The following is a 105,711-nucleotide window of genomic DNA, read 5'->3' on the forward strand; positions in this document are numbered from 1 at the left end:
GGCCGCGTTGCACGATCGCTACGTCCATCTGTACAAGAAGTTCGGCGACGCGTGGCGGGTGAGCCACAGCTCGACCTTGTTCGACTACGCCCCGGGCACCTCGACCGAGACCTTCACCAACAAGGACTGGCCGATGGAAAGCCCGCCGTGCAACCTGCCGGGCGCCGAACCGGTCAAGCCGCTGCCGCTTGAAGTCGCGGTGCAGGAATGCCGCATCGTGAAGGACGAGCGGACCCGCCAGAACTGCGTGTTCGACGTGATGATCACCGGCGAGCGCGGCTTCGCGCAGACCTATGCGCGCACCCAGGACGCCAATGCGAAGGAGGCCGCGAAGGCCGCGGGCGACTCGGCTAAGTGAAGCAGGCAATGGCCGGCCGTCGATGGCGGTTGCGGCCGTAGCGGCAACGCCGGGGGAGCGATCCCTCGGCGTTGCGTTGTGGGCGGTTGGCGCGGATGGCGAGGCTCGCGCTGGCGAAAGCAGCTGGGAACCCATGAAAACAAGGGGTTTTCGCGGTATCGGCCAATCGCGGCCGTCGGGTTTATGAACGATCAGGGAACGCTGTGCGCACGCGCATGAATTCGCTAAATCGGCCGCAAGCGGCGCGAATATCGGCGTACCGATCAGTCCGTGTACGCATCGACCGGCAGGCCGCGACCATTCGCGTGTAAAATGGCGATCTTTTAGCCAGTAGTAATGATGCAAGCACCTCGACGGGCTACGGTTCGCGGCCCGACGTTCATCCGCACGCTCGCTCGCCTGACCGCCGCCGACGTACCACCTCCCGCGCGATCGTTGTCGGATCAGCTGAGCCAATGGGTCGATTGGACCCACGCCGTGGCGCTGTCCACGGCGCTCGACGGCAGGCCGCCCGCGGCGTTGCTCGACGACCGGATCCTCAGCAGCGCCGACGACGACGAATGCGCGCGCGTGCGCGCTTCGCTGACGGGCGCGATCGTCTCCGACCGTGCCTTCGCCGCGGCGACGCCGCGTGGGCCGGGGCAGGCCAGCGCCGCCGACGCGGACGAGACGCTCGATTTCCCGTTCTACCGTCAGCGCTATCTCGCTCTCCAACAGACCATGGAGGCCGGTGTCGGCCGCCTGCGCGAGCGCCTGCGCGCGCTGCTCACGCATGCCACGCCCGGCCTGGTCCGGCTCGCCGCCGTGGATGCGGTCATGGAGCGCGCCTTGAGCCGGCGCGAGCGGGCCTTGCTGGCGGCTGCACCGACGCTGCTGAGCGAACACTTCGAGCGCCTGCGTCAGGCCGCGTTGAGCGCCGCCGCTGACGCGGAGGGCGACGCGCCGACCGCCGCGCCCAGCGCGTGGCTGGACGCATTTCGCAAGGACATGCAGAACGTATTGCTCGCCGAACTGGACGTTCGCCTACAACCGGCGCAGGGCCTGCTCGCGGCCCTTCGCACTCATGCAAAGAACTGACATGCTCAGAAATCTGCTTTATCCCGCGGTCTTCGCCGCCGGTCTGATCACCGTGTGCTGGGTCGGCGCGGGCTATGTGGCCGCCAATCCGCTGGCGTTGTCGGTGGTGGCGCTGATCGCCGCGTGTTATCTGGCCGGCGGGTTCGAGTTGTATCGCTACCGTCAGGCCACCGCGACGCTGCAGCAGGCCGTCGCCGACCTGTCGCAGCCGCCGTCGAACCTCGGCGACTGGCTCGGTCGCCTGCATCCTTCGATACGCAACGCGGCGCGCCTGCGCATCGAAGGCGAGCGCGTGGCCTTGCCGGCGCCGTCGCTGACGCCGTATCTGGTCGGCCTGTTGGTGCTGCTGGGCATGCTCGGCACCTTGCTGGGCATGATGACGACGCTGCGCGGAACCGGGATGGCGCTGGAAAGCGCCAGCGACCTGCAGGCCATCCGCGAGTCCATCGCCGCGCCGGTCGCGGGACTGGGCTTCGCCTTCGGCACCTCGATCGCCGGTGTCGCCGCATCGGCGATGCTCGGTCTGCTGTCCGCGCTGTGCCGGCGCGAGCGGGCGCTGGCGGCGCAGCGGCTGGATCTCGCCATCGCGACCACGCTGCGCACGCATTCGCAAACCTATCGCCGCGAAGAAGCGTTCAAGCTGCTGCAACAGCAAGTCGAGGTGATGCCGACCCTGGTTGAACGGCTGCAGGCGATGACCGCGGCGATCGAACAGCACAGTCAAGCCGCGCACGAGCAGTTGACGTCGCGTCAGGACGCGTTTCACGAGCGCACCGACGCGGTCTATGGCCGACTGGCGTCGTCGGTCGAGGCATCGTTGAAGGCGAGCATCGCCGAGAGCGCGCGCGTCACCAGCGAGGCGTTGCAGCCGATCGTGGAAACCACGATGGCGGCGATCGCGCGCGAGACCGCGTCGTTGCACGAGGCCGTTACCGAGTCCGTGCAGCGGCAGATGGATGGGCTGTCGGCGGGTTTCGCCGCCAGCACCACCACCGTGGCGGGCATCTGGAGCCAGGCGCTGGTCGACCAGCGCCAGTCCAACGAAGGCTTGGTGCAGAACCTGGGCAGCGCGCTGGATCGCTTCACCGACAGCTTCGATCGCGGCGCGACCGGCTTGGTCGACACCGTCTGCGCGCGATTCGAAGCCACCGCCGAGCAGGCGGCGAATGCCTGGAACACCGCGTTGTCGCGGCAGGCGAGCGCCAACGAGGACGTGGCCGCGCGCAATCAGCAGGCGCTGGTCGCGACGACGCAGGCATGGAACGACACCTTGTCGCGGCAACTCAGCGCCAACGAAGACATGGCCACGCGCAACCAGCAGGCGCTGGTCGCGGCGGCGGATGTTTGGAACGAGTCGCTGTCGCGTCAGTTGAGCGCCAACGAAGACATGGCCGCGCGCAACCAGCAGGCGCTGGTGACGGCGGCGGATGCTTGGAACGAGTCGCTGTCGCGGCAACTGGCCGCCAACGAGGACATGGCCGCGCGTAATCAGCAAGTGCAGGTCGCGGCGGCGGATGCGTGGAACGAGGCTCTGTCGCGGCAATCGAGCGCCAACGACGAAGTGGCGACGCGCAATCAGCAAGCCTTGATCGCGGCCGCGGCGACGTTCGAGCAGCACGCCACGTCGCTGCTGCAGGCGATGGGCGAATCGCACGCCAGCCTGCAGGCCGAACTGGAATCGCGCGATCAACAGCGCCTGTCCGCGTGGACCGACGCGTTCGCGTCGATGGCCGCCGAACTGGGCCAGCGCTGGGAGCAAAGCGGCGAGCACTCGGTCGAACGCCAGCAACAGATCTGCGATGTCCTCGCGCAGTCCGCGCGCGATATCGCCGCGCAGACCCAGGCGCAGGCGCAGGAGACGATCGCCGAAATGTCGCGTCTGGTCGATGCCGCGTCGCAGGCGCCCAAGGCCGCGGCCGAGGTCATCGCCGAGCTGCGCCAGAAACTGTCCGACAGCATGGCGCGCGACACCGCCATGCTCGACGAGCGCAATCGTCTGCTGGCCACGCTGGAAACCCTGCTCGACGCGGTCAATCACGCGTCCACCGAACAGCGGGTCGCGGTCGATGCGCTGGTCGCCACCTCGGCGGATCTGCTCGATCGCGTCGGTACCCGCTTCATCGATCATGTCGGCGCCGAAACCGGCAAGCTCGGCGTCGTCGCCGCTCAGGTCGCCGCGGGCGCGGTCGAGGTCGCGAGCCTGGGCGATGCGTTCGGCGCGGCGGTGCAGCAGTTCGGCGAATCCAACGAAGCGCTGGTGATCCGCCTGCAGGGCATCGAGACCGCATTGGACAAGTCGCTCGCGCGCAGCGACGAACAGCTGGCGTACTACGTGGCGCAGGCCAGGGAAGTCATCGACCTGAGCATGCTCTCGCAGAAGCAGATCATCGAGGACATCCATCAGCTGGCCGATCGGCGCGCCGCCGATGGGGCGCAGGCGGCATGAGCGCGGATATCTACGACGATGGCGGCGACGGCGAATCGACCGCGCCGGTCTGGGCCGCGTTCGGCGACCTGATGTCGGTGCTGCTGGGCGTGTTCGTGCTGATCCTGGTCGGCGTGCTCGGCGTGCAGATGCAGCTGTCGAGCCGACTGGACGAGGAGGTCAGGCAGCGCCGGCTCGAAGCGCAACGCCGTAGTTCGCTGGAACAGGCCTTGGCGGTGCCGCTGGCGGCGGGGCGGGTGACCCTGGTCGACGGTCGCATCGGTATTCGCGGCAGCGTGCTGTTCGCGTTCAACTCCGAGCACCTGCAGCCGGAGGGCCGCGAGTTGTTGAAGAGTCTGGCCGGCCCGCTGTCGGGTTACCTCAAAACCCGCAACGAAATCCTGATGATCAGCGGCTTCACCGACGATCGCCAGGTGCGCGAGGGCAACGGCCAGTTCGCCGACAACTGGGAACTGTCGGCGCGTCGCGCGTTGACCGTCACCCGCACCCTGATCGCCGAGGGCGTGCCGGCGTCGTCGGTGTTCGCCGCCGCGTTCGGCGCGGAGCAGCCGGTGAGTTCCAATGCCGACGAACAAGGGCGGGCGAAGAACCGGCGAGTGGAAATTGCGCCGATTCCGAAACCACCCAAGGCGAAGTGAAGCAGCGTGCGCGATAGTCAGGCCAACGCCCGGACAGTACTCGATGCGTGGCGCGAGCAAGGCGCCGATCGCATGAGCCGCGTGCGGTTCCAGCGCATCGATGCGCTGGAGCGCCGCGCCGCGAGCCACGACGGCGAGGTGCGGCGTCTTCTCGATGCGCGCCTGGCCGAACTGATCGCGGCCTATGCCGCCGATCTGGAAACCGCCGCTTTCCCGATCGCGACGCGCGACGAGGATGCAGCGACGAACACGCCTGCGAGCGATGCGATCGGCGCCCTGGTCGGCTACATCGCCGAGCAGGCAGCGCTGCGCGATGAGATTGCAGCAGACGACGCCACACCGCGCCCCGCATTTCCGGAACTCGCCGCGCTCGACGATTTCAGGAAGCTGTGGTCGGCCGTGCGCGTCGAAAACCAGACCCGGGTGTCGCTGGAGCAGGTGCCCACCGATGCCGGCCCGCTCAATTCCGGCGCGCTCGTGCATCGCTCGCTGACTCTGATGCGCGAAGTGTCGCCGGGCTATCTGCAGCACTTCATGGCCTACGTCGACGCCCTGACCTGGCTGGAACGGATGAGCGACGACGGCGTGCTGGCCTCGGACGATACCTCCCAAGCCGCGGCCAACGGCAAGCGTACCCGCGACAAGCCGCGCAAACGGCGCGAATGAGGCGGTAGCGTTACTGGCGCCGGTCCGGTTCGCCGGCGAGATCTGCGGCTTCGACTCGAACCTGTCCCGTCTGGCGACGATTGTGCTCGCAACGCGGGTCAGCTGGTCCACACTTCGAACCTCAATCCACGAGAGAAGAAGTGCATGAAGTCTTTGCTGATGCTGCTGGGCGCGACCCTGGCGATCGTGCTGGGCAGCTACGACGTCCGAGCCCAGACGACCGAGGCGACCGAGAAAACCTTCGTCGATGCGGTCAAGGCGCGCGCCATGCCGCTGCGGATCGCGTCGGCTGGCCTGTCGGGTTCGGGCGCCGAATTTCTGCTCACGCAGGCGGCGGCCTCGCAGTTCGTCCTGATCGGCGAAGACCATGGCTTCGCCGACACGCCGCAGTTTGCCCAAGGCTTGCAGGCCTCGCTGGGCGACAAGCGTTTCGATCACTTGGTCCTGGAAATCGGCTACTACGCGGCCCGCCGGGTCGAAGCGGCGCAGTGCGAGCGCAAGGACGGGCTGGCACGACTCAATCAGGCGTTTCCGTTCTTCTCGCCGTTCGTGAATTTCAGCGAAGACGGCGCGCTGGCGGCCTCGTTCGCCGCCTGCGATCCCACGGCGCCGTCGCTGTGGGGCATCGACCAGGAGTTCCTGCTGTCGTCGCAACTGCATCTGGACCGTTTGCAGCAACTGACCACGAGCGAACCGCAGCGCAAGCAGTTGTCGGTGTTCCGCCGCGAGGCCGATGCGGCCTGGAACGAGATGGTGACCAAGCACGATCCGGGCTCGATCGTGCTGGTCAACTGGAGCGCCGAGGATTTTGCGCGCCTGCGTGGCATCTTCGATCCAAGCCGCGATCAGGAAGCGGTGGCCCTGATCGACGCGATGGCCGCGAGCGCGGAGATCTATCGTTCGCAGAACACCGGTGCCTACGCGTCCAACCGCGCTCGCTCGGTGATGATGAAGTCGTTGTTCATGCGCAACTACCAGGCGGCGCAGGCGAAACAGCCGCGACCGCGGGCCTTGTTCAAGCTCGGCGCGTACCACGCCGCGCGCGGCCTGACCCCGACCCAGCAATTCGATATCGGCAATCTGGCCTCGGAGCTGGCCGAGTCGAACGGCGGGCGCAGCTTTCATGTGCTGGTGCTGATGAACGGCGGCGAGGTGAATCGCCATTTCCCGTTTTCGAAGGACAGCACGGACGAACGCACCGCCTACGACGCCAAGGAGGAGTTGAAGACCCTGGGCATCGAAGCGCTGCTGGCGGTTGCGCCGGTGGACGACGCGGTGGTGATCGATCTGGCCTCGCTGCGGGCCGATGGGCCGCGCATGCCGGCTGGAAATCCGATCAATCGCCTGATCTACAACTACGATGCGGTGGTGCTGGTGTCCAAGGGCCATGCCGCGTCGAGTTACTAACCAGCGGCTCAGGCCCCGAGCCAATCGCGCAACGCGCCGGCGCGTTCCTGGCTCACCACGATGTCCTGTTGGCAGCCGGCGATCAATTCCAGTTCCAGTTTGCCCTTGAAGCCGCGATGCACGCGCGCGATCGCGTCGATCTGGACGATGGTCTGGCGGTTCGCGCGAAAGAATCGCGCGGGGTCGAGCATCGGCATCAGTTCGTCGAGGCTTTGCGACATGACATGGCCTCGCGCCTCGCGGGTCACCAGCCGGACCACCAGATCCTTGTGGAAGTAGGCGATGTCGTTCACGGGGACGGAGGTCAGTACCTGCCCGGTGGCGACCAGGAAACGTTCGCGATAGCGCTGGCCCGGGCCGAAATACGCCTGGGCCAGATCGACAGGACGAGGGGCCGGGCTTGTACCGGCCAGGGTCAGCTGCCGCCACTTCGACAGCGCGAGCGCCAGGCGCTCGGGCCGCAAGGGTTTCAACAGGTAGTCGATGCCGAACGCATCGAAGGCCTTCAGCGCGAACTGATCGTAGGCGGTGGTGAAGATGATCGGAATGCTGGCCGGGATCGCATCGAGAATGTCGAAGCACAGGCCGTCGGACAGGTGCACGTCCATGAACATCAGGTCGGGCAGCGGTTGCCGCGACAATCGCTCGATGCAGGCCGCGACCGAGCCCAGCGGCGCCTCCAGTTCCAGCTCGGGCGCGCTCTGCCTGAGCAGATCCAGCAGCGTCCGGGCCGCGATGGCCTCGTCCTCGACGATCAGGGCGCGCATGGCAGCAACGGCACGGTGACGCGGAACACGTCCGCGCTGCGTTCGATCCGGATCTCGCGCTCGGACAGCAGGCGATAACGCGCCTGGATATGGCTCAGGCCGTTGCCGGTGCCGCGTGTATCGCCGCGGCGCGCGCGGATCGGATTGCTGACGGTCAGCGCGTCGTTCTCGCAGTGGATGTCCACTTGCATGCCTTGTCCGGATTCGATGTCGTTATGGCAGACCACGTTTTCCAGCAGCAGTTGCAGGGTCATCGGCGGGATCGCGCGGCCGGCGACTTCGTCGCAACCGCTTATCCGCACCTGCAGGCCGTCGCCGTGCCTGGCCCGCAGTATCTTCAGATAGGCCTCGAGAAATGCAAGCTCCTGCGGCAGCGGTACCAGATCGAGATGGTTGTGCAGCAATACGTAGCGGAAGATGTCCGACAGATCGAGCAGTACCGAGCGCGCCCGCGCGGGATCGTGTTCGATCAGTCCGTACACCGTGTTGAAGCTGTTGAACAGGAAGTGCGGATTGACCTGCGCCTTGAGCGCGTCGAGTTCGGCCCGGGTGACGGCCAGACGCTGCTGTTCGGCCTCGGCCTGCGCGGCCCGCCACTGCCGGAAGAAATCGAACACCAGTTGAAACGCGGCCAGCGCCGTGCCGAAGATCAGCGCCAGCAGCAGAGTGAAGGCGATATGCGGCCATCCGAGCACGTCGTGGGCGCCCTGTGCGATTTCGTAGAGCTTGAGCGGGATATAGATCAGCAACAGGTAGACGCAGGCTAACGCCACCGACAAGCCGAGCTGCGCCACCACCCGCAACGCGCCGGCTGTCCGCCACGACACACGCCGGTCGAGGCAGCGCGAAATCGCGCGAATGCCTTCCGCGATCACGTAGATATTGAACAGGTACAGCCCCAGCGCGGACCACGACCGACCCGGCGGCTCGTCGAACATCGCCGCCAGCTCGATGCTGGCCAGGGCGAGGCCGGCGACCAGGGCCGGCACCCACAGCCGTGCCCATGTCTCGATGCGATCGGCGCGGTGGTCCAGCGGTTTCATCGCGCCAGGGTGCCTGCTGGCCGCTACCGTGCCAAGGATTGTGTTGCGAAGCCCGAATAATTCGACGCGAGCCCTGACGATGCCGTTGCGTGCGGCGTCATCCCGCCGTCGCAGGCCGGTGGCGCATCCGCCTCACTGGATCGCGCCGCCCAGCCATGCCCAGACCGACGCGGAGCCCACGCACCAGGCCACGGCCCACAGCGCCGGCAACCGGAAAATCGCCAGCATGCACAGCCCGATCGCCACGATGACCATATCGCTCGGGCTGTTCACGCCCTCGCGCCACACCGGGTCGTAGAACGCGGCGGCGAGCAGACCGACCACGGCGGCGTTGACGCCGGCCAATGCCCGAGCGGCGAGGCGACCCCGCGCTATCGCGGCCCATACCGGCAGCGTCGCGAACAGCAGCAGGAAGCCCGGGAGAAAGACGCAAAGCAGCGCGAGCGTCGCGCTTGCCAGTGGCGCCGCGCCCGCATCGACGCTGGCGCCCAGGTAAGCGGCCAACGAAAACATCGGTCCGGGCATCGCCTGCGCGGCGCCGTAGCCGGTCAGGAACGTATCGGCGCTCATCCATCCGGTGTCGACCAATTCGCTTTCGAGCAAGGGCAACACGACGTGTCCGCCGCCGAACACCAGCGCGCCGGATCGATAGAACGCGCTCGCCAGCCCGCCCAACGAGGGCGACCCGGCCGGTAGCAGCAACGAGCCGGCCAGTCCGGCCAAAAACAGCAATGCGCAGATCGCCGCGGTCCGGCGTCCGTATGCAACCGGAAAGGATGCGATCGCGCCGGTGGCGACGGCCGGACACAACCACGCGCCGAGCGCGCCGCCGGCCGCGATCGCCAGCAACTGCCAGCCGGCGCCGCCGAGCAGCAGCACCAGCGCGCACGCAGCGGCCGCGATCGCCACGCGCCGTAGATCGGGCGTCAGGGTACGCGCCATGCCGACCAGGCCATGCGCCACCACGACCACGGCCACGAGCTTGAGGCCATGCACCACCACCGCGCCGGCGGCATGACCGAGCAGGCGTGGCGCATACGCGGCGAGGCAGAACATCAACAACATCGACGGCGCGGTGAAGGCGACGAACGCCGCCGCCGCGCCCCACCATCCGGCGCGAAACAGGCCGATGGCCATGCCCATCTGACTGCTGGCCGGCCCGGGAAGAAACTGACATAGCGACAGCAACTGCGCGAACGAGGCATCGCTGAACCAGCCGCGACGCGAGACGAACTCCTCGCGGAAGTAGCCCAAGTGCGCGATCGGCCCGCCGAAGGAGGTCAGGCCCAGGCGAAGAAAGATCCGGAATACTTCGCTTGCATCGCCGCGCATCGCGAACGAAGGATGCGACTGGGTGTCGGGCTGCGGATTCATGCCTGAATTGTAGCGGGGCGATTTCGATCGATGACGGCGACAACCGGCGAGTCGATCGATCGGTCGAACGCGGCGGACCGAACGGAGTGGAACTGCGCATGCCGGTCGGCGAGGTGAGCGAAGCGGCGTATCGGACACCGGGCAACCGCCGGATTGCGCAGCGCGCATCGGAAGAAATGGTCGGGCCGATCTTCCCGTCGATACTTCCCTCGGCATGCGCCACGCCAACGCTATCGACATCGACACGCGCGGTGGCGCCGCATGAGGCGATGAGCCAACTCTCGCGAGTCGCACTTTGCGCTTGAGCGTCGCATCGATCCGACGTCGCACGATCGAGTTCTGCAGCCGCTTGTGCATCGCAACAGAGCAGGCGACGCCGTAGCGACGCGCCCACGGTGTTTGATTCGCAATGTCTTCCGAGGAAAAGCGTCGATGCGGTCACCTTTAGTTGACCGGTCGCAAGCTGTCGCAGCGTCCGAATCCAGGCCTGTATGCGTTTCCCATCCGAGGATCCTTTTCGACCCGCGCAAAAACTCATCTCACCGCGATCTCACACGCCGATACCGCAATCGATCCCGATTGACACCGCCCAAGCGTGCCTCTAGCGTGTGCGCTCGCGTTCCGTGCCTGGAGTCGCTGCAACAACGCATGGACGCGAGACGTCTTTCCTGCACTTCAACCGCAGTCGACGCAACCAAGGAGTAGGTGATGAGCGATGTTTCCGAAGGCGCGGCCCTGGTCGCCCAGTGGCGCACCGATGCTGAAAGCAACAACCCGGCGGGTCCTCTGTTCATCGGAGGCGAGTACGTAGAGTCGGACATCATCGGTGAAGTGGCTCCGGCCATCACCGGGTGTTCGCTTTGTACCGGTTCGATGCGCATTAACTGCTGCGCCTGATCCACGCGACACCCGATGGGTTCCAGGCCGTCCGCCGAATCTCGCAAGCGGCGCCGGCGGCCTGGTTTATCGGCCGCGCCTGCGTGCCGGTCGCGCATCCCCGGGTTCGGCAACGACCCGACTTCTTACCGATTCGCTACGGCCGCAAGGGCGATGCCATGGATGCAATGCAGCATGCGCGCGGCGGGCATCGCCGTCGCGGTGACGTGAGCCCGGTTGCGCGGTTGCGTTTCCCGCCAGCCATCGCGGCCGATCGCGCGTGACCGTCGCCGCGATCCAGGAAAATTTCGAAGCCTCGCTGCATTGCCTGGTCGAACCGGCGCTCGATGCGCTGCGTGCCGACCTTGCCGCCGTCGCCGGATTGGCCGCGGGCGAATCCGAAGCGGTGCTCGCCGCGACCGGCGAATCGCTGCTCGCCTTCCTGCACGGCAAGGTCGCCCGCGTGCTGGTGCTCGAACTCAACGCCGCGCGCGTCACCGGCCGCCTCGATGGCAGCGATGCCGCGCAGCGCTGGGCGCAGTTTCGCGAGCTGTCCTCGCAGCGCTCGTTCTGGGACGAACTTGCGCCGCATTACCCTTCCTTGCCGCTGCGCATCGGACGGATCGTCGCGAATCGCTGCGCGGCGTCGCTGAATTTCGCCCGCCATTGGGTCGCCGACAAAGAAATGCTGGCGCCGTTGTGCGGCAATGCACCGGGCGAGCTGCGGCAACTGAGTTTCGGCGCCGGCGACAGCCATCGCGGCGGGCTGTCGGTCGCGCTGTTGCGGTGCGATGGCGGCCGGCTGGTGTACAAGCCGCGTTCGGTCGCGATCGACGATGCCTTGCATGCGTTCGTTGCCGAGCTCAGCGCCGACGCCGCTATCGAATCGAGCATCCGCGTACCGCGTGTCATCGACGGCGGCGAGCACGGCTGGGCCGAGTTCGTCGCCCACCGTTACGCCGCCGACGAGGTCGAACTTGGCGCGTTCTATCGCGGCATCGGCCATTGGCTGGCGATCATGCGCGTGCTCGGCGGCAGCGATTTGCACGCCGAGAATCTGATCGCCGCCGGGCCGAGCCCGGTAGTGGTGGACTGCGAAACCTTGTTCACCCCGCGCATCGCGCCGCATCCGTCCGGTTTCGGCGAGGCCTACGATCAGGCCGCGGGCCTGCTCGGCCGCAGCGTGCTGACCATCGGCCTGCTGCCCGGACGCGGCCAGGGGCTGGGTTGGCGCGGGGTCGACAACTCCGGCATCGGCATGTTGCCGGGGCAGCAGCCGATGATGCCGCTGCCGCATATTCTCCAGGCCGGCACCGATCAGGCGCATATCGGCATGGCGATGTTCGAGGCCGGCGTGGCCCAGAACCATCCCTGCGCGCAACCGGCGCTGGCGCGGTTCTGGCCCGATGTGCTCGATGCCTTCGACGGCATGACCGCGCATCTGCAGCGGCTCGACGACAGCGGCGCGTTGCGGCAACGGTTACAGCGCTTCGCCGATTGCGAAGTGCGCGTGGTCACGCGCGCGACCGAGGTCTACGCCGAGATCGGTCGCATGCTGTGGCATCCGGTTTCGCTGCACGACGATGCCGCCGCGCGACGGCGCGCGCACGACGTGCTGTCGAAGATGGCGGGCAATAACTCGATCGCGCCGGCCGATCCCGCGGTGATCGAGGCCGAGATCGACGATCTGTTCGACGGCGACGTTCCGTTCTTCAGCACGCTCGCGCGCGACGGCCGCCTGGTCGGTCCACGCGGTACGTTCTGGCTTGCGCCTTGCGATCTGGTCGACCACGCCCTGCAGCAATGGCGCACGTCCGACCTGCCGTTGGAGCGCGGCATCATCCAGGCCGCGCTGGTCAGCGCCTATCTCAACGATGGCTGGGTGCCGAGCGAGCAATCGCTGCGGCCGCAACAGGTGCGCGACGGCGATATCGAATCGCGTCGGCGCGCACAAGCGGCCGCGATCATGCGCCGCTTGCTGGATGCGGCGATTCGCGGCCGCGACGGCAGCGTCGTCTGGATCGCGCCGAGCGTAAGTCCGACCGGATCGTCGATCCAACCGATCGAACAGGATCTGTACGGCGGCATCTGCGGCATCGCGCTGCTCGCGGCGGCCTATGCGCGCGAAACCCTGGCCGGTCGCGCCGACCCGGTCGACGGCGTCGACGAGTTGTTGGCCGCGGCGCTGCATACGCTCGATCTGGCCGAAGACAAGCGCCGCGTCGCCGAAAGCCGCGCGCTCAAGCTGCGGCCGCGATCGATCGGCGCTTACATCGGCCTGGGTTCGCAGATCTGGACCCATCTCGTGCTGGCGCATTGGGGTCGCGACGGCGGTCAGGGCGTGCAACGCGCGCGCGCGCTGGCCGATCGCATTCCGGCCGCCGCGACCGCCGAGCGCAGCAACGATCTGATCGACGGCGTGGCCGGCGCGATCGCGCCCTTGCTCGCGCTGGCGAACGCGAGCGGCGAGTCGGGCTATCTGACGATGGCCTGCGAACTCGGCGATCTGTTGGCCGAACGCGCCCAGCACCGCGACGGCACCGCGTACTGGGCCGAAACGCGCTGGCCCGACGGCATGGGCGGCTTCGCCCACGGCGCCACCGGTATCGGCTGGGCCTTGAGCCGGCTCGCTCGCGCTTCCGGCCAGTCGAGTTATCAGACGCTGGCGCAAGCGGCGTTCGCGTTCGAGGATGCGTTGTTCGATCAGGACGAAGGCAACTGGCTGGATCTGCGCGACTTCGAAGAAGCGCGTTCGACCGCGGCGTGGTGCCACGGCTCGGTCGGCATCGGCCTGGCTCACGTCGATCTCGATCCACGGTTGAGCGATTCCGCCACGCGCCTGCTGGTGCGGCGCGCGGCGGCGGCGACCTGGCGCATGGGGCTCGGCGCGAATCACGGCCTGTGCCATGGCGATCTGGGCGCGTGGGAATTGCTGGACCACGCGATCGCGCTCGGCGAAGCGCCGCAGGGGCTCGGTCGTGAGCATGTGCTGGCATCGATCCTGACCAGCCTGGAGGATCACGGCCCGACCTGTGGCGTGTTGCGCGATACCTTCGTGCCCGGCCTGATGTCGGGACTGGGCGGCATCGCCTATCAACTGCTCAGGGCGCATCCCGACAGCGACCTGCCGTCGGTGTTGACGCTCGCCGATCCGGGTCGCTGAGCACGTCGATATCCGACGCGGCGCGCGGCGACCGCACCGGATTCGATCGAATCGTTGCGACGCGGCGGTCAGGGCTTGGGATGGGCGAGAAAGAAATCCCAGGTCAGGTTGCTGGCGTCGGGGCCGGAGGTGTCGCCGTACAGGCTGCAGGCGCAGCCGCCGGGATAGGCATGGCCCGCGCCGTCGATCATGTATTGCTCGATCAATGATTGGCCCGCGGCGTCGCGATAGGTCGTGCGCGTATACGAGCGACCGCCGGGAACCTGAGCGTATTCGACCTCGTCGGCGACCGCATCGATGCCATCGATCGTCGCCCATTGTACGGCGATGCGATCGGCCGTTGCCGGTGGAACGACGATATCGGCGGTGCCCTGGAAGATAATCGCGGGCACCGCGCGACGGCGGCTGCCCATTTCGGCGATCGCCTTGTTCCCGGCGGCCGCCCCCGATTGCTGTTGCAGGATGTCGCAGTCGTACTCGCAGCCGGCCAGGATGCTGGTGGCCGCATACACATCGGGATAGGCGATGGCCATGATGTTGGCCATGACGCCGCCCGCGGACACGCCGGTGACGTAGATGCGCTTCGCATCCACGCTGTACTGCGAGCGCACCTTGTTGGTGATGCCGGCGATCAGCGCCGGTTCGCCCATGCCGCGATGACGGTTGCTGCTCAGGAACCAATTCCAGCAGCCGGCCGGGTTGGCGAAATTGTTCTGGTCGGGAAACACCACGATGAAGCCGCGTTGCTCGGCCACGCGCGCCCAACCCGACAGCAGTTCGAAGCCGACGTCGTTCTCGGTGCAGCCGTGCAGCGCGACCAGCAGCGGCATCGCCACGCCTGGCCGATAACTCGTCGGTACATAGCCATGGTAGTCGCGTGCGCCAAACACGCTGATGTAGGCGCCGTTGAAGTAACCGGCGGCGTAGGAGGGACTGGGGATCGCGACGGCCAGCATCAGCGCGGCCAGCGCGAGGATGAGGCGTCGGCGTAGCGACTTGCGCAACTCGTACATGCCACGGTCTCCTGGTGGGTACGGCGGGTGGAGCGTGCGGACGGTCCGGGCCAAGCGGCGGCGATGTTCGCGATCGCCACTGCCGGCGATGCGCGGAATCCGCGAGAGGGCGGATCGCCGGGTAGCGGTGTTGTAGCCGCTTGCGGGCCACCGCGTTTTACCGTCGGCGAACTCGTTGTTGACCTGGGCCGACCCCGAATTGCGAGCGGCATCGCGCGACGCCCGCAACCGCCTTGTAGTCGCGCGGCAGGTCCGCAATGATGCGGCGACGCCGGCGCGGGTTCGACTCCACGCCACGGATCGCTTGAAACGAGGTCGTTTCGGCGGCTCGCCGCGCAACCCCATCGCAACCCGTGGAGAGGGCATGACCGCTCGCTATAGCCTGGATACCGTCGCCGATTTCGTGTCGCAGGAAATCGGCGTGACCGACTGGCAGGCGGTCGAGCAGGCGACGATCGATCAGTTCGCCTCGGCCACTGGCGACCGGCAATGGATCCATGTCGATGTCGAGCGCTGCCGCCAGGAAAGCCCGTTCGGCGGCCCGATCGCGCACGGGTTCTTGTTGCTGTCGCTGCTCGCGCCGATGCAGATGCGGCTCGGGCTGATGCCTTCGGGCGTTTCGCGGGCGATCAACGCCGGCCTGGGCGAGGTGAAGTTCCAGTCGCCGGTGCTCGCCGGCGAATCGGTGCGGCTGCGGGTGACCCTGGCCTCGGTCGAACCCAAGGGCGCCGACCGCGTGTTGATGGTCACCCGCAACGTGCTGGAAGTGCAGGGCAAGGACAAGCCGGCGCTGACCGCGAGCATGGCGGCGATGCTGTATCGCTAGGCGTCGCCGCCGGTCGCGCTCGCGCTCAGTGGCGGCGCAACTGGGTCGGCGACACGCCGTAGATCTGGCGGAACACCCGGCAGAAATTCGATTGCGAGCGAAAGCCGTTGCGGTAGGCGATTTCCGAGATCGGCAGGTTCGCCAGCGCGGCGCTGGTCAACATCTCGCGCGCCTTGCTCAGGCGCAGCGCGCGCAAGCGTTCCATCACCGACTGGCTGCTGTCGCGGAACAGCCGATGCAGATAGCCCTCGGAGATGCCGCAGCGCCGGGCGATGGTCTCGGCCGACAGATCTTCGTCGGCGTAATGCGATTCGATGCAGTCCAGCGCCTTCTGCTTGTGCGCGGCGGCCAGCGAACGATCGTCGCAGAAGGTGCGGGTATCGCCGCGCAGCATCAACGCGACCAGATCGCATAGCTGGGTGGTCAGCACCTGCGCTTCGCTGTCGCCGATCTGGCCGGCGAGGCGATCGATCTGGCGCGCGTACACGCCGAGCAATTCGGCGCGCGGGTCGCTGCCGTCGAGCGGCGCGGAAAACACCGTCGGCAGGTTGGATACGCGCTGGCGCAGCAGGTGCACCGGGATCAGGGTGTTGAAGCTTTCGTAGTGGCCTTCGGGCTGCACGTCGCCGACCACCGCCGCGGAGATGAGATAAATGCGTCGCGGCTCCAGCAGCACCTCGTGACCGCCGACGACATTGCGCGAGCGCCCCGCCGCCGGCAGCGCCAGCACGTAGTTCTGCGCCAGCCCGGACAGATGCACCGAGGTGCGGCGCATGTGCAGGCCGCTGAGCGCGATGTGATTGAGCTGCAGCGCGCCGACCGACTGGCTCGCCAGCCAGCCCATGCGGCCCTCGGGCCGGGTCAGCTGGATGTCGGCGCTGCCAAACCCGGGCGAGGACACGGTCGACCAGCCGCCCGTCGCGACCGCGGGACTCGGCGCATTCCTCGCGGAAAACACTACGCGCGTGGAAGGAACGGTTGCGGACATCGGCCACCTCGGGCGGATCGGATCAGCGGCATCTTAGGAGCGATCCGGCCCGCGCCGCATGTTGCGACGCAGCACATCGAGTGCAGTCATCGTCAATGCGCGGTGCTGCAAACGTAGAACCGACCCGGCGCATGGCCGCTATGTTGCTTGCGACACACCGGCGCCGATGGGGCGCGGTTCGGGTCGGACGCGGTCCGACGCCGGACCGCACGCGGCGCGGCATGCATCCGATGACGGCCGCGCCTTGCGCGGCCATGGGCGAGGGGATCGAACGAAATGAAGCAAGGGATTTTGAGCGCGGCGATCGGTCTGGCGATGCTGATGCATCTGCAGCAGGCGCAAGCGCAGGACGCGGCCGAGCCTGAGCAAGCGCAAACCACCGAAGCAGTGGCGAAGAAACCGACCCAGCTCGAATCGGTCACCGTGACCGCGCGCAAACGCGAGGAGACCTTGCAGGACGTGCCGATCGCGGTCAGCGCGTTCACCGCCTCGGCGCTGTTCGAGCAGAACGTGCAGAACCTCGGCGACCTGCAGGGCAAGGTGCCGTCGTTGCAGGTGTATGCCGCGCGCGGCTCCAACACCACCTTGACCGCGTACATCCGCGGCATCGGCCAGGCCGATCCGACCTGGGGCTTCGATCCCGCGGTCGGCTTGTATCTCGACGATGTCTACCTGGCCCGGCCGCAGGGCGCGCTGCTCGACGTGTTCGATGTCAGCCGGATCGAAGTGCTGCGCGGCCCGCAGGGAAGTTTGTACGGCAAGAACACCATCGGCGGCGCGATCAAGTACGTGTCCAACCCGTTGCCGAAAGCCACCCAGGGGTCGGTCGAGGCCAGCATCGGCACGCACGGCGAGCAGGGCATCAAGGCGAGCCTCGGCGGCGCCAGCGACAACGGCGTGTGGCGCGCGCGCGTCGCGGCGGCGAGCATGCACAACGACGGTTATGGCGAAAACCTGACCTACGACAGCCGCAACGGCAACAAGAACACCAATGCCGCGCGCGCGACGTTGGGTTTCTTTCCGTCCGACGAGTTCAGCATCGAGCTGGCGGTCGACGGCATGCACGATAATTCGAACCCGCGCGGCGCCAAGATGCTCAAGGCCAACCGCTTCTACCCGTCGTACCGGCCGCTGGACAGCGATTACGACACCCGCAGCGGCATGCCGCAGGTCAATCACAGCGAACTCGAGGGCGCCGCGCTGACCGCCAAGTGGATCGCCAACGCCGATTGGAGTTTCAAGTCGGTCACCGCCTACCGCAGTTCGGAAACCCGCTCGAACATCGATTTCGACACCTTGCCGCAGAAGATCGGCGATGCCGGCGGCAGCTACAGCGATCACCAGTTCAGCCAGGAGCTGCAGGCGAATTTCGATTCCGGCGGCAGCGTGCACGGCGTGTTCGGGCTGTTCTATTTAAACGGCGCCGCCGGCGGCATCAACCGCAGCACCTTCCTGGGATCGCCGCCGTACAGCTTGCTGGGCTTGTCGCAGTTCGCGGTCAGCAGCGGCAAGGTCGACACCCGCAGCGTCGCGGCCTACGCCGATTTCAGCTGGGACATCGATCCGGACTGGAGCCTGGACGTCGGCCTGCGCTTCACCGACGAAACCAAGCGCGCGCTGATCCTCAACTACGCCTACGCCGATCCGGCGTTCCAGCGGCCGATCACGGAGCTGGCCAACTTCACCGGCTCGAATTCCTCGCGCAACGTCTCGCCGAAGGTATCGCTGTCGTGGCGCGCGAACGATCGCATCAACCTGTACGCCAGCTACAACACCGGTTTTCACTCCGGCGGCTACAACATCCGCGCCAACTGCGCGGTGATCCCGAGTTCATGCCGGCCGATCGACGACGAGAAGGTCCAGTCCTATGAACTGGGCAGCAAGATGACCTTCTTCGACGATCGCCTGATGATCAACACCTCGGTGTTCCACAACGACTATTCCAATATCCAGTTGTCGGTGTTCACCTCCTACACCTTGCCCGGCGGCAGCACCGGTTTCTTCGGCGACTACACCAATGCCGGCAAGGGCTACATCCAGGGGCTGGAGCAGGAGTTCGCCTGGAAGCCGTCGGAGCACTGGACGCTCAGCGGCAACCTCGCCTATCTGCGCACCAAGTACAGCGAGTACCTCAGCGGCGGGGTCGATATCGCCGACAGCCAGCGCTTCACCAACGCGCCGCGCTGGTCGGGTGGGCTCAGTCTGGACGGGCATTATCCGCTGGCCCGCGGCGGCAGCCTGGGCGGGCGGATCAACTACAGCTATCAGACCAAGATCTATCCGGAGACCACGTTGTCGCCGCTGATCGCGCAGCGCGCCTACGGGCTGTGGAACGCGGGCGTGATCTGGCAGATCAACGAACCGTGGACGCTGAGCCTGCAAGGCAGCAACCTGGCCGACAAGTCGTATCGCACCACCGGTTACAACGTCGCCGCGTTGGACATCGTGACCGGTTTCTATGGCGCGCCGCGCACGGTGACTTTGTCGGCGCGTTATGAATTCTGAGCACTCGCCAGTCGCGAACCCATCGCACGCAGGGGATTTGACACCCACCATGTCGGCCGAACGATTCAATACGCTGCGCTGGCGCAGCCAGGACGGATTGCAGCTGTACGCACGCGATTATCCGGGCGCGCCCGGCGTCGAGGCATCGGCGCGTTGCCCGGTGATCTGTATTCCCGGCCTGACCCGTAATTCGGCCGATTTCAATGAGATCGCGGCGACGGTGGCGGCGAGCGGACGGCGGGTGCTGGCCGTGGATCTGCGCGGACGCGGACAGTCGCATTACGCCACCGATCCGGCGACGTACAGCGTCGATACCTATGCGCTCGACATCCTCGAACTGATGCGCTCGCAATCGATCTCGCGCGCGGTGTTCATGGGCACCTCGCTCGGCGTGTGGGTAACGCTGACCATCGCCTCCAAGCGCGCCGACGCAGTGGTTGCGGCGGTGCTCAACGATGCCGGACCGGAAGCGCCGAAGGCCGCGCTGGACCGGATCGCGCGTTACGCCGGCATTCCGGTGCCGCCGATGACGCGCGAGGACGCCGCGGCCTATATCGAGCGGATCGGCGCCGCGGCCTATCCGCGTTATACCCGCGCCGATTGGGTCGGCATGGTCGACCGGATGTTCCGCGTGCGCGACGACGGGCTGCTGGTGCTCGACTACGACCCGCGCATCATTCGCACCCTGGGCCCGATCAAGCTGTGGTTGCTGCGGCCGCTGCTGTGGCGCCTGTACCGCAAGCTCGCCACGCAACGGCCGACCTTGATCCTGCGCGGTGAGTTGTCGGACGTGCTCGAAGCGCGCACCGCGCGGCGCATGGCGGCGGTGTCGCCCACCGCCCGTCTGATCGAAGTGGAGCAGGTCGGGCATGCGCCGTCGCTGTCGGAGCCCGATGCGGTCGCCGCGATCATGGCGTTGTTGCGCGAGGTGGATTGAATCGATCGCCCGGGCTTGTCGCAACCCGAGCCTAAAGCATCGGGACTCAGGTCCCGCCCATGAAAATCACGTGGCTAGCTCGCAGCCTGGAGACTCCCGCGTCATGCTCAACATCCCCACGCCGTTGTTGCCCGAGATCTTCGCGACCCATGGCCGCTGGCTCGGCACCAAGCCGGCGATCGTCGCGCCGGACCGGAGCCTGGACTGGCGCAGCCTCGACGCGCATACCAACCGGATCGCCAACGCGCTGATCGCGAGCGGCGCGCGCCATGGCGATCGCATCGCGATGCTGATGTCGAACTGCATCGAGATGGCCGAGCTCATCGTCGGGATCATGAAGGCTGGCTGCGTCGCGGTTCCGCTCAATACCGCGGTCAGCGACGCCAGCGCGGCGGCGATGATTGTCGACGCGGGCGCGATGATGGTGTTCGCCACCGCCGATCATGCCGCGCGTGTGCAGCCGATGGCGGGGGTTGCGCGGATCGAAGTCGAAGCGGTCGCGAGTTCGAGCGATGACCGTTCGAGAGATGGCGGATGGCAGGCGTACGCGGATTGGCTCGGCACCGCCGATGTCGAGCCGCCGAATGTTCCGATCGCAGGCGCCGACCTGTGCAACATCATCTATTCCTCCGGCACCACCGGCGAGCCGAAGGGCATCGTGCACAGTCATCAGGCGCGACTGCTGTGGGCCTACGACATTGGCCTGGCCCTGCGCCAGCATTCGGGCGCGCGCAGCCTGATCGTGACCGGGCTTTATTCGAACATCAGCTGGGCGGCGTTGCTGGGAACCTGGCTCAGCGGCGGCACCGTGGTGCTGCGCCATGGTTTCGATGTGGCCGACACCCTGGCGACGATCGCGCGCGAGCGGATCACGCATACGGCGATGGTGCCGGTGCAGTACCAGCGGCTGCTCGATCATCCCGCGTTCGCGGCGACGGATCGTTCCTCGCTGCAAATGGTGATGAGCGTGGGCTCCTCCCTACCGTTGACGACCAAGGCGCGCTTGATCGAGACCTGCCGCTGCGATGTGGTCGAGGTGTACGGCACCACCGAAGGCATCCTCACCGCATTGGCGCCGGAAGACGCGCAAGACCGGCTCGCCTCGGTCGGCAAGCCGCTGCCGGGCGTGCAGTTGTCGATTCTCGACGCGGACGATCGCCCGGTCGCGGCCGGGCAGGCGGGCGAGATCGTCGGCCGCAGCCGGTTCGCGATGGACGCGTACTGGCGCCGACCCGCGGCGACCGCCGAGGCGATATGGATCGATGCCGATGGACGGCCGTGGCTGCGCACCGGCGATATCGGACGCCTCGACGACGAGGGCTATCTGTACATTCTCGATCGCAAGAAGGACCTGATCATCTCCGGCGGACAGAACCTGTATCCGGCCGATATCGAAGCGGTGCTGATGGAGCACGAGGACGTCGGCGAATGCGCGGTGATTGGCATCCCCAGCCCGACCTGGGGCGAATCGCCGCTGGCGTTGGTCGTGCTCAAGGATGGGGGCTCCAAGCAGCGCGGCGCCGCCGATGCCGAGCAGATCAAGGCCTGGCTCAATCAGCGCGTGGGCAAGCAGCAGCGCGTGGTCGCGGTCGAGCTGCGCGAGCATTTGCCGCGCAATCCCACCGGCAAGCTGCTCAAGCGCGAACTGCGTGCGCCGTATTGGCTGGATGCTCGGCCCGGGGCCTGATCGGCGGCTGCATCCGCCCGAGGTGGTGCGGCAGTAGCTGGGCTGGCGCCGCGAACGGATCGGGCGGCGGTCCCGTGCGACGCTGTCCGCTTGAAGCAAGAGGTTTGCGATCTGCTTGCCATCGGTCGCGAATGCAACCGGCCCGCGCCGCGATGTCGCGCGCGTTCCGGACCGCGCGCCGGGGCCAGGCCCCGGCGGCGGCTTGCGCATGGCGAATCGCCGGACGCTTTCAGTCCGCGCCGTCGATTCGCTTGGCGCGTCGACGATCGAACAAGCCGGGCGTTACCGTCCGCATGCGGGGCGATCCCGCGCGCGACTCACGCCCGTGCAGGCTTATTCGTCCTCGCCTTCCTCTTCCTCTTCTTCGTCCTCGTCTTCTTCGTCCTCATCCTCGTACTGCTGGCCCAGCGAGTAGCGAATCCACGGCTCGCCCTCGGTGTGCTTGCCGGTGGCGATGGCAATGAGCACCCAGCCTTCGTCCAGCAACCGATTGACGTCCTGCACGCTGTCGGTCTCCTGGACCGTTCCGATCGTTTCCAAATCCACTGTGGGTGTTTCCTTGAGGGCGGCCGACAAGGATAAATCAGCCGCGTGTCATGGGTAAGAACGCGGTGTCGTCGGCGCAGACCCGGCGAGCGGTCTCGGGAGGTCCGGGTCGGTCCGGACCACGGCGATCATCGAGTCGAGGCGGTTACCAGATCGAGGCGCGTCGCTCGGGCGCTGCGAACAGTTTCGCCCCGGCGTCCACGTCGAACGCGTCGTACCAGGCCTGCAGATTGCGCACTACGCCGTTGACCCGATACCGCGACGGCGAGTGATAACCGCGCTCGATGTCGGCGCGCAGCGAATCGTCGCTGTCGAGCGAGCGCCACAACTGCGCCCAGCCCAGGAAGAAGCGCTGTTCGCCGCTGAATCCGTCGCGCAGCGCGTGGGTGTCGATGCCGTGCGCCGCCGCATACAGGCGATACGCGTCCAGGGCCACGGTGACGCCGACCAGGTCGGCGAGGTTCTCGCCGAGGCTGCGGCGGCCATCCAGATGCGCGCCGGGCAGCGGCGCATACGCGGAGTACTGGGTTACCAATACCTCGGTCTTCGCCTCGAACGCGGCGCGCGCGGGCGGCGACCACCAGTCGCGCAGATTACCGGCATCGTCGAAGCGCGAGCCCTGATCGTCGAAACCGTGCGCCATCTCGTGGCCGAGCACCGCGCCGATCGCGCCGAAGTTGACCGCGCTGTCGGCGCCGGCGCTGAAGGCCGGCGCCTGCAGCAGCCCGGCCGGAAACGTCACCGCGTTGAGTTGCGGGCTGAAACTGCCGTCGACCGACTGCGGCGGCAGATGCCAGCGGTACGGTCGTTCCGGATCGTTGAGATACAGCGCATCGAGCTTGATTTGCGCGGCCTTGAGGCGATGGATATTGCCGATCGGATCGTTCGGCAGGATCTCGACTTCGGCGTAGTCGCGCAGGTCGTCGGGATAGCCCAGACGCAGCCCCATCCGCTCGATCTTCGCCAGCGCGGTCGCGCGCGTCGCCGGGTCCAGCCAGTCGGCCTTGGCGATGCGCGCGCGGAACGCCTGCTTCATGAAGGGCGCCATCGCCTCGACCGCGTCGCGATCGGCCGATTTGAAGAACTGCGCGACGTAGCGGGCGCCGACCAGTTCCGGCAGGTTCTGGCTGACGAACTGGATGCCGCGCTCCGCGCGCGAGCGTCGGGTTTTCTGACCGGCCAGGGTGGTGCCGTAGAACTGGAAGCTCGCATCCTGGAACGCGGTCGGAAGCAGGTGCGCGTGGTTGTGGACCCAGTGGAAGGCCAGGTACGAACGCCAGGTATCCACCGGGGTCGCGGCGAAGATGGCCGCGCTGTCGCGGATGGCGGTGTCGGTGTTGAGCACCACGGTATCGACCGGGGGATACCCGCTGGCGGCGAGGAACGCCCGCCAGTCGAAGCCGGGCGCGTAGTCCGACAGTTCGGCGAACGGCATCGGGTGGTAGTTCAATGTGCGGTCGCGCAGCTGCTGCGCGTTCCATTGGACTTTGGCGAGCTTCGCCTCCAGCGCCAGGATCGCGGCGGCGCGGGCCGCGCCGTCGGCGATGCCGACGCGGGCGAAGGTCTGCGCGATGTAGTCGAGGTAGGCCGCGCGCAGGTTGGCGTATTGGTCGCTGCCGGTGTCGTAGTAGCCCGGGTTCGGCAGGCCGACGATGCGGCCGTTCGCGGTCTGCTGGTCCAGATGCAGCAGGCTCCGGCGCGTATCGCCGGCATCCAGGAACACGTAGCAGCCGACGATGGTGTGCGAGAGCGGGTGGGCCATGCGCTGCGCGACCTGGGCATGGTCGGCGATGGCCGCGATCGCATCGAGGTCGGCGCGGATCGGCGCGATGCCGGAGCGGTCGATCGCCGCCACGTCCGCGTAGCTGGTGTACAGGTCGGCGAGCTTGTCGCCGCCCGCGGGTCGCGCGGCGGCGACTTCGATGATGGTCTTGATGCGCGCCTGCGTGCGCAGGAACATCGCGTTCAATTCGCCGTACTGCGCATAGCCCGCGGGCCGCGTGGCGGTGTCGATCCAGCCCTGATTGACGTACTGGAAGAAGTCGTCGCCGGGTCGCAGCGTGTCGCTGATATGGCTCAGGTCGATGCCCCAGTCGGCGGCGGGCGTCGCCGCCGCGGCGAAGGCGTGACGGGTCGCCGCGGCCAAGGGCAGCAGCGCCAGCCCCATGCAGATCCGTCTGCGCTCGAGGGACAGGCTCGACGGTGGTTGGCGATCGCTCATGCGCGCGGCTCTTGTGACTACAGATGTAGTCACACTAGCACGATGCGAGGCCGCGGCAACGGACCGAAGCCGTCGCGTCGGCCGCGCTTCAGGCCATCGCCACCCGTCGTTCCAGCAGCAACGGCGAGGCCAGTCCCGATTGCGGATGCATGCGGTTGAGGCCGTGGATCGCGCCTGACAGGCCGGTCATCAGACCCGGGGTGAACGCGGCGCGGGTCAGGCCGCCGACCATGCCGCGATGTTCTTCGATCGAGGAAACGATCTGCGCGGTGGCCTCGTCGGGATCGGTCGCGCACTGCTCCGGATCCAGCGCGGCCGCGGTGATCAACAATTCGCGCAACGACATATCGCCGTGGCACAGGGTGTGGCTGGTGCCCCATTGATCGCGCACGGTGGCGACCGCGCGGCGCATGGTGCGCAAATGGCGCGGGCCGCGCGTGCGCGCGTACAGATCGCAGGCGCTCAGGCCGATGCCGACGCTGCCGTGGCACCAGGTCGGGAAGTTGAAGCTGCCGTCGACCTCGCGCGAATCGACCCAATTGCCGAGGGTTTCGTCGTAGCACGATTCCTGGAAGGCGAAGGCCGCGTCGGACAACGCACTCCAGCGCGCGCGCTGCGTTGCGTCGCCGGCTCCGGCCAGGACCAGCCGCGCCAGCGCCCAGGCGATGCCGGTGGCGCCGTGGGAAAAGCCGTTCGATGGCCGCGGCGATCCGCTGGTCGGCCAGCGCGCGCCGCGTTCGTCGACGATCGCGCCCGCTTCCAGCCGCTGCGCCGCGCGCGTGGCCAGCGCGGTCCAGCGCGCGTCGCCGGTCGCTTCGGCCAATCCGAGCAGCGGCACGATCGCGCCGGCGGCGCCGTCGATGATGTCGAAGTGCTCGTCGTCGTCGAAACCGCGTTGTTCCAGCGCCTGCGCGCTGGCGATCGCGTGCGGCAGCAGTTCCGGCCGTCGCAGCAGATCATGCAGGGTCAGCCAGGTCCACACCTGCGAGGCGTAACCGGTGAAGCCGCCGACCTTGTCGGGCACGTCGATCGCTTCCATCGCGATCTGGCTTTGCAGCGCGCCTTGCAGCGCCTGTTCGACGCCGTCGACCGGATCGGCGCGGCCGTGCTGGACTTCATGCTGATAGCCGGCCAGCACCACGGCGACGCCGCCGAGCCCGAAATACAGATCGGCGCGCACCGGCTGCACCAGCCAGCCGCCCTGGGTGATCTCGGGCGTGATCCAGGTGGTCGAGCCGTCGTCGCCGCGCACCGATAGCCGCAGCAGTCGCGCGATCGCCTCGGCCGCGAGCTTGCGCCGGCGCGTTTCGAGCCGGTCGCGATGCGGATGGCGGGCGACGTAGCGATGGCCGCTGCGCTCTTCTTCGCGATCGCGCATGCGTTGATTGAGGTCGGTGGCGACCAGCGCGCTGCGGATCGTCAGTTCTTCCAGATCGCTGCGCATGCCGCGCCAGTCGGTCAGCACGCCGTCGATCCGATCGGCGCTCAGCGGTTCTACGAAGATCGGCACGTCGCCGTATCTGAGCGCATCGATCTCCGCCAGGATGTCGATGTCGCTGGAACGTTCGTTGGGCGCCATGATCGCGTTGCGTTCGAACAGGTCGCGCGCGCGTTCGATCGCCTCGGCTTCCTTGTGCAGCGAGGCCGGGTGCCACAGCATGCGTCCGACTTCCACGTAGGCGCGAGTGGTGCGGCGGATATCGCGCACCTTGCAGCCTTCGAAACCCGCGAGCAGCGGCGCGAGTTCGCCGGCATTGTCGAGTTGGCGCAGGCGCGCGGTGCTGGCGAGGAAGCCCTCGCTGATTTCGTCCCAATAACGCGACACGTCCGGCCGCGGGCTGGGGTGGTTCTGGGCGACGTCGACATCGACTTCCACGACTTTCAATCGCGCCTGGGTCGTGCCTTCGTCGACGATGGTCGGCGCGCGCACCTTGGGCTGCTGATCCGGCAATGCGCCGGCGGCGGACATGTCGACGCCTTCGAAGCCGAGCGCGCGGGTGCGGAACGGCACGATCCCGGTACGCAGCACCGAATTGCGGATCAGCGACTGGGCGAAATCGAAGGCCTGGCCGTAGGGCGTGGGCGCCGCGGCGGGCACGATCTCGAACAGGCTTTCGACGTCGATCACCACCGGCACCGGGCCGACCGCGATCAGGTTTTCCAGATGGATGTCGGTGCCGCCGAGCAGACGCAGCACCGCGAGCCAATGGCCCAGGCCGCGATAGAAGGTGCGTAATTCGTCGTCGTTGTCGCAGTAACGATGCCTGGCGAACGCGGCCCAGCCATAGCGGTCGCGGTCGATCACCGCGGGCACGTAGACGCGATGGGGTTCGTCGCCGAACACCTGCGAAAGGAAATTTTCGAGTGCGGCGTCCACGCGCAGCGAGCGCGGCTTGTACATGATCGCGCCGCCGTGCAGCGACAGCTTGGCGACGGTCTGGCCGCCATCGTGCAGATCGCCCTGGCCGAGTGAAAACCCGGTCAGTTGTCCGGCCGGGCCGTCGAGCAGCGGCGTCAGCAGATCGCGGTCGGCGATGAAGCGTTCGACCAGCAGTTCGATCGCGTGGCGTTGCTGATCGAGCGCGCGCTGCAATCGCGCGCGCAGCGGTGGATAGCGGCGGTCGAGGTGTTCGGTGAACGGAGGCAGCACGCAGTTGCCGACGAACTGGGCGAAGCGGCCGGCATCGTCTGGCGCGGTGAGTTCGCCGGCGCGTTGGGCCGCATGCAATTCCAGCAGCAGGACGCGATTGAGTTTGAACCTGACGTTGTTGTACAGCGCCTCGTCGGCCGCGGCCTGGATCAGCGCGATTTCGGCGGGCGACAGCTGCGCCGAAAACATCGTGAGGCGGGCAGTGAAGGTGGCGCGCGCGGGCGCGGCGAAATGATCGATGATGCGGGCGAACGCATCGGTTGAAACCGTTTCGCTCATCGGATCTGCGAATCCTTGCGGTGGGACGGAACCGGTCGCGTTGCGCGATCGATCATTGGCGAGACGTCATTGATGAGAGCGTAACTGCTAAGAACGCGCAGCCGCGCACGAGGCCCGGCTGCGCGCGGTTATGTACAACTCAGCAGCAAGCGCAACCGCCACCGTAGCTGCAGGTGGTCTTGCCGAGCGTGCCGCACGCGCCGAGCGTGGCGCGCATGTCGGTGTTGCCGAGCGCCGCTTCGGCTACGGCCTGACCTTCAATGTAGAGCGAACCGGCCGGATTGGCCTGGCCGTCGATGCTGTCGGAACCGTTGAGCCAGCCGGACACGACGTCGTCATTGTTCTGCATTGCCCTATCTCCTTTTGGGGTTCATTTAGAAGCGCGAATTCGGACAAGCCCTTCCCCGGCTTGCGAGTCGAACCGTTCCGAATGTGGCGTATCAACGCATGCGGCGCCTGCATCCGGCCAAAGCTTTGCGAGTGTTGGCAGGACGCGCTTTTTGCGCCGCACGCGTACGCTGCGCGCGAAGCGCAATGTGCGTCAACTGTTATTTTGGTGGTGCGTTGCAGCACTTGCTGCGCGACTGAAACAAACTGTGATTGGCGTCGTAAGTGAACGCGTTACAGATTTGCTGAACAGGCGAATGCGGTTGCGCGAGGTTGTTCGAAGCGTCGATCGCGAGGCGGCGTATGCACCGCGTGGCGAGGTCGCCCCGTGTTTCGGTTGCCGGTTGAGAGACAGCCGGCAGAGCGAGTGCGCTGCCGGCGTGGACCGGATCATCGGGCGTCGTTTACTGCACCGGACCGTAGTAAGCGTCGATCAAGGTCAGATACCCGTACACGTTGTGATCCACGGTGGGAGCGCAGCGCGATCGCGACAGGAATTCGTATACGCCGCCGCCGCTGTCGGACTGATAGATGCAGTGCCAGTACGATGCGGGAAATGCGGCGGCTCGTTCATTCGTTCCTTCGGCGACGGCTGCGCCCGAGAAACACAGCGCCATCAGTGCCGCTGCGATCGATAACTTGTTCATTGGCGAATTCCTTTTTCATGTGGGGATGCCGGACGGTCTGTCCGATTTCCCATCCTGGACAGACCTCGGCGTGCGCGCCATCGGAATTTTTCGCTTGGTAGACGCGGTGCCTGCTGGGCGATGACATCCCGTCGCAAATCGACCGCCGATCGCATCGATGAATCCGGGCGTTTGCCGGAGTCGAGCGATCGGGTGCACCAAGTTCTCGACGCGATGCTTAGAACTCGCAGGCTTCCCAGCCCGGTGGCGTGGCATGGGTCGAAGGCCCGCGAAAATCGCGCAGCTTCGTCTGCGCCCAGTCGTCGGCCTCGGCGCGTTGCGCCGGACTCAGATTCGCCGCGGTCGCGGCCAGTTGCTGATCGAGCTGGGCGATGCGGTGTTGTTCCGCGCCCAGGCGATACAGCTTGAGGTAGCGGTAATGCTGCGCCGGATCGGTGCCGACCACGCCGGCGAGCAAGCCTTGCGAACCCGGTTCGTAGGCCTTCTGCAGCAGGTCGACGACCCGCCAGTCGCCCTTGGCCAGGCCGGCGTCGATCATCGAGGTCGCGGCGGCGCGATAGTTGCGGATCGAATCGGGATGCTTGAGCAGGCTGCGCGCGTCGTACAGCGGGCCGCGTTCGAGATAGCACGCGCGCGCGCGCTCGTCGCCCAGGCGCGCGGCCTGGGCGATGTTCGGCACCAGGCTGTCGAGCATCGCGTCGCTGACGCCGTCGCACAGTTGCTGGCTGTCGCGCTGCGCCTGCTGGCGCAGTTCCACCGCGTCGAGCAGCATCTGGTAAGTGCGTAACTGCGCCGCGCTCATTCCTTCGGTGGATTTGCGGGTGAGGGTGTCGGTCGCGTTCGCGTTCTTCCATTGGGTGGCGCGCAGATGCGTGCATTGGTTGAGATCGCGCAGCAGGCGCCCGGCCGCGTCGACGTCGCCGACATTCGCGCGCGCCTGCAGCTTGGCGAAAGTGTCTTTCAATGGCGTTCCGGCGGTCGGTAATACGCCGCCTTTGATGACGGTCGGCGGCGTATTGAAATCGGGCGTCGCGTCGGTCGCACCCACATCGGCGCTCTGCGGGCTGACGGACGCGGCGGCGCGCGGCCGGCTTACATCCGCGCGGCCGACGAAATACGCGCCGGTTACCGCGGCGATCACGGCTACGCCCAACAGGATCGATCGCTTCATCTGCATAAGGTCCGGCCGGCCTGGGTCGGCCCACGGTCGAGCGTGGGCATGATCATTCGTAGGGAAACACGCAAGGGTCCCACAGAGGTCCGTCCGCGCCGATCGGCTTGCCCTGGAAATTGCGGGTAAAGGTCTGTTCGGCCCAGGCGTCGGCCTGGGTGATCTGCGCCGTGGTCAGTTTCATCGACGTCGCGCGCAGGTCCTGGTCGAGCTGCGCCGGATCGGCGATCGAGCGATCGGATCCGGCGCCGAGCCGGAACAGTTTGAGATAGCGATAGCGCTGGTACGCCTGCTTGCCCACCACCGCCGACAACAGGTTCGACGCGCCGGGCTCGTAGGCGCCGCGCAGCAGGTTGACCACTTGCCAGTCGCCGCTTTCGATACCGGCATCGATCATTTGTTGGGTCTCGCGCCGGTAGTCGCCCAGTCGCTGCGGATGATCGAGCAGGCTGGCCGGGTCGTAGTTCGGGCCGCGGTCGAGGTAGCAGGCGCGCGCATACGCATCGCCCAGTTGCGCGGCGCGCTGCAGGTTCGGCACCAGACTGTCGAGCATGTCGGCGCTGGCGCCGTCGCACAGCGCGCGCAGGCCGCCGAGGGTCTGGCCACGCGATTCCACCGCATCGAGTTGGGCGCGGTAGTTCTGTAGTTGCTGCGGACTCATGCGGTCGACGGCCTGGCCGAGCAGTTCGTCGGAGAGTTTTGCGTTGTCGCGATCCAGGCGCTCGTAGCGCCGGCACAGGTTGAGGTCGCGGTACAGACGGGTCGCCGCGACGGCGTCGCCGGCGTTGGCGCGCGCCTGCAGATCGGCGAATACGTATTTCAACGGGGTGCGTGGGGCGGGCAGTTTCTGCGCGGCGCCGGGGTTGGCGGCGATCGTCGGCGTGACCTTGCCCGCAGCGTTTCCGGTTTCAGAGGGCGCGGCGGCGACTTCGGTATCGCCCGCCGCATGGTCCGCCGCGGGCGCGCCTTGAACGCGGCCGCCGAAATAACCGGCGGCCGCGGCGACCGCGGCCAGCACGATCGCGGCGGCTACGCTGCGACCGCGCATCGCGCTACGACTGCGCAGCGGTTCTGGCGAACCGCCGCGCATCCGGAATGAAACCGACTCGATGCATCGACACCCATTCCACTCAGTTTTCGCTGTCCAGTACGTAAGCCGACGAAGCGATCGAAGCGTTGCCGGTCATGATCGCGGTGTTCTTGCCCGCGGCCGACGGCAGACCGACCTTGAGGTTGACCGCGCCGGAGACCAGGGCGTCGAGGATCGGAGTGATGATCGGCAGGCCCAGCGCAATATTGCCGCAACCGCTGGCCGCCGGCACGGCGAAGGAATTGTCGACCAAGCTGGTGTCGTCGATCTGCAGGTAGCCGATGAAGTTCGGCTCGTCCGTCCACACCGTGGTGACCGTGCCCGGGCTGCCGGAGATCGGCAGGTTCGGCAGCGGCGGCGCGGTGGTGCCGGTCTGCAGCTTGATCACCACCGGGTTCTGCGCCGAACCGATGTAGCAGCTGTTGCCGAGGAAGGGGTTTTCCAGATGCACGCGCACGGCCAGGCGCGCCACGGTCGGATCGCTGCCGTCGGTCGGCGGAAACAGCGCATTGCCGAAGTTGGTCTGCAGGCCCTGTACCGGTTCGAGCGTCGCGGTGACGTCGTTGAAGGTGGCGACGAAGCCCCAGAACGCGGTCCACAGCGGGCCGGGCCAGTTTGGCGCGGGGTTGACGATGCCGAGCAGGCCGCCAGGCACCTTGGCCGGCGGGGCGGACAGGGTCGGGCCGCCGACCGCGGCGTACAGCGGCGAGGCGCCGATGCTCTCGATGCCGCCCTGCAGCACGATCGGCTTGTCGATCGGCATGGTGGTGGCGCCGATCTTGAGCACGCCGGAGTTGGTGGTGTTGATCACGCAACTGCCGACCGAGGGATTGGTGTACGGGCAATACTTGAACATGGCATACGCGCCCGTGGGCGTGCCGGCGATTGCCGTGGGTGCTTGTGCGACGACCAGCACTGCCGCGGCCAAGGCGTAATGAAGCGACGTCTTGCGCATGGTGGATTCTCCAGAATTAGGGTGGGCCGCTGGGTCTGACGACACAGGGCGAAGGCTGCCGGATCGACGGCAGACTTGGTCGTGCTACGACGCGCGGGGAGGCAGGCTGAGGTCGAACCGGGCGGATCGCGAACAGCTGGGGAGGAGGAGGTTCCTCCCCAGCGGCAAGTCCCTTTGTGCGAGAGATCCTTTCGCGCGAACTCCAGGCAACGCGCCGTCTGGCGGGGTTCGGCGGTGCTCACCTTTCACGCATGCAAGCCGGTGACACCGTCGGCCAGTGGCCGCTGCATCGATCCGCTGTTACCGCGGATGAGTTGACCGGGGCAGGTCAGGGAACCACGCGCACCGCGGGGTTGGCCACCAGCGCGTTGGGCGCGGCGTTGGTGCGGGTCTGCACCGCGCACGGACCCAGGGTCGACTTGAACACGAAGCGGTTGGCCGAATCCAGAACGCCGGTGACGGTGCTGGTGCCGGTCGCGCTCGGGCAGTTGACGTTCAGCGGCGGCGGCAGGTAGATGCGCACGCCGCTGATCGAGACGTTGTACAGCGACGGGGTCAGCGTCGGCGCGCCGGCGAACGGCGGATTGGCGCCGGTGTACGGCGTCGGCGCCGACATCGCCCACGGGGTGGAGGCGGTGATGCCGGTGCAGGTCGACGAGCCGGTGAAGGTCGCGCTGGTCACGGTGGCGACGCCGCCGCTGATCGACACGGCGAAGTTGGCGTCGCACGGCGCCGGATTGCCGAGGTACGAAGCGGTGGTCGGGCCGGTGAAGTTGGTGGTGCCGGTGCTGACCCAGGCCGAACCGTTCCACACTTCGAACGAAGCCGCGCTGGCCGCGGTGGCGCCGAAGATGGCCGCCGCCGAAGCGAGGGCGAGCAGAGAGGTCTTGAATTTCGACATTGCGTTGTTCTCCTGTGAGGCGTCGATGTTTAGGGACACGGGCGTGTCCACACGTGCTGTCACGGAATGAAGCGGGCGCCGTGGCTGCGCTGCCCGACGGCTACGGTGAGCGGTCCGTAGCCGTCGGGCGACCTAGTCGTCGTCGCGCCGCGCGAGCGCCGCGACGACGATGCGAACTCAGAAAAAGCCCTTGCGCACCGACAGGCCGATGATGCGCGGGTCCTGGATGAACACGTTGCTGCTCAGGCCGGTGTCGTCGCTGTTGACGAAGGTGCCGGTGATCGCCTTGCCGCCCAGCGCGTTCTTGACGTACAGCTGCACCGCCAAGTCGCTTTCGATCTTGGTCCAGGTCAACGACACGTTGACGTTGCCCCAGTCGTGCAGGCGGTCGATCTTGTCCTGGTAGATGCGCGCCCAGCTCGGACCCTGGTAGTACAGGTCCGCGCGCGCGGTGAAGTCGCCGTGCGCGGTCATGAAGGTGTACTGCGGGCTCAGGCTGACGGTGATGTGCGGTGCGTTGGGCAGTTCGTTGCCGCCGACGTTCTTGGCGAAGCCGGCGCCGCCGTTGGGCGCATCGGTGGCCGGATCGTAGGTGAAGCCGTAGGCGCCGTCGTACGGACCGCCGGGCGAGAAGCCGGCGCCGGCCAGCGGCAGATTGGTCGAGCAGAAACTGTTGAGGATGCTGCTGGCGTTGTTGAACGGCGGATCCTGCGGATAGGTCGCGGCCAGCACCGCTTCGACGTACTCCTTCGGCGCGATGCAGTTGGACGCCAGCTGCAGCCAGGGCTTGATCACCATCCAGTTGGAATTGCCGGCGGTGCGGTCCATCACGTCGATCGAGTACTGGTTCGAGCCGATCCGGGTACGCAACAGGCCGACGTTGCCGCTGAGCTGGAACGCGTCGGTCGGACGCCACACCGCTTCGAGTTCGGCGCCCCAGGTCTTGGCGTTGAAGTTCTCGTTGAAGGTGGAGCGGTCCTGGATCTGCGAGACCTGATAGTCCTTGTAGTCGTTGTAGAACAAAGTGCCGTTAAGGATGAACTTGCCGCCGGCCATCACGTTCTTCATGCCGACTTCGATCGCGTTGACGAATTCGGGCTTGAACTCCACATCGCGCTGCTGAAAGCTCAGCGCATCGGGGTTGGCGCCGATCGCCGGCGAGTTGGTGCCGCCGGCCTTGTAACCGCGCGACAGCGAGGCATAGAACATGGTGCTGTCGGTGAACGACAGGTCCGGCGACCAGTCCAGCACCAGTCGGCCGGTCGGTTCGTTCCAGGTCTGGGTGATCTTCGGCAGCGCCGGGTAGCCGTAGCCGACATAGCCGCCGAAGAATTGCGGAACGCCGGTGGTGCCGGTCGAATCGGCGAGCAGGGTCTGGCTGGGATACGGCGTGGTGATCTTGCGGTCGTTGGTGAAACGCACGCCCGCGGTCAAGCGCACGGTATCGCTGAGTTTCCAGTAGCCCTCGCCGAAGATCGCGGCCGAGCGAGTTTCGGCGACGTTGCGGCTGCGGAAGTAGTTGTGGCCGTTGCCGTCGATCGAGCCCAGCGGATTGGGATCGATGTAGACGCAGGGAATCATCTCGCCCGAGTTTGGATCCAGCCGCGTCGCGCTGCCGGCCGGGCACTTGCCGGGCGCGTTGCCGGCGCCGTTGCCGTTGAAGAACAGGTCGGCCAAGGCGGTGAAGGCGTTGCTGAAGACGTAGTAGCTTTCGTCGACCTTGTACTCGAGATAGTTCGCGCCGAGGCTGAAATTGAAGGCGCCGTCGAACGAAGACTGCAGGCGGAATTCCTGCGACCACTGGCGGCTGTCGGAGTCGACCAGGTCGGCGATCAGCAACCGGTCCGAACAACCCAACTGCGGATCGCAGTAGGTGCCGTTGGGCAGCGAGTTGAACGCCGGTTCCACCCCGTCGGGCCCGAACTGCGACACCCCGGTGGAGGTGTTGGTGAAGATCGGTTGCGACTGGAAGCGGCCGTAGTCCTGGGTCGAGTAGTACTGATCGCGGGTGTAGGTCGACTGCGAGATCAGCCGCAGGTGATCGCTGAGATCGGCTTCCAGGTTGAACTGGAAGATGTCGTTCTTGGCGTTGAACTTCGGATCGTAGGTGGTCGCGATCTTGCGCAGGTCGTGCGACTGGGTCACGCCGGCATACGGGTCCAGGCCGCGCGGAATCAAGGTGGCGACGTCGAGGAAATTGCCGTCGGGATCGAGCAGGTAACCCACGCCGGTGGTCTGCGCGCCGAGCACGAACGGAATGCTGGCGCCGTTGGGAACGCCGAACGCGCCGTTGTCGTACAGCGAGCCGTCCGAGCAGCCCTGGCTCATGTAGTTGCGGTCGATCGCCGAGACCGGCGTCGCGCCGACCTGGGTCGGGCCCGGATCGTTGTGGCACAGCTGCTTGCCGGTGCGCGCGCGGCGGTCGTCTTCCTGGAAGTGCTCCCACACCAGGCTGGCGTTGAAGCGCTCGCTGGGCTTGAACGCCAGCGAGGTGCGCACCGACAGCAGGTCGCGGTCGTTGACGTCGCGGTTGGTCACGGTGTTTTCGTCGTAACCGTCGCGCTTGGTGTATTGCGAGGCGACGCGAAAGGCGAACGTATCGCTGAGCGGCACGTTGACCATGCCGGTGACCCGGCGGGTGTCGAAGTTGCCCACCTCGCCCTTGACCTCGGCTTCGAACGCTTCGGGGTTGGCGAGATTGGGAATCATGTTGACCACGCCGGCGGTCGCGTTGCGGCCGTACAGCGTGCCCTGCGGGCCGCGCAGCACCTCGACCCGTTCCACGTCGAGGTATTCCTGTTCGAACAGGCGGTTGCGGATCATCGGCGTGCTGTTGAAGCTGACCGCAACGGCCGGGTCGGTGGTGACCGACAAGGCCTGGGTGCCGATGCCGCGGATCTGGAAGTTGTAGCTGGCGAAATTGGTCTTGGAGAAGGTGACGTTCGGGGTCGCGGTGACCAGGTCGCCGCCGGTCTCGATCTTGCGGTCGCCCAGGTCCTTGCCGCCGAAGGCGGTGATCGCGATCGGCACCTTCTGGATGTTCTCGACCTTCTTCTGCGCGGTCACCACGATGGTGTCGAGGGTGGTGGCGCTGGAGCGCTTAGCGGGGTTTTCGCTCGTCGTTTCGGCCGCCGATTGGTCTGCCTGGGATTCTGGGGAGGGCGCCGTCGGCTGCGTTTCGGCGACCTCTTGGACGTTTCCCTGCTTCTCCCCGTCGAGCGACTTGCCGCTCGCGCCGCCACCGCGGTTGCTGCCGTCGCTGATCAGGATCGCGCCGGAGGCGCTGGTGGCGTAGTTCAGGCCGGTGCCGGCGAGCAATTCGTCCAGCGCTTGGCGCGCGGTCTTTTCGCCGCGCACCGCTTGTCCGGTCTTCTTGCCGGTGGCGAGTTCGGGCGAGTAGAGCAATTGGGTGCCGCTCTGGCGCGCGTACTCGGACAGCGCGGTGTCGAGCTTCTGCTGCGGGATGTCGAACCTGGCGGTGCCGCCGGCGCCATCGGCCGCGTAAGCGCTCAGGCAGGGCAGCAGCGCGAGAAACAACACGCACGGCCGGGCCGCATGCTTCCACGAACGTTTCGGATCTTGCACTTGCATTCGCTCTCCCCTCCGGTTTCGGGTCGTCTTTGGTTGCGACCTCAGTTAGTACAGACGCGAGCGCATGCAAAACCCGAACCTGCGGATGTGTCGATGTGTATTCGCGTGCGTTGTTGAACCCATGAGTTCACTTTTGCACTGCAGCACCGATGATGCGGGCGCGTGATTGCAGGCGTGTCATTTCGAGCAGCGCGTCGCGAGCACGCGCGGGCGCCTGCGCGCGTTGGCATGCGCAACTAAAGGTCTGCATGGAATGGCGCGGCCGCGCGATGCGAATGACGCATCCGATTCACGACGCGACACGCGCGGCTCAGCCGCGGCTGACGGGGCGCGGCTTGAGGACGATGGTGTCGTCTTGCGCGGTGCTGCGTTCGATCGGGAAATACGCGGTCAGCGCTTCGACGAAGGTACCGGTATCGCCGGTGTTGAACGCGCCGCTGATCTTCAGCGACGCCAAGTGTGTGTCGCTGAGCACGACCTGCCGGCTCGAATAGCGATTCATCTCGGCGATCGCGTCTTCGAGCCGTTCGTTCTCGAACACGATCTGACCATGGCGCCAGCTGACCACGCGCTTGACGTCGGCGGCGCGCACCTGCGGCTGGGTCTTGGCGATGGCGACGAACTGCTGGCCCGGACGCAATTCGGCCAGCGGCGAAGCGGTGTTCGGCTTGGCCGATGCGGCGGCGCGATCGCGGGTGACCGTCACCCGTCCTTCCAGCAAGGTCACTTCGAACGCGCGTTTAGACAGATACACATCGAACTCGGTGCCGAGCGCGGTCACCTGGCGTCCCGCCGCGGTCACCACGAACGGGCGGGTGTGGTCCTTGGCGACCTTGAACAACGCCTGCCCACGTTCGAGCGTGACCGCGCGCAGACCGGCGCGGTAATGCGCCGAAATGCGGCTGTCGGTATTGAGGGTGATCACCGAGCCGTCGTCCAGGGTCACCACCGCACGCTGACCGACGCCGGTCTGGTAGACGTTGCCGGCCGACGCTTCGCGGCTGTCGCCGGCGCGGTTCCAGTTCATCTGCGAACTCAGCGCCATCGCACCGAGCACGGCGGCGACGAACAGCGAGGCGGCGATCGACCAGCCGCGGGTGCGGCGCGAGCGGCGCACGTTGCTGTCGACCATGCGCGCCATCGTCTCGTGGCGCAGCGACTGCATTTCCGGGGTGAACGCGAGCAGCGAGGCCAGCGCGTGCGCGGCCTGGGCGCGATCGAACGCGGCGGCGTGTTCGCGCGACTGCGCGCGCCAGGCCTCGAACGCCTCGCGGGTCATCGCGCTGTCGTCGTCGCGCAATATCTCGCTCCAGCGCGCCGCGACCTCGTACACGCCTTCGGGCGCGAGGTCCGTCGCTTCGTCACCCAATTGCGAGATTTTGCATTTCATCTGCCGTTACCTCTTCGCGGGATCCGCTTGCGTTTTCCAGCGCCGCTCCGACCCGCATGCCGATCCGTGACGGATCGCTCAACCGAACCCAGTGCCGATGCACGGATTCACCTGCCGTCTGCGACGGTTCGCGCCCCGATCAGTCCCGATCCTGTGCCTTGCCCATGATGCCGCCCAATTGCGCCAGCGCCTTGGCCATGTGCTTTTCGGCCGCCCGCACCGATATCGCCATCATGACCGCAATTTCCGCATATTTCTTCTTCTCCAGCACCCGCAGCACGAACACGTCGCGGGTCCGCTCGGGCAGCGCGCGCAGCACGGCGCTGACCAGCTTTATTTCTTCCTTACCCAGTAAGACGCGCTCGGGCGAAATATCCGTAGCGGGTTGGTGGATTTCGGCGTCGAACGACTCGTGGGCCTCCTGGCTGCGGGCCTTCCGGCGCCGGCCCCAGTCGCGCAGGGTGTTGGCGGCGACCTGGAACACGTACTGCTCGACATGCTCGATCGGCCCGCCGCGGGCGCGCCGGATCAGGTGCAGGAACACTTCCTGGGTCAGGTCCTCGACCTCGGCGCTGTCCTTCACCCGCTTGGAGAAAAAGCCCCGCAACGGCACCCGATAACGCAGCGACACGTTGTTCCATTGCTTGACGCAGTCCTCTCCGTAATCGGCTAGCGATGCGGACTCGTGCGGCCATGACGCCGGATCGGTCATTGTCTCTTCCCCGTACCGCATGGAATGGCGCCGGCGCTCAGGTCGGCGAGTGGACGCTAGCGTCCGCCGATGTCGTCGGCTGCGACGGCGCGGGCCGTGGCTGCCGTCGCTCGCGCAAGGGTTTCGCCCGCGACCGGCGGTGGCCGGTCGCGACGCGCGGTCCGGCGTTCCCCAACGCCGCGCCGTATTGGTTCGCCTTCATGTCCCCACCACTTTTTCCGCCCACAACGGCAGGATCCCGCGCGGCTTGCGCGAACCCGACGACGCGCCGTCGGCCTGGACCTTGGACTCGGCTGCCTGCGCGGCGGCCGCGGCCATCTCCATGATCTGTTCCACGCCGCGGATGTGTTCGCGATTGTCGAACGGCACGGTCAGTATCGGCGACACGAACGCGATCAGCCGCGCCAGCATCAGCGAATCGCTGACCGGCTCGCCCATGCACAAGGCCGAAATCAGTTCGTCCATGTCCTCGCTGGCGAGCACGCCGGACAGCGCCTTGAGGGCGAAATGCAGACGCATGCCCAGTTCGTTGCGCGACAGATGCGGCAGCGCGCGGGCGAAGGCTTCGAAGAAGCGTTCGTAGATCGGCTGATAATGTTCGTGCAGGTAATCACGGATGAACTGCGACGGGTCGCTGTAGACGCGTCCGAGCAAGCGCATGAAACCCATGCCGCCGGTGCGGTCGCGGCTGATCCGGACCGCCGGCACGAACAGCACTCCGAACACCGCTGCGGCGTCCATCGCGTTTTCGCCGTAACGCGCCTCGCACAGCGACAACAGCGCCAGGCGTTCCTGATTCAAGCGGTCCAGCCGCGCTGACAGCAGTTCCTGGACCAGCGCTTCCTTGCTGCCGAAGTGGTAGTTCACCGCCGCCAGATTGACCTTGGCGTGGCTGGTGATCTGGCGCAGCGACATGCCTTCGTAGCCGTGCTTGACGAACAGCAGCTCCGCCGCTTCGAGCAGACGCCCCCGGGTGTTGCCTGGGATAGGGCTGTGACTGTTCACGGCGGGTGTCCGCGGAGGGTTTCAGCTCGGGCGGCCGACAGGGCGTTTCAATTCCCGGTCTGAGTGGCTGGATTGAAACGGGCGTTAGACTAATCAGATCAAATCAGCCCATGCACGCTGCAGCGCAATATTTGTGCCTGTGTGTCGGAATCAGCGCGCCTGAAGTCGCGAATCTGGAACCTGCATCGCGCTATCGGGGCGCTCATCACTCGCGCACCGATCGCGGGCCGCTATCTCCTGCAAGTTGATGCATCCAACGAGGCCTGGCATGTGAGTCAAGCCGCTCCGGCAAGCGGCGTCGGCCTGGGTGAATGGCTAGCCGCCGATCCGCCCGGTCAACGCCGCGAACAGGCCCGACCTGAGAAGCCAGGCAGCCGCAATCAAGTTGACGACGACCGTGGCCCAGAAAACCATCTGGAACGATCGTTTCGCCGTCTTGTGGCGGAACTGTTGCTGGGCGATCAGCGCACCCGGCCATCCGCCAAGCAGGTCCGAAAGATGCAGGCTGGCTTCCGGCGTGCGCGATGCTTCGCTCTGCGCGGCGATCTTGTCGGATCTGTACATCAGATACGACAGCGCACTCATGGCGATGTAGATCCCCGCCAAGACCGCCGGCAGAAGCCCGAAAGCGGCGGCCGCAGCACTCGCCAACAGGGTCGCCAGGCCCAGCTTCGCTCTGGGAACCCGGGAAGGCGCGCGCGGGGCTTCTGTTTTTTGCCCGGCATGACGAATCCGCCGAGCATTGGTCCGTCCTCGCGCGTCGACGCCGGGATGATAGGAAATCAGGTCGCCGACGAGCGGTCGGCGCGAGCCGCGCTGAAACTCATTGATATGGACGAAGGCGCGGGCACCGCCGCCGACGGGCATGACGAAGCCAAAGCCTTTGTCGTCGTTCCAGTCGGTGATCCGACCTGCCAGTCGCATGGCGGTTCCCATCAGCGGCTAACGCTTGAATTGAGCCGCGCCGCAAAACCGGTTCGGCTTGAATGAAGTGTCGAGCATGGATCCATGCGGGCTCGAAATTGATGGGCGGTCATTGTCGGCTGCGAACCATGGCTATCCGCGAAGCGTTTGGAAAATTTTCCGTGCCTGTGATTCAAAAGCACGTTGCGCAGCTCCAGAAGAAAAGGCGCGTGTTGATCGCGCGTCTGCGAACAAACCACGGCGATTGAACAATCGCCCGCGGTTTGTCGACACGCGCGCAGTCGCCGCGCCGGCTTCAGTCGGATGCCATCGCTTGCCACTGGAACACCTCGGTCAGCGGCACGCCGAACACCTGCGCGATCCGGAATGCCGCTTCCAGCGACGGCGAGTACTTGCCGGCTTCGATCGCGGCGACCGTCTGCCGGGTCAGGCCGATGCGCTGACCCAGCTGCGCCTGCGACATTTCGCCGTGATGGAAACGCAAGGCGCGGATGTTGTTGGAAATCGATCCTTGCATCAGGCCTGCCTGCGATAGTTCAACACGGCGATGCCGTAGTGAACGACCTGCGAGGCGGTGATCATCGCCAGTGCGGTATTGACCAGCGTCCATCCGCCGGTCGTGAACGGCATGATGCAGCCGACCACGATCATGCCGGCGATGAGCACGTAGTAGGCCCAGGTGGTCGCGCGCTGGCTGATGGCGCGATCGCGTTCGTCCGCGGGCATGCGCGCTTCCTCGGGCGAGGCGCGGCGCAGGTACAGATGTCCGGCGCCCAGGATCAGCAATTGCACGATCGCCACCGTGGCGTACAGGCCGAGCTGGCGCAGATTGGGCAGCGATCCGCCGGGCGGATTGATCGCGACCATGGCGAAGTAGGGGCCGAAGGTGACGGCCAGTGCGATCAGCGACAACCAGGCGGTTTTCTCTCGGTGCGACACGTGGGCGTCCTCGGTTCAAGGTGGGATGAATGTAAAAAATACTTTACATGATGTCAAGTAATTTTTGCATCAATGGGGTGGCACCTGATGTCTGGCCTGGGCAGGGTGGTTCGAGCGCCGCCGCGTGGGCGAGGGCGTGCTCGCCGGTTCGGATTGCCCGCCTACTTATATGTATGTCGGGATTGCGCGACGGACGCCATGGGTTCGAAGCGCGTCCTGCCCGGCGACGTCGCAGGCTTCGGGCAGAGCAACGGCGATCGCATGCGCGCGAACCGGTCCGATCGCGCGTTGGGTCTACAATCGTCGGATGGATCAACAGCTCATCATCAAGTTCTGGCGCAAGTCGCTGGCCGACGAAACATTTCTGGCGACGATCGAGGACGAACTGAAAGCTGTCCTGGGCAAGACGGTCGAACTGGAGGGCTACGACGTCAGCGCGAAGGAGATCAATCTGTTCATGCTGACCGCCGACCCGCGCCACTCGTTCCGCCGCGCCAAGGACGTCCTGGAAGCGAAGGGCATCCACAACGGCATGTCGGCCGCGTTCCGGCTGGTGGGCGGCGCGAAGTTCACCTCGATCTGGCCGCTGCGCTCGACGCGCAAGTTCACGCTGCCCTGATCGATCGCCTGTGCGTCGTGCACGCGATGCACGCGATCGCATGTCGCGGTCGCGGCCCAAGATGAGGCGACGTGCAAGACGCTGAACGCATGCCGTCGCTGGCGCCCATCGCGAACCAGCGGCGCAAGTCGCGATGCATCATTCGATAACCAGGCCGACCGGCAACGCAAGCAGTCGACGCATCCGCATCGACCGCTTCACACGAGCCATGCACGCGTCGATTGGACGATCGACCAGCGCCCCTGCTCGTCGTGGACCTGAGTGGCGATCGGTCCACCGTCGTCGCCGAAGTAATGTTTGACCGACCTCGTCGATGCCGGTCGCTCAGGCGAGTCCGGTCGCATCGGCCAGCCTTCGCTTTCCGCGATCTCAACCGCCAAGGCATAACCACGCGCCGCCGATTGCGCCGGGCGGTCGATGCGATTGAAGTGCGTGCGAATGCGAGAGTGCATGCTGTTCCGGCTGCGCTTGTGGCGACGCGTGAGAACGACGAACCGTGGTCGCGTGAGTACTTGCAGCGATACCACCATAGCAGTCGCCGCGGCCGAGCATGTGACGACCGCGGGCACGAGCGCGCGCGGATCACGGTTAGCTAACACTCGGCGGCGCAGTGTAGGCCGGCGACACGACGCAACGTCGTGGCAGTGACTCAGGCGCGGCGATTGACATTGCCCAACCGCACGAGCCTAGAACTCCCCGCGTTTGTGGGAGATGCGGCTTAGGCCGTTGATTGGTCCGTTTCTGACGGATCGTAGCGAAGGCGAAATCTTGATGAATACCCCAATGGCCCCGGCCGGCGCGATGGCCGATCCTGCTGCCCGTGCCTTGCCCGAGACGGCGCCGAAAAACCTGCTCGAAGTCGCCGCCGCGCAAGGCTCGTTCTCGATCTTCTGCGATGCGGTGGAACGCGCCGGCCTGACCGAGCTGCTCAACGGCAACGGCCCGTTCACCGCGTTCATTCCGATCGATGCCGCATTCGGCAAATTGCCCGAGGGCATGCTCGAGACTTTGTTCCGTCCGGAAAATAAATCACAACTCGCCGACGTGCTGTATGGCCATCTGGTGCCCAAGCGCAAGACGGTGGTCGAGTTCGAACGCTGGGACGCGTTGAAGACCGTCAACGGTCGCAACGTCGCGATCCAGTCGGTCAACAAGCAGGTCAGCTTCGGTACCGGCAAGGTCATGTTGCCGAATATCTATTCGAGCAACGCGGTGATCCACGGTATCGACCGGGTCAACCTGCCGACCAATTAGTTCTTCCGTCGCGCCGCGCGATCAGTCGATGGCTGGTCGAGCGACGCGTGGTTTAGATGTTTTATCTACGGTACTTCCTTGGGTCTGCACGCCAACGTTTTCGGCCCCGACAATCCAATCGTCTGAGTCTGGCTGAACCTGGCGACCGCTAAAGTTTGGATATCGTATGTCCTATGTGTGGCGAATTCTCAGTCATTGGTTGCGCCTGCACCGGCGTTTGTGGCGCTGGGGGCGGATAGCGAAGGGCAGGCCCTGGCTGGCCGAGGAACCGTTGCGATCGCGCCTGCTCAGCGCCGAGCAGATGGAGCAGCACGGCAAGGCGCTCGCGCAAAGTCATCGGGTGCAGGCGGCGGAAGGTTCGGACCTGCTGCTGGCGCGGCTCAAGGACAACGAAGGCGTGCTCGGCGACGCCAGCGCGCTGCTGACCCAGATGGTGCAGGACGAAGTCCGCATCACCCCGGCCGGCGAGTGGTTGCTCGACAACTATTACCTGATCGAAGAACAGATCCGCACCGCGCGTCGGCATCTGCCCAAAGGCTACAGCCGCGAACTGCCGGCGCTTAGCGAAGGCCCGGGTACCGGCATGCCGCGCGTCTACGATCTGGCGATGGAGGCCATCGCCCACGGCGACGGCCGTATCGACGCCGAGACGATGACCCGCTTCGTCGCCGCCTATCAATCGGTCACCCCGCTCAAGCTCGGCGAGCTGTGGGCGATCCCGATCATGCTGCGGCTCGCGCTGATCGAAAACCTGCGGCGCATGGCGGCGCGGGTGATGCGCGATGGCCTGGACCATCGCCGCGCCGCCGAATGGTCGGAGCGGCTCAACGAGACCGCCGACAACAATCCCAAGGACGTGGTCTTGATCGTGGCCGACATGGCGCGTTCGGATCCGCCGATGACCGGCGCCTTCGTCGCCGAACTCGCGCGCGGGCTGCACGGCCGCAGCGCGGCGCTGGCGATGCCGATCAGCTGGATCGACCAATGGCTGACCGATGGCGGCCACAGCGTCGAGGAACTGGTGCGCTCGGAAAGCCAGCAACAGGCATCCGATCAGGTTTCGATCAGCAACAGCATCGGCAGCCTGCGTTTCCTGGTCAACATGGACTGGCGCGAGTTCGTCGAGACCATGAGCCTGGTCGAACACACCCTGCGCCAGGATCCGCACGGCGTGTACGCGCTGATGGATTTCAACACCCGCGACATGTATCGGCACGTGGTGGAAAAACTCGCGCGCCGCAGTGGCACCAGCGAGACCGACGTGGCCGATATCGTGCTGGAACTGGCGCGCGCCGCCAGTGATGCGCAAGGCAGCAAGGCCCATGTCGGCTATTACCTGATCGATGACGGCACCGCGCAGATCAAGGAAGCGCTGGCCGCATCCGGGCGCGCGCGCAAGCCGGTGAGCCTGAGCCGGCGGCGGGTGCCGCTGGGCGCGTACCTGCTGCCGATCGGACTGGTCGCGGCGATATGCACCTACGGCCTGCTGTGGCAGACACGCGATGTATCGATGAACCTGGCGCCGCTGCTGGTGTTGGCGGCACTGGCCTTCATCGCCTTCAGCGATCTGGGCATTCATCTGGTCAATTGGCTGGCGACGGTGTTGATCGCGCCCAAGCCGTTGCCGCGTCTGGATTACTCCAAGGGCTTGCCGGCGCAGGCGCGCAGTCTGGTGGTGGTGCCGGCGATGCTGACCAGCGCGCAGGCGATCGATCGTCTGGTCGAAGGCCTGGAAGTGCGCTTCCTCGCCAATCGCGACACCTACCTGCATTTCGCTCTGCTGACCGATTTCCTCGACGCCGACGAGCAGACCCTGCCCGGCGACGAAGCGTTGGTCGCGCACGCGGCGCAGCACATCGAACGCCTCAACGGCCGCTACGCCGGCGAGCGCGGCGACCTGTTCTTCCTGCTCCATCGGCCGCGCCTGTGGAACGCGCAGGAACGCAAATGGATGGGCCTGGAGCGCAAGCGCGGCAAACTCGCCGCGCTCAACCGACTGCTGCGCGGCGATTCGCGCGAATCGTTCTCGCAAGTCACCGGCAACACCGAGGTGCTGGAGAACGTGCGCTACGTCATCACCCTGGACACCGACACGCGCCTGCCGCGCGATGCCGCGCGTGAATTCATCGCGACCTTGTCGCATCCGCTCAATCAGGCGCGCTTCGACGAGCGCCGCCAGCGCGTCACCCGCGGCTACGGCATCCTGCAGCCGAGCGTCGGCAGCGGCATGAGCGAACGCCGCGGCTCGCGCTATGCGCGCATGTTCGGCAGCGAGGCGGGCATCGATCCGTACACCCGGATCGTCTCGGACGTTTATCAGGACCTGTTCGCTGAAGGCTCGTTCGTCGGCAAGGGCATCTACGACGTCGACGCGTTCGAGTACGCGCTGGCCGATCGCCTGCCCGACAACCGCGTGCTCAGCCACGATCTGCTCGAAGGCTGTTACGCGCGCGCTGGTCTGATCAGCGACGTGCGCCTGTTCGAGGATTATCCCTCGCGCTACGCGGCCGATGTGAAGCGCCGTTACCGCTGGATCCGCGGCGACTGGCAGCTGCTGCCGTGGCTGTTGCCGTGGGTGCCGCGCATGCACGGCGGCTTCGAACGCAACCCGCTGTCGTGGCTGTCGCGCGGCAAGCTGCTCGACAATTTGCGCCGCAGTCTGGTCCCGGCCGCGGCGCTCGCGCTGCTGGTCTGGGGTTGGGCCACCTTGCCGCAGCCATTGGCATGGACCTTGTGGCTGCTCGCGTTGTGGCTGGCGCCGATGCTGGTGCTGGCCGGCTGGGAACTGCTGCGGCGTCCGTCCGACATGGCGCTGGAAACCCATCTGGTCCAGGTCGGCGGTTCGCTTGCGCGGCAATTGCAACGCGCCTTCGTGACCCTGGCCTGCCTGCCGTTCGAAGCGTTCTTCGCGCTCGGCGCGATTGCCCGCACCTTGTGGCGGATGACGATCAGCCATCGCCGCCTGCTGCAATGGAATCCGTCCAGCGAGGTCGAGCGCAGTCTCGGCGATCGCTTCGGCGCGGAACTGCGCGAGATGTGGTCCGCGCCGGTGTTCGCGATCGCGGTCGCGGCGCTGCTGGCGCGGGTGCAGCCGACCTCGCTGTGGATCGCCGCGCCGTGGCTCGCCGCGTGGTTGATCTCGCCGCTGTTGATGGCGTGGCTGGGACGTCCGCCCAAGCAGCGGCGCGCCGGTCTGTCGCATACGCAGGTGCGTTTCCTCGGCCGCCTGGCCCGCCGCACCTGGGCATTCTTCGAGGTGCATATCCGCGCCGAGGATCATTGGCTGCCGCCGGACAATTTCCAGGAACATCCCACGCCGGTGGTGGCGCGGCGCACCTCGCCGACCAATATCGGCCTGTCGCTGCTGGCCAACCTGAGCGCCTACGACCTGGGCTATGTGCAGGCCGGCGCGGTGGTCGAACGCACGCGCCTGGCACTGGCCACGCTGGAAACCTTGCCGCGCCATCGCGGGCATTTCTACAACTGGTACGACACCGAAACCCTGCAGCCGCTGCCGCCGCGCTACATCTCCACGGTCGACAGCGGCAATCTTGCCGCGCATTTGCTGACCTTGCGTCAGGGCCTGCTCGGGTTGATCGACGAACCGGTGCTCAGCGCGGTGGTGTTCCAGGGGCTGGCCGACACCTGCGGCGTGCTCGAGGAAAACCTGCGAAATGCGCAGGGCGCGGCCAAGTCGCCGGCGCAAAGCCAGGCCGCGGCCGCGTTCCGCGAGCGGATCGACGCGATCCTGGCCGAACCGCCGCGGGCGCCGGACGAGATCGAACGCGTTCTATCGGAGTTGTTGTCGCTGGCTCAAGCGATCGAATCGAGCCGCGGCGAACCCGACAGCGCAAGCGACGACGACACCACCTCGCGCTGGCCGCGCGCGTTGATCGACGCGTGTCGCGACGCCTTGCAGGAACTGTCCGACTTCCTGCCCGCGCACGCCGTGCCGGCGCAACCGTCCGCCGACGAGCCCGAATCCACGCTCGGCGCGGCCGCCATTCCCAGCCTGCGCGACCTGCTGCGGCAGTCGGACAACAGCGAGGTGCGCGAACGCGCGCGCCGCCGCATCCGCGAACTCGAGCGCCTGGCGCATATCGCCGGCCAGTTCTCGTTGATGGAATACGAGTTCCTGTACGACCGCGGCCGCCATCTGCTGGCGATCGGCTACAACGTCGACGAACGTCGACTCGATGCGGGCTATTACGACCTGCTGGCGTCGGAAGCGCGCTTGACCAGCTTCGTCGCCATCGCCCAGAGCCAATTGCCGCAGGAGACTTGGTTCTCGCTGGGCCGTCTGCTGACCGAGATCGACAGCGGCGCGACCTTGCTGTCGTGGAGCGGCTCGATGTTCGAGTACCTGATGCCGCAGCTGGTGATGCCGAGTTATCCGGACACCTTGCTCGATCAGACCGCGCAGCACGCGGTGCTGGCGCAGATCCATTACGGCCGCCAGCGCGACGTGCCGTGGGGGATTTCCGAATCGGGCTACAACACCGTCGACACGCGCATGAACTATCAGTACCGCGCGTTCGGCGTACCGGGACTCGGGCTCAAGCGCGGTCTCGGCCAGGACCTGGTGATCGCGCCCTACGCGAGCATCATGGCGCTGATGGTGATGCCCGAGGCGGCTTGCCAGAACCTGCAGCGTCTGACCGATCTCGGCTTCGGCGGCGAATTCGGCCTGTACGAGGCCATCGACTACACCCCGGCGCGAGTGCCGCGTGGCCAGACCCATGCGGTGGTGCGTTCGTTCATGGCCCATCACCAGGGCATGGGCCTGCTCGCGCTCGACTATCTGCTGCGCGACCAACCGATGCAGAAGCGCTTCGTCGCCGACGCCGAATTCCAGGCGACCTTGCTGCTGCTGCAGGAACGCATCCCGCGCACCGGCGTGTTCCATCCGCACGAAGCCGAGGCGAGTGGCGCGCGCGCCGCGCCGCCGGTGACCGAGACCCAGCTACGGGTGTTCCGCAATCCCGCGACCGCGCGGCCGGCCGTGCAGTTGTTGTCGAACGGTCGCTATCACGGTCTGTTGAGCAGCGCCGGCGGCGGTTACAGCCGCCTGGGCGACATGGCGGTCACGCGCTGGCGCGAGGATTCCACCCGCGATCATTGGGGCGCGTTCTGCTATCTGCGCGATGTCGACACCGGCGAATACTGGTCGGCGACCCATCAGCCGACCTGCGTGCCGGTCGAGCATTACGAGGCGATCTTCTCCGACGCCAAGGCCGAGTTCCGCGGGCGCAAGAACCGCTACGAAACCCATCTGGAGATCGCCATCTCCGCCGAGGACGATATCGAGCTGCGCCGGCTGCGGGTGAGCAATCATTCGCGTCGCACCCGCACCATCGAGATCACCACCTACGCCGAAGTGGTGCTGGCGCCGGCGCTGTCCGACGAACTGCATCCGGCCTTCAGCAATCTGTTCGTGCAGTCGCAGATCGACCGCGACAAGCAGGCCTTGCTGTGCACACGCCGGCCGCGCGCGCACGACGAAGTGCCGCCGTGGATGTTCCACCTGATCGCGGTCCACGACGCCGACATCGGCCAGATTTCCTACGAGACCGATCGCGCCCGTTTCATCGGCCGCGGCAACACCCCGCGCACGCCGCAGGCGATGAGCGGCGATGCCGCGTTGTCGGATTCGGTCGGCTCGGTGCTCGATCCGATCGTCGCGATCCGCACCCGCATCGAACTCGCGCCGGACCAGACCGCGATCATCGACATGGTCACCGGCGTCGGCGCCGATCGCGCCGCCTGCACCGCGCTGATCGATCGTTATCGCGACCGGCGCCTGGCCGATCGCGTGTTCGATCTGGCCTGGACGCACAGCCAGGTCGTGCGCCGCCAGATCAACGCCTCGCAGGCCGATGCGCAGTTGTACGAGCGCCTGGCCGGTTCGATGGTGTATGCGCATCCCTACCTGCGCGCCGAACAATCGGTGCTGCTGCAGAACCGCCGCGGTCAGTCGGGTCTGTGGGGGCATTCGATTTCCGGCGATTTCCCGATCGTGCTGTTGCAGATCAGCGAGGCCGACAACATCGAGCTGGTCCGGCAGATGGTGCAGGCGCATGCGTATTGGCGCCTGAAGGGGCTCAATGTCGATCTGGTGATCTGGAACGAAGAACAAAGCGGCTATCGCCAACAGTTGCAGGAACAGATCCTGGGTCTGGTCTCGGCCGGTCCGGAAGGCAGCGTGCTTGACCGGCCCGGCGGTATCTTCGTGCGGCCGATCCAGCAGATGTCGCAGGAAGACCGGATCCTGTTGCAGGCGGTGGCGCGGGTCATCATCAGCGACAAGCGCGGCACCCTTGCCGCGCAGGTTAGCCGGCACGTGCCGCCCGATCGCGGCGCGACCTTGCTGTGGCCCGACGGTGCGCCGGTCGCGACGGATCTGGCAGCGCTGCCCGCTCCGGCTGCAATCGACGAGTCGGGCGTGTTGCTGGGCCTGCCGCCGCCGCACGTCGACAGCGACGACGACAGCCGCTTCGACAGCTGGCCATTCGAACCGGTCAGCGCATCGTTGAATTTCGACAACGGCACCGGCGCGTTCGCGGCCGATGCGCGCGAGTACGTGATCGAGCTGCGCGAAGGCGAGCCCACGCCGGCGCCGTGGTCGAACGTGATGGCCAATGCGCAACTGGGCACGGTGGTCAGCGAAAGCGCGCCGGGTTACACCTGGTTCGAGAACGCGCACGAATTCAGGCTGACGCCGTGGCATAACGACCCGGTCGCCGACACCGGCGGCGAAGCCTTCTATCTGCGCGACGAAGACACCGGCCGGGTGTGGTCGCCGATGCCGCTGCCGTGTCGCGGCCGCGGCGCGTACCGCACCCGCCACGGCTTCGGTTACAGCGTGTACGAGCATGTCGAGGACGGCATCGCCAGCGAGCTGTGGGTGTATGTCGGGCTGGAAGACGCGGTCAAATACTCGGTGCTCAAGCTGCGCAATCGCTCCGATCGCACGCGCCGGGTCACCGCGACCGGTTATGTCGAATGGGTGCTCGGCGACATCCGCGCGCGTTCGCAGATGCACGTGGTCAGCGAAATCGACCCGGCCAGCGGCGCGTTGACCGCGCGCAATCCGTACAACACCGAGTTCGAAGGGCGCATGGCGTTCTTCGACACCGACAGCGACGGCTGCACCTACACCGCCGACCGCACCGAGTTCATCGGCCGCAACGGCGACCTGGGCCGTCCGGCGGCGATGCTCAACGAACGTCTGTCCGGGCGCCTCGGCGTCGGCCTGGATCCGTGCGCGGCGATCCAGGTGCCGGCGTCGCTAGTCCCGGACGAAACCTGCGAGATCGTGTTCCGCCTCGGCGCGGCCGGCGATGCCGCGAGCGCAGCGCAGTTGATTGATCGCTGCAAGGGCGAGTCCGCGGCTTACGACGCGCTCGATGCGGTGCGCATGCATTGGACCCGCACCCTGGGCGCGATCCGGGTCGAAACGCCTGATCCGAGCGTGGACGCGCTGGTTAACGGCTGGCTGCCGTATCAGGCACTGGCCTGCCGTTATGTCGCGCGCAGCGGCTATTACCAGTCCGGCGGCGCGTTCGGTTTCCGCGATCAGCTGCAGGACACCATGGCGACCGTGCATGCGCGGCCGGCGCTGAGTCGCGAGCATCTGCTGCTGAGCGCGGAACATCAGTTCCCGCAGGGCGACGTCATGCACTGGTGGCACCCGCCGCAGAATCGCGGCGTGCGCACGCGCTGCTCCGACGATTTCCTGTGGTTGCCGCTGGCGGCTTGCCGCTATCTGCAGGTCACCGGCGACATGAGCCTGCTCAACGAACAGGTCGGCTTTGTAGAGGGCCGCGCGCTCAACGCCGACGAGGAGTCGTACTACGACCGGCCGTGGACCACCGATCGCCGGCAGCCGTTCTACGACCATTGCGTGCTCGCCTTGCAGCGCGGCATGGAGTTGCTCGGCGAGCGCGGTCTGCCGCTGATCGGCAGTGGCGATTGGAACGACGGCATGAATCTGGTCGGCCTGGCCGGCCGCGGCGAAAGCGTGTGGCTGGGCTTCTTCCTGTTCGATACCTTGAACCGCTTCGAGCCGATCGCGCGCGCGCGCGGCGATGCCGCGTTCGCCGATGCCTGTGTCGAGGCGGCCAAACGCCTGCGCGACAATCTGCAAAAGCATGCTTGGGACGGCGAGTGGTACCGGCGCGCGTGGTTCGACGACGGCACCCCGCTGGGCACGCACGAGGGCGACGAATGCCGGATCGATTCGATCTCGCAAAGCTGGTCGGTGCTGTCGGGCGCGGCCGATCCGCAGCGCGCGCGCCAGGCGATGGATTCGCTCGATCGCCATCTGGTGCGGCGCGACGCCGGCCTGATCCAGTTGCTCGATCCGCCGTTCGACAAGACCGTCAAGGACCCGGGCTACATCCGCGGCTACGTGCCCGGCGTGCGCGAGAACGGCGGCCAGTACACCCATGCCGCGGTGTGGGCGGCGATGGCCTTCGCCGAGTTGGGCGACGGCGCGCGCGCGTGGGAACTCGCGCGCATGATCAACCCGATCCATCACACCGCCGACGCCGCCGCGACCGCGCGCTACAAGGTCGAACCCTACGTGCTCGCCGCCGATGTCTATGGCGTGGCGCCGCACACGGGCCGCGGCGGCTGGACCTGGTACACCGGGTCGGCCGGCTGGATGTATCGCTTGCTGACCGAATCGCTGCTCGGTCTGAATCGACGTGGCGACCGCTTGGAACTGGCGCCGTGCATTCCGCCCGATTGGACGCAGTACAAGATGCATTACCGCTATCGCGAGACGCCGTATCTGATCCAGGTGCGGCAGGTCGAAGCCGGTAGTGATGAGGACGTTGCCGGTGTGAAACTCGATGGCGTCAGTCAAGACGGAATGAGCTTCCCGCTGGTCGATGACGGCGCATTGCATCAGGTCGAAGTGACCTGGCCGCGGGCGGCCTCATGAGCACGCGCTTGCAACTGGATATCGAACTCGACCGGCTGGAGCAGATGCTGCCGCACTGGCGCGAGACGATGCGGCACGAAGCGCAGTTCTGGCCGCAGTTTCGCGCGCTGCTGGAGCCGATCGTCGAGGGCCTGGGGCGCGACGATCGGCAGTACGCCGAAGCGCGGGTCGCGCGCATGTTGACCTTGAACGGCTGCGATCCGGGTAAGCGGCACGGCGAAGGCTGGTAGCGCCGGCCCGCGTCGGCTCGGTGCGAAGGGCATCAAATGCGCTGACCAACGACGCCGGCAATGTGTTGAGCCAGACCCAGCCTGGGTCGCTGGTCGCGGCCACTCGGCGATCAAGCCGCGCAGGCGATGCCTTTGAGCAACCTCGGGCGTTTCATCGCGGCGGTCGAGCGGGTCACGCCGCAGGCCGTGCAGCAGGCGGCGCGGCGATCGTTCGACCCGGATGGCGCGAGCATCGTCGTGGTCGGAGATTCCAAACGTTTCGCCGATGAACTGCGCATGGCGCATCCGCGGGTCGAATCGATCCCGGTGAGCGACGCGCTGCGCTGATATGGACGCACGAGGCTGACGCGTGGTGCATCGGGCGCGCGCGCACCGCGGCGCGATCCGGCGTGGTGCGAATTCGGAGGCTCATGGGACTCAGCCGCGTTCGTGCGGCGGCGTCGCGATGCCAAGCCTTTCGCGGCTCCGCGGCGGACGCTGCAATCCGATCGGTACGACACCCGCGTCGATCGATTGTTCGCCGGATGGGACTGTCTGTAGAGATTTCGACACCCGCGACGCGGCCGGGTCTGCGATATGGTGCGCCCATAACCGCACCGCTTGGCAGGGCGCGTCGACGAGCGACGTGCGGCAACGGCCATGCGCTTCATCATCAGGATATCCAATGACCGACCCTCACCTCGTTGTTCCCAGCGTGCAGGCCGCCAGCGCGGCCGCGCCGTACCGGGTCGAGCTGCGCGACGACCTCGGCCATGCGTGGCAAGCCGACGAACCGGCCGATCTGGGTGGCGGCGATACCGCGCCGTCGCCGGAGCGCTTGCTGCTGTCGAGCCTGGGCGCCTGCACCGCGATCACCGTGCGCATGTACGCGGCGCGCAAGCAGTGGCCGTTGAACGACGTGCAGGTCGAGCTGCAATTCAATCCGAACGGCAAGCCCGAGGCTGGCACCGAGTTGACTCGGGTGATTTCCTTGCACGGCGATCTGTCCGACGAGCAGCGCGAACGCTTGTTGCAGATCGCCAACGCCTGCCCGATCCACAAGGTGCTGACCGGCGAGGTGCGCATCGCGACCTCGTTGCAGGCGGCTGCGGTGTCGAACGAAGCCGCGCCGACCACGGGCGCTTCGCCATGAGCCGTCCCGAAGCGTCCGCCGAACCGGTACGCAGCAGCGACGGCGCGCAATGCGCCGGCCGGCCCGTCCTGGAACGCATCGCCACCCGTAGCCGTGAGATCGCGCCGGGCTTCGAAGTGCATCGCGCGGTGCCGTCGCGGACCCGACGCAAGGTCGGCGCCTGGTGTTTTCTCGATCACGCCGGCCCGATCCGGCACGGCCCCGGCGCCGGGCCCTCGGTCGGCCCGCATCCGCATATCGGTCTGCAGACCTTCACCTGGATGCTCGAAGGCGAAGTGCTGCATCGCGACAGTCTGGGTTCGCAGCAGCTCATCCGTCCGGGCCAGGTCAATCTGATGACCGCCGGCCGCGGCATCGTGCACGCCGAAGAGCCGCCCGACGGCAACGCCGGCCGCGTGCATCTGGCGCAGTTGTGGATCGCGTTGCCGCAAGCGGAGCGTCACCGTGAGCCGTCGTTCCATCACTACCCCGACTTGCCGATCCTCGAACGCGGCGGCTTCCGCATCACCGTACTGGCCGGCGAAGCCCTGGGCGAGCACGCGCCGGCGCAGGTGTTCACGCCGCTGGTCGGCATCGACCTTGCCGCCGACGCCGCGGCCGCCACCGAGCTGCCGCTCACGCCCGGATTCGAACACGCCGTGCTGTGTCTGCAAGGCGAGATCGAAGTCGAAGGCGAACGCATCGAAGCCGACACGCTGCTGTATCTGGGCCTGGGCCGCGACACTCTGCGGCTGCGCTGCGACAACGCGGCGCGGTTGTTGCTGATCGGCGGCGAACCCTTGGAAGAAGACTTGCTGATGTGGTGGAACTTCGTCGCGCGCACGCCCGAGGAAGTGCTGCAGGCCAGCGAAGACTGGAATGCCGGGCGTTACTTCGGCGACGTGCCCGGCACCACGCTGGCGCGCATTCCCGCGCCGGTGCCGGCCAACCTCAATCTCAAGGCGCAACGCTGATGAAAGCCATCTCGACCGCGCGGGTTTGGTCCGACGGCCCGCATTATCGTCATCGCATCCGCACCGGCGAGCACGACCTCATCGCCGACGAGCCGGTCGCCGCGGGCGGCCAGGACGCCGGCCCGGCGCCCTACGATTATCTGCTCGCCGGGCTGGGTGCGTGCACCGCGATCACCTTGCGCATGTACGCCGAAAAGAAAGGCTGGGAACTGGGTGAACTGCGGGTCGAGCTGACCCTGCTGAAGAATCGCGAAGGCGACACCCGGATCGAACGCGTGCTGCATAGCGACGCCGGCTTGAGCGACGAGCAATGGCAGCGTCTGCTCGAAGTGGCGGGCAAGACGCCGGTGACGCGGACCTTGCAGGAGGGCGCGACGATCGAAACGCGCCGTGGCGATGATGCATCGGCGGCTTAGTCGCGAGATCGCGATGGGCTCGTTGCGTCCAACGGCTTGCGCTCAAGCCACGAATAGCTCGTGGCTTTCGATGTCGGTGCGCGGCTGATCGGCGCGGTAATTCCGGATCGCGCGCCGCGCCGTTTATTTTCTGCGCGCTTAATTGATGATGCTGAAACCCGCCGGCGCCCGCGCCGGCCGCGGCGCATCGCAGTGGTACATGTCCAGGTAGACGCGGGTCGTGGTCTCGCCGCAGACCACGTCGTAGCCGTCGACGATGTGATAGTCGGTCTCGCCGGCGCGCAGGGCCTTGTAGCCCATCATGTCCTCGACCAGCCGGTTGCTGGCGTCTTCGCTCAGATCGTCCGGCAGCGGCGTGCGTTCGCCGAAACTGCCGCGGCGGTCGAACGCCGGATGCTCGCTGTTCGGACAGACCAGCCGGGCGAGGTACTCGTGTTCGCCGCGCGGCTTGCAGACCTCCACGGCCTGTTCCTTGGCCAGTCCGTAGCTGTCGGCGACGGCGACGTTGGCCGGTGCTTCGGCGCGGGCCGCGCTGGTCACTAACAGCAGCGTCAATGCAGCGGTACGAAGATTCATCGCGGCGATTCCTTGGTGGTGGGCGCGGGGTGGGTGCTCAGGTCGCGGGGTCGGCCGGTTAAGGCTAAAAGTGACTGCCGCAGATCGCGCACGAGCCGTCCTCGCCGTCCTTGCGCGGTTTGGCCAGGATCGCGCGGATATGCGCCTGCCGGCGTTTCATCAGCTTGTCGTGCGGCGCGCCGTAGGTCACGGCGAGTTCGTACAGCATGTTCGCGTTCTCGATCGAGCCGCCGACCAGATGCAGGGTCGCCCAGTCGCGCAGCACGTTGGCGACGATCGGATCGGTCGGCTTGACGAACTGGGTGCGTTCGAACAGCTGATAGCTCATCGAGCTTTGCAGTACGGCCTGAGTCACCGGCTTGCCGTCGTTGCCGGCCGGCATGGCCGGCATCGGCGGGACCAGCGCGTCGCCGAAATTCACTCCGGCGATCGAGTGCTTGGCGAGGTAGTTCGGGTCCTGCGCCAATGCGATCTTGCTTTCGAGAATCCGCGCATGCAGCCATTCCGACCCCAGGTGGGCGTCGTTGTTGCGGCGCATGCCGATGCGGATCCAACGCAGCGCGACCTGGTCGTGTCCGGCCAGCTCCAGCGCGGTGCCGAGGTTGGCCGCGGTCTGGTAGCGTCCCGGCGAGGAGCGCTCGATCGCCAGGAACTGGCGGATCGCGATCGGGTACTGCCCTTGATAGATAAGCAGCACGCCCAGGTTGTTGAGGTGCTCGAAGCTGGGCGTGGCGCGCGCCTCGGCGATCACCTCCCTGGCCCGCTCCATCTGCCAGCGCCGTCTCACCTGTTCGGTCAGGTGCTCGCTGAGTTCCTCGCCGACGATCCAGTCCGGGGAGAACGCGTGTCCCTGGTGATCGGTGCCGATGTAGTTGATGCACGCCTGCGCGGCGGCGGCCGGCAGCAGCAATGCGGCCAGCAGCAGTGTCCTTGCGATCATCGCCTTCCCCCTGGGCCGCATCCGGCGGCCGCTTGCCGCCACGTTAGCCATTGGCGGGCTCGAAGCCAAGCGCCGCGCGGATGGGTTTTTGGTTGCCTGGGTCAGGAGGTGCGGTCGAGTGGTATCGCGAGTGCCCGCGGTGCCGCGAAATGCGACCGATCGCGGCCGAGTCGGGCGCATGCGGTGGGTATGACGACGAATGCGCCAATGCGCCGCAGCGCCTGGGCCGACAGCGGCCGCTTCGAATCGCCTGTCGCTGGCGCTACCCCTTCATAGCGCAGGTCAGTGAGACGTTATAGAGCGGTGAGCGCCGCATGAGTTCGAGATAAGAACGGCGTAGGCAACCCGTGAGCATTCATGGCGAATCCGCGCTCAACATGACTGAATACGCGAGTATTCATTTCGCGTTTGCATGTGCTGGCCACAATCGGAACCTTCTCAAGCAGGAGCACACCATGAAACCGATCATGCTGGCACTGGTCTTGGCCATCGCCGTTCCGGCCGCCGCCACGGCGCAGGAACCGCAGGCGCAGACGTCGCTGACCGAACATCAGATCCGCACCCGCCTGGCCGAGCAGGGCTATACCAAGGTCAACGATCTCGATTTCGACGACGGCGTGTGGAAGGCCGATGCGCGCAGCGCCGACGGCAATCGCGTGCAGGTGCTGCTGGATCCGCGCACCGGCAAGGTGTACGCCAACGAGCAAGTCACTCAGTTGAGCGAGCGCGACGTGCGCGCCGCGCTGTCGAGCGCCGGTTACACCGACATCCACGATGTCGATTACGACGAGGGCATCTGGAACGCCAAGGCCGAGGACACCGGCGGCCGCGACGTGAAGCTCAAGCTCGACCCGCGCAACGGCAAGATCTTCGGCGCCGAAAAGAACTGATACGGCCCGATCTCACCTGATGATGGCCGCTCGTAATCCGGGCGGCCATCGTCGGCGGTCTGGCATTAGCCGTCCCGGACCAGGCGGGTCGGTGCGAACAGCGGCCTGCGCCGTTGCTACACTGACTGCAGATCCGCTGCCGCGAACCGCGCCATGTTCCAGATCGGCTATATCGAGAGCCGGGGCAATGGCCCCCTGGGCGAAGAGGAGACGCGCGTCGTCGGCGAGCTGCAGCGACGCGGCATCGCCATGAGGTTTTTCACCCGCAAGCAGATCGACCGGCGCAGCCTGCCGCTGGACGAAAGCAGTTTCGTGATGGGTGCGATGCCAGCCATGCTCGGCGCCATCAAGCAACTCGGCATCGAGGTGCCGCCACCCAATGACTATCCGCGGGCGCTGCGCGATCTACTGCACCGCGAGGTCTGGCAATCCACCTTGGGCGAGATCGAACAACGGATCTGGGACGACTGTCAGCAGCCGGTGTTCGTCAAACCGGCCGAGCGGATCAAGACCTTCACCGGCAGGGTCTTCGAAAGCAACGCCGATCTCTATTTCCTCGGTTCCGCGTCGCGCCGGCAGAAGGTGTGGTGCTCGCAGGTAGTGAAGTGGCGCTCGGAGTTCCGCGCCTATGTGATCGGCACCGAGGTGGTCGCGCTGGATCCCTACGATGGCGACGCGCAACTGGTGCCATGCGCCCGGACCATCGACGAAGCGGTGCGCGCCTTTCGCGACAGCGGCGAGGCGCCGGCGGCGTACGCGATCGATTTCGGCGTGCTGGTCGACGGCCGGACCGCCCTGATCGAGGTCAACGACGGCTATGCGCTCGGGGCGTATCGGATCGCCGCCGCGCCGTATACCGATCTGTTGTTGACGCGCTGGGCCGAACTGCTGTCCAGGCGCCGGGTGCCGGCACGTGAAACGGCGCTTCCGGCCGGTTGAGCTGTGGGATCGTGGGGGCGGCCCGAGGATCGCGGCGGCCGGCACCGGAACCGGTGCGAAAATTTTTTGTCGGGCTTGTCGATTCCCGCAACCGTGGCTCGTCGCTAACAGGAGCAGGCAGTAAACGCAGCGTCATCCAGGCCTGCGCCGCCCGCCAATCCATCCTCACCAACCAGGACCCTCGCCATGACCACCCACTCGCAACTGTTCGTCAATCTGTCCGTCAAGAGCCTGCCGCGCGCGGTCGAGTTCTACACCCAGCTCGGCTACAGCTTCAATGCCAAATTCACCGACGAAAACGCGACCTGCATGATCGTCGGCGAGAACATCTTCGTGATGTTGCTGGTCGAGCCGTTCTTCCAGTCCTTCACCAAGAAGACCCTGGTCGACGCGAGCAAGCAGGTGGAAGCGCTGATCGCGGTCAGCCTGCCCGGCCGCGCCGAGGTCGATGCGCTGGCCGAGAAGGCCGCCGCGGCCGGCGCGACGATGCACGAGCCGAAGGACTACGGCTTCATGTACCAGCGCTCCTACGACGATCTGGACGGCCACACCTGGGAAGTGTTCTACATGGACCCGGATGCGGACCCGAGCGCGGCGCAGCAGTAAGCCATCGCGCGATCGCGGCGCGCGCGGCGGCGCGAACGGTTGCGGCCGTTCGTTGCCGCCTCGATCGGGCGGCGCGGCTTGAAGCGCTCCCGCGATCCAAGCGCGGCAATGCAGGAAACGAAAAACCCCGCGCGATGCGGGGTTTTTCATGCGGTCGATATCGGCCGGTTGCGAGGTCGGCGCGATTACGCGCTCGGGCTCTTGAATTCCTGATACAGCCAGTCGTCGATCAGGCGCTTTTCGTAGCGCAACGGATCGCTGTCGGTGCCGGTGCGCGGCCCCATCAGGAAGCTCATGTCGCGCAGGGTGCGCTGGCCTTCCTCGACGATCTGGCCGTTGGCGTCGGTGCGCTTGAAATTCAACACGATCCGCGGCGGGTAGATGTCGCGGATGAAACGGGTGTCGTCGAACTGCGGCCCGTGCCAGGGCTCGTAGTCGCCGGCGCGCTTGATGTCGGTGATGTCGACCTGCAGGGTCTGGCCTTCGGGCAACCGCTTCTGCGCGCGGGTGCGCAGGTGCTGGGCGAGCTGTTCGACCCAGTTGCCGCGGCGCGCGTCGAAGCGGTTGCGGCTTTGGCGGATCTCGGCGAAGTTCGACGGATCTTCCCAGCGCACGCTGACCGGGCCCTGCTCGGGCAGGCTGCGTGGCGCGGCGGGATCGGTGACGGCGCGGGAAGCGGCGCCGACGTCCGCGGCCGCCAGCACGGCGACCGACAGGGCGATGGCGAATGCGGTCCGGAGGTTCATGACGGGCTCCGATGCGGTGGGGACGCGTCGATTGTCCGCCTCGCCACCGGCACTGCATAGCGGCAATGCGTTAAACGCCGCGGCCGTTGCCGCGAATTCACGATCGTCGCGCCGCCGGGCCCCGATTCATTCGCAGCCCTTGCCGTCGCCGTCGCGGTCCAGATGCGGGCCGTAGCCCGGGTCGCCGCGTCGCACCGGAGCCGCGCCGGCAGCGCGCGCCGCGCTGCAATTGCGGTAGTAGGCGGCGCCGGATTCGGCCGTCAACGCCGAGGGTGCGAGGCCTTGCGCCGAGGCTGGCCGACGCGGGCGCTGCGTTGACTCGGGCAGCAGCGACGCCGCAGCGGCGGTGGGGCCGCGATGGCAGTGATAGCCGCCGCGCTTGCGGTCGTGATGGCAGCCTTCGGCATTGAGACCGCCGCCGTGTGCACCGGCCTGCGTCGCGTAACACAGCCCGATCAGCGCGAGCCATCCGATCCGTACCGATGTCATCGTGTCCCCCTGTCCCGATCATCACGAGACAGGGGTTCCAACGCGACCCGGCACGGGCGGCGGCCACGCCTGCGCTCAGGGCGAGACTTTGACGCGCGGCGAAAAGTCGGTCCTGCGCCGCTCGCGGATGCGGTTGCCGTCGTCGCGGCCTTCGACCAGTTCGTAGCCGAGCAGGGCGAACACCCGCTCGCCGATGAAGATCGGCCGCGCATTGCCGTACCAGTCCACGCAGCTGACCTTGCAGCCGTCGTCGACGTTCGGGTCGCTCTTCGAGCTCAGTTGGCCCAGCGCGCTCAGCGTGAGTCGCTGGTTGCGCAGGAACAGCACGCTGGCCTGCTCGCGGTCGCTGTTGTCTTCGCTGAGCACGGGCAGGCCGAGAATGCCGCGCTCCTCGTCCTGGGCGCGATAGAAGAAGCCGTGAGTGCGTTCGTCGCCCTGTCTGGCGTCGCGTTGCACGTAGGTGTCGGCGACGCGCGCGCCGCGGTGGAGGCGGACGCTGCTGAAATACAGATGATCGTCGACGTCGTTGCCGCCAACCAGCACCGCGTCGTCGCCGAGCGCGTCGACGCGTTCGACCTGGTGCTTCAGCGCCAGTGTGGTGACCGGAGCGGTATCGGCATAACGCAGGGCGTAGGCGCGCAACGGCCGGGCTTGGTCGTCCCAGTTTTCGCCGGCGCCGTACACCAGCCAGTCGCCGATGAAGCGCGCATGCATGGCCGCGTCCAGCGCATTGAGTTCGGGCAGCACGCGGTAGGCCTTGCGCGCGGCGACCGCGCGGCCGTCGCCGAAGCTGTCCAGTCTGACCCGCAGCAAGGCCAGTTCGCCGGCGGTGCTGCGCGAGGACCACATGCCTTCGCCGTCGCTTTGCGAGCCGACCAGCACGTTGAGCCAGCCGTCGCGTTGCAGGAACGACATCTGATCCCAGGGCGAACCGCTCGCGCGCAGGCCGGTCGGCGCGGCGCCGTCGAGCGGAATGCGCAGGATCGCGGCATTGGGGCCGCTGGATTTCAGGTTCCAGTTCAAGGTCCAGACATACACCGAATCCTCCGAGACGTAGAAGCTGCGGCTCGCCGGCCCGAGCACCGCGGTGGAGGTGCAGCGCATCGGTTGGGCATCGAGATCGCACGAGGCGACGGTATGCAGAGTGAGAAAGTCGTAGCCGACCGGCGCGGCGCTGCGGTAGATGCGGGTCGCCGGCAGGATGCGCTTGAAGTCGGCCGGGGTGACACCGCGATGCCAGTGGCGCAGCGCCGGCATCGACTGGGCGAGATCGCTGCCCGGGTACAGTTGCAGCGGCGAATAGAAGATCAGGGTGCGGCCGATCAGGCGGCTGGCGTAGTTGCTGGCCGAGTAATAGTCGTTGCTGCGCAGCTGATAAGTGGCGCGGTACTTCAATAGGCCTTGCGCGGTCAGATCGAACACGCCGACCTCGGTGCCGCCGCGGTCGTAGCTGTAGCCGATCACCACAACGGTGTCGCGCGAGACCAGCATTTCGTCGTACCAGGTCTCGTTCGGGTCCGAATTCGGCGCGAAGGCGTCGATCGACGACACCGGTTGCAAGGCGTCGCCGCCGATGCGCACGGTGAACAGGCGGCCGCGACGCAGCACGATCAGGTAATCGCCTTGCTTCTTGACGATGTCGCCTTCGTCGACGCCCTGGGTCTGGACGTTGGTGATCGATTCCGCGGCTGGGGGGCCGATGCGCGAGCCGGTAACCTCGATTCTGTCGAGCGTGGTCGATTCGGCCTTCGCCGACGCGGGCGATGCGGCCTGCATCGGCGCCGGCATCGGCGCGACCGGGGCCGGCGGCGGCGCAGGCGCCTCGCGGACCGGCTGGCTGCGTCGCAGGGTCGCGACGAACGCGCGGAATTCGCGCTCGCTGGCGAACGGGCGCAGCGTCTGGGTCTTGCTGTTGGCGGCGGTCGCGGCAGCAGCCGGATCGGCGCCGAGCGAAGCGGCGAGGGCGAGCAACAGCCAGCAGGCCAGGTGCGGCAGTTTCATGCGGACATCCTTGTAGCGTTCGGGCGGTGGGCGAAGCGCGTTGGCGACCTCGCGATGCAACTGCGAACGCGCCGGGTTGAGGTTCGGGGTCGATGCCTTGTCGCAGCATCGACCTTTCGGCCGGATCGGTCCGTGCAGCGGGTCCGTCCGCTTTGCTTATAACGCCAGCAAGCCGGCATGCGCCGGCTTGCTGGGATGGTGCGCGGTGGTGACGTGGTGCCGGCGACTCAGGCGTCGAACGCGAGCCGCACCTGTTCGAAATCCATCACCGGGCGCACTTCTATCCGGCCGGTGCGGCTCCAGGGGAATTCCTGGGCGACGCGGACCGCTTCGTCCATGTCGGCCGCTTCGATCAGGTTGAAGCCGCCCAGATACTCCTTGGCTTCGGCGTAGGGGCCGTCCATGAAAGTGGTGCGGCCGTTGCGGGTGCGCAGCGAGGTCGCCTTGGCCGGCGCGGCGAGCATCTGCGAATCCAGCAACACGCCGGTCTCGCGCAGGTCGTCGGCGTGAGCGATGCAGCCGCGCATCATGGTTTCGTATTCGCCGGCGGGCAGGGCTTCGATCAGGCTGTCGTCGTTGTAGATCATGACCAGGTATTTCATGGCGTCCTCGTGGCGGGCGGGGGAGGCGGCAGCGCGGGGCCGGGGCGCATGCGCTCGGCGCCGAGGATACCGCCATCGGCATTGGGTGCAGCAGTGACAAAACGCATGCGCTGGCGGGCGTGCCGGTGGGTGAGCGGGTCGAGCGGCGCAGCCTGGGCCGCGCTGGTCTCGCAGGTTGCGATAGGGCTCGAAGTTTTTTGTGGCAGGGCTTCAGTCCCGAGGCTGGTCGCTCAGATCGCCGGGAAGTACGAAGTCGCTGAGCGAACAGCGTCGGAGCTGAAGCCCCTCCCACAAGAGCGCTCGCGGCGGCGACAATGCATGCCGCACCGCAGCGAACCCTTGCCCGATGTCCGACGCATTCAACTGCCGCCCGATCGCCTACCTGCGCTCGCCGTATGCGCAGCGCATCGATGCGCCGCACCAGTCGACGGTGGTGCAGGGCACGCAGAGCGGCGAGGCGATCGAGGCGCGGCTGGAATTCGTCGACGACCTGCCGGCGCTGGCGTATGCCGATCTGCAAGGGTTCGAGCGCATATGGCTGATTTTCGCGTTCCACCGCAGCCAGGGCTGGAAACCTCAGGTCAAGCCACCGCGCGGCGGGCCCAAGCGCGGGGTGCTGGCCACGCGGTCGCCGCACCGGCCCAATCCGCTCGGGCTGTCGGCGGTGGAACTGGTGCGGGTCGAGCCACAGGCGTTGATCGTGCGCGGCGTGGATTTGCTCGACGGCACGCCGATCCTCGATATCAAGCCGTACGTGCCGTACGCCGATGCCTTCGCCGGATCGCGCGCAGGCTGGATCGACGAAATCGATGCGGCCCAGGGCCGGCATTCGGCGCCCGGGCCGAAGCGGCCGCGCAAGGTCGCGCCGGCGGATTGAAGACGGCCGTCACCGGGTCGGCTGCAATCGGGATGAGTGTGGGCCTGACGAACCTGTGTGGTGGAAGCCGACAGCCCCGCTTGGACACGACGTCCGAACGCCGCGACCCGCCGTCTCAGCCTGTGGGACGAAGACGTGGATTCTGTGTGCCGATCGGCTTGACGCTTGCACCTTCGGGTTGTAGTTTCCTGATTGGTTAATTAGCGGGCCGATTCATACGCTGGCGGTTATGCCGGCATTCGGCCGCGGCGCGCGGACCGCGGCTTGGCCGTGGCCGGCGCGGTTATCCATGCTCAGGAGTTCGACATGACGTCCGACGGTTCCGGCACGCTCGTCGTCGCGCCCGCGCGCACCACGCATTGCATCGACGAACGCGGCATCACCGTGCAAGGCCTCATCGACGCGCCGAGCGATGTGGTGTTTCTCGGCTGGACCGACCCGATCCATCTCGCGCGCTGGTGGGGGCCGCGCGGTTTTCGCGGCGTGGTGCGGCAGATGGACGTCGCGGTCGGCGGCCGTTTCCGGATCTGCACGGTCGGCCCGGACGGCAGCGAGTACCCGATCAAGGGCCGCTATGAAGAAGTCGTCGAACCCGAGCGGTTGGTCTACGTCGACAATTGGGACGACGAGCGGCCGTCGCAGCCGTCGCGGGTGAGCGTGCTGTTCGCCGGACACGGCCCGGAGCAGACCCTGCTGAGCGTGCGGATCGAGTTCGCCAGCCAGGCCGAACGCGAGGCGGCGCAGGCGCGCGGGATCGTCGCGGGTTGGGGCGAAAGCTTCGAACGCCTGGACGCGTATCTGGCCGAGCGTTGAGCGCGGTCGGGCCCATGCATGCAACGGTGCATCGCATCGGTATGAATCGCGGCGTCGTCGCATCGCTCTACCCTGCGCCAGCCGTACACTGACCGCCACGCACGCGATCGCGATGCGGTGACGTGCCGCTGTATCGATACACGACCGCATCGCATCACGCTTCCGCTCGACCGTCCGTTTCCGGCGCAGCATCGCCACGTACCCTTCGCCACGGAGAGTCCATGCCGTCCGATTCCACGTCCGTCCGTCCATCCGCCGCCCACGCCGCGGATGCGTCCTCCATCGTCTCCATCCAGGGTCTGACCAAGACCTACGCCGGCGGTTACCGCGCGCTCAAGGGCATCAACCTGGACATCCGCCGCGGCGAAATCTTCGCCCTGCTCGGCCCCAACGGCGCCGGCAAGACCACCTTGATCAGCATCGTCTGCGGCATCGTAAATCCCAGCGAAGGCCGGGTGCTCGCCGACGGTCACGACATCGTGCGCGACTACCGCGCCGCGCGTTCGGCGATCGGGCTGGTGCCGCAGGAATTGCACACCGATGCGTTCGAGACCGTGCACGACACGGTCCGCTTCAGTCGCGGCCTGTACGGCAAGCCGCCCAATCCGGCGTACCTGGAAAAAATCCTGCGCGAGCTGTCGCTGTGGGACAAGCGCGGCGAGAAGATCATGGCGCTGTCGGGCGGCATGAAGCGGCGCGTGTTGATCGCCAAGGCGCTGTCGCACGAGCCCAGCATCCTGTTCCTCGACGAACCCACCGCCGGCGTCGACGTGGAACTGCGGCGCGAGATGTGGGCGATGGTCTCGCGCCTGCGCGACAGCGGCGTCACCATCATCCTGACCACCCATTACATCGACGAGGCCGAGGAAATGGCCGATCGGGTCGGGGTGATCAACCAGGGCGAGATCGTGCTGGTCGAGGACAAACGCGTGCTGATGCGCAAGCTCGGCAAGAAGCAGCTGAGCCTGCAACTGCAGTCGCCGCTGGACGCGGTGCCGCAGGCGTTGGCCAGCGATGCGCTGACCTTGTCGGACGACGGCAACGAACTGGTCTACACCTTCGATGCGCAGGCCGAGGACACCGGCATCGCCGCGCTGCTCAAGCGCCTGGCCGAGCACGGCATCGAGTTCAAGGACCTCAACACCAGCCAAAGCTCGCTGGAGGAAATCTTCGTCAATCTGGTCAAGTCGCCGCAGGCGGACAGGAATCCCGCGGGCAAACCGTCCGCGGCCGATGCGAACGGGGAGGTGCGCGCATGAACCTGTATGCGATCAAGGCGATCTATTTCTTCGAAATGCATCGCACCTTCCGCACCCTGATGCAGTCGATCGCCACGCCGGTGCTGTCGACCTCGTTGTACTTCATCGTGTTCGGTTCGGCGATCGGCTCGCGCATGGTCGAGATCGGCGGGATCAGCTACGCGGCCTTCATCGTGCCCGGCCTGATCATGATGTCGCTGCTGACCGAGAGCATTTCCAATGCGTCGTTCGGCATCTACCTGCCCAAGTGGTCGGGCACGATCTACGAACTGCTGTCGGCGCCGGTGTCGTTCGTCGAGGTGATCTGCGGCTATGTCGGCGCGGCGGCGAGCAAGTCGGTGATCCTGGGCTTGCTGATGCTGATCACCGCGCGCTGCTTCGTCGATTTCGAGATCGTGCATCCGGTCTGGATGGCGGTGTTCCTGGTGTTGACCGCGGTCACCTTCAGCCTGTTCGGCTTCATCATCGGCGTGTGGGCCGACGGCTTCGAGAAGCTGCAGATGATCCCGATGATGATCGTGATGCCGCTGACCTTCCTGGGCGGCAGCTTCTATTCGATCGACATGCTGCCGCCGTTCTGGCGCGGGGTCTCGCTGTTCAATCCGGTGGTGTATCTGGTCAACGGGTTTCGCTGGAGTTTCTACGGCAAGTCGGACGTGGACATCGTCTTGAGCGTGGGCATGACGGCTGGGTTCATGGTGTTGTGCCTGGTGGCGGTGTGGTGGATCTTCAGGACTGGGTACAAGCTCAAGAGCTGAAGTTGTCCCTTCTCCCGCGGGCGGGAGAAGGTGCCCGAAGGGCGGATGAGGGCGGCTCCGCTGCTAGCTGCACTTGCGCGCGCCCTCACCCCAACCCTCTCCCGCAAGCGGGAGAGGGAGTAGATGCGGCGGGAGAGGGAGCACGTGCGGGCAGGCGAGGGAGCAGGCGCAAGAGGCGGCAAATCCGCCGCTCCCGATACACCCGGAGTATGCTTCGCCGATTCCGGACCGGCCGCGTTGAGCGCAGCGCCGCCGTCGCGCCGGAAGCCTGCGGAGAGTCCGGCGGATGCAGACCAATCAACAGCAACTCCAGCGCGGCCTGAGCGAGCGCCACATCCGCCTGATGGCGCTGGGCGCGGCGATCGGCGTGGGCCTGTTCCTGGGCTCGGCCAACGCGATCAAGCTCGCCGGTCCCGGCATCCTGCTGGCCTACCTGCTCGGCGGCGCGGCGATCTTCATCATCATGCGCGCGCTCGGCGAGATGGCGGTGCACAACCCGGTCGCCGGCTCGTTCAGCCGCTACGCGCGCGACTACCTCGGCCCGCTGTCGGGCTATCTGACCGGCTGGAACTACTGGTTCCTGTGGCTGGTGACCTGCGTGGCCGAGATCACCGCGGTCGGCATCTACATGCAGATGTGGTTTCCGGATTCGCCGCAATGGGCGTGGGCGCTGGCCGCGCTGATCGCGATGGGTTCGGTGAACCTGATCACGGTCAAGGCCTACGGCGAGTTCGAATTCTGGTTCGCGATGATCAAGGTCGTGACCATCGTTGTGATGATCCTGGCCGGCCTGGCGATGATCGTGTTCGGCTTCGGCAACAACGGCGTGGCGATCGGCATCAGCAACCTGTGGGCGCATGGCGGTTTCTTCCCCAACGGCGCGCAGGGCGTGCTGATGTCGCTGCAGATGGTGATGTTCGCCTACCTGGGCGTGGAGATGATCGGCCTGACCGCGGGCGAGGCGGCGAACCCGGCCAAGTCGATTCCCGACGCGATCAACTCGGTGTTCTGGCGGATCGTGATCTTCTACGTCGGCGCGCTGTTCGTGATCCTGTCGCTGTACCCGTGGAACGAACTGGGCACCACCGGCAGCCCGTTCGTGATGACCTTCGAGCGCCTGGGCATCCGCGAGGCGGCCGGCATCATCAACTTCGTCGTGCTGACCGCGGCGCTGTCCTCGTGCAACGGCGGCATCTTCAGCACCGGGCGCATGCTCTACAACCTGGCCCAGCAGAAGCAGGCGCCGGCGTTCTTCGCCAACACCTCGGCCGGCGGCGTGCCGCGCGCGGCGGTGCTGGTGTCGGTGGTGGCGTTGCTGGCCGGCGTGGTGCTGAACTACGTCGCGCCCAAGGAAGTGTTCGTGTGGGTGACCTCGATCGCGACCTTCGGCGCGATCTGGACCTGGGGCGTGATCCTGGTGTCGCACATGAAGTTCCGTCAGCGCCTCAGCGCGCAGGACAAGGCGGCGCTGGCGTTCCGCATGCCGATGTACCCGGTCGCCTCGTGGATCGCGCTGGCGTTCCTGGTGCTGGTGATCGGGTTGATGGCGTATTTCCCGGATACGCGCGTGGCGCTGTACGTCGGGCCGGCGTTCCTGATCCTGCTGGTGGTGCTGTACTTCGCGACCGGGATCAACAAGCGCGACGGCGCGGCGGCTTCGGCCTGATCTTCGAGCGTTTAAAAGCCCCTCTCCCGTTTACGGGAGAGGGGTTGGGGTGAGGGAAGCGCGCAGCGCGAGCGCTTTTGCTTTCGAGTACGAGCCAGAGCGGCCCTCACCCTAGCCCTCTCCCGTGAACGGGAGAGGGAATTGACCGAGGGTCTTGAACGTTCTTCGGTACGCCTGGAAAACGCGGGCCCTTACTCGCCCGCGACCGCCGCGCCCTTCACCGGCCCGCTCGCCTGCAAACTGCTCGCGGTCTGCGCCAGTTGCAGGAACTCGCCGCGGTAGCCATTGCGGTCGTCGCCGCGCGCGCCGCGGGCCAGGCCGATCACACCGTTCCAGCCGAAGTCCTGGCCGACATAGGTGCCGCCGCGCAGCAGATCGCCGAACGCGGCGACCGAGGCGGCGAAACGCAGGCGTTCGCTGGGTTCGCCGGCGATGTCCTTGCGCAGCAACGGGGTCTCGATCAGGCGGCTGTCGTTCTCGCCCGGACGCTTGTAGCGCAGCCGTAGCAAGGCCAGTTCGCCGCTCTTCGCATCGCCGGCCGCGGCCTTCGGCGCTTTCGCATCGGCCGCCGCCGCTTCGCTGCCCTTGCCGTAACGCAGCGGATCGACCGACTCGCCGCCGGAACCGACCAAGGTCACCTCGTACAGCGCGGTGACGTCGTGGCCGGCGCCGATCTCGCCGGCATCGACCTTGTCGTTGTTGAAATCCTCGCGCTTGAGCATGCGGTTTTCGTAACCGATCAGGCGGTACTCGGCGACCACGGCCGGGTTGAACTCGACCTGCACCTTGACGTCGCCGGCGATGGTCAGCAGGGTCGAGCCCAACTCCTCGACCAGCACCTTGCGCGCTTCCAATGCGCTGTCGATGTAGGCGTGGTTGCCGTTGCCGACATCGGCCAGTTGCTCGGCCATCGCATCGTTGTAGTTGCCGGTGCCGAAGCCCAGCGTGCTCAGCGCGATGCCGGACTTGCGCTGATCGGCGACCAGGGTTTCCAGCGCCTCCTGATTGGCGGTGCCGACATTGAAGTCGCCGTCGGTCGCCAGCAGCACGCGGTTGATGCCGCCGTCGACGAAGGCCTGGCGCGCGGTAGCGTAGGCGAGCTGGATGCCTTCGCCGCCGTTGGTCGAACCGCCGGCCGCCAGGTTGTCGAGCGCGGCGAGGATTTCGCCGCCGCGGTCGCCCGGGGTCGGCGGCAGCACCAGCCCGGCCGAGCCGGCGTAGGTCACGATCGAGATCCGGTCCTTCGCGCGCAGTTGCGGCACCAGTTGCGCGAACGCCTTCTTCAGCAGCGGCAGCTTGTCGGGTTCGTCCATCGAACCGGAGGTGTCGATCAGCAGCACCAGGTTGGCCGGCGGCAGCTCGGCCTTGTCGACGTCGTAGCCCTGGATGCCGATCTGCATCAGCACGTGCTTGGCGTTCCACGGCGCCGGCGCCAGCTCGGTCGTGACCTGGAACGGGGTGTCCTTGGACGCGGGCTTGGGATAGCCGTAGTCGAAGTAGTTGAGCAGTTCCTCGACCCGCACCGCGTCCTTCGGCGGCAGTTCGCCGGCGGCAAGCATGCGCCGCACATTGGCGTAACTGCCGGTGTCGACGTCGATGGAGAAGGTCGACACGGGTTGTTCGGCGACGCGGTGGATCGGGTTGGCGGCGATCTTCTCGTAGTTTTCGGTGTTGGTCGCGACCGGCGCTTGCTGCAGGAAATAGGTTTCGGTTTCCGAGGCCGACGCGGGCGCCGCCATCGCGACCGATTCGGGTTGATCCATGGCCGGCGCATCGGCGCGGTCGACTTTCTTGCCGCAGCCGGCGACAGCCAGGACGATGGCGATGCCGAGCGCGAGCGCGGCGACAGGGGCGGTACGGGGAGTGGCGCGCAGCAACATGGTGATCCTCCAATGATCGGGTTGTGCGACTTAGGAACGCCGGCCGGGGCCCGACGGGGTTGGACCGTCGGGAATTCCTTGGCGAGGCGAGCGCAACATAAGCAAGCGAGTCTTCGCTTTTCGTTATGACGACCGTCGTTTTTCGTTGGCCCCGGCTGGGGCACAATGCCCGGCCATGAAACGGCCCGCGACGGACAGGCGCGGCAGTCACGCATGATCGACCAGCGGCCCGACACTGCGACCTTGTTGCGCCACGCGCTGGACGCCATCCAGGGCGCGCGCGACGTCGAGGCCGTGCGTCTGCTCAAGACCGTGCTCGAGCGCGAGCCCGACAACCTGCACGCGCAGTACCTGCTGGCGATCCAGCACGCCCAGCTCGGCCTGTTCGAACGCGCCGAGGAGCGCCTGCGCGCATTGTTGACGGTGGTGCCGGAGTTCGTGGTCGCGCGCTTCCAGCTGGCTCAGTTGCTGGTGATGCGCGGCACCGCCAAGGACGCGCGCGAATGGCTGCAGCCGGTGCTGGTCCAGGCCGATCCGCTCGGCGCTTACGCGCGCGGCCTGCTCGCCGCGGCCGAGGGCGACCGCGATGGCGCCTGCGCGACGATCGAGGCGGCCTTGCGCCTGCCGCAGCCGGTGCCGGTGCTGGCCGACGATATGCGCCGCTTGTGCGGGCAATTGCGCGACAGCGCGGTGGCTTGAGGTCGGTGGGGCGAGCCCGGTGAGTCCGGGTGATCTGAGTGGAGAGCGTCGGGGCTGAAGCCCATCCCACAAAAAACTTCGCAGCCACGCGGCTGACTGTGGGATGGACGCGGTTGCGGACGATTGATGCCGATGCTTTTCAGTAAAGCCGCGCGGGTGGCCGACCCACCAACGCAGCGGGCAGTACCGACCCGACAGGCGAAGCAACGAGGTCTCTTGAGGGGCTTCAGCCCCGACGCCTTCCGCTCAGGTCGCCGCGTCGCTTACTTGCTGTCGGCGTCCGGCGCCGGCGACAGATACCAGGCTTCTACCTGGCCCTTGTGCTTCATGGTCATCGCATTGCCGCGACGGTCGAGCGACTTGCCGACCGGCAACCGCACCCAGCCTTCGCTGATGCAGTATTCCTCGACATTGGTGCGCTCCACGCCGTTGAAGCGGATGCCGATGCCGCGTTCGACCACGGACGGATCGAAGAACGGGCTGCGGGGATCGTTGGAGACGCGGTCGGGCGGGGTATCGGTCATGACGGGACTCTTGAGGCGGACGTACGAAAGGGCCGCGGGCGCGACAGCGGCCGGGCGGCGCCTAGGATACGCGCGCCGGGCGGTGCGGCCCAGTGCGGGCGGGCTCGGGCCGACCGCGGACGAGCGTTGAATGCCCGCGATTCGCCGGTGCGCATCGACAGCGGCCCGCGACGGCAGCAGAATCCGGCCATCGCCCGCGCCCGGAGTCGCCGATGAATTACCTGGGCTTGCCCTTGCTCGCGGCCATGCTGTGGCTGTCGCCGCCGGCACGCGCGCAGGGCGTCGACGGCGGCCGTTTCCATGTTGCCGGATTTGGCCGCGTCGCCTATCAGCCGAACCTGTTCGAACTGTCGTTCGCGGTGGTCAGCGATGCCGCCGATGCGAGCGTCGCCCTGCGACAGCATCAACCCGTCGTGGCCGCGGTGCGGCAGGTAGTGCAGGCGCATCGCGGCGAATTGAGCGAACTGTCGGTCGACGCGCCGCGCCTGACCACGCGCAGCGGCGATGAGAGCGGGGCGGGCTATCGCTACTCGACCCGGTTCGTGCTGCGGGTGCGCGGCGACGATGCCCTGGCGCTGTTGCAACAGCAACTCAGCCAGGCCGGGGTCGCCGAATTCGAAAGCCTGCGTCCCTTGTCCGATCGCCTGCCCGAGTACGCCGACAAGGCGCGGCGCCTGGCCTTGCAGGATGCCAAGCGCAAGGCCGCGCTCATCGCCGCGGAACTGGGCTGGACGCTGGACGCGGCCACCGCGGTCAAGTTCGAGGACGATCGGCCGTGGTGGACGCCGCAGACGCCGACCGCGCGGCAGTACGGCGCGCGCGCCTACAACTACGCGGCCGAGGCGCCGGCGCAGACGGGCGAGGTGACCGCGCAGGTCGATGTGGAGTATCGGTATTCGCGCTCGGGCGTCCCGGTGCGTTGATGAGGGCGGTGCTGGCAGTTACGGCCGTCGTCGGAAGCGCGCTGCCCGGCCGGCGTGGTGATCATCGCGATCGGAGAGCAAAGCGTTGGGGCTGAAGCCCCTCCCACAAAAGACTCAATGCCTCTGCGCCGACTTGTTGGGGCAACGGGTTACTGCCGACTTGGCAGGACGACGCCTGACTGGTTGCTGCCGATTCGTTTCGGCCGGGCTGAGCGCACGCGCACAGCCAGTGACCGTGGCGAAATCACCCGCACACCGCACACCAGCGAATCGACGGGGTCTTTTGTGGGAGGGGCTGCAGCCCCGACGCTGTGCGCTCAGATCGCCGCGATCTGGACACCCACGCGCCCCGACCACCGCGCATTTCCGACCCAAGCGGCTTGGCTATTGCCCCCATCTGCTCCAGGATCGACCCTCGCGCCGCCGCGCCGGAGAACCCGATGAACCCGCGATCCATCCTGCTTGCCTGGAGTCTGCTCATGACCTCGATCCTCGCCACGGCCGATGCCGCTCCGCGCACCGCCGAGGGATCGGCCGAACTGCTGGTCGGTTGCTACACCGGCGCGAGCTGCAAGGGCATCGGCCGTTATCGCTTCGATCAGGCGAGCGGACAGATCCAGGCGCAGCCGCTGGAAGTGATCGAAACCGACAATCCGTCCTGGGTGACGTTGTCGGCGGACGCACGCAGGCTGTTCGCGGTCAACGAGAACGGCCCGGCCTCGGCCGATCCGGTCGGACGCGCGAGCAGCTTCGCCCTGGCGCGCGGGCCGGCGTCGTCGCGTCGCCTGTCGCAGGCCAACAGCCTCGGCGACGATCCCGCGCACGCATCGGTCAGTCGCGACGGCCGCTACCTGTTCGTCGCCAATTACTCGGGCGCGCAATCGCCGGGCGGAACCTTGACGGTGTTGCCGATCGACCGCGAAGGCCGCTTGCACAGCGGCGTGCAGGTGCTGAGCCATCGCGCCAGCCAGGCCGATCGCGAGCGTCAGCTCGGGCCGCATGTGCACGCGGTCGTGCCCGCGCCCGACGGCCGCTACGTGCTGGCCGCCGACCTGGGCGCCGACAAGGTGTATGTGTACCGCTACGATCCGGCCCGCAGCGCCGAACGGCCGTTGCTCGCCGCGACGACCGCGTCGGTGGACCTGCCGCCGGGCAGCGGACCGCGTCATCTTCTGTTCGACGCCTCCGGGCGGCATGCGTATCTGACCCTGGAAATGACCGGTGAGTTGGTCGTGTTCGACTACGACGACGGCCGCTTGCAGCCGGTGCAGACCGTGGCGATGGACCCGGGCCGGCGCGACGGCAACGCCGCCGCGGCCCTGCACCTGTCGGGCGACGGTCGTTTTCTGTATGCGAGCAACCGCGGCGATGACAACCACATCGCGGTGTACGAGGTCGACGCCGCCAATGGAACGCTCACCGCCGTGCAGCGCCGCAGCACCGAAGGCCGAGGCCCGCGCGAATTCGCGCTGTCGCCCGATGGCCGGCACGTGGTGGTGGCTAATCAGCACAGCAATACGCTGGTGGTGATCGAGCGCGACCCGCGCAGCGGCCGATTGGGCGACACGGTGCAGACGATGACGGCGGTGTCGCCGTCAGATGTGAAGTTTGTGTCGGTGGAGTAAAGCGTCATCAGATCGTTTGAACCGCAACTGCAACCGCAACCCCCGAGCCCGTCATCCCCGCGAAGGCGGGGATCCAGAGACTTCAGCGTCATCTCTCAAGTTCGTCATTCCCGCGAACGCGGGCTCCGCTTTACTTCGGCGGAGCCGAAAATCCAGCGACTTTCTTCCCAAAGACTTCATGCGTTCTCGCACGAAAGTCCCTGGATTTTCGGCTCCGCCGAAGTAAAGCGGAGCCCGCCTTCGCGGGAATGACGAATCGAAGATGACTCTGAAGGTGCTGGACATTCGGCTCCTCCAAAGTAGAGGGAGCCGCTTCAAGTCGCCATCACGAAGTCTTAAACGCCATCCCACCAGAACGTCATTCCCGCGAAGGCGGGAATCCAGAAACTTCAGCGCAATCCTTCCGGGCCGTCATTCCCGCGAACGCGGGAATCTAGCGACTTTCTGCCCCAAGACTTCAAGCGTTCTCGCACGATAGTCCCTGGATTCCCGCCTTCGCGGGAATGACGACATGCAAGTGCGCAATGACGTGAGCGATACGCATCCAGCGCATTTCGATCCGTCCGACTAAATTTCACCCAACACCCAACACGCTATCCCACAACGCACCATCCCACCCATCCCCTTGAGCCCCCGCACCCATTGGCGTGCAATGCCCGCCTATCCCCCATCAGGAGTGCGGCATGGAACATCGTTTTCTGGGAGCGTCCGGTCTGCGCGTGCCGGTGTTGAGTTTCGGCACGGGCACCTTCGGCGGCGAAGGCGACTTCTTCAAGGCCTGGGGCCAGACCGACGTCGCCGGCGCGCGGCGCCTGCTCGATATCGCGCTGGAGGCCGGGGTCAATCTGTTCGACAGCGCCGACATCTATTCCAAGGGCGCGGCCGAATCCATCCTCGGCGAAGCGATCAAGGGCCGCCCGCGCGACAGCCTGCTGATCTCGACCAAGGCCACCTTCCGCTTCGGCGACGGCGAGAACGAAGTCGGCTCCTCGCGCCATCACCTGATCCGCTCGATCGACGCCTCGCTCAAGCGCTTGGGCACCGACTACATCGACCTGTTCCAGTTGCACGGCTTCGACGCACGAACGCCGATCGAGGAAACCCTGTCGACGCTCGACGATCTGGTCCGCGCCGGCAAGCTGCGTTACTTGGGCGTGTCGAATTTCTCCGGCTGGCATCTGATGAAATCGCTCGCGCTCGCCGAGCGCCACGGCTGGTCGCGCTATGTCGCCCATCAGGCGTACTACTCGCTGATCGGCCGCGACTACGAGTGGGAGCTGATGCCGCTCGGCCTGGATCAGGGCGTCGGCGCGGTGGTGTGGAGCCCGCTCGGGTGGGGCCGTCTGACCGGCAAGATCCGTCGCGGCCAACCGCTGCCGGACAACAGCCGCCTGCACGTCACCGCCGACATGGGCCCGCCGGTGCAGGACGAGTATGTGTACCGCGTGGTCGACGCGCTTGACGAGATCGCCGCGGAAACCGGTAAGACCGTGCCGCAGATCGCCTTGAACTGGCTGTTGCAGCGGCCGACGGTGGCGACCGTGGTGATCGGTGCGCGCAACGAGGAGCAGCTCAAGCAGAACCTCGGCGCGGTCGGCTGGAACCTGACGCCCGAGCAGGTCGCGAAGCTCGATGCGGCCAGCGCGACGGCGAGGGCGTATCCGTATTGGCACCAGGCCGCGTTCGGCGAGCGCAATCCTTCGCCTGTCTGATCGCGGAATGCTTGCTGCGGGAAGGTTCGCTGCGCGAGGGCTGCGTGGCGATCCGAGACGAGCGGGTCGGCGCTGAAGTCCCACCCACCCAAAACAGGCTTCGTCAGCTGCGCCGAGGGTGGTGGGAGCAGGGGGCGGGCCCGATGCGCTCCAGCGAGATCGGCGCGTGCGCGCAAGCGGCTTTGACGCCGTTACCCGCGCGCGTCGACACTGTGCGTCCTTCTGGATCAGGGATGACCCATGCCGCGCCGCCCACACGCGCTGTGTCGACACCACACCGGTTCGTCCGCACGCACGCGCATATGCACCTGACGATTCTCGAACACGACGACGAACTGATCGTCCGCCGCAACCCCTGGCTGGCCACGTTGGGGATCGTCGCGTTGAGTGCGCTGTTGATACTGAGCGCTCCCCTTCTGATCGGGCTGAACGAAGCCTATGGCGCCGGTACCTTCCTGCACCGCGTGCGCAGGCAGGGCGCACTCGATGTGCTGCTGATGCTGTCGATGTATTCGCTGGTATGCGCGTTGGGTGTCGCCATGCTGTTGCAGGCGCGACTGCGGCTGGAACTGCGGTTCGCGCTCCAGGCCGGTCGCTGCGAGTGCGTCGGCTGGGATGTGTTCGGCCGACGCCGGTTGCAGCGCAGCGTGACCTTCGCAACGCCGCGAGCGGTGCAGGTGCGTCATTGGAGCGGCAAGGGACCATTTCGCCGGACCGGCCTGACCCTGATCGATATGGACGGCCGCGAACACGCCATCACCGACGAGGAGTTCGCGTTGCCGCAGTGGACCGGCGAGACGCATCGTCTGCACGAACGTGTGCGACGTTACCTCGGGCTGGACGCGACGGTCGGCAGAACGCGGGCCGGCGCGTCGATCGCGGCGGCGCGCGCGGCCGCCGCCAAAGCCACGAAGACCGCCGCGGTCGCGCCAGAACCCACGCCGGAACCGACCCCAATCCGCGAAAAGAAAGTCCGCCGCAGCGAACGCATCCGTCGCGAGCGTGAGCGCGTTCGCGCCGAGCGCGAGCGCCGACGTGCCGGTGCTGCCAACGGTCATCACGACGACGATCGCGTTGCAACCCCGCCGCGGCCCCGGCCATCGCAACGCCCGCCCGCCGCGCCCGCGCGCGAACCGGAACCTCGCGAACCCGTCCGCGCTGCCGCCGCGCCGCCGAGCGTCGGAACGCGTATCGCCGGCGCTCTGTTTGGCGCGTTCTTCGGTTTGCTCGGCGTGAGCATCGCGCGCGATATGTTCGGCGCGCTGACCACCGGCGCGCTGTACATGGGCCGAACGCGCTTTGGGTCGTCCAGTACGCTTTTGCTGTTTTCCGACGCGCCTTTCTGGTTCTCGTTCGCGGTGTTATGCCGTGGCGTGCTCGTGCTGCTGTGCCTCGGCCTGGTCTGCGGCGGTCTCAAGATGATGTTCGTCGGTCCCGACGATAGGCGCGCGCGCCGACGCTGAATCCTCGCGCGCGCGGCCGACGCAAACGAAAACGCCCGGCCAGGCCGGGCGTTTGCGCAAGCATCGCGAGCAGCGCGATCCTCAGCCGGCATCCTTCATCGTGAAGGTGCCCGGCAGCGCGGTATTGCGTTGGTCGCCCCACATCATCATCGTGACGAAATCCTCGCAGCCGGCCTGGCCGCTGCGCGAGATCGCGGCGAACACGTCGTCGGGGGTCTTGGCGATCGCGATCTGCTCGGTCAGGTCGTTCGGGAACGGGGTGATGCGGCCGGCATCCAGGTCCTTCAGGCGTTCGCCGCCATGTTCGTCGCCGCCCAGGTTGCCCACGCTCTCGCGGGCGCGATCGCGCAGCGACATCAGGTCCTTGTCGGTGAACTCGAACTGCAGGTGCTGCTCGCCGTCGAACTTCTTGTTGAGTTCGCCCGGACGATAGGACGAGTTGAAGTACGAAGCCGCGACATCGCTGGTGTTGGACAGCACCAGGGTCCACTCGGTGGAATCCTTGACCGGCTTGCCATCGGCGCCGACCTGGAACTGCACCTCGGTGGTCTGGTCCGCGCCCTGGTAGCTGTTGGTCTGGTCGATGCTGCCGTCCTGCCAGACGTTGCGGGTGATGGTGAGCTGGCTGCTGTTGCCCACGCCGAGCGAGACCGGGCCGAGGTCGATGCCCAGGCGCGCGGCGTGTTCGGCATTGAAGACTTCGGTCGTGCCCGAGCGCTGCACGCCCGGCGGATTCCAGTCGGGAATCTTGCCGCCGCTCATGAAGGTCTGGTACGCCTGCTGGCCTTCCTCGGTCGACAGATCGATGCGCGCGGTCTGCAGCGAACGGTTCTCCATGCTGGTTTCCACGCTCAGGCCGATCGACGCGGTGCCGACCTTGCCCAGGCCGAACATGGTCGCGTTCTCGACCGTTTCCATCGGACCGGCGTAGACCTCGACCACCGAGCCTTCCATCTTGCGCACGCCGAAACCGGCGCCGTCGAGTTCGGTGTGGGTGCCGCCGATGCCGCCGTACATCTTGTAGTTGATGGCGAAGTCCGAACCGGTGAGGTTCTGCCCGCGCATCAGCACCGAGGTGCCTTCGGGCATCGCCTGCGGATCGAGCGGATTGGGCATCGCGCTCATGTCGCCGGCATCGAGCTTGGCGCCCTGCTGCGGGGTGACCGTGGCTTCGTAGCTCAGACGAGTGCCTTCGAACCCGACCAGATGGCCCGAGACCGGCAGGCCCTTGACCACGTTGCGCAGCAGCGGCGAGCTTTCGACCATCTGCTTGGTCTCGTCGGAGACCTGACGCAGCAGGGTGGCGGCCTTGTACAGGTGATTGAGCGGGGTCTTGCCCACGTCGAGGCCGGCTTCGCCGCGCACTTCCACCGAGGCCTTGAACTGCTGGGTCTCCTTGAAGTCCACGCCGGTCTGCACGTCCGACAATTCGACCTTGCCCTCGACCACCACGTCGGCGCCGACCCGGGCCGGGATGAACGACGGTGTGCTGACGCCGGCGACCGGCGCGGTGTAAGTGACCGCGGTTCCGGGATTGATTGCGTACGACAGCACGTCCTGCGGCAACGCGCCGAGCAGTTCGTAGCCCGAGGCGATCTGCTGCGGGGTCGGATTCTCCGGCAGCTTGACCCCAAGCGTATCGAGCGCGGTGCGCACGCTGTCGAGCTTGAGGTTGGACACCGCGCTCGGATCGGCCTGGGTGCTCTGATTGGTCAGATAGCTCGGCACCTGGGTCGGCTTGTCGGTCGCCTCGGTGACGATGCGCTGCAATTCCTTGACGTAGGGATTGCTGTTGAACGCGTTGCGCGACTCCTGGTACTCCATGTTCGCGGTGGCGCCGTTGAGGCCGCTGTTGCGGAAGTCCTCGAGCTTGGGCTCCATCCGGTCGAGCGCGGCCTGCGCGTCCTCGCGGCGCGCGGTGGTGAACTGCTCCACCCGCGGCTTGTAGATCGAATCGAACACCGGGCCGGGCATGCCGTTCAGATCGTCGCTCTTCGGCAGCGGCTGGGCGTTGATCGAGGCGACCGCGTCCTGCGGGGTCTGCGCATCGGCCGGCTTGGCCGGCGGTGGAGCCGGCGGCGGCGTGGGGTCGGCGGCAGGTTCGGCCTGCACCTGCGGCGGCTTGGCGGCCGCATCGCGGATCGCCTGCTGATCCTCCGGCGGGAGGTTCTTGTAGACCTGCCAGCTGACGCCACCGATTCCGCTCATCTCGTTTCTTCCTCAAGTCGTCGTTTTCGCACGCGCGGTGCGATGTAAGCGCTAGACGATAAGCAAGCCGGGGCCGCCGGGGAACTGGGGCGAACCCGAGTATGAACAGGGTGAACGCGACGATTTTGGCGCAGCGCACCACGCCCACAGGGCCGCGGCGGGCGGTTTGGGTGTCGGTATTGGCCGTGTGGCGCAATCGTGAAGTGATCGCAGTCGCGGATCGGAAATCGCCCTACAAAAACCGGACCTGACAGCACTTGCCGGTCGGACAAATGCAGTACAAGAGCCCCGCGGGAATTATTAATTCTTATGGGGAGATTTGATATGAACGAATATTCCATTGCACGCCGCGGGGTAGGCACCGGCGTGCGTTCGCTGTCGTGGTCGCTGGCCGTCGCCCTGCTGGCGCTCGCCACGCCATGGGCCGCGCAGGCGCAAACTCAGGCCGCGCCCGAAGACCGCGCCCTGGCCCAGCGTCTGCAGATCGAGGAGTCGCTGCAACGCGTCGACCGCGCGCTGTACGCGGACTACTTCCGCCAGGCCTATGCGCGCTACCCGTCGATCCCGGCCGGCACGCTGGAATCGGTCGCCTACGTGATGAGCCGCTGGCAGCAACTGCAACCCGGTTCGGCCGCGGGCTACGGCGAGCAGCACCAGCACATGCCGCGCTCGTACGGCGTCATGGGTCTGTACCACGGCGAAGGCTTCGCCGATCAAGTCAGCGAAGGCGCGCGTCTGATCGGCGTGCCGGCCGCGCGCGTGCAGCGCGATCCGCTCAGCAACATCCTCGCCTCGGCGGCGCTGCTCGATCGCGAACTGCGCGCCGACGGGATCGGCGCCAAATCCGCGGTCGAAGCCACGCGTCCGGCGCTGGAGCGTTACGCCGGTTTCGCCGGCAACTCGGGCAAGAGCGCGATCCAGGATCACGCCCGCTCCAGCTTCGCCTTCGACGTGCTGTTGGCGCAGGACAAGGGCGTCAACGACCGCGGCATCGTCGTGCCGATGCGCGCGGTCGCGTGGGAACGCGCCTTCGACGCGCGCAAGCTGGTGCAACTGCGCGCGCCGTTCGTGCGCCTGGACGTGAGCCGCGATCGGGTCGAGGCCGGTACGCTGAAGGACGACGGCGCGTTCGCGATCGATCCGCTCAGCGAAACCCTGCGCGCGCCGTCGCTAAGCGCGGCCGACGAAAAGAGCACCGACTACGGCCCGGCGCTGTGGGTGGCTTCGCCTTACCACTCCACGCGCACGTCCTACGACTCGGTCACCATCCACACGATGCAGGGCTATTACGCCGGCAGCATCTCGTGGTTCCAGAACAACCCCAACAGCGTCAGCGCGCATTACCTGATCCGCAGCTCCGACGGCCAGATCACCCAGATGGTGCGCGAGAACCGCGCGGCCCATCACGTCGGCGTGCATAACAAGACCACGCTCGGCATCGAACACGAAGGCTTCGTCAACAACGCCAGCTGGTACACCGCGGCGATGTACAACGCCTCGGCGGCGTTGACCCGGCATTTCTGCGCGACCTACAGCGCGATCAGCTGCGCGAGCGCGTTCAAGGGCCCGGCCGGCAGCGGCATCAACGTGTTGCCGGCCAGCGTCAAGGTCAAGGGCCACCAGCACTACAGCAGCCAGACCCACACCGATCCGGGCATCAACTGGGACTGGGCGCGTTACTACAACCTGCTCAATCCGGGCAATCCGCCCGGCGGCGGCAGCGTGATCGACAGTTTCGAAAGCACGGTCGGGCATTTCGATACCAGCCCAGCGTATTCGGGCGGCACCACCGGCATCGCCGCGACCTCGTTGAGCGAACGCAATTGCACCACGCGCAAGAACGGCGAGTGCTCGCTGCGGTTGTTGTTGAAAGACGATGCCGCCAGCGCCGATGGCTGGGCGGTGCGGCTGTTGTCGGGCAGCGGCAATCCGGGCAGCAACGCGGCCCTGACCCGCGCCAACGGCAAGGTCGGTTTCTGGGTGTTCACCGGCGCGACCGGCATGAGCGCGGCGATCGGCGTCGACGACAGCGACGGTACCGAACGTTCGCTCAGCCGCGCGATTCCGGCCAATGCCTGGACCTATCTGGAGTGGAGTCTGACCGACGATGCGCAGTGGGATGCGTGGGTCGGCGGCGCCAACGGCGCAATCACCGCCGCATCGGTGAAGCTCGATGCGGTGTGGTTCTACCGCGATCAGACCTCGTTCGACGTCAACGTGTACGTCGACGACGTGCAGGTGAAGAACTGAGGTCGAGGCGCGCGGTCCGCCGGTGGCGGGTCGCGCGCTGTCCGGATCATAACGAGGGCGGGTGGATGCGCGGTCGTGGCACGGCCGCGCGGGAATCGGGGAAGCGTCGTGATACGCGACATCGGCATTGCGAATGCGATGCCGTTCGTGGGCGCTCGATTCAACGCACGCACGACTTCGCGATCGCCGGGTGACTTCGGTCGCGCTTCGCGCGATCCGAATCGCGGCATGCCCGGGCACCGCCACCACTGCAACATCGCAAGCCGATCATGCGCGACGCGCCGAGCGACCAGCGCCGACCGGCCTCCAGGGGAACGCCGATGCACGACTCCAACCCATCGCCGTCGTCGCAGGATCCGGGCAGCGATCGGCCGCAGCGCGCGCGGCGCATGCCGACCTGGCTGGCTATCCTCGCTCTATTGATCGCCGGCGCGGTATTCGCGCAGTGGCTGCGCGCCGCGGCCGCGCCCGCGACGATCGCCGCCGCCAGTCCGGCCGATGCCGCGCGCGCCGCGCCGGTGAACCAGCGCAGCCTGGACATTCGCGTGCGCGACGCGGTCAGCGGCCGCGCATTGGACTCCAATCTGCTCGTGCACCCGCGCGGCGACACCGCGCGGGTGCACGACCTGCGCGTGACCGGTACGGGCGGCCGCGTCGCGACCCTCGCCGCGGGCGAGTACGAACTGGTCGTGAGCGCAAGCGGGCATGCCGACCTGAGTACGCGCGTGAGCATCGATGCCGCGCAGCCGTTGCCGCTGACGCTGTGGCTACCGCCGTCGCAGCCGTCCGACGCGCTCGATCTGCTTGCGCTCAAAGCCGCATCCTGCGCGCGCTGCGCGGTGTTCAGCGGCCATGTCTACGATCAAGTCAGTGGGCGACCGCTCAACGGCGCACAGGTAAGCAGCAGCCAGGGCACGCGCACCAAGACCGACGATCAAGGCTATTTCGAACTGCCGGCCACCTTGCCGGCCGCGCTCAATCGCGACAGCGAGGCATTGCCGGCGACGATCGAACTCAGCATCGCCGCGGCCAATCACCGCACTACGCGTCTGCTCGGTCTGCCCCTGCTCAACGACAGCCGCCATCTGATCGTCGATCTGATCCCCGGCGCCGGCAGTGCAAGTGAAGACCGCAGTCATGTGCAGGCCCAGGCACGTCAGCGCCAGGATCAACAACGGCCCGTATCGCCCGCCGACGCGGCGCGCAACGCGGCCGACGCCGAACGCAACGACGCCGATGCAGCGCTCGATCCGCGTCGACCGGCCTCGGTCGCGATCGCGAAGCAACTCGCCGCGCAAGCCGCGACGGTGCCAGTGCCGTCCAGCATCCGCGTCGGCACCAACTGCTCCGGCCGCTCGTGCAGCGCGGTCTCGGTATATGCGTTCGAAGACTATGTCGGCCGCGGCCTCGACGAGGAATGGATCCCGTCGTGGGATCCCGATTCGCTCGCCGCCGGCGCGGTCGCCTACCGCAGCTACGCCGCGTACTACGTCGCCCATCCGGTCAACAGCCGCTACGACATCTGCAGCAGCACCTCGTGCCAGGCGTTCAACGCCGACAGCGTGGCGGCGACGGTCGCCGCGGCCGCGGCTACCCGCGGCGTGTTGCTCACCCGCGACGGCCAGACCGCGGCGTTCAGCGAATATTCCTCGGAAAACAACGCCTGGGACGATCCAGGCGACGGCCTGTCCTGCGTCAACAACGACCTGAGCTGCGGCAACGGCCGCAACGGTTCGCCGCGCAACAACTGGCCGTGCATCGCCGACGAGGTCGGGCGCGGGCGCGGCTGTTTCGGTCACGGCCGCGGCATGAGCCAATGGGGCAGCCAGCGCTGGGCCGCCAACAACGGCCGCGACTGGAAGTGGATCGCCAACCATTACTTCAATAACAACAACAGTCCGGCCGGTCTGCGCAACGCCTTTCTCGCCAACGACGGCGGCGGCGCGCCCGGCGGCGATGCGATCGTGTTCGATGCCTTCGAAAGCGGCGTCGGCCGTTTCAACAGCGCGCCGACCCTGTCGGGCAGCACCACCGGCATCTCGACCGCCTCGCTCGCCCAGCAGGACTGCACTACGCGCAAGAACGGCAGCTGTTCGCTGCGGGTGTTGCTCAAGGACGATCCGGCGGTCGCGACCGCCTGGGCGGTGCGCCTGCTGTCCGGCGGCGGCACCCCAGCCAACAATCTGGAATTGATCCGCGCCGGTGGCAAGGTCGGTTTCTGGATCTACACCGGCGGCAGCGGCCTGAGCGCGTCGCTCAGCATCGACGACAGCGACGGCACCGAACGCGCGATCGCGCGGACCATCCCGACCGGCCAATGGACCTACCTGGAATGGGCGCTGGACGATCCGGCGCAGTGGAGCGCCTGGGCCGGCGCGAGCAACGGCCAGATCGACGCCGCCGGCGTTCGCCTCGATGCGGTGTGGCTGCTGCGCGAGCAGACCAGCTTCGACGTCAATGTCTACCTCGACGATGTACAGATCGCGCACTGAGTTGTTGTGTCGTCCCTACCGTCGCGCCGTCGGCAACGGCGCGGCCTCATCCGGAGTGATCCCGCCATGAATCCACGCAATCGCACCGCCGGCGCTGTCGCGCTGTTCGCTTTCGCCGCCTTGTTCGGCACCGCCGCGCAGGCCGCGCCGACCTTCCAGATGCCGTTTCCCTGCGGCCAGGTCTGGTCCGGCCAGACCCGCACCAACCACAGCCCGCAGAACTCGGTCGACTTCAACCGCGCCAACGACGAAGGCGACACCGTGGTCGCGGCCGCGGCCGGCACGGTCAGCGTGGTTCGCAATCTGGGCAGCACCAGTTACGGCAAGTACGTGGTGATCGATCACGGTGGCGGCTGGACCAGCCTGTACGCGCATCTGAATTCGTACTCGGTCTCGGTCGGGCAGAGCGTGGCGATCGGCAAGTCGATCGGTACGGTCGGCACCACCGGCGGTTCGACCGGCCCGCACCTGCATTTCGAAGAACGCCTCAACGGCACCGCGCAGAAGATCAAGTTCAACGGCGCGCAGATCACCTACTTCGGCACGGCCAATTACACCAGCCGCAATTCCTGCGGCGGCGGTGGCGGCGCGAGCGGAACGGTCAACACCAACGGCACGCCGCTCAACGTGCGCTCCGGCCCGGGCACCTCGTACTCGATCGTCGGCAGCCTCGGCGACGGCGCGGGCGTGACGATTCAGTGCCAGACCACCGGCACCTCGGTGACCGGCACCTACGGCACCAGCAACCTGTGGAACCGGATCGGCAGCGGCCGCTTCATTCCCGATGCGTATACGTTCACCGGTTCGGACGGACGGGTCGCGCCGGATTGCTGAGTGACACGACGCAGTTCGATCTCATCCCTCTCCGGTGCGCCGGAGAGGGGATGTTCTGCCGCCGCGCGCCGCCGCATCAGCGGCATTGCGCCGGCCTTTCATTCGTGACGCGCGAGGCGACAGGTATGCTTGAACCGCTTCCCTTGCCGTCGAACCGATGAACTTCAAGCACGCGCTGTCGATCGCCGTTGTTTCGGCCGTGGCCGGCGCCTTCGCCGGCGGCGCCTATGTCGCGCATCGCGCGCCGACGGTGCGGGCGGCGAGCGCGACGAAACCGCCCGCGGCCGACAGCGACGCGAACGCGCATCGCGCAAACGGCGCGCAGCCGCATTCGCCCTATCCCGATTACCTGTCGCTGGGCGGCGCCGCGCCGGTCAGCTTCGAATCGCTGCGCCAGCGCGCCAGTCGGGATCCGGCCTTCCTGCAAAGCCTGTTGCAGCGGTTCCGCAACGAAACCGATCCGGCCGCGCGCGGCGAACTGCTGTCGCTGCTCAACGCCGTGTCCGGTGAGGACGTGCTGCGCTTCGCTTTGTCGCTGAGCGCCAGCACCCGCGCGCAGGACGAACGCGACGGCCTGGCCTTGCTGAGCGCGTACTCGATGGACCGCGCCGAAGTGCGCCAGACCCTGTTGGCCAAGCTTGGGCAGGGCGGCGATCCGCAGCATCGGTCCGAACTGGTGGCGATGCTGACCCCGGCGACCCTGCCGAGCGAAGACGCCGCGCCGGTGGTGGCGCAGCTGGCCGCGCTCGCGCGCGACCCCGACCCGACGCTGCGCGCGCAGGCGGTGCTGCAACTGGCGCAGTGGGACGACAGCGAGCAGACCGAGGACCTGCTGCATCGCGCGATCCTCGACCCGTCCGCGCCGGTGCGGGCCAGCGCGATCGCCGGCGTGCAGGGTTCGCGCCTGCGCAGCGACCGGCTCAAGGAAGCGCTGCTCGACATCGCCGCCGACCCGGCCAGCAGCGCCGCCGACCGCGGCGCGGCGACCTTCGCCCTGCAGGACTTCCGCCTCAACCGCGCCGAGTACGCCATCTGGCGCCGCGCCCAGGCCCAGGCCGACGCCGACAGCGGCGAAGGCGGTTGAGCCGGGCGAACCGCCCGCCCGGGCACCCGGCCCGGGACGCCGAGCAGCGCAGTTCGCGCTGGAACGACCGGTTCGGCGCGGATTTGTCCCAAAACACCCGATCCGGCCATTGTGAATGCTGTTCAGGCACACCCAATCGCCCGCGCCGCGACGGCTTTGCCGAAATCGGTTTTTTGGCCTGCCGCCGCTGAATTAAAGCCATCAAAATCAATCGGCTAGGCTTGCGATCGGCCTTCGGAAGGGGGCGAAAACAGGGCTGCGTCTTAAAGATGGATGTGCCAAACCGTGCGCCAGTTGTCGATTCGGCTGAACATCATTGGCCCTTGCCAATTGATTTTCGGGTCAGACGCTACTACGGTGTGCGAGCTGAGTTAGTCAAGGGTCACCGTAGGCCGTGACCCGATGCCGTAGATCGTCGATTCACAGATCCACTCCATCGTTCCACCTCGCTTCCTCCTTGCTACCAGCCCCAACGCCGTGAAAACGGCATTCCAACACCATGTTTCAAGGAGTTAGCAATATGTCGGACGCTCGCGAAGTCGGTACTGTCAAGTGGTTCAACGATGCCAAGGGCTTTGGCTTCATCTCCCGCGAGAGCGGCGATGACGTGTTCGTGCATTTCCGCGCGATCCAGGGCCAGGGCTTCAAGAGCCTGCAGGAAGGCCAGAAGGTCTCCTTCGTCGTGACTCAGGGCCAGAAGGGCCTTCAGGCCGACCAGGTCCAGGCCATCTGAACCTGACGGTTCTGTGATGACCTCGCGACTCGCGGCGCAAGCCGCGGATCGCTAGAAAAGCCCGGCGCAAGCCGGGCTTTTTCGTTTCCGGTCGCGGCCGCGCCGCCCGCGCAATTCGCCGCTCGCGGTTTGCTCGATCGCGGCGATTGCGCCGCCCGGCTTTTCAAGCCGCGCCCCAGGTCGCACCATGCGCGCACTCCCCTTGCGATGCCGCCGCCATGACCTCACCCGACAACGAATCCGATTACGAAGACGACGGCTTCGACTTCACCGGTGACGAAAACGAGGAGCTCAGCCAGGAGGCTTTGATCTGGCAGCTGTTGCTGCTGATCAATCCCGGCGACGAGGAGACCGCGCTGCAGCAGTTCGCGCGTTACCGCGAAGCGCGCGAAGGCGAGGCGGACGACGATTTCGGCGAGATCGACACGCTTCAGGACGTGATCGACTGGACCTCGGGTTTCCACGTGGACTGGAAGGACACCGAATCCTTCGTCGATTCGATCGCGGAGCTGGCCGCGCGCTTCAACCTGCAGGTGGACTGGGGCGTGGAAGACCCCACCGACGACGAATTCCTCGACGGCACCGACGTGCCCGAGCTGATGGCGCGCGCGCACGATCGCCTGCGCGAGTACGGCTACACCTTGTGGAACCGCTCGACCGGCGGCGACTCCTACGCCGGCTGGATCACCCTGCGCCGCGACGACGAGAACATGCAGGCGGTGGCGGTGGGGCTGGGGATCGATGTGCGGCCGGGCAGCGACGCTTACTGAGGTGGGCAGGCGTGGCTCGCGCATGGGCGCGAGTCACGCCACATCGATTGACTCGCGCCGCGAGTTTCGCTGACCGGAGTGGCTCAATGCCGGCAGAACGCCGCCACCCGCGGATGCCGTTGCTCGAACGTCCCCAGCTTGCCGAACAAGCCGTCGACATAGCCCACCGCGATCGCCACCACCTTGCGCAGCTTGTGCTCTTCGCACACCAGCACGCAGGCCACCTGGTGCAAGGTCAGCAATTCGATCAGCCAATGGATCGACCAGCGATCCGAATTCGAACGCAATGCATGCACCGCGTTGCGCGAGGCGTAGTAGCGCCGCCATGCGACATGGTTGCTGGTCGAGAAAATCCCGCGTTTGACGAACTGGCCGACCTGCTGACGCAGCTCGACCGCGGTGTTGATGTAGACCGGCACGTCGTTGCGGGTCGCGCGCAGGCCGTACTCGATGTCGACGTACTCGATGAAGTAGTCCTCGCGGAACGCACCGATCTTGCGGTACGCGGCCGCCGAGATCGCCGAGCCCGAGGAAATCACGAACAAGGTCGGCACCAGGCCTTCGGGGTGATCCTCGATGCGTTCGGGCTTGGGCATGCGCGCCTGCGGCGAAAACACCGGCAGGTAGCGGCCGAGGTTCACCTCGAACACTTTCGGCCCGACGATGAAGGTATCGCTGCCGACGTTGGCGCAGGCCTGCATCATGCCGTCGAAGAAGTCCGCGCCGAGTTGCGAATCCTGATCGAGCAGGAACAGCACCTCGCAACCGCGCGCGAGCAGGCACTGCGCGCCCTGGTTGTAGGCGCCGGAAATGCCGCCGTGGTTGGCGTTGTGGATCACCTCGATCCCGGCCGCGCGAAGTCGCGCATGCAATCCGGTGTCGGCCTCGGGCGAGTTGTCGACCGCGACCACGTGCCGGCAGATCGCGCGGGTATCGTCGAGATGGATCAGGTGCGATGCGTTAGGCTGCCACAGCACGAAGATCACGCCAAAAGCATCGGGGTCAATGGAAGTCCCAGCATAAGTGAAGCGTCCAACGGAGAGCTCCGGCCCACCCGCGGCACGGTCCGAAGCCACACCAAGATCGCCCAGCCCCTCGCCCGCGGCACCCGGCAAAACCCCATCGCCGCCACTCATCGCGGCCGTATCCACGCCATCGTTACGTTCCTCGTTCATGCCGCTTCCCGCACAAGCACCGCGTCCTGCGCCGGCGCGGCGACGCCGCGTTCGCGCATCAAGCGGGTGGCGAACTCGCGCACGCGCGCGGCCTGCTCGCGGGTCAGCGAGGCTTCGTCGCAGGTGAAGGCGAAATCGAGTTCGCCGGCATACCCAGACATCAGCACCGCGGTGGTCGAACGCCACGGCAGGCGCGCGGTCGGGCTGAACACCGTCTCCACGCGGAAACCCTGGTACTGCTGCTGAATCTCGATCCGGCCGATGTTGGACAAGGTGGTGTCGAATTGGTCCAGGTCGGAACGGCGCTCGGCGATGAACTGTCCGAAGATCGAATGCAGCATTTCCAGCCCGATGAAATATTCATGCACGTTGCGGGTCAGGCGTTCGACCCGCTGATTGAGCCGGGTCTTGAACGCGCGCGCCTGCTCCCAGAAACCGGCGTCGTCGATCTGTTCGGGCGCGGTGCCGGTGTCGAGCGCGACGATCGTGCCCGGCGCGGCCGAGAACAGACCGTCGGGGCGGATCAGCGGCAGGAACTTGCGGATGTCGACCGGCGAGAACACCTTGCCGTTCGCGCTGGCGCCCTTGACGCTGCGGAAGGCCAGCGAGAACGCCACCGCGAGCGCGGCGAACAAGGTCACGCCCTCGGCGCGCGCGCGCGCGGCCAGCGCGGCGGTGTCTTCGCGCGACAACTTCCAGTGCAGCACGTAGAACTCGCCCTGCGGCACCGGCTTGCGCTTGCGGCGCAATGAAAAGAACAAGCGGAACGCGAGCGCCTTCCACGCCGCCTTGCGCCGGATGCGGCGGTCGCCGAGGATTTCCGCCGGAAGAATGTCTTCCAGGCCGTTGAAGCCGCTCAGGCGGCCGATGTCGAGTTCCGGGCGTTCGCACAACGCCAGCGTCTCGCGCAGCAGGGTCATCATCGACATGCCGTCGCAGATCACATGATGGCAGACGATCAGCAGTTCGCCGACCGGCTCGCCGTGCGAGTCGTCGCCGTGGATCCACACCGCGCGCATCAGCGGCGCGCGTTCGCTGGCGAAGCGGGTTTCGCGTTCGATGTGCGATTGGTGCTGCCAGTCCTCGTCGCTCTTGCGTTCGACCAGTCGCAGCGGGATCGGCGCGGGATCGTCCTCGAGCACGACGAACGGCGGGTCGCCGTCCTCGATCGAACACCGCAGCATCGGGTGCTTGAGCTGGATCCGGTCGAGCGCGTGCCGCAGCCGCGCCGGATCCAGGCGGCCGCGGATGCGCGCGGCCTGGACGATGGTGAAGGTGGTGTCGCGATCGACGTACATGACGCGCTCGCAGAGCATCATTTTGCGTTTCATCGTGGACTCTGCAGGAATGGGGGAGTGGTGCCGGCGAGGCGGTAACCCGCCTCGCCGTTGCCGCCGCGTCGCGGCGGATGACGCATGCGCCGCGACGATCAGCAGTCCGGGATCACCGCGCCGTTGTTGTCGCGCGCTTCGTCGTTGCCCCAGCGGCTGAGGTAATACGCCGATACCCAGGCACCGGCCGGGCCGACGTCGAGATCGGTCTTGAGCCAGTAGTGGTTGTAGCTGCTGCCCGAACGCACTTCCTCGCCCCAGGCCTTGCAGTAGACGTAGTTGGTGCCCTGGTACAAGGTGCCGACGGGGGTCAGCGTCGACGGCCACTTGTAACCGGTGGCGTTGGCGAAGGTGTCGACCCAGTACTTGCCCGGCGGGTTAGGCGGCGTGCCGCCGCCGTTGATCAGGCCGTAGTAGTTCGACCACGGGAAGTACTTGCCGGGGTCGTAGCGGTTCTCGTTGCCGGTCAGCATGCCGTGGCCCTTGACCCGCACGCTGTCGGGGACCAGGTGATAGGTGTCGTACCCAGGCCCGCTCCACGCGCTGGCGCAATTCACACCACGCCGCGCGCAGATACTCTTGGTCAGGCGCGCCGAGGCGTTGACCATCGCCGCCGACCAGTTGCCGGCGTCGGCGGCGCGGCCGTCGTGCTCGATGCCGACCGTGTAGTAGTTGTGGTTCTTCGCGTGCCAGGCCTGATGGTACTCACGCACCATCTGGGTGATCTGGCCGTCGGACTTGCGGATCAGGTAATGCGCCGACACTTGCGCGCTGGGGTTCTGGAACCACGAGATCGAGCCCGCGTAGGAGCCTTCCATCGTGTGCAGGATGACCGCGCTCGTCGCATTGGAGGCGGTGCTGTAGTTGCTGGAGCTGGCGGGGTTCCAGATCGCCTCGCCGAAGTCGACCGCCTTGATGCCGACGTCGGTGGACGGCGCGGCCTTGGTCGCGGGCGCGGACAGATCGGTGGCGAGCGCGCGGTTGAGCTGCACGCTGTCGTCGCCGGCGTTCATCAGCAAGGCCGGCGCGCGCAGCTTCTGCAGTTGGCCTGCGTCGAAGGCGCGTTCGAGCTTGAGCGGCTGCGCTTCGATCTTGATGCCTTGCTGGTCGACGCCGTGCTGCAAGGTCTGCAGCACGCCGTAGGCGAAGCTCTGGCGTGCATAGTCGGCGATGCCGCCGTTGCCCGCGCCGTAACCGGCATAGCGCGCGAGCACCGGAGCGAGTTGCTCGGTCTGGGCGAGCGCGCGGCTGCGTTGGTCCGGCGCGGTGGCGGCGAGCGCGCGATCGAGCAGCGCGGCGGCGGCGAGGATGTTGCTTTCCGGCTCGTCGATGACCTGCCGCGCGCTGCGGCCGATCAAGCGAGCGCCGTCGCCGACCTGATCGGCGAAACCGCCGCCGTGGTACAGGCCCATGACGCCGTAGGAACGCGGCATGTGCAGGTCGTGCGGGTTCTGCGCCGGGTCGGGGCGTACATGCACCCAGCTGGTTTCGGCGTAGGCGATGGCTTCCAGCGCGCCGGCGGGCAGGTTCGGGTAACGCGCGTAGGCGCGACGGAAGTACTCGGGATACGACGCGCGTTGCGCTTGCGCGAGCACCAGCGCGTTGGTCTTGTCCAGTTGCAGGCGCAGCGCGTCGAGCCGGGTGCTTTCGCTTGCGTCGGCCACGGCCACGGTCAACAGCAACGAGCAGCCCAGGGCTGCGGCGAGAGAGTGAAGATGCATCGAACGATCTCCTTCGTACGCGGCCGCGATAAAGCCGCGCGGTTACAAGGCAAGCATGGATCCCGTCCGTTCATTGTCGTGAGCGAGGTGGCGCGTTACGTGATCCGTTACCGGAAACCGCGGTGAGATGACAGACCGATTTGTGCCCGCGTTTCCATATCCGAGGTTTGATCGCGGGGTGTGGTGCGATTCACGCGGATGAATGGGTCGAAGCGCTGGAATCGGAAATCGGGAGTAGGGAATCGGAAAGCTTTGGAAACGGGACAACGAAAAAGGCGGCCATTTGGCCGCCTTCGGGAGTCGATTCGATTCACGGTGATTTGTCATCGCATTGCAACGGCGCTTGGCTACATCGTCTGCGATACAGACTGATGTCGTTCGTCGCGCGAACCGATCGCCGACTTGGCGACGCAATGCAATCGCGATCGGACTACCAGCAGTCTTCCAGCATCCGCGGCTTGCACGCCATGCGTCCGCCGATCACCAGAATCACCAGACAAGCGCCGAGCATCGCAAACGGCCACACCCAGCCGTGGCTGAGTTCGTGCAGCCAGCCGAACGCGAGCGGGCCCAGGCAGCTGATGGTGTAACCCAGGCCCTGCATGAAACCCGACAGCGCGGCCGAACCGGCCGGCGAGCGCGTGCGCAGATTGATCAGGGTCAACGCCAGCGGGAAGGTGCTCGGGCCCAGGCCGATCAGGCCGACCCAGACGTAGGTGCCGTGCATCGGCGCCAGCAGCAGGCCGGTGAAGCCGCCGAGGTAAGCCAACACGCACACCAGCACGATCGGAAACGGATTGGCCACCCGCACCGCCAGCGCCGGCATGCACAGCGCGCTGATCATGCCCAGGGTCGAGAACAGCGCGACCATGCTGCCGCCCAGCGCGGGGCTGCCGCCGGCTTCGATCAGCAACTTGGGCAACCAGGTGAACATCGAATAGGTGATCAACGAGGTCATGCCGAACATCAGCGCCATGCCCCAGGCCACCGGCGAGCGCCACACGCGGCCGCGCGGCGCGCTGGCGGCGAGTTCGGGCGCGGCGTCGTCGGCATGCACGGCGCTGTCGTGGGTGCGGGCGAGTTCGCGTGCCGGTTCGGAGCGGCCGCGCGCTTCCATCCACAGCACCGCCAGCCACGGCAGCGCGGCGGCGACCGCGACCAGCGACCACGACCCCAGCGACACGCGCCAGCCCGAGGCCTGCATCAACGGCACCGCGGCCAGCGCGGGCAGGATCGTGCCCAGTTGCAGCACGGTGATGTAGGCGGTGCTGACGGTGCCGACGCGATCGGCGAAATAGCGTTTGACCAGCGGCGGCAGCACCACGTTGCCGATGCCCATGCCGGCCAGGGCGAATGCGTTGGCGAGCAACAACTGCAGTGTGTCGCCGACGAAGGCGCGCGCGAGCAGGCCCAGCGCGGCCATCGCCATCGCCAGCAGCGCCGCGCGCTCCAGGCCGATGCGATGGGCCAGCGCTGGGGTCGCCACGCCGAACAGCGCGAACGCGGCGGTCGGAACCATGCCGAACACGCCGGTCATGGTCGCGCCGAAATGGAATTCCCGGCCCAGCGCATCCAGCAGCGGAGTCAGCGAGGTGACCGCGGTGCGCAAGGTGAACGCCGACAACACGATGCCGGCGAGCACCCAGGCGCGGCCCTGCCAGAGCGGGCGGGCGAGGGACGAGGGGGCGGTGCTGACACTCATGCGGTTACGGATTCACAAGGGGGAGGCGAGATACGCCCGGACCGCGCGAGGCGGGGGCGTCGCGCGCAAGGGGCGGATCGATGGCGCCGCTGCGCGGATCGCGCGGGCTGATGGGGCCTGCACAGTGTGCGCAGAGCGGGCTGAAGGCGCCAGGGGCGACGCGGCAACAGTCAGTTGCGGGAGCAAGAGGGCTATTGCGGCAAAGCCTAGGGTGCGAGGCTGGCAACTTCGCCGCATGCTGCGCTTTGCTCGGCGCGGCTTTCACGCCGTAGTTGCCGCGTGGTGGTCTCCGCTCCGTTTCGGCGCAGCTGAATATCCATGGGCTTCACCGCGGCATGACGCTGAAGTCTCTGGATCCCCGCCTTCGCGGGGATGACGAGCAAAAGCGGGGGCTCATGCCCATCCAATCGCGACACGACCCTCAAGACGTCATTCCCGCGAAGGCGGGCTCCGCTCTATCTTCGGCGGAGCCGAACATCCAGGGCCTTTCGTGCGAGAACGCTTGAAGTCACTGGATTCCCGCTTTCGCGGGAATGACGAGCAAAAGCGGCGACAGAGCATTTTGTCGGGCTCCGTCGCGGGAATGAAAGCACAAAAAAAACGGCTGCCGTCGCGAACGATTGGCAGCCGTTATTTTTTTTGAACTACGAACTACGAACTACGAACTACGAACTACCGAATCCCGAATCCAAAATCCCGGCTCAACCAAAATACGGCCGCTCCACCGTAAATAACAACCGCTTGGCGCCCTCGCGCCACGCCTGCGGACACCGCTCGCCCAGCACGATCGCCGCGGTGCTGTAAGCCAGCCCACGCGAACGCGCGGTGACCGGCCCGAGCGCGCGTTCGGCGTCGGCGCTGCTCGCGCCGCGCTTCACCGCGTCGAAGAACGCGGCGATCTTCGCCGCTTCGCGCGGGTCCGATTGCAGCGCCAGTTCGCGCAGGCGCGGGTTGTCGTCGTGTTCGCGCGTGGCCAGGGCCAGGGCGGTCCAGGCGCTGACGTCGTTCATGCCCTCGTGCGGCGCCAGCTTGAGCGCTTCGGCCACGGCCTCGCGCGGAGCGCCGTCGGACGCGGCGACCAGGCGCAGCATCTGCGCGCGCAACTCCGCATCGCCCTGCGCGATACGCAAGGCCGACTGCAGATCGCCGCGCTTGAGCGAGGTGTAGGCCGAGTACGGCGACTGCGGCGGCAGCTTGCCCTGTTCGACCGTCATCAGCCGTTCGAACTGGGCCGAGCTGACGTTGGCGCCGAGGTCGACCGCCGCCTCGCCGCCGATCGCGCGCTGGGTGCGGGCGATTTCCAGCGCGACCCATTCGCCGACCTGCGGCATCTTCGCCGCCTGCTGCAACAACGGCAGCGCGCTGGTCCATTGCGCATGCTCGGCGCGCGAATAACCCGAGGCCAAGGCGAACCAGCCGTTGTCGGGCCAGCGCGCATGGCCGGCGTGAAAAGCCCGGGTCTGGGCATCGTCATCGGTGTCGCAACGCGCCGCGACATAGTGCAGATCGCCCGATTGCGGCGACTGCTCGGCCAGCGCGCGGTGGCGTTCGCACACCCGGGCATAGTCCGGCGTGCCCCAGGCGGCGTCCTGTTCGGCGCGCAGGGCGACGACCTCGGCCGGCGCGCGACGCAGGCGCTGCGCGATCAGCTCGGCGAAATCCTTGCGCTTGCCGGCGAGCGACAGCCAGGTCGAGAGGTACTGCGAATCGCCGGCATCCCAGCGCGCGTGCGTGGCCGCGATTTCGGCCTGACGTTCCTCGCCATCGACCAGATCCATCTGGTACACCGGCGACAGATCGGCGTAGCCCATCAACACCGTGCGGCTGCCGCCTTCGCCCTTGGTGCTGATCTGCTTCGGCGGCTCTTCGAAGACGTGGTCGGCCGAGGTCGTGGTCCAGCGCGGCGCGCCGAGCTTGCGTTCGGGCACTTCGGCGCGCGATCCGTACACCGCGGTCCATTCCACCAGCGGCGCGGCACCGGCGATGTTGTAGACGAAGTGCGCACTGGTGCCGCCGGCGTCGCTGTCAAACTCTTCGACCGAAGCGCCGTCGGCGGTCGAGGTGACCACGTGGTGGCGACCCTCGCCGGGCAGTTCGAAGGTGAGATGTTGCAACGGCCCGACCTCGACCGTGGTGTCGTCGACCCGCACCTTCATCGCCTGCGCGAGGCCGTTGATCACGGTGATCTTGGCCATGCCCAGCGAGGCGCCGAAGAACAGCACCGTGCCGACGATGCCGCCGGCCGCGCCGACCCGCGCCAGCGCCGGCACGAAGCCGTCGGCGGTCTGGAAGCGATCCCACCAGCCCAGCTTGGTCTGCAGGCGGCGGTTGCCGTTGGGCAGCAGGCGCGCGTAATGCGAGGGCGCGGCGGCGGCCGTGTCGGGACGCGCGACGGGCGTTTCGACGACCGCTTCATCCGACGGCGCATGAGTGAGCGCGGCCTCGCTGGCTCCTGCTTCGCCCATCGTGCCCTCGCCCAGCGTGATCGCAGCCGCCGCGGGCCGATCGAACCGCGAGCGCTCGAACGTGGCCGGCTCAGGCTCGCCGTTCGCCCGTGCATGCAGACGCTGCGCGACGTCGTTCTCGGTTGCCAGCAGGCTTTCCAGCGCCGCGTTGCGCAGCGCCGACAGCGGACCGGTGGTGCCGCGCACCCAGTTGTCGATCGCCTTCAGCCACGGGTCGATGTTTTCCTGGCTCGCCGGCGGCAGGGTGAACGCGCCCATCGCCTCGGCCCAGTCGTCGACGCCGAGTTTCTCGGCGATGCGCCAGTCCAGCTTCACCTGCGCGGCGTGTTCGTGCAGCTCGCGCAACACGCCGTGCAATTCATTGGCCGAGCGTATCAATCGGGTGAGTTCGCTCGACGAGACCTTGCGGTCGGCGGTCACCACCTCGTAGGTGTTGACGAACAACGCGTTGGCATCGAGCACGTTGGCGCAGCTGTGATCGGCGTAATGCAGCACCGCCAGCTGGCCGCGCAGGAACTCTTCCCACGGCCCGCCGAGCGCGCGCGCGGCGGCGAGGTGGACGCTGCGGCAGCGACGGTCGTGTTCGCGCACGTCCTTGCGCAGCGGCGCGAGTTCGGCGTCGAGTTCCTCGATCACCTTCGGCAATTGCTTGGCCGGCAATTCGGCGCCGCGCCAGCGCAGCATGCCGCCGGGCGCGCGCAGGTGACCCTGGCGCATGGCTTCCAGAATGCCGCGTTCGGATTCCAGCTCGCGCAGACGCTCCAGGCTCTGGCCGTGCGATTCCGGATACAGCCCGGCCAGGTGCTCGCCCAGGTCGGTGCCGGCGGCAATGCCGTAGTACAGCTCGCCGGGCTGTTCGCATTCGCGCACGATCGAACGGCCCAGATAGGTGCCGCGGAAGCGGCGGTCCAGGGCAAGGTCGGCGTAATCGCTTTGCAGATGCCGCAGCGATTCTTCGATCGGCACGAACGGCAGCGGATCGGGCGTGTCGATCATCTCGCGCGACATGCGCTGCTTGAGCGCCTGCGGATCGCGCAACAGCGACAGCGCCGGACGCGGGTCGATATCGCAGGCGATGTAGACGCGCTTGATGTTGTGTTCGCGATCGCTGTTGGCCGGATGGGTCGACCACATCTGCGGCGGCTGCGCCATCTCGTTGCGGAATACGCGGTGGCGGTCGCGGTCCTGCGCCGGCAGTTGCGGCGGCTCGCCGTATTCGGCGTCGGCGAACACGCTGCGCAGGTTTTCGATGATCCGGGTCTGGATCGCGAACAGGTCGACGACCGGGCGCTTGTTGGCATATTCGCGGTTGGCGAAGTTCAAGCTGCGGTCCCAGGCATCGTCGGCCGCGCCGAGGCGGTGCAGGGCATGCACCAGCGCGTCGCTGCCGGTCAGCGACGCGGCGACCAGGTCGGCCTGGTATTCCATCTCGCGCGACAGCGCGCGCTGGGCAAGCACCACCACCCGGAACACGATTTCCACCAGCGAGCGGATCGACCACACGATCAGCGACAGCAGCCAGCCGATCCAGGCCACGCGCAGATCGAAGCGCGACAGTCCGCGCAGGAAATCGTCGAACGCATCGCGCTTGGCGATGATGTGCGCGGCGATCTGCTGGGCGATGTAGACCCAGCGTCCGACCGCCATCGTGCGCTGGGCGAAATGGCCGAATTCGTGCGCGAGCACGGCCTTGAGTTCGCCCAGGTTGAGCACGTTGACCAGGGCCAGGCCGATTTCCAGGTTCTTCTTCGACGGCACGATCAGATTGGCCAGCGACAGGTCGTAGAACACCCCGGCGTTGACCCGCGGCGACAGGAACACCCGGTGCGGGCGCGGCGCGCCGGCTTCGTCGGCCAGACGGTGCAGGAACGCGAACAGCTCGGGCTGCTCGGCCGGCTTGAGTTCCATGTCCTGCGCGTCCTTGCCGCCGCGCTTGGTGAAGATCAGCGCCTTGGCCATGAACACGCACAGGAACGCGGCGCAGATGCCGGCGACGGCGGCGAGCACGACGTTGTCGGTGCTGCCGCGCACGATGCCGGCGAGCAGCCGGTACGCGGTCCAGCCGAACCAGCCCAGCAGGGCGAAGTAGATCGACACGAAGGCCAGCAGGCCGGCCATCGCCAGCCAGGCGTGACGCTTGTAGGCGGCACTGGGTGCAGTCAATTGCGCGGGCACGGACGCGGGTCCGGCCGGATACATCGTTTCCATGATTTCCCCTGTGCGAAGGCGCACCCGCTCGCGGGCGGCCCGTTCGATGATCGGCGGTCGCCCCATTGCCGGCCGCCATGGTTATTCTGCGCCGATTTTTGTGATCTAGTCATCACTCTTGGCGGGGTTTTTCGAAGCGCGCCAGCCCAGAGGACGAGACCGTCGCGACGGCCCGGGCCGGTTCGATCCCGCCCGATTCGGCATGATTCGGCCTGATCAGGCGAGCGGCCGGCGCCGCCCTGTATCGTGACGGCTTGACCAAACCACGCCGGCCCGCGGTCGCCCGAAGCGGCCGGCGGCGCACGGCCCGGAGACCACGAACGCGATGGATGCAGCACAGCCCAAGGACGACGACATCGGTGCGACAGCGGAGGCGATGGCAGCGCCGCATGCGCTGGCGCCGTTGCCGTATCACCAGGCCCTGGTCGCGCATTTCAAGCGCGCCGAACCCGAGGTCTGGGCCTGGGCCTCGTCGCTGAGCGTGCAAACCCAGCACGCCCAGGAACTGCGCACCGAACTGCTGCGCAAGACCTATCGGCTGACCCCGGCTTCGCATCCGCAAGTGCATGCGCTGTGCGGCGAGGTGCTCGCGCGCCTGGGCATCGAAGCCAACGTCACCCTGTACCAGGCCGGCGACGGCGCGATGGGCGCGAGCCTGTGGTCCCTGCCCGGTGAGGCGCACGTGGTTCTGGCCGGCGCGGTGCTCGAACGCCTCGACGAGATCGAACTGAGCGCGCTACTCGGTCACGAACTCGCCCACTACAAACTGTGGACTCTCGACGGCGGCGATTACCACACCGCCCAGCGCATCCTCGACCACTGCATGGCCGATCCGCAGGCCGCGAGCAGCCACGCCGAAAGCGCGCGCCGCTATAGCCTGCATACCGAGATTTTCGCCGACCGCGGCGCCGCGGTCGCGGCGCAGGCGGCGCTGCCGGCGGTCGCGATCCTGGTCAAGGTGCATACCGGGCTGGGCAATGTCGATCCGACCGCGTACCTGGGCCAGGCCGAGGAAGTCGAACGCGACGATCCGCGCCACAGCCGCGGCGAAACCCACCCGGAGGCGTATCTGCGCGCACAGGCGGTCGATCGCTGGTGGCGCCGCGCGGCCGATACCGACAGCTGGCTGCGCCGGCGTTTGCAGGGGCCGTTGTCGTTCGATCGGCTCGACTTGCTCGATCAGGTCGAACTGCGCGCACTGACCCGGCGCTTCATCGCGCGCCTGCTGGCGATGCCGGCATTGAATTCCGAAGCCGCGCAACAACAGGCGCGCGGCTACTTTCCCGACTGGAGTGGCGAGGAACCCGCGGCCGATGACGAAGCGCTCGCGCCCGATCGCATCGACGACAGTGTGTACGGCTATCTGCGCAGCGTGATGCTCGACTTCGCGTTAATCGACGCCGATCAACGCGAGGCGACACTGCTGGAAACCGCGCGTCTGGCCGCGCGCATTGGCGGCCGCGCCGAATTCCTGGCTGCGCTCAAGCGCGACGCCGGCCTGGGCAAGCGCGAACTCGACAAGCTGGTGCGTCGGCTCGATCAGGAGAGCGCGGCATGAATGCGCCGGCAGTGACGCCCGACGGCGCGACACCCACCCCGATCGATCCGACCCGCATCGACGGCGACACCCTGCGCGCGGTGATCGCGGCCCAGCGCGGCGCGGGCCTCGCCACCGACGACGTGCTGTTCCTGGCCTTGCCGCTGCTGCGCGCGGTCGCGCAACTGCATGCGCATGGCCGGGTCGCCGCGCTCAACGCCGACGACATCGTGTATGCCGCCGACACCGGACTAGGCCTGCGCGCGTCCGAAGGGCGCCTGCCGACGCTCGACATCGAACGCTTGCGCAAAGTCCAGCCGCCGCCGGGATCGACCCTAAACATCGTCGGCGAACTGCGCGTCACCCAGGACGCCGCCCACGGCAGCAGTCTGGAAAACCTGCATACCCAGCACGATCCGGCGCAGCCGATCGAACGCCCGTTGTACCTGCCGGGTTATCGCTGCTGGGAACTCGCGCTCGGCCATCACGACGAAATCGGCGACATCTTCCAACTCGGGCAAGTGCTTGCCAGCCTCGCCTGCGGTCTGGATTTCGACGACACCGACGATCTGGATCTGTTCGCCGCGCAACGCCAGAACCTGTTCCGGATCAACCCGCGTCTGAATCCGGTGCTGGCCGCGATCATCGTCGAGATGACCGCGTTGAACCGGCACGAGCGCGCGACCGATCTGGCCGAACTGGTGCAACGCCTGCAGACGTACCGCGACCAGCCGATGGGGCTGGATGTCGAACGCGTGCTGTCGGATGCGAAGGGTCACAGCCCGCGCCGTATCGCGGTGCTCTCGCATCTGCGCGATCGTTTGTTCGATCTGTCGCGGCGCAATCGCCTGCTGCAATTCCGCGCGACCCAGGCCAGCGTCAACCTGACGATCGCCAGCGTGCCGATCGTGCTGCAGCTCGGCAGCATCCGGCCCGAGCAGCTATGCACCTGGAGCGGCGAGTTCGCCGACGAGGTGATCGCCGGCAAACCGGTGAGCCTGCACCGCTGGCTGCGTTTCGACGATCAGCCGTACCTGCCGGCGGCGCTGGATCGTATCGCCCAGGAAACCCGCCGCGACCGCGCCGAGTTCGGTTTCAGCCATCTGCGTCTGGTCGTGGCCTTCCTGCGCTGGCACAACCTCAAGGAAGACCCCGAGCAGCGCTTCGTTTCGCCGTTGCTGTGGCTGCCGGTCGAGCTGGTGCGCAAGAAGGGCGTGCGCGACCAGTACGTGATCCAGTGCGAGGACGGCGAGGCCGAATTCAACCCGGCCCTGCGCCATTACCTGCGCCAGCTCTACGACATCCAGTTGCCCGAAACCGTCGACCTGCAGAAGGTCTCGATCGAGTCGATCCACGCCGACCTCGCCGCGCAGATCCGCGCGTCCGAGCCCGGGGTGGAACTGCGCCTGCAGAGCAAGCCGGCGATCGAACTGATCCGGCGCAAGGCGGTGCAGCGTCTGCAGCAGTATCAGCGCCGCAGCGGCGGGCGGATCAGGCCCGACGCGCAGCGTCCGGATTTCAGTTACGAGCGCGAGGATTACCGCCCACTCGGCCTGGCCCTGTTCCGCCAGCGCGTGCAACCCAGCCCGCTGCCGTTGCGCGCCGCGGTCGGCGCCGCGCCGATTCCGGAGCCGCAGCGCATGAGCGCGAGCAGCGATGAAATCGAGCACACCACCTACGCGCTGCAGGACGACACCGGCCACGCCTACGCCTGGGATTTCGACTTGACCCAGGTCACTCTGGCCAATTTCAACTACAAGAAAATGTCGCTGGTACGCGATTACGCGCAGTTGATCGAGGACGATCCGACCTCGGCCGACGCGGCGCGCGGCGGCTTCGATCGGATCTTCTCGATCGAGCCGCGCGAGGTCGATGTCGCGCCGCCGGCGCCGGTCGCGCCGGACCAGCAATGGAACGTCGTCGCCAGCGACGCGACCCAGAACGCGGCGGTCGCGCTGGCGCGCGGCGGCCGCAGCTTCATCATCCAGGGGCCGCCCGGCACCGGTAAATCGCAGACCATCACCAACCTGATCGCCGATTACGCCGGCCGCGGCCAGCGCGTATTGTTCGTATGCGAGAAGCGCGCCGCGCTCGATGTGGTGTTCCATCGCCTCAAGCAGGCCGGCCTGGACGAACTGTGCTGCCTGATCCACGACTCGCAGACCGACAAGAAAGCCTTCGTCCACGATCTGCGCAATTGCTACGAACGCTGGATCGCCCAGGCGCATCAACACGATTCGCTGACTCAGGCGCGCGCGGCGGTGCACGAGGCGCTGGCCGCGCAGCTCGGCCAGATCGAGCGTTACGAAAACGGCATGGCCGCGATTCCGCAGCGATTAGGCGCCAGCGTGCGCGCACTGCTGCGGCGCGCGGCGGAGTTGCCTGCGCCGGTCGAGTTGGGCGCGCGCGAGCGCGAGCAACTGCCCGACTACGCCTTGTGGGAGCGCGAGCGTGGCGCACGCGAAGGCCTGCAGGCCTTGCTGCGCGAACGCTACGGCAACGACCGGCTGGCCGCACATCCGTTCGCGCGTCTGTCGGCGCGGCTGTTAGGCGGTGAGCGCGCTTACGCCGACACCGAGGCAGTGCTGGCAGATTGCAATGAACAGGTCGATCGGCTCGATGCGGCCTTCGACGACGATCGCAGCCTGCTGACCCAAGAGACCACGCTCGCCGATGCGGCCACCTTGACCTCGATGGCGCGCAAGCTCGACGACGCGCGTCTGGCGGCCCACCCTGACCTGCTCGATTCGGCCTCGGCCGCGAGCACCCAACTGCGCCAGGACAGCGAAGCCTTCGAGCAACTCGAACGCCGCCGCGCCGAAGCCGGCAAGCACACCGTGCATTGGAAGGTGTCGTTCTCCGAGCAGGACACGCAAGCCGCGTTGGCGATCGCGCGCAGCGAAGAGCGCTCGCCGCTGCGTTGGATCAAGCCATCGTGGTGGCGATTGCGCGGGACGATGGCGCGCAGCTACGACTTCAGTCAGCACGCGGTCCGGCCCAGCTTGGTCCAGGTGCTGGAAGCGCAGGCCGCGCATCAACACGCCGCCAACGAGTGCGTCGCGTTCGAAGAACAGATGCGCGCGCGCCTGGATACGCCGGCATTGAGCCCGTTCCTGCAGACGCTACAGCTTTGGCGCAATGCGCTGCCGACCTCGCCGATCCTGCGTCGCCTGCACGAACACCTGCTGGCCATGCTCGATCCGGTGGCCTACGCGCAACGTGAAGCCGGTTTCGCCGGGGCCGCGGCTCGTCTGCAGGAGATCGCCCAGACCTCGCTGGATCTTCCGGACACGCTGAGCCTCGGCGAGTTCGCCGAATGGACCCGCGACCTGCGCGAAAGCCTTGACGACTTGCCCGACGCGCTGCCGCCGCTGCGCGCAATGCACGCCGCCGGCCAGGCCTATGCGCGCGCGCTGCAGCAACTCGACCTCGCGCCAGCGCAACTGGATGGCGTGATCCTCGACGAGTCGCTGGCGCGGCTGCATCGCGAACAACCCGAACTCGCCCGCTTCGATGCGCGCGCCCTGGCCGACGCCGCGCACCGCGCCGCGCGCGCCGAACGCGAGCTGTTGCAGCGCAATGCCGGGGTGGTGCGCGCGACCCTGCATCGCCAATTCCTTGAACGTGTGCGTCAGTCCTCGCTGTCGGCGAGCCAGCTCGACGCCGACGGCAAGCTGTTCAAGAAGCGCTACGCCACCGGCCGGCGCGAACTCGAACACGAATTCGGCAAGAGCATGCGCTATCGCTCGATCCGCGAACTGGCCGGCGGCGACACCGGTCTGGTCGTCAACGACCTCAAGCCGATCTGGCTGATGAGCCCACTGTCGGTGTCCGACACCCTGCCGCTCAGCGCCGACCTGTTCGACGTGGTGATCTTCGACGAAGCCAGCCAGATCCCGACCGAGGAAGCCGTGCCGGCGCTGAGCCGCGCGCCGCAAGTGGTGGTGGTCGGCGACGAAATGCAGTTGCCGCCGACCAGCTTCTTCTCCGCGGCCGGCGATGACGACGACAATGCGATCGTCGCCGAGCAAGACGGCGAACGCATCGCGATCAACCTCGACGCCGACAGCCTGCTCAACCAGGCCGCGCGCAATCTGCCGGCGACCTTGTTGGCCTGGCATTACCGCAGCCGCCACGAAGCGTTGATCAGCTTCTCCAACGCCGCGTTCTACGACGGCCGCCTGATCACCATTCCCGATCGCGGCCTGGACACGCGCGGCGAGCAGTCGCTGGCCTTGCGCGCGGCCGATGAGAAGGCCGCCGCTACCGGCGTCGACGCTTTGCTCGCCAGACCGTTGAGCCATCACCGCATCGAAGACGGCGTTTACGCGAACCGCTGCAATCTAGCCGAAGCGCGCTACATCGCCGGACTGGTGCGCGAACTGCTGCGGCGCGACAGCGGCCTGAGCCTGGGCGTAGTCGCGTTCTCCGAAGCGCAGCAGGGCGAGATCGAATCGGCGCTGGAAGCGCTGGCCGCACAGGATGCCGACTTCGCCGCGCGGCTGGAGCGCGAATACCTGCGCGAAGACGAAGACCAGTTCAACGGCTTGTTCGTCAAGAACCTGGAGAACGTGCAGGGCGACGAACGCGACGTGATCCTGCTGAGCATCTGCTATGCGCCCGGCGCCGACGGACGCATGCTGATGAACTTCGGCCCGATCAATCAGCGCGGCGGCGAGAAGCGGCTCAACGTGATCTTCAGCCGCGCGCGCCATCGCATGGCGGTGGTGACCACGATCCGCGCCGAGCAGATCACCAACACCCACAACGACGGCGCGGCTGCGTTGCGCGCGTTCCTCGCGTTCGCCGAAGCCAGCGCGCGCGGTGAGGCCGAACGTTCGCAGAGCGTTCTGGGCGCCTTGAATCCCGGTGCCGAGCGCGCGTTCTCCAGCGTCGCGCGCGCAGACGCCGCGCGCACGAGTCTGGCCAAGGCGCTGCGCGAACGTGGGCATATCGTCCACGAGCATGTCGGCCGCTCGCAGTTCCGCTGCGACCTGGCGATCGTCGATCCGGCCGGTGAGGGCTATGCGCTCGCGATTCTGCTCGATCCACCCGATGCCGCGGCGGCCGACGTGCGCGAGCGCTACGTGTTCCGTCCTGGCATCCTGCGTGCGTTCGGCTGGCGGGTGATTGATCTGCCGGCCGCGGACTGGCTGCGCAATCCGCATGCGGCGATCGAACGTATCGAAGCAGCTTTGGCCGTCGATGAGGCCGACGAGGATGCGGTGGCCGACGCCACGAAGCCGGCCGAATCGATCGCCGAATCGGCGCCGCAACCCGAACCGATCGCACCCGTTCCCACATCTGCCCCGTCGGCCTTGCGCGAATTCGTGTTGCAGCAGGGTGGTTCGCACAAGTTCTGGCGAATCGGCCGGGTCGACGGCGAAATGACCGTGGTGTTCGGTCGCGTCGGCACGCGCGGACAGACCTTGATCAAGAGTTTCGACACGCCCGAGCGGGCCGAGCGCGAGATCGTCAAGCTGGTCGAGGAAAAGCTGCGCAAGGGCTATGTCGAAAGCGTTGCCTGATCGCTCGGTCGGTTGCAGGGGTGACTGCGTGGAACGCACCGATCCGCTAATGCGCCGCCGTCCGGCTTGATGCCGGCGGCGGCCGGCCGCATCGTGTGGGTTCACATCAACGCCACACGCGGAGCCGATCCATGAGCCAGTCCCCCGATTCGTCCACGCCGCGGATCAAGATCGATTTCGTCTCCGACGTGGTCTGCCCGTGGTGCGCGGTCGGCCTGAATTCGTTGGAGCAGGCTATCGCCCGGGTCGGCGACGCGGTCGAGGTCGAGCTGCATTTCCAGCCGTTCGAACTCAATCCGCAGATGGCACCGGAAGGCGAGAACATCGACGAGCACCTGGCGCACAAATACGGCCTGGGCGCTCAGCAACTGGCGCAGAACCGCGAGGCCTTGCGCGAGCGCGGCGCCGCGGTCGGTTTCCAGTTCAATGCGCGCGATCGCATCTACAACACCTTCGACGCGCATCGCCTGCTGCACTGGGCCGCGGCCGAAGGCGCGGCCCAGGAGCGCACGCTCAAGCACGCGCTGCTCAAGGCTTATTTCACCGATGGCCGCGACATCTCCCAACATGACGTGCTGGCCGCCGTCGCGGGCGAAACCGGCCTCGATGCCGATCGCGCGCGCTCGCTGCTGGCCTCGGACGAATACGCCGACGCCGTGCGCGAGCAGGAGCGGTTCTATCAGAGCCAGGGTATCCGCGCGGTACCGTCGGTCATCATCAACGACCGTCATCTGATCCAGGGCGGCCAACCGGCGGAGCAGTTCGAGGCGGCGATACGGCAGATTGCCGGTTTGGCGCCGGGTGGGTGATTGCCTTGTGGGCAACGGCTGCATGATGGCGATGGGAATCGAGGATTCGGATTCAAACTAAAAACTAAAAACTAAAAACTAAAAACTAAGAACTAAGAACTAAGAACTAAGAACTAAGAACTAAGAACTAAGAACTAAGAACTAAG

General features: G+C 66.9%; 78 protein-coding genes (1 of these 78 only partly in view). 42 read left to right on the forward strand and 36 right to left on the reverse strand.

Features of this window, described 5'->3' with window-relative positions; genetic code table 11:
• The 6 genes from ASD86_RS21515 to ASD86_RS21540 all read left to right on the forward strand — a co-directional run.
• Positions 1-358, forward strand: partial view of a hypothetical protein gene (locus ASD86_RS21515; RefSeq protein ID WP_157476984.1) — the 3' portion only. Its footprint begins 1,946 nt before the window's first position; the window shows 358 of its 2,304 coding nt (coding positions 1,947-2,304); its start codon lies beyond the left edge, outside the window; its stop codon occupies positions 356-358.
• A 336-nt stretch (positions 359-694) separates the two neighbouring features.
• Positions 695-1,435 carry a DUF3348 domain-containing protein gene (locus ASD86_RS21520; protein WP_056115631.1) on the forward strand — a complete coding sequence of 247 codons (741 nt, stop codon included), beginning with the start codon at positions 695-697 and terminating at the stop codon, positions 1,433-1,435.
• A 1-nt stretch (position 1,436) separates the two neighbouring features.
• Positions 1,437-3,881, forward strand: coding sequence for a DUF802 domain-containing protein (locus tag ASD86_RS21525; protein ID WP_056115634.1), 2,445 nt, complete (start codon positions 1,437-1,439; stop codon positions 3,879-3,881).
• Positions 3,878-4,519: an OmpA family protein gene (locus tag ASD86_RS21530; protein WP_056115636.1), complete on the forward strand. Its 642-nt coding sequence runs from the start codon at positions 3,878-3,880 to the stop codon at positions 4,517-4,519. Before ASD86_RS21525 ends, ASD86_RS21530 begins: the two co-directional genes overlap by 4 nt.
• Before the next feature lie 6 nt (positions 4,520-4,525).
• Complete coding sequence (locus ASD86_RS21535) at positions 4,526-5,185, forward strand: DUF2894 domain-containing protein (protein ID WP_056115638.1); 660 nt, start codon at positions 4,526-4,528, stop codon at positions 5,183-5,185.
• A gap of 144 nt (positions 5,186-5,329) precedes the next feature.
• Positions 5,330-6,592, forward strand: coding sequence for a hypothetical protein (locus ASD86_RS21540; protein ID WP_056115641.1), 1,263 nt, complete (start codon positions 5,330-5,332; stop codon positions 6,590-6,592).
• A gap of 8 nt (positions 6,593-6,600) precedes the next feature.
• On the opposite strand, the gene ASD86_RS21545 is transcribed toward ASD86_RS21540, so the two are convergent.
• The 3 genes from ASD86_RS21545 to chrA form a co-directional block, all read right to left on the reverse strand.
• Positions 6,601-7,359: a LytTR family DNA-binding domain-containing protein gene (locus ASD86_RS21545; RefSeq protein ID WP_056115644.1), complete on the reverse strand. Its 759-nt coding sequence runs from the start codon at positions 7,357-7,359 to the stop codon at positions 6,601-6,603.
• Entirely contained in the window at positions 7,347-8,402 is a 1,056-nt protein-coding gene (locus tag ASD86_RS21550; protein ID WP_056115647.1) for a histidine kinase, read from the reverse strand. The genes ASD86_RS21545 and ASD86_RS21550 overlap by 13 nt, the downstream gene beginning before the upstream one ends.
• A gap of 132 nt (positions 8,403-8,534) precedes the next feature.
• On the reverse strand, positions 8,535-9,776 hold the full coding sequence (gene chrA / locus ASD86_RS21555) for a chromate efflux transporter (protein WP_235567861.1): 1,242 nt from the start codon (positions 9,774-9,776) through the stop codon (positions 8,535-8,537).
• 708 nt (positions 9,777-10,484) lie between these two features.
• Here chrA and ASD86_RS21560 point away from each other — a divergent pair.
• Positions 10,485-10,673 (forward strand): DUF6229 family protein, encoded by a 189-nt coding sequence (locus tag ASD86_RS21560; RefSeq protein ID WP_036102482.1) that lies wholly within the window; start codon positions 10,485-10,487, stop codon positions 10,671-10,673.
• Between the two features lie 259 nt (positions 10,674-10,932).
• Positions 10,933-13,815 (forward strand): type 2 lanthipeptide synthetase LanM family protein, encoded by a 2,883-nt coding sequence (locus ASD86_RS21565; protein ID WP_056115650.1) that lies wholly within the window; start codon positions 10,933-10,935, stop codon positions 13,813-13,815.
• A 68-nt stretch (positions 13,816-13,883) separates the two neighbouring features.
• Here the strand turns inward: ASD86_RS21565 and ASD86_RS21570 are convergent, their stop codons facing one another.
• Positions 13,884-14,828: a PHB depolymerase family esterase gene (locus tag ASD86_RS21570; protein WP_056115653.1), complete on the reverse strand. Its 945-nt coding sequence runs from the start codon at positions 14,826-14,828 to the stop codon at positions 13,884-13,886.
• A gap of 364 nt (positions 14,829-15,192) precedes the next feature.
• On the opposite strand from ASD86_RS21570, the gene ASD86_RS21575 reads away from it, so the two are divergent.
• On the forward strand, positions 15,193-15,654 hold the full coding sequence (locus ASD86_RS21575; RefSeq protein ID WP_056115656.1) for a MaoC family dehydratase: 462 nt from the start codon (positions 15,193-15,195) through the stop codon (positions 15,652-15,654).
• A 25-nt stretch (positions 15,655-15,679) separates the two neighbouring features.
• Here the strand turns inward: ASD86_RS21575 and ASD86_RS21580 are convergent, their stop codons facing one another.
• The gene (locus ASD86_RS21580) at positions 15,680-16,642 is read right to left on the reverse strand and encodes an AraC family transcriptional regulator (protein ID WP_082578602.1); all 963 of its coding nucleotides are present in this window, start codon (positions 16,640-16,642) and stop codon (positions 15,680-15,682) included.
• A gap of 276 nt (positions 16,643-16,918) precedes the next feature.
• On the opposite strand from ASD86_RS21580, the gene ASD86_RS21585 reads away from it, so the two are divergent.
• From ASD86_RS21585 to ASD86_RS21595, 3 genes are all read left to right on the forward strand, one after another.
• Positions 16,919-19,147: a TonB-dependent receptor gene (locus ASD86_RS21585; RefSeq protein WP_056115661.1), complete on the forward strand. Its 2,229-nt coding sequence runs from the start codon at positions 16,919-16,921 to the stop codon at positions 19,145-19,147.
• 49 nt (positions 19,148-19,196) lie between these two features.
• A complete protein-coding gene (locus tag ASD86_RS21590) occupies positions 19,197-20,084 on the forward strand; it encodes an alpha/beta hydrolase (RefSeq protein WP_056115664.1) in 888 nt (295 codons plus the stop codon).
• Between the two features lie 103 nt (positions 20,085-20,187).
• Complete coding sequence (locus tag ASD86_RS21595; RefSeq protein WP_056115666.1) at positions 20,188-21,771, forward strand: AMP-binding protein; 1,584 nt, start codon at positions 20,188-20,190, stop codon at positions 21,769-21,771.
• 333 nt (positions 21,772-22,104) lie between these two features.
• Here ASD86_RS21595 and ASD86_RS21600 read toward each other — a convergent pair whose 3' ends face one another.
• The 16 genes from ASD86_RS21600 to ASD86_RS21675 form a co-directional block, all read right to left on the reverse strand.
• On the reverse strand, positions 22,105-22,317 hold the full coding sequence (locus ASD86_RS21600; RefSeq protein ID WP_056115669.1) for a hypothetical protein: 213 nt from the start codon (positions 22,315-22,317) through the stop codon (positions 22,105-22,107).
• A gap of 145 nt (positions 22,318-22,462) precedes the next feature.
• Positions 22,463-24,538, reverse strand: a complete 2,076-nt coding sequence (locus tag ASD86_RS21605) for a M13 family metallopeptidase (protein WP_082578603.1) — start codon at positions 24,536-24,538, stop codon at positions 22,463-22,465.
• A gap of 88 nt (positions 24,539-24,626) precedes the next feature.
• Complete coding sequence (locus tag ASD86_RS21610; RefSeq protein WP_056115675.1) at positions 24,627-27,467, reverse strand: type 2 lanthipeptide synthetase LanM family protein; 2,841 nt, start codon at positions 27,465-27,467, stop codon at positions 24,627-24,629.
• Between the two features lie 139 nt (positions 27,468-27,606).
• A complete protein-coding gene (locus ASD86_RS21615) occupies positions 27,607-27,816 on the reverse strand; it encodes a DUF6229 family protein (protein ID WP_056115676.1) in 210 nt (69 codons plus the stop codon).
• 442 nt (positions 27,817-28,258) lie between these two features.
• Positions 28,259-28,501, reverse strand: coding sequence for a hypothetical protein (locus tag ASD86_RS21620; RefSeq protein WP_056115679.1), 243 nt, complete (start codon positions 28,499-28,501; stop codon positions 28,259-28,261).
• Positions 28,502-28,718: 217 nt separating this feature from the next.
• Positions 28,719-29,672 carry a hypothetical protein gene (locus tag ASD86_RS21625; protein WP_056115683.1) on the reverse strand — a complete coding sequence of 318 codons (954 nt, stop codon included), beginning with the start codon at positions 29,670-29,672 and terminating at the stop codon, positions 28,719-28,721.
• A gap of 52 nt (positions 29,673-29,724) precedes the next feature.
• On the reverse strand, positions 29,725-30,720 hold the full coding sequence (locus ASD86_RS21630; protein WP_157476986.1) for a hypothetical protein: 996 nt from the start codon (positions 30,718-30,720) through the stop codon (positions 29,725-29,727).
• A gap of 82 nt (positions 30,721-30,802) precedes the next feature.
• Entirely contained in the window at positions 30,803-31,717 is a 915-nt protein-coding gene (locus ASD86_RS21635) for a hypothetical protein (protein ID WP_056115690.1), read from the reverse strand.
• 328 nt (positions 31,718-32,045) lie between these two features.
• Positions 32,046-32,618, reverse strand: coding sequence for a hypothetical protein (locus tag ASD86_RS21640; protein WP_056115694.1), 573 nt, complete (start codon positions 32,616-32,618; stop codon positions 32,046-32,048).
• A 177-nt stretch (positions 32,619-32,795) separates the two neighbouring features.
• The gene (locus ASD86_RS21645) at positions 32,796-36,209 is read right to left on the reverse strand and encodes a TonB-dependent receptor (RefSeq protein WP_082578604.1); all 3,414 of its coding nucleotides are present in this window, start codon (positions 36,207-36,209) and stop codon (positions 32,796-32,798) included.
• A 310-nt stretch (positions 36,210-36,519) separates the two neighbouring features.
• On the reverse strand, positions 36,520-37,599 hold the full coding sequence (locus ASD86_RS21650; protein ID WP_056115697.1) for a FecR domain-containing protein: 1,080 nt from the start codon (positions 37,597-37,599) through the stop codon (positions 36,520-36,522).
• Positions 37,600-37,738: 139 nt separating this feature from the next.
• The gene (locus tag ASD86_RS21655) at positions 37,739-38,311 is read right to left on the reverse strand and encodes a sigma-70 family RNA polymerase sigma factor (RefSeq protein ID WP_056115700.1); all 573 of its coding nucleotides are present in this window, start codon (positions 38,309-38,311) and stop codon (positions 37,739-37,741) included.
• A gap of 198 nt (positions 38,312-38,509) precedes the next feature.
• A complete protein-coding gene (locus ASD86_RS21660; RefSeq protein WP_056115702.1) occupies positions 38,510-39,316 on the reverse strand; it encodes a TetR/AcrR family transcriptional regulator in 807 nt (268 codons plus the stop codon).
• Between the two features lie 315 nt (positions 39,317-39,631).
• Positions 39,632-40,240 (reverse strand): DUF1294 domain-containing protein, encoded by a 609-nt coding sequence (locus ASD86_RS21665; RefSeq protein ID WP_157476988.1) that lies wholly within the window; start codon positions 40,238-40,240, stop codon positions 39,632-39,634.
• A 295-nt stretch (positions 40,241-40,535) separates the two neighbouring features.
• Positions 40,536-40,757, reverse strand: coding sequence for a helix-turn-helix transcriptional regulator (locus tag ASD86_RS21670; protein ID WP_056115710.1), 222 nt, complete (start codon positions 40,755-40,757; stop codon positions 40,536-40,538).
• Positions 40,757-41,179: a hypothetical protein gene (locus ASD86_RS21675; RefSeq protein WP_056115712.1), complete on the reverse strand. Its 423-nt coding sequence runs from the start codon at positions 41,177-41,179 to the stop codon at positions 40,757-40,759. The genes ASD86_RS21670 and ASD86_RS21675 overlap by 1 nt, the downstream gene beginning before the upstream one ends.
• 124 nt (positions 41,180-41,303) lie before the next feature.
• On the opposite strand from ASD86_RS21675, the gene ASD86_RS27020 reads away from it, so the two are divergent.
• Entirely contained in the window at positions 41,304-41,798 is a 495-nt protein-coding gene (locus ASD86_RS27020) for a hypothetical protein (RefSeq protein ID WP_157476990.1), read from the forward strand.
• Between the two features lie 197 nt (positions 41,799-41,995).
• Here ASD86_RS27020 and ASD86_RS21685 read toward each other — a convergent pair whose 3' ends face one another.
• Positions 41,996-42,328, reverse strand: coding sequence for a hypothetical protein (locus ASD86_RS21685; RefSeq protein WP_157476991.1), 333 nt, complete (start codon positions 42,326-42,328; stop codon positions 41,996-41,998).
• A gap of 241 nt (positions 42,329-42,569) precedes the next feature.
• On the opposite strand from ASD86_RS21685, the gene ASD86_RS21690 reads away from it, so the two are divergent.
• The 7 genes from ASD86_RS21690 to ASD86_RS21720 all read left to right on the forward strand — a co-directional run bounded on the left by ASD86_RS21690 (position 42,570) and on the right by ASD86_RS21720 (position 54,730).
• Positions 42,570-43,052, forward strand: a complete 483-nt coding sequence (locus ASD86_RS21690; protein ID WP_162253721.1) for a fasciclin domain-containing protein — start codon at positions 42,570-42,572, stop codon at positions 43,050-43,052.
• Positions 43,053-43,353: 301 nt separating this feature from the next.
• On the forward strand, positions 43,354-51,999 hold the full coding sequence (locus ASD86_RS21695; protein WP_056115724.1) for a glucoamylase family protein: 8,646 nt from the start codon (positions 43,354-43,356) through the stop codon (positions 51,997-51,999).
• Entirely contained in the window at positions 51,996-52,229 is a 234-nt protein-coding gene (locus tag ASD86_RS21700; protein ID WP_056115727.1) for a hypothetical protein, read from the forward strand. The genes ASD86_RS21695 and ASD86_RS21700 overlap by 4 nt, the downstream gene beginning before the upstream one ends.
• Positions 52,230-52,355: 126 nt before the next feature.
• Positions 52,356-52,556 carry a hypothetical protein gene (locus ASD86_RS21705; protein ID WP_056115730.1) on the forward strand — a complete coding sequence of 67 codons (201 nt, stop codon included), beginning with the start codon at positions 52,356-52,358 and terminating at the stop codon, positions 52,554-52,556.
• Positions 52,557-52,893: 337 nt separating this feature from the next.
• Positions 52,894-53,361, forward strand: coding sequence for an OsmC family protein (locus ASD86_RS21710; RefSeq protein WP_056115732.1), 468 nt, complete (start codon positions 52,894-52,896; stop codon positions 53,359-53,361).
• Positions 53,358-54,314 carry a pirin family protein gene (locus tag ASD86_RS21715; RefSeq protein ID WP_082578608.1) on the forward strand — a complete coding sequence of 319 codons (957 nt, stop codon included), beginning with the start codon at positions 53,358-53,360 and terminating at the stop codon, positions 54,312-54,314. The genes ASD86_RS21710 and ASD86_RS21715 overlap by 4 nt, the downstream gene beginning before the upstream one ends.
• The gene (locus ASD86_RS21720) at positions 54,314-54,730 is read left to right on the forward strand and encodes an OsmC family protein (protein WP_082578609.1); all 417 of its coding nucleotides are present in this window, start codon (positions 54,314-54,316) and stop codon (positions 54,728-54,730) included. The genes ASD86_RS21715 and ASD86_RS21720 overlap by 1 nt, the downstream gene beginning before the upstream one ends.
• Before the next feature lie 138 nt (positions 54,731-54,868).
• Here the strand turns inward: ASD86_RS21720 and ASD86_RS21725 are convergent, their stop codons facing one another.
• Both ASD86_RS21725 and ASD86_RS21730 read right to left on the reverse strand, forming a co-directional pair.
• On the reverse strand, positions 54,869-55,306 hold the full coding sequence (locus tag ASD86_RS21725; RefSeq protein WP_157476997.1) for a hypothetical protein: 438 nt from the start codon (positions 55,304-55,306) through the stop codon (positions 54,869-54,871).
• A gap of 64 nt (positions 55,307-55,370) precedes the next feature.
• A complete protein-coding gene (locus ASD86_RS21730; protein ID WP_157476999.1) occupies positions 55,371-56,246 on the reverse strand; it encodes a hypothetical protein in 876 nt (291 codons plus the stop codon).
• A gap of 455 nt (positions 56,247-56,701) precedes the next feature.
• Here ASD86_RS21730 and ASD86_RS21735 point away from each other — a divergent pair, with 455 nt between their 5' ends.
• The 3 genes from ASD86_RS21735 to ASD86_RS21745 all read left to right on the forward strand — a co-directional run bounded on the left by ASD86_RS21735 (position 56,702) and on the right by ASD86_RS21745 (position 58,681).
• Positions 56,702-57,136 carry a PepSY domain-containing protein gene (locus ASD86_RS21735; protein ID WP_056115739.1) on the forward strand — a complete coding sequence of 145 codons (435 nt, stop codon included), beginning with the start codon at positions 56,702-56,704 and terminating at the stop codon, positions 57,134-57,136.
• Positions 57,137-57,289: 153 nt separating this feature from the next.
• Entirely contained in the window at positions 57,290-58,075 is a 786-nt protein-coding gene (locus tag ASD86_RS21740) for an ATP-grasp domain-containing protein (RefSeq protein ID WP_056115742.1), read from the forward strand.
• A gap of 186 nt (positions 58,076-58,261) precedes the next feature.
• The gene (locus tag ASD86_RS21745; RefSeq protein ID WP_056115745.1) at positions 58,262-58,681 is read left to right on the forward strand and encodes a VOC family protein; all 420 of its coding nucleotides are present in this window, start codon (positions 58,262-58,264) and stop codon (positions 58,679-58,681) included.
• Positions 58,682-58,866: 185 nt separating this feature from the next.
• On the opposite strand, the gene ASD86_RS21750 is transcribed toward ASD86_RS21745, so the two are convergent.
• From ASD86_RS21750 to ASD86_RS21765, 4 genes are all read right to left on the reverse strand, one after another.
• Positions 58,867-59,427: a DUF3016 domain-containing protein gene (locus tag ASD86_RS21750; RefSeq protein ID WP_056115748.1), complete on the reverse strand. Its 561-nt coding sequence runs from the start codon at positions 59,425-59,427 to the stop codon at positions 58,867-58,869.
• 126 nt (positions 59,428-59,553) lie between these two features.
• Positions 59,554-59,916, reverse strand: coding sequence for an excalibur calcium-binding domain-containing protein (locus ASD86_RS28030; RefSeq protein ID WP_082578610.1), 363 nt, complete (start codon positions 59,914-59,916; stop codon positions 59,554-59,556).
• 75 nt (positions 59,917-59,991) lie between these two features.
• The gene (locus tag ASD86_RS21760) at positions 59,992-61,917 is read right to left on the reverse strand and encodes a beta-propeller domain-containing protein (protein WP_082578649.1); all 1,926 of its coding nucleotides are present in this window, start codon (positions 61,915-61,917) and stop codon (positions 59,992-59,994) included.
• Between the two features lie 227 nt (positions 61,918-62,144).
• Complete coding sequence (locus tag ASD86_RS21765) at positions 62,145-62,519, reverse strand: YciI family protein (protein ID WP_036102411.1); 375 nt, start codon at positions 62,517-62,519, stop codon at positions 62,145-62,147.
• Positions 62,520-62,865: 346 nt separating this feature from the next.
• On the opposite strand from ASD86_RS21765, the gene tsaA reads away from it, so the two are divergent.
• The 5 genes from tsaA to ASD86_RS21790 all read left to right on the forward strand — a co-directional run bounded on the left by tsaA (position 62,866) and on the right by ASD86_RS21790 (position 67,892).
• A complete protein-coding gene (tsaA, locus tag ASD86_RS21770; RefSeq protein ID WP_056115753.1) occupies positions 62,866-63,396 on the forward strand; it encodes a tRNA (N6-threonylcarbamoyladenosine(37)-N6)-methyltransferase TrmO in 531 nt (176 codons plus the stop codon).
• A gap of 306 nt (positions 63,397-63,702) precedes the next feature.
• The gene (locus tag ASD86_RS21775) at positions 63,703-64,209 is read left to right on the forward strand and encodes an SRPBCC domain-containing protein (RefSeq protein WP_157477001.1); all 507 of its coding nucleotides are present in this window, start codon (positions 63,703-63,705) and stop codon (positions 64,207-64,209) included.
• Between the two features lie 221 nt (positions 64,210-64,430).
• Complete coding sequence (locus ASD86_RS21780) at positions 64,431-65,468, forward strand: ABC transporter ATP-binding protein (RefSeq protein ID WP_082578611.1); 1,038 nt, start codon at positions 64,431-64,433, stop codon at positions 65,466-65,468.
• Positions 65,465-66,226 (forward strand): ABC transporter permease, encoded by a 762-nt coding sequence (locus ASD86_RS21785; protein ID WP_056115761.1) that lies wholly within the window; start codon positions 65,465-65,467, stop codon positions 66,224-66,226. The genes ASD86_RS21780 and ASD86_RS21785 overlap by 4 nt, the downstream gene beginning before the upstream one ends.
• Before the next feature lie 286 nt (positions 66,227-66,512).
• The gene (locus ASD86_RS21790) at positions 66,513-67,892 is read left to right on the forward strand and encodes an amino acid permease (protein ID WP_056115765.1); all 1,380 of its coding nucleotides are present in this window, start codon (positions 66,513-66,515) and stop codon (positions 67,890-67,892) included.
• A 191-nt stretch (positions 67,893-68,083) separates the two neighbouring features.
• On the opposite strand, the gene ASD86_RS21795 is transcribed toward ASD86_RS21790, so the two are convergent.
• The gene (locus ASD86_RS21795) at positions 68,084-69,772 is read right to left on the reverse strand and encodes a VWA domain-containing protein (protein WP_056115769.1); all 1,689 of its coding nucleotides are present in this window, start codon (positions 69,770-69,772) and stop codon (positions 68,084-68,086) included.
• A 213-nt stretch (positions 69,773-69,985) separates the two neighbouring features.
• Between ASD86_RS21795 and ASD86_RS21800 the strand changes: the two genes are divergently transcribed.
• A complete protein-coding gene (locus tag ASD86_RS21800; protein WP_056115774.1) occupies positions 69,986-70,471 on the forward strand; it encodes a tetratricopeptide repeat protein in 486 nt (161 codons plus the stop codon).
• Positions 70,472-70,734: 263 nt separating this feature from the next.
• Here the strand turns inward: ASD86_RS21800 and ASD86_RS21805 are convergent, their stop codons facing one another.
• A complete protein-coding gene (locus ASD86_RS21805; RefSeq protein ID WP_036102402.1) occupies positions 70,735-70,995 on the reverse strand; it encodes a DUF3297 family protein in 261 nt (86 codons plus the stop codon).
• Positions 70,996-71,207: 212 nt separating this feature from the next.
• On the opposite strand from ASD86_RS21805, the gene ASD86_RS21810 reads away from it, so the two are divergent.
• The 4 genes from ASD86_RS21810 (at position 71,208) to ASD86_RS21825 (ending at position 76,718) form a co-directional block, all read left to right on the forward strand.
• A complete protein-coding gene (locus ASD86_RS21810; protein ID WP_056115777.1) occupies positions 71,208-71,918 on the forward strand; it encodes an SIMPL domain-containing protein in 711 nt (236 codons plus the stop codon).
• Between the two features lie 440 nt (positions 71,919-72,358).
• Positions 72,359-73,543: a lactonase family protein gene (locus ASD86_RS21815; protein WP_056115781.1), complete on the forward strand. Its 1,185-nt coding sequence runs from the start codon at positions 72,359-72,361 to the stop codon at positions 73,541-73,543.
• Positions 73,544-74,226: 683 nt separating this feature from the next.
• A complete protein-coding gene (locus ASD86_RS21820) occupies positions 74,227-75,255 on the forward strand; it encodes an aldo/keto reductase (protein ID WP_056115783.1) in 1,029 nt (342 codons plus the stop codon).
• A 233-nt stretch (positions 75,256-75,488) separates the two neighbouring features.
• The gene (locus tag ASD86_RS21825) at positions 75,489-76,718 is read left to right on the forward strand and encodes a hypothetical protein (RefSeq protein WP_157477005.1); all 1,230 of its coding nucleotides are present in this window, start codon (positions 75,489-75,491) and stop codon (positions 76,716-76,718) included.
• Between the two features lie 81 nt (positions 76,719-76,799).
• On the opposite strand, the gene ASD86_RS21830 is transcribed toward ASD86_RS21825, so the two are convergent.
• Positions 76,800-78,926, reverse strand: coding sequence for a hypothetical protein (locus tag ASD86_RS21830; RefSeq protein WP_056115789.1), 2,127 nt, complete (start codon positions 78,924-78,926; stop codon positions 76,800-76,802).
• A gap of 324 nt (positions 78,927-79,250) precedes the next feature.
• Here ASD86_RS21830 and ASD86_RS21835 point away from each other — a divergent pair, with 324 nt between their 5' ends.
• From ASD86_RS21835 to ASD86_RS21860, 6 genes are all read left to right on the forward strand, one after another.
• Positions 79,251-81,176 carry a peptidoglycan recognition family protein gene (locus ASD86_RS21835; protein WP_056115792.1) on the forward strand — a complete coding sequence of 642 codons (1,926 nt, stop codon included), beginning with the start codon at positions 79,251-79,253 and terminating at the stop codon, positions 81,174-81,176.
• 320 nt (positions 81,177-81,496) lie between these two features.
• Entirely contained in the window at positions 81,497-83,668 is a 2,172-nt protein-coding gene (locus tag ASD86_RS21840; protein ID WP_056115795.1) for a SpoIID/LytB domain-containing protein, read from the forward strand.
• A 66-nt stretch (positions 83,669-83,734) separates the two neighbouring features.
• On the forward strand, positions 83,735-84,502 hold the full coding sequence (locus ASD86_RS21845) for a M23 family metallopeptidase (RefSeq protein WP_056115797.1): 768 nt from the start codon (positions 83,735-83,737) through the stop codon (positions 84,500-84,502).
• A gap of 157 nt (positions 84,503-84,659) precedes the next feature.
• On the forward strand, positions 84,660-85,586 hold the full coding sequence (locus ASD86_RS21850) for a HEAT repeat domain-containing protein (protein ID WP_056115800.1): 927 nt from the start codon (positions 84,660-84,662) through the stop codon (positions 85,584-85,586).
• 520 nt (positions 85,587-86,106) lie between these two features.
• Complete coding sequence (locus ASD86_RS21855; protein WP_036102375.1) at positions 86,107-86,319, forward strand: cold-shock protein; 213 nt, start codon at positions 86,107-86,109, stop codon at positions 86,317-86,319.
• A gap of 218 nt (positions 86,320-86,537) precedes the next feature.
• Positions 86,538-87,089, forward strand: coding sequence for a hypothetical protein (locus tag ASD86_RS21860; RefSeq protein ID WP_056115803.1), 552 nt, complete (start codon positions 86,538-86,540; stop codon positions 87,087-87,089).
• 83 nt (positions 87,090-87,172) lie between these two features.
• Here ASD86_RS21860 and ASD86_RS21865 read toward each other — a convergent pair whose 3' ends face one another.
• The 5 genes from ASD86_RS21865 to ASD86_RS26200 all read right to left on the reverse strand — a co-directional run bounded on the left by ASD86_RS21865 (position 87,173) and on the right by ASD86_RS26200 (position 97,691).
• Positions 87,173-88,075, reverse strand: a complete 903-nt coding sequence (locus tag ASD86_RS21865; RefSeq protein ID WP_056115805.1) for a glycosyltransferase — start codon at positions 88,073-88,075, stop codon at positions 87,173-87,175.
• 185 nt (positions 88,076-88,260) lie between these two features.
• Entirely contained in the window at positions 88,261-89,595 is a 1,335-nt protein-coding gene (locus ASD86_RS21870; RefSeq protein ID WP_056115808.1) for a condensation domain-containing protein, read from the reverse strand.
• 98 nt (positions 89,596-89,693) lie between these two features.
• The gene (locus ASD86_RS27025) at positions 89,694-91,316 is read right to left on the reverse strand and encodes a peptidoglycan recognition family protein (RefSeq protein ID WP_157477007.1); all 1,623 of its coding nucleotides are present in this window, start codon (positions 91,314-91,316) and stop codon (positions 89,694-89,696) included.
• Between the two features lie 430 nt (positions 91,317-91,746).
• Positions 91,747-93,018, reverse strand: a complete 1,272-nt coding sequence (locus ASD86_RS21880; protein ID WP_056115812.1) for an MFS transporter — start codon at positions 93,016-93,018, stop codon at positions 91,747-91,749.
• A gap of 701 nt (positions 93,019-93,719) precedes the next feature.
• Positions 93,720-97,691 carry a M48 family metallopeptidase gene (locus tag ASD86_RS26200; protein WP_162253722.1) on the reverse strand — a complete coding sequence of 1,324 codons (3,972 nt, stop codon included), beginning with the start codon at positions 97,689-97,691 and terminating at the stop codon, positions 93,720-93,722.
• 325 nt (positions 97,692-98,016) lie between these two features.
• Between ASD86_RS26200 and ASD86_RS21890 the strand changes: the two genes are divergently transcribed.
• From ASD86_RS21890 to ASD86_RS21900, 3 genes are all read left to right on the forward strand, one after another.
• Entirely contained in the window at positions 98,017-99,249 is a 1,233-nt protein-coding gene (locus tag ASD86_RS21890; protein WP_200957287.1) for a M48 family metalloprotease, read from the forward strand.
• Complete coding sequence (locus ASD86_RS21895; RefSeq protein WP_056115818.1) at positions 99,246-104,756, forward strand: AAA domain-containing protein; 5,511 nt, start codon at positions 99,246-99,248, stop codon at positions 104,754-104,756. The genes ASD86_RS21890 and ASD86_RS21895 overlap by 4 nt, the downstream gene beginning before the upstream one ends.
• A 131-nt stretch (positions 104,757-104,887) precedes the next feature.
• Positions 104,888-105,565 (forward strand): DsbA family oxidoreductase, encoded by a 678-nt coding sequence (locus ASD86_RS21900; protein WP_056115819.1) that lies wholly within the window; start codon positions 104,888-104,890, stop codon positions 105,563-105,565.
• The last annotated feature ends 146 nt before the right edge of the window (positions 105,566-105,711 follow it).

The organism is Lysobacter sp. Root690 (assembly GCF_001427785.1).
GTDB lineage: Bacteria > Pseudomonadota > Gammaproteobacteria > Xanthomonadales > Xanthomonadaceae > Lysobacter.

Excerpts from the sequence above, each read along its gene's own strand:
- ASD86_RS21725 (WP_157476997.1), bottom strand. The coding sequence starts at position 55,306 with ATGAATCTTCGTACCGCTGCATTGACGCTGCTGTTAGTGACCAGCGCG.
- ASD86_RS21690 (WP_162253721.1), top strand. The coding sequence starts at position 42,570 with ATGAATACCCCAATGGCCCCGGCCGGCGCGATGGCCGATCCTGCTGCC.
- ASD86_RS21745 (WP_056115745.1), top strand. The coding sequence starts at position 58,262 with ATGACCACCCACTCGCAACTGTTCGTCAATCTGTCCGTCAAGAGCCTG.
- ASD86_RS21705 (WP_056115730.1), top strand. The coding sequence starts at position 52,356 with ATGCCTTTGAGCAACCTCGGGCGTTTCATCGCGGCGGTCGAGCGGGTC.
- ASD86_RS21615 (WP_056115676.1), bottom strand. The coding sequence starts at position 27,816 with ATGCAGAACAATGACGACGTCGTGTCCGGCTGGCTCAACGGTTCCGAC.
- ASD86_RS21645 (WP_082578604.1), bottom strand. The coding sequence starts at position 36,209 with ATGCAAGTGCAAGATCCGAAACGTTCGTGGAAGCATGCGGCCCGGCCG.
- ASD86_RS21585 (WP_056115661.1), top strand. The coding sequence starts at position 16,919 with ATGAAGCAAGGGATTTTGAGCGCGGCGATCGGTCTGGCGATGCTGATG.
- ASD86_RS27025 (WP_157477007.1), bottom strand. The coding sequence starts at position 91,316 with ATGCATCTTCACTCTCTCGCCGCAGCCCTGGGCTGCTCGTTGCTGTTG.
- ASD86_RS21820 (WP_056115783.1), top strand. The coding sequence starts at position 74,227 with ATGGAACATCGTTTTCTGGGAGCGTCCGGTCTGCGCGTGCCGGTGTTG.
- ASD86_RS21520 (WP_056115631.1), top strand. The coding sequence starts at position 695 with ATGATGCAAGCACCTCGACGGGCTACGGTTCGCGGCCCGACGTTCATC.
- ASD86_RS21630 (WP_157476986.1), bottom strand. The coding sequence starts at position 30,720 with ATGCGCGGTCGCAGCGTAGCCGCCGCGATCGTGCTGGCCGCGGTCGCC.
- ASD86_RS21760 (WP_082578649.1), bottom strand. The coding sequence starts at position 61,917 with ATGAAACTGCCGCACCTGGCCTGCTGGCTGTTGCTCGCCCTCGCCGCT.
- ASD86_RS21850 (WP_056115800.1), top strand. The coding sequence starts at position 84,660 with ATGAACTTCAAGCACGCGCTGTCGATCGCCGTTGTTTCGGCCGTGGCC.
- ASD86_RS21830 (WP_056115789.1), bottom strand. The coding sequence starts at position 78,926 with ATGAGCGGAATCGGTGGCGTCAGCTGGCAGGTCTACAAGAACCTCCCG.
- ASD86_RS21845 (WP_056115797.1), top strand. The coding sequence starts at position 83,735 with ATGAATCCACGCAATCGCACCGCCGGCGCTGTCGCGCTGTTCGCTTTC.
- ASD86_RS21560 (WP_036102482.1), top strand. The coding sequence starts at position 10,485 with ATGAGCGATGTTTCCGAAGGCGCGGCCCTGGTCGCCCAGTGGCGCACC.
- ASD86_RS21655 (WP_056115700.1), bottom strand. The coding sequence starts at position 38,311 with ATGACCGATCCGGCGTCATGGCCGCACGAGTCCGCATCGCTAGCCGAT.
- ASD86_RS21765 (WP_036102411.1), bottom strand. The coding sequence starts at position 62,519 with ATGAAATACCTGGTCATGATCTACAACGACGACAGCCTGATCGAAGCC.
- ASD86_RS21805 (WP_036102402.1), bottom strand. The coding sequence starts at position 70,995 with ATGACCGATACCCCGCCCGACCGCGTCTCCAACGATCCCCGCAGCCCG.
- ASD86_RS21590 (WP_056115664.1), top strand. The coding sequence starts at position 19,197 with ATGTCGGCCGAACGATTCAATACGCTGCGCTGGCGCAGCCAGGACGGA.
- ASD86_RS21595 (WP_056115666.1), top strand. The coding sequence starts at position 20,188 with ATGCTCAACATCCCCACGCCGTTGTTGCCCGAGATCTTCGCGACCCAT.
- ASD86_RS21605 (WP_082578603.1), bottom strand. The coding sequence starts at position 24,538 with ATGAGCGATCGCCAACCACCGTCGAGCCTGTCCCTCGAGCGCAGACGG.
- ASD86_RS21735 (WP_056115739.1), top strand. The coding sequence starts at position 56,702 with ATGAAACCGATCATGCTGGCACTGGTCTTGGCCATCGCCGTTCCGGCC.
- ASD86_RS21730 (WP_157476999.1), bottom strand. The coding sequence starts at position 56,246 with ATGATCGCAAGGACACTGCTGCTGGCCGCATTGCTGCTGCCGGCCGCC.
- ASD86_RS21550 (WP_056115647.1), bottom strand. The coding sequence starts at position 8,402 with ATGAAACCGCTGGACCACCGCGCCGATCGCATCGAGACATGGGCACGG.
- ASD86_RS21570 (WP_056115653.1), bottom strand. The coding sequence starts at position 14,828 with ATGTACGAGTTGCGCAAGTCGCTACGCCGACGCCTCATCCTCGCGCTG.
- ASD86_RS21860 (WP_056115803.1), top strand. The coding sequence starts at position 86,538 with ATGACCTCACCCGACAACGAATCCGATTACGAAGACGACGGCTTCGAC.
- chrA (WP_235567861.1), bottom strand. The coding sequence starts at position 9,776 with ATGAATCCGCAGCCCGACACCCAGTCGCATCCTTCGTTCGCGATGCGC.
- ASD86_RS21825 (WP_157477005.1), top strand. The coding sequence starts at position 75,489 with ATGACCCATGCCGCGCCGCCCACACGCGCTGTGTCGACACCACACCGG.
- ASD86_RS21780 (WP_082578611.1), top strand. The coding sequence starts at position 64,431 with ATGCCGTCCGATTCCACGTCCGTCCGTCCATCCGCCGCCCACGCCGCG.
- ASD86_RS21785 (WP_056115761.1), top strand. The coding sequence starts at position 65,465 with ATGAACCTGTATGCGATCAAGGCGATCTATTTCTTCGAAATGCATCGC.
- tsaA (WP_056115753.1), top strand. The coding sequence starts at position 62,866 with ATGTCCGACGCATTCAACTGCCGCCCGATCGCCTACCTGCGCTCGCCG.
- ASD86_RS21870 (WP_056115808.1), bottom strand. The coding sequence starts at position 89,595 with ATGAAACGCAAAATGATGCTCTGCGAGCGCGTCATGTACGTCGATCGC.
- ASD86_RS21700 (WP_056115727.1), top strand. The coding sequence starts at position 51,996 with ATGAGCACGCGCTTGCAACTGGATATCGAACTCGACCGGCTGGAGCAG.
- ASD86_RS21610 (WP_056115675.1), bottom strand. The coding sequence starts at position 27,467 with ATGAGCGAAACGGTTTCAACCGATGCGTTCGCCCGCATCATCGATCAT.
- ASD86_RS21895 (WP_056115818.1), top strand. The coding sequence starts at position 99,246 with ATGAATGCGCCGGCAGTGACGCCCGACGGCGCGACACCCACCCCGATC.
- ASD86_RS21840 (WP_056115795.1), top strand. The coding sequence starts at position 81,497 with ATGCACGACTCCAACCCATCGCCGTCGTCGCAGGATCCGGGCAGCGAT.
- ASD86_RS21715 (WP_082578608.1), top strand. The coding sequence starts at position 53,358 with ATGAGCCGTCCCGAAGCGTCCGCCGAACCGGTACGCAGCAGCGACGGC.
- ASD86_RS21775 (WP_157477001.1), top strand. The coding sequence starts at position 63,703 with ATGACGTCCGACGGTTCCGGCACGCTCGTCGTCGCGCCCGCGCGCACC.
- ASD86_RS21810 (WP_056115777.1), top strand. The coding sequence starts at position 71,208 with ATGAATTACCTGGGCTTGCCCTTGCTCGCGGCCATGCTGTGGCTGTCG.
- ASD86_RS21890 (WP_200957287.1), top strand. The coding sequence starts at position 98,017 with ATGGATGCAGCACAGCCCAAGGACGACGACATCGGTGCGACAGCGGAG.
- ASD86_RS21740 (WP_056115742.1), top strand. The coding sequence starts at position 57,290 with ATGTTCCAGATCGGCTATATCGAGAGCCGGGGCAATGGCCCCCTGGGC.
- ASD86_RS21720 (WP_082578609.1), top strand. The coding sequence starts at position 54,314 with ATGAAAGCCATCTCGACCGCGCGGGTTTGGTCCGACGGCCCGCATTAT.
- ASD86_RS21635 (WP_056115690.1), bottom strand. The coding sequence starts at position 31,717 with ATGCGCAAGACGTCGCTTCATTACGCCTTGGCCGCGGCAGTGCTGGTC.
- ASD86_RS21650 (WP_056115697.1), bottom strand. The coding sequence starts at position 37,599 with ATGAAATGCAAAATCTCGCAATTGGGTGACGAAGCGACGGACCTCGCG.
- ASD86_RS26200 (WP_162253722.1), bottom strand. The coding sequence starts at position 97,691 with ATGGAAACGATGTATCCGGCCGGACCCGCGTCCGTGCCCGCGCAATTG.
- ASD86_RS21800 (WP_056115774.1), top strand. The coding sequence starts at position 69,986 with ATGATCGACCAGCGGCCCGACACTGCGACCTTGTTGCGCCACGCGCTG.
- ASD86_RS21545 (WP_056115644.1), bottom strand. The coding sequence starts at position 7,359 with ATGCGCGCCCTGATCGTCGAGGACGAGGCCATCGCGGCCCGGACGCTG.
- ASD86_RS21710 (WP_056115732.1), top strand. The coding sequence starts at position 52,894 with ATGACCGACCCTCACCTCGTTGTTCCCAGCGTGCAGGCCGCCAGCGCG.
- ASD86_RS21575 (WP_056115656.1), top strand. The coding sequence starts at position 15,193 with ATGACCGCTCGCTATAGCCTGGATACCGTCGCCGATTTCGTGTCGCAG.
- ASD86_RS21620 (WP_056115679.1), bottom strand. The coding sequence starts at position 28,501 with ATGAACAAGTTATCGATCGCAGCGGCACTGATGGCGCTGTGTTTCTCG.
- ASD86_RS21670 (WP_056115710.1), bottom strand. The coding sequence starts at position 40,757 with ATGCAAGGATCGATTTCCAACAACATCCGCGCCTTGCGTTTCCATCAC.
- ASD86_RS21855 (WP_036102375.1), top strand. The coding sequence starts at position 86,107 with ATGTCGGACGCTCGCGAAGTCGGTACTGTCAAGTGGTTCAACGATGCC.
- ASD86_RS21530 (WP_056115636.1), top strand. The coding sequence starts at position 3,878 with ATGAGCGCGGATATCTACGACGATGGCGGCGACGGCGAATCGACCGCG.
- ASD86_RS21525 (WP_056115634.1), top strand. The coding sequence starts at position 1,437 with ATGCTCAGAAATCTGCTTTATCCCGCGGTCTTCGCCGCCGGTCTGATC.
- ASD86_RS21795 (WP_056115769.1), bottom strand. The coding sequence starts at position 69,772 with ATGTTGCTGCGCGCCACTCCCCGTACCGCCCCTGTCGCCGCGCTCGCG.
- ASD86_RS21750 (WP_056115748.1), bottom strand. The coding sequence starts at position 59,427 with ATGAACCTCCGGACCGCATTCGCCATCGCCCTGTCGGTCGCCGTGCTG.
- ASD86_RS21580 (WP_082578602.1), bottom strand. The coding sequence starts at position 16,642 with ATGTCCGCAACCGTTCCTTCCACGCGCGTAGTGTTTTCCGCGAGGAAT.
- ASD86_RS21900 (WP_056115819.1), top strand. The coding sequence starts at position 104,888 with ATGAGCCAGTCCCCCGATTCGTCCACGCCGCGGATCAAGATCGATTTC.
- ASD86_RS21665 (WP_157476988.1), bottom strand. The coding sequence starts at position 40,240 with ATGCGACTGGCAGGTCGGATCACCGACTGGAACGACGACAAAGGCTTT.
- ASD86_RS21540 (WP_056115641.1), top strand. The coding sequence starts at position 5,330 with ATGAAGTCTTTGCTGATGCTGCTGGGCGCGACCCTGGCGATCGTGCTG.
- ASD86_RS21790 (WP_056115765.1), top strand. The coding sequence starts at position 66,513 with ATGCAGACCAATCAACAGCAACTCCAGCGCGGCCTGAGCGAGCGCCAC.
- ASD86_RS21625 (WP_056115683.1), bottom strand. The coding sequence starts at position 29,672 with ATGAAGCGATCGATCCTGTTGGGCGTAGCCGTGATCGCCGCGGTAACC.
- ASD86_RS21640 (WP_056115694.1), bottom strand. The coding sequence starts at position 32,618 with ATGTCGAAATTCAAGACCTCTCTGCTCGCCCTCGCTTCGGCGGCGGCC.
- ASD86_RS21685 (WP_157476991.1), bottom strand. The coding sequence starts at position 42,328 with ATGGTGGTATCGCTGCAAGTACTCACGCGACCACGGTTCGTCGTTCTC.
- ASD86_RS21815 (WP_056115781.1), top strand. The coding sequence starts at position 72,359 with ATGAACCCGCGATCCATCCTGCTTGCCTGGAGTCTGCTCATGACCTCG.
- ASD86_RS21695 (WP_056115724.1), top strand. The coding sequence starts at position 43,354 with ATGGAGCAGCACGGCAAGGCGCTCGCGCAAAGTCATCGGGTGCAGGCG.
- ASD86_RS21880 (WP_056115812.1), bottom strand. The coding sequence starts at position 93,018 with ATGAGTGTCAGCACCGCCCCCTCGTCCCTCGCCCGCCCGCTCTGGCAG.
- ASD86_RS21835 (WP_056115792.1), top strand. The coding sequence starts at position 79,251 with ATGAACGAATATTCCATTGCACGCCGCGGGGTAGGCACCGGCGTGCGT.
- ASD86_RS28030 (WP_082578610.1), bottom strand. The coding sequence starts at position 59,916 with ATGACATCGGTACGGATCGGATGGCTCGCGCTGATCGGGCTGTGTTAC.